Source organism: Mucilaginibacter sp. L3T2-6 (assembly GCF_030519355.1).
Classification (GTDB): Bacteria; Bacteroidota; Bacteroidia; order Sphingobacteriales; family Sphingobacteriaceae; genus Mucilaginibacter.
In genome coordinates this window covers 173,014-288,356 of record NZ_JAUMKC010000004.1, presented here as the reverse complement: position 1 = coordinate 288,356, position 115,343 = coordinate 173,014, and the positions used below count along the sequence as shown (strand labels likewise).

At 44.3% G+C, this 115,343-nt stretch carries 86 protein-coding genes and 2 tRNA genes (2 of these 88 only partly in view); 46 read left to right on the top strand and 42 right to left on the bottom strand.

The genetic code is table 11. The features are described 5' to 3' along the window. The 9 genes from Q3W13_RS07100 to Q3W13_RS07060 form a co-directional block, all read left to right on the top strand. Window positions 1–4,277, top strand: the 3' portion of a protein-coding gene (locus tag Q3W13_RS07100) for a SpvB/TcaC N-terminal domain-containing protein (RefSeq protein WP_302862492.1). The gene continues 3,028 nt to the left of window position 1, outside the view; 4,277 of the gene's 7,305 nt are visible here — the last part of the coding sequence; the start codon falls outside the window, past its left edge; it ends in the stop codon at window positions 4,275–4,277. Between the two features lie 198 nt (window positions 4,278–4,475). After that, complete coding sequence (locus Q3W13_RS07095) at window positions 4,476–13,979, top strand: neuraminidase-like domain-containing protein (protein WP_302862491.1); 9,504 nt, start codon at window positions 4,476–4,478, stop codon at window positions 13,977–13,979. 226 nt (window positions 13,980–14,205) lie between these two features. Next, window positions 14,206–14,409 carry a hypothetical protein gene (locus tag Q3W13_RS07090; protein ID WP_302862489.1) on the top strand — a complete coding sequence of 68 codons (204 nt, stop codon included), beginning with the start codon at window positions 14,206–14,208 and terminating at the stop codon, window positions 14,407–14,409. Between the two features lie 99 nt (window positions 14,410–14,508). Next, a complete protein-coding gene (locus Q3W13_RS07085; protein WP_302862488.1) occupies window positions 14,509–14,979 on the top strand; it encodes a hypothetical protein in 471 nt (156 codons plus the stop codon). 185 nt (window positions 14,980–15,164) lie between these two features. Continuing rightward, window positions 15,165–16,244, top strand: a complete 1,080-nt coding sequence (locus Q3W13_RS07080; protein ID WP_302862486.1) for a TIGR03118 family protein — start codon at window positions 15,165–15,167, stop codon at window positions 16,242–16,244. Window positions 16,245–16,273: 29 nt separating this feature from the next. Next, window positions 16,274–17,284, top strand: coding sequence for a hypothetical protein (locus tag Q3W13_RS07075; RefSeq protein ID WP_302862483.1), 1,011 nt, complete (start codon window positions 16,274–16,276; stop codon window positions 17,282–17,284). A 194-nt stretch (window positions 17,285–17,478) separates the two neighbouring features. Continuing rightward, window positions 17,479–18,774, top strand: coding sequence for a hypothetical protein (locus tag Q3W13_RS07070; protein WP_302862481.1), 1,296 nt, complete (start codon window positions 17,479–17,481; stop codon window positions 18,772–18,774). Between the two features lie 29 nt (window positions 18,775–18,803). Next, window positions 18,804–20,105: a DoxX family protein gene (locus Q3W13_RS07065; RefSeq protein WP_302862478.1), complete on the top strand. Its 1,302-nt coding sequence runs from the start codon at window positions 18,804–18,806 to the stop codon at window positions 20,103–20,105. Between the two features lie 18 nt (window positions 20,106–20,123). After that, window positions 20,124–20,294 (top strand): hypothetical protein, encoded by a 171-nt coding sequence (locus tag Q3W13_RS07060; RefSeq protein WP_302862476.1) that lies wholly within the window; start codon window positions 20,124–20,126, stop codon window positions 20,292–20,294. Window positions 20,295–20,604: 310 nt separating this feature from the next. Here the strand turns inward: Q3W13_RS07060 and Q3W13_RS07055 are convergent, their stop codons facing one another. The 3 genes from Q3W13_RS07055 to Q3W13_RS07045 all read right to left on the bottom strand — a co-directional run bounded on the left by Q3W13_RS07055 (window position 20,605) and on the right by Q3W13_RS07045 (window position 26,309). Further along, window positions 20,605–22,077, bottom strand: a complete 1,473-nt coding sequence (locus tag Q3W13_RS07055) for a serine hydrolase (RefSeq protein WP_302862474.1) — start codon at window positions 22,075–22,077, stop codon at window positions 20,605–20,607. 102 nt (window positions 22,078–22,179) lie between these two features. Further along, window positions 22,180–25,809: an ABC transporter permease gene (locus tag Q3W13_RS07050; protein WP_302862472.1), complete on the bottom strand. Its 3,630-nt coding sequence runs from the start codon at window positions 25,807–25,809 to the stop codon at window positions 22,180–22,182. 426 nt (window positions 25,810–26,235) lie between these two features. Continuing rightward, window positions 26,236–26,309 (bottom strand) — tRNA-His (locus Q3W13_RS07045). 244 nt (window positions 26,310–26,553) lie between these two features. Here Q3W13_RS07045 and Q3W13_RS07040 point away from each other — a divergent pair. Continuing rightward, entirely contained in the window at window positions 26,554–28,641 is a 2,088-nt protein-coding gene (locus tag Q3W13_RS07040; RefSeq protein WP_302862470.1) for a cation-translocating P-type ATPase, read from the top strand. A gap of 116 nt (window positions 28,642–28,757) precedes the next feature. Then, on the top strand, window positions 28,758–29,228 hold the full coding sequence (gene rnhA / locus Q3W13_RS07035; RefSeq protein ID WP_302862468.1) for a ribonuclease HI: 471 nt from the start codon (window positions 28,758–28,760) through the stop codon (window positions 29,226–29,228). A 118-nt stretch (window positions 29,229–29,346) separates the two neighbouring features. On the opposite strand, the gene Q3W13_RS07030 is transcribed toward rnhA, so the two are convergent. The 8 genes from Q3W13_RS07030 to Q3W13_RS06995 form a co-directional block, all read right to left on the bottom strand. Next, window positions 29,347–29,841, bottom strand: a complete 495-nt coding sequence (locus Q3W13_RS07030; protein ID WP_302862466.1) for a metallophosphoesterase — start codon at window positions 29,839–29,841, stop codon at window positions 29,347–29,349. 9 nt (window positions 29,842–29,850) lie between these two features. Further along, on the bottom strand, window positions 29,851–30,555 hold the full coding sequence (locus tag Q3W13_RS07025) for a tRNA1(Val) (adenine(37)-N6)-methyltransferase (RefSeq protein ID WP_302862464.1): 705 nt from the start codon (window positions 30,553–30,555) through the stop codon (window positions 29,851–29,853). A gap of 34 nt (window positions 30,556–30,589) precedes the next feature. Next, window positions 30,590–30,943, bottom strand: coding sequence for a hypothetical protein (locus Q3W13_RS07020; RefSeq protein ID WP_302862462.1), 354 nt, complete (start codon window positions 30,941–30,943; stop codon window positions 30,590–30,592). 55 nt (window positions 30,944–30,998) lie between these two features. Further along, window positions 30,999–32,447: an alpha-L-fucosidase gene (locus Q3W13_RS07015; RefSeq protein WP_302862460.1), complete on the bottom strand. Its 1,449-nt coding sequence runs from the start codon at window positions 32,445–32,447 to the stop codon at window positions 30,999–31,001. A gap of 178 nt (window positions 32,448–32,625) precedes the next feature. Further along, the gene (locus Q3W13_RS07010) at window positions 32,626–34,329 is read right to left on the bottom strand and encodes a GMC oxidoreductase (RefSeq protein WP_302862458.1); all 1,704 of its coding nucleotides are present in this window, start codon (window positions 34,327–34,329) and stop codon (window positions 32,626–32,628) included. A 189-nt stretch (window positions 34,330–34,518) separates the two neighbouring features. Further along, window positions 34,519–36,741, bottom strand: a complete 2,223-nt coding sequence (gene purL, locus Q3W13_RS07005) for a phosphoribosylformylglycinamidine synthase subunit PurL (RefSeq protein ID WP_302862456.1) — start codon at window positions 36,739–36,741, stop codon at window positions 34,519–34,521. A 327-nt stretch (window positions 36,742–37,068) separates the two neighbouring features. Then, window positions 37,069–37,893 carry an energy transducer TonB gene (locus Q3W13_RS07000; protein WP_302862455.1) on the bottom strand — a complete coding sequence of 275 codons (825 nt, stop codon included), beginning with the start codon at window positions 37,891–37,893 and terminating at the stop codon, window positions 37,069–37,071. 22 nt (window positions 37,894–37,915) lie between these two features. Beyond that, window positions 37,916–38,719 (bottom strand): energy transducer TonB, encoded by an 804-nt coding sequence (locus Q3W13_RS06995; protein WP_302862453.1) that lies wholly within the window; start codon window positions 38,717–38,719, stop codon window positions 37,916–37,918. 1,182 nt (window positions 38,720–39,901) lie between these two features. Between Q3W13_RS06995 and Q3W13_RS06990 the strand changes: the two genes are divergently transcribed. Next, window positions 39,902–41,209 (top strand): ammonium transporter, encoded by a 1,308-nt coding sequence (locus tag Q3W13_RS06990; RefSeq protein WP_302862451.1) that lies wholly within the window; start codon window positions 39,902–39,904, stop codon window positions 41,207–41,209. Between the two features lie 404 nt (window positions 41,210–41,613). Further along, window positions 41,614–42,240 (top strand): phosphatase PAP2 family protein, encoded by a 627-nt coding sequence (locus Q3W13_RS06985; protein ID WP_302862448.1) that lies wholly within the window; start codon window positions 41,614–41,616, stop codon window positions 42,238–42,240. Window positions 42,241–42,415: 175 nt separating this feature from the next. On the opposite strand, the gene Q3W13_RS06980 is transcribed toward Q3W13_RS06985, so the two are convergent. The 4 genes from Q3W13_RS06980 to Q3W13_RS06965 all read right to left on the bottom strand — a co-directional run bounded on the left by Q3W13_RS06980 (window position 42,416) and on the right by Q3W13_RS06965 (window position 46,891). After that, entirely contained in the window at window positions 42,416–42,823 is a 408-nt protein-coding gene (locus Q3W13_RS06980; RefSeq protein WP_302862447.1) for an EthD family reductase, read from the bottom strand. Between the two features lie 351 nt (window positions 42,824–43,174). Further along, entirely contained in the window at window positions 43,175–43,771 is a 597-nt protein-coding gene (locus Q3W13_RS06975; protein ID WP_302862444.1) for a DUF4468 domain-containing protein, read from the bottom strand. A 78-nt stretch (window positions 43,772–43,849) separates the two neighbouring features. Beyond that, a complete protein-coding gene (locus Q3W13_RS06970) occupies window positions 43,850–44,896 on the bottom strand; it encodes a porin (protein ID WP_302862441.1) in 1,047 nt (348 codons plus the stop codon). Window positions 44,897–45,271: 375 nt separating this feature from the next. Beyond that, on the bottom strand, window positions 45,272–46,891 hold the full coding sequence (locus tag Q3W13_RS06965; RefSeq protein ID WP_302862440.1) for an ammonium transporter: 1,620 nt from the start codon (window positions 46,889–46,891) through the stop codon (window positions 45,272–45,274). A 551-nt stretch (window positions 46,892–47,442) separates the two neighbouring features. Here Q3W13_RS06965 and Q3W13_RS06960 point away from each other — a divergent pair. The 3 genes from Q3W13_RS06960 to Q3W13_RS06950 all read left to right on the top strand — a co-directional run bounded on the left by Q3W13_RS06960 (window position 47,443) and on the right by Q3W13_RS06950 (window position 52,762). Beyond that, entirely contained in the window at window positions 47,443–49,617 is a 2,175-nt protein-coding gene (locus Q3W13_RS06960; RefSeq protein WP_302862438.1) for a glutamine synthetase III, read from the top strand. A 28-nt stretch (window positions 49,618–49,645) separates the two neighbouring features. Then, a complete protein-coding gene (locus Q3W13_RS06955) occupies window positions 49,646–51,502 on the top strand; it encodes a chloride channel protein (protein ID WP_302862436.1) in 1,857 nt (618 codons plus the stop codon). 78 nt (window positions 51,503–51,580) lie between these two features. Continuing rightward, window positions 51,581–52,762 carry an AIR synthase related protein gene (locus Q3W13_RS06950; RefSeq protein WP_302862434.1) on the top strand — a complete coding sequence of 394 codons (1,182 nt, stop codon included), beginning with the start codon at window positions 51,581–51,583 and terminating at the stop codon, window positions 52,760–52,762. Window positions 52,763–53,005: 243 nt separating this feature from the next. Here the strand turns inward: Q3W13_RS06950 and Q3W13_RS06945 are convergent, their stop codons facing one another. The 3 genes from Q3W13_RS06945 to Q3W13_RS06935 all read right to left on the bottom strand — a co-directional run bounded on the left by Q3W13_RS06945 (window position 53,006) and on the right by Q3W13_RS06935 (window position 60,454). After that, a complete protein-coding gene (locus Q3W13_RS06945; RefSeq protein ID WP_302862432.1) occupies window positions 53,006–56,323 on the bottom strand; it encodes a TonB-dependent receptor in 3,318 nt (1,105 codons plus the stop codon). A 291-nt stretch (window positions 56,324–56,614) separates the two neighbouring features. Then, on the bottom strand, window positions 56,615–57,775 hold the full coding sequence (locus Q3W13_RS06940) for a hypothetical protein (protein WP_302862430.1): 1,161 nt from the start codon (window positions 57,773–57,775) through the stop codon (window positions 56,615–56,617). Between the two features lie 24 nt (window positions 57,776–57,799). Continuing rightward, a complete protein-coding gene (locus tag Q3W13_RS06935; protein ID WP_302862428.1) occupies window positions 57,800–60,454 on the bottom strand; it encodes a TonB-dependent receptor in 2,655 nt (884 codons plus the stop codon). A 433-nt stretch (window positions 60,455–60,887) separates the two neighbouring features. Here Q3W13_RS06935 and lpdA point away from each other — a divergent pair, with 433 nt between their 5' ends. Continuing rightward, the gene (lpdA, locus tag Q3W13_RS06930; RefSeq protein ID WP_302862426.1) at window positions 60,888–62,279 is read left to right on the top strand and encodes a dihydrolipoyl dehydrogenase; all 1,392 of its coding nucleotides are present in this window, start codon (window positions 60,888–60,890) and stop codon (window positions 62,277–62,279) included. Between the two features lie 76 nt (window positions 62,280–62,355). Here the strand turns inward: lpdA and Q3W13_RS06925 are convergent, their stop codons facing one another. After that, window positions 62,356–62,892: an RNA methyltransferase gene (locus Q3W13_RS06925; protein WP_302862425.1), complete on the bottom strand. Its 537-nt coding sequence runs from the start codon at window positions 62,890–62,892 to the stop codon at window positions 62,356–62,358. Between the two features lie 127 nt (window positions 62,893–63,019). Next, window positions 63,020–64,171, bottom strand: coding sequence for a galactokinase (locus Q3W13_RS06920; protein ID WP_302862424.1), 1,152 nt, complete (start codon window positions 64,169–64,171; stop codon window positions 63,020–63,022). Between the two features lie 139 nt (window positions 64,172–64,310). On the opposite strand from Q3W13_RS06920, the gene Q3W13_RS06915 reads away from it, so the two are divergent. From Q3W13_RS06915 to Q3W13_RS06905, 3 genes are all read left to right on the top strand, one after another. Further along, window positions 64,311–64,604, top strand: coding sequence for a YciI family protein (locus Q3W13_RS06915; protein ID WP_302862423.1), 294 nt, complete (start codon window positions 64,311–64,313; stop codon window positions 64,602–64,604). Between the two features lie 91 nt (window positions 64,605–64,695). Next, window positions 64,696–64,914: a hypothetical protein gene (locus tag Q3W13_RS06910; protein WP_302862421.1), complete on the top strand. Its 219-nt coding sequence runs from the start codon at window positions 64,696–64,698 to the stop codon at window positions 64,912–64,914. Continuing rightward, window positions 64,915–65,322: a putative toxin-antitoxin system toxin component, PIN family gene (locus tag Q3W13_RS06905; RefSeq protein WP_302862420.1), complete on the top strand. Its 408-nt coding sequence runs from the start codon at window positions 64,915–64,917 to the stop codon at window positions 65,320–65,322. Between the two features lie 64 nt (window positions 65,323–65,386). Here Q3W13_RS06905 and Q3W13_RS06900 read toward each other — a convergent pair whose 3' ends face one another. Beyond that, window positions 65,387–66,130, bottom strand: a complete 744-nt coding sequence (locus Q3W13_RS06900) for a hypothetical protein (protein WP_302862419.1) — start codon at window positions 66,128–66,130, stop codon at window positions 65,387–65,389. A 132-nt stretch (window positions 66,131–66,262) separates the two neighbouring features. Then, entirely contained in the window at window positions 66,263–67,126 is an 864-nt protein-coding gene (locus tag Q3W13_RS06895; RefSeq protein ID WP_302862418.1) for an aldo/keto reductase, read from the bottom strand. Window positions 67,127–67,269: 143 nt separating this feature from the next. On the opposite strand from Q3W13_RS06895, the gene Q3W13_RS06890 reads away from it, so the two are divergent. The 3 genes from Q3W13_RS06890 (at window position 67,270) to Q3W13_RS06880 (ending at window position 69,241) form a co-directional block, all read left to right on the top strand. Next, on the top strand, window positions 67,270–67,704 hold the full coding sequence (locus Q3W13_RS06890) for a DUF6526 family protein (RefSeq protein ID WP_302862417.1): 435 nt from the start codon (window positions 67,270–67,272) through the stop codon (window positions 67,702–67,704). 241 nt (window positions 67,705–67,945) lie between these two features. Then, window positions 67,946–68,491, top strand: a complete 546-nt coding sequence (locus Q3W13_RS06885) for a hypothetical protein (protein WP_302862415.1) — start codon at window positions 67,946–67,948, stop codon at window positions 68,489–68,491. 177 nt (window positions 68,492–68,668) lie between these two features. Beyond that, window positions 68,669–69,241, top strand: a complete 573-nt coding sequence (locus tag Q3W13_RS06880) for a YceI family protein (RefSeq protein WP_302862413.1) — start codon at window positions 68,669–68,671, stop codon at window positions 69,239–69,241. Between the two features lie 170 nt (window positions 69,242–69,411). Here the strand turns inward: Q3W13_RS06880 and Q3W13_RS06875 are convergent, their stop codons facing one another. Continuing rightward, complete coding sequence (locus Q3W13_RS06875) at window positions 69,412–69,882, bottom strand: DUF2147 domain-containing protein (RefSeq protein ID WP_302862411.1); 471 nt, start codon at window positions 69,880–69,882, stop codon at window positions 69,412–69,414. A 233-nt stretch (window positions 69,883–70,115) separates the two neighbouring features. Here Q3W13_RS06875 and Q3W13_RS06870 point away from each other — a divergent pair, with 233 nt between their 5' ends. From Q3W13_RS06870 to Q3W13_RS06850, 5 genes are all read left to right on the top strand, one after another. Continuing rightward, a complete protein-coding gene (locus Q3W13_RS06870; protein ID WP_302862410.1) occupies window positions 70,116–72,518 on the top strand; it encodes a glycoside hydrolase family 3 N-terminal domain-containing protein in 2,403 nt (800 codons plus the stop codon). Between the two features lie 544 nt (window positions 72,519–73,062). Then, on the top strand, window positions 73,063–74,277 hold the full coding sequence (locus tag Q3W13_RS06865) for an ROK family protein (RefSeq protein WP_302862409.1): 1,215 nt from the start codon (window positions 73,063–73,065) through the stop codon (window positions 74,275–74,277). A 160-nt stretch (window positions 74,278–74,437) separates the two neighbouring features. Continuing rightward, a complete protein-coding gene (locus tag Q3W13_RS06860; RefSeq protein WP_302862407.1) occupies window positions 74,438–74,899 on the top strand; it encodes an N-acetyltransferase in 462 nt (153 codons plus the stop codon). Then, window positions 74,899–75,534, top strand: a complete 636-nt coding sequence (locus Q3W13_RS06855) for an HAD family hydrolase (RefSeq protein WP_302862405.1) — start codon at window positions 74,899–74,901, stop codon at window positions 75,532–75,534. The genes Q3W13_RS06860 and Q3W13_RS06855 overlap by 1 nt, the downstream gene beginning before the upstream one ends. 199 nt (window positions 75,535–75,733) lie before the next feature. Next, window positions 75,734–76,234 carry a DinB family protein gene (locus Q3W13_RS06850; protein WP_302862403.1) on the top strand — a complete coding sequence of 167 codons (501 nt, stop codon included), beginning with the start codon at window positions 75,734–75,736 and terminating at the stop codon, window positions 76,232–76,234. A gap of 131 nt (window positions 76,235–76,365) precedes the next feature. On the opposite strand, the gene Q3W13_RS06845 is transcribed toward Q3W13_RS06850, so the two are convergent. Both Q3W13_RS06845 and Q3W13_RS06840 read right to left on the bottom strand, forming a co-directional pair. Further along, window positions 76,366–78,048 (bottom strand): hypothetical protein, encoded by a 1,683-nt coding sequence (locus tag Q3W13_RS06845; RefSeq protein ID WP_302862401.1) that lies wholly within the window; start codon window positions 78,046–78,048, stop codon window positions 76,366–76,368. Between the two features lie 290 nt (window positions 78,049–78,338). Next, the gene (locus tag Q3W13_RS06840) at window positions 78,339–79,109 is read right to left on the bottom strand and encodes an enoyl-CoA hydratase/isomerase family protein (protein WP_302862400.1); all 771 of its coding nucleotides are present in this window, start codon (window positions 79,107–79,109) and stop codon (window positions 78,339–78,341) included. A gap of 91 nt (window positions 79,110–79,200) precedes the next feature. On the opposite strand from Q3W13_RS06840, the gene Q3W13_RS06835 reads away from it, so the two are divergent. Then, entirely contained in the window at window positions 79,201–79,830 is a 630-nt protein-coding gene (locus tag Q3W13_RS06835) for a LysE family translocator (protein WP_302862397.1), read from the top strand. Window positions 79,831–79,881: 51 nt separating this feature from the next. On the opposite strand, the gene Q3W13_RS06830 is transcribed toward Q3W13_RS06835, so the two are convergent. The 3 genes from Q3W13_RS06830 to Q3W13_RS06820 all read right to left on the bottom strand — a co-directional run bounded on the left by Q3W13_RS06830 (window position 79,882) and on the right by Q3W13_RS06820 (window position 82,888). Beyond that, complete coding sequence (locus Q3W13_RS06830) at window positions 79,882–80,589, bottom strand: LytTR family DNA-binding domain-containing protein (RefSeq protein WP_302862394.1); 708 nt, start codon at window positions 80,587–80,589, stop codon at window positions 79,882–79,884. Beyond that, window positions 80,582–81,610 carry a sensor histidine kinase gene (locus tag Q3W13_RS06825; RefSeq protein ID WP_302862393.1) on the bottom strand — a complete coding sequence of 343 codons (1,029 nt, stop codon included), beginning with the start codon at window positions 81,608–81,610 and terminating at the stop codon, window positions 80,582–80,584. Before Q3W13_RS06825 ends, Q3W13_RS06830 begins: the two co-directional genes overlap by 8 nt. Before the next feature lie 72 nt (window positions 81,611–81,682). Continuing rightward, window positions 81,683–82,888: an acyltransferase family protein gene (locus Q3W13_RS06820; RefSeq protein WP_302862391.1), complete on the bottom strand. Its 1,206-nt coding sequence runs from the start codon at window positions 82,886–82,888 to the stop codon at window positions 81,683–81,685. 211 nt (window positions 82,889–83,099) lie between these two features. On the opposite strand from Q3W13_RS06820, the gene Q3W13_RS06815 reads away from it, so the two are divergent. Both Q3W13_RS06815 and Q3W13_RS06810 read left to right on the top strand, forming a co-directional pair. Then, window positions 83,100–83,729: a DUF2306 domain-containing protein gene (locus Q3W13_RS06815; protein WP_302862389.1), complete on the top strand. Its 630-nt coding sequence runs from the start codon at window positions 83,100–83,102 to the stop codon at window positions 83,727–83,729. 6 nt (window positions 83,730–83,735) lie between these two features. Then, a complete protein-coding gene (locus tag Q3W13_RS06810) occupies window positions 83,736–84,740 on the top strand; it encodes a serine hydrolase (protein WP_302862388.1) in 1,005 nt (334 codons plus the stop codon). 82 nt (window positions 84,741–84,822) lie between these two features. Here Q3W13_RS06810 and Q3W13_RS06805 read toward each other — a convergent pair whose 3' ends face one another. From Q3W13_RS06805 to Q3W13_RS06785, 5 genes are all read right to left on the bottom strand, one after another. Continuing rightward, on the bottom strand, window positions 84,823–86,493 hold the full coding sequence (locus Q3W13_RS06805; RefSeq protein ID WP_302862387.1) for a PAS domain S-box protein: 1,671 nt from the start codon (window positions 86,491–86,493) through the stop codon (window positions 84,823–84,825). Between the two features lie 4 nt (window positions 86,494–86,497). After that, complete coding sequence (locus tag Q3W13_RS06800) at window positions 86,498–86,821, bottom strand: circadian clock KaiB family protein (protein WP_302862385.1); 324 nt, start codon at window positions 86,819–86,821, stop codon at window positions 86,498–86,500. A 2-nt stretch (window positions 86,822–86,823) separates the two neighbouring features. Further along, a complete protein-coding gene (locus Q3W13_RS06795; protein WP_302862383.1) occupies window positions 86,824–87,120 on the bottom strand; it encodes a circadian clock KaiB family protein in 297 nt (98 codons plus the stop codon). Window positions 87,121–87,122: 2 nt separating this feature from the next. Further along, window positions 87,123–88,868 (bottom strand): circadian clock protein KaiC, encoded by a 1,746-nt coding sequence (kaiC, locus tag Q3W13_RS06790; RefSeq protein ID WP_302862381.1) that lies wholly within the window; start codon window positions 88,866–88,868, stop codon window positions 87,123–87,125. Between the two features lie 286 nt (window positions 88,869–89,154). Then, a complete protein-coding gene (locus Q3W13_RS06785; protein ID WP_302862380.1) occupies window positions 89,155–90,048 on the bottom strand; it encodes a DUF3078 domain-containing protein in 894 nt (297 codons plus the stop codon). A 185-nt stretch (window positions 90,049–90,233) separates the two neighbouring features. Here Q3W13_RS06785 and Q3W13_RS06780 point away from each other — a divergent pair, with 185 nt between their 5' ends. After that, window positions 90,234–91,709, top strand: coding sequence for an ATP-binding protein (locus Q3W13_RS06780; protein WP_302862378.1), 1,476 nt, complete (start codon window positions 90,234–90,236; stop codon window positions 91,707–91,709). 3 nt (window positions 91,710–91,712) lie between these two features. On the opposite strand, the gene Q3W13_RS06775 is transcribed toward Q3W13_RS06780, so the two are convergent. Together Q3W13_RS06775 and Q3W13_RS06770 are read right to left on the bottom strand one after the other, a co-directional pair. After that, window positions 91,713–91,988: a chaperone modulator CbpM gene (locus Q3W13_RS06775; RefSeq protein WP_302862377.1), complete on the bottom strand. Its 276-nt coding sequence runs from the start codon at window positions 91,986–91,988 to the stop codon at window positions 91,713–91,715. Window positions 91,989–92,039: 51 nt separating this feature from the next. After that, entirely contained in the window at window positions 92,040–92,951 is a 912-nt protein-coding gene (locus tag Q3W13_RS06770; protein WP_302862374.1) for a J domain-containing protein, read from the bottom strand. 121 nt (window positions 92,952–93,072) lie between these two features. Here Q3W13_RS06770 and Q3W13_RS06765 point away from each other — a divergent pair, with 121 nt between their 5' ends. The 3 genes from Q3W13_RS06765 to Q3W13_RS06755 all read left to right on the top strand — a co-directional run bounded on the left by Q3W13_RS06765 (window position 93,073) and on the right by Q3W13_RS06755 (window position 94,548). Next, window positions 93,073–93,408 carry a cupin domain-containing protein gene (locus Q3W13_RS06765; RefSeq protein ID WP_302862372.1) on the top strand — a complete coding sequence of 112 codons (336 nt, stop codon included), beginning with the start codon at window positions 93,073–93,075 and terminating at the stop codon, window positions 93,406–93,408. Window positions 93,409–93,473: 65 nt separating this feature from the next. Beyond that, a complete protein-coding gene (locus Q3W13_RS06760; RefSeq protein WP_302862370.1) occupies window positions 93,474–93,983 on the top strand; it encodes a GNAT family N-acetyltransferase in 510 nt (169 codons plus the stop codon). A gap of 205 nt (window positions 93,984–94,188) precedes the next feature. After that, entirely contained in the window at window positions 94,189–94,548 is a 360-nt protein-coding gene (locus Q3W13_RS06755) for a DUF1493 family protein (RefSeq protein WP_302862368.1), read from the top strand. Window positions 94,549–94,712: 164 nt separating this feature from the next. On the opposite strand, the gene Q3W13_RS06750 is transcribed toward Q3W13_RS06755, so the two are convergent. Beyond that, a complete protein-coding gene (locus Q3W13_RS06750) occupies window positions 94,713–96,059 on the bottom strand; it encodes a hypothetical protein (RefSeq protein WP_302862366.1) in 1,347 nt (448 codons plus the stop codon). A 192-nt stretch (window positions 96,060–96,251) separates the two neighbouring features. Between Q3W13_RS06750 and Q3W13_RS06745 the strand changes: the two genes are divergently transcribed. Both Q3W13_RS06745 and Q3W13_RS06740 read left to right on the top strand, forming a co-directional pair. Beyond that, entirely contained in the window at window positions 96,252–96,464 is a 213-nt protein-coding gene (locus Q3W13_RS06745) for a hypothetical protein (RefSeq protein ID WP_302862365.1), read from the top strand. A gap of 3 nt (window positions 96,465–96,467) precedes the next feature. Continuing rightward, the gene (locus tag Q3W13_RS06740) at window positions 96,468–96,872 is read left to right on the top strand and encodes a putative toxin-antitoxin system toxin component, PIN family (protein WP_302862363.1); all 405 of its coding nucleotides are present in this window, start codon (window positions 96,468–96,470) and stop codon (window positions 96,870–96,872) included. On the opposite strand, the gene Q3W13_RS06735 is transcribed toward Q3W13_RS06740, so the two are convergent. From Q3W13_RS06735 to Q3W13_RS06720, 4 genes are all read right to left on the bottom strand, one after another. Then, on the bottom strand, window positions 96,873–97,094 hold the full coding sequence (locus Q3W13_RS06735) for a PspC family transcriptional regulator (RefSeq protein WP_073405234.1): 222 nt from the start codon (window positions 97,092–97,094) through the stop codon (window positions 96,873–96,875). 1 nt (window position 97,095) lies between these two features. Next, the gene (locus Q3W13_RS06730) at window positions 97,096–98,382 is read right to left on the bottom strand and encodes a DUF2851 family protein (protein WP_302862361.1); all 1,287 of its coding nucleotides are present in this window, start codon (window positions 98,380–98,382) and stop codon (window positions 97,096–97,098) included. A gap of 132 nt (window positions 98,383–98,514) precedes the next feature. Next, a complete protein-coding gene (locus tag Q3W13_RS06725; protein WP_302862359.1) occupies window positions 98,515–99,618 on the bottom strand; it encodes a Gfo/Idh/MocA family protein in 1,104 nt (367 codons plus the stop codon). A 118-nt stretch (window positions 99,619–99,736) separates the two neighbouring features. Next, window positions 99,737–100,381, bottom strand: a complete 645-nt coding sequence (locus Q3W13_RS06720) for an HAD family hydrolase (protein WP_302862358.1) — start codon at window positions 100,379–100,381, stop codon at window positions 99,737–99,739. Between the two features lie 386 nt (window positions 100,382–100,767). Between Q3W13_RS06720 and Q3W13_RS06715 the strand changes: the two genes are divergently transcribed. The 5 genes from Q3W13_RS06715 to Q3W13_RS06695 all read left to right on the top strand — a co-directional run bounded on the left by Q3W13_RS06715 (window position 100,768) and on the right by Q3W13_RS06695 (window position 109,714). Further along, window positions 100,768–104,991, top strand: a complete 4,224-nt coding sequence (locus Q3W13_RS06715; RefSeq protein WP_302862356.1) for a hybrid sensor histidine kinase/response regulator — start codon at window positions 100,768–100,770, stop codon at window positions 104,989–104,991. Window positions 104,992–105,106: 115 nt separating this feature from the next. Further along, window positions 105,107–105,787 (top strand): hypothetical protein, encoded by a 681-nt coding sequence (locus Q3W13_RS06710; protein ID WP_302862355.1) that lies wholly within the window; start codon window positions 105,107–105,109, stop codon window positions 105,785–105,787. 93 nt (window positions 105,788–105,880) lie between these two features. Continuing rightward, window positions 105,881–106,132, top strand: coding sequence for a hypothetical protein (locus Q3W13_RS06705; RefSeq protein ID WP_302862353.1), 252 nt, complete (start codon window positions 105,881–105,883; stop codon window positions 106,130–106,132). A gap of 153 nt (window positions 106,133–106,285) precedes the next feature. Continuing rightward, window positions 106,286–107,875 carry a ribosomal protection-like ABC-F family protein gene (abc-f, locus tag Q3W13_RS06700; protein ID WP_302862351.1) on the top strand — a complete coding sequence of 530 codons (1,590 nt, stop codon included), beginning with the start codon at window positions 106,286–106,288 and terminating at the stop codon, window positions 107,873–107,875. A gap of 252 nt (window positions 107,876–108,127) precedes the next feature. Continuing rightward, entirely contained in the window at window positions 108,128–109,714 is a 1,587-nt protein-coding gene (locus Q3W13_RS06695) for a hypothetical protein (protein ID WP_302862348.1), read from the top strand. Window positions 109,715–110,542: 828 nt separating this feature from the next. Here the strand turns inward: Q3W13_RS06695 and Q3W13_RS06690 are convergent. Next, a tRNA-Arg gene (locus tag Q3W13_RS06690) sits at window positions 110,543–110,616 on the bottom strand. Between the two features lie 462 nt (window positions 110,617–111,078). On the opposite strand from Q3W13_RS06690, the gene Q3W13_RS06685 reads away from it, so the two are divergent. Beyond that, window positions 111,079–111,936 (top strand): N-acetylglucosamine kinase, encoded by an 858-nt coding sequence (locus tag Q3W13_RS06685; RefSeq protein WP_302862347.1) that lies wholly within the window; start codon window positions 111,079–111,081, stop codon window positions 111,934–111,936. 118 nt (window positions 111,937–112,054) lie between these two features. Here Q3W13_RS06685 and Q3W13_RS06680 read toward each other — a convergent pair whose 3' ends face one another. Next, a complete protein-coding gene (locus Q3W13_RS06680; RefSeq protein WP_302862344.1) occupies window positions 112,055–112,750 on the bottom strand; it encodes an NUDIX domain-containing protein in 696 nt (231 codons plus the stop codon). Between the two features lie 122 nt (window positions 112,751–112,872). Here Q3W13_RS06680 and pfkA point away from each other — a divergent pair, with 122 nt between their 5' ends. The 3 genes in view from pfkA to gap are tightly spaced (at most 27 nt apart) and all read left to right on the top strand, a layout consistent with a single transcriptional unit that may run on beyond the window. Next, window positions 112,873–113,859 (top strand): 6-phosphofructokinase, encoded by a 987-nt coding sequence (gene pfkA / locus Q3W13_RS06675; RefSeq protein ID WP_302862343.1) that lies wholly within the window; start codon window positions 112,873–112,875, stop codon window positions 113,857–113,859. Window positions 113,860–113,864: 5 nt separating this feature from the next. Then, the gene (locus Q3W13_RS06670) at window positions 113,865–114,713 is read left to right on the top strand and encodes a hypothetical protein (RefSeq protein ID WP_302862342.1); all 849 of its coding nucleotides are present in this window, start codon (window positions 113,865–113,867) and stop codon (window positions 114,711–114,713) included. Between the two features lie 27 nt (window positions 114,714–114,740). Next, window positions 114,741–115,343 carry the 5' portion of a type I glyceraldehyde-3-phosphate dehydrogenase gene (gene gap / locus Q3W13_RS06665; RefSeq protein ID WP_302862339.1) on the top strand. It continues 396 nt past the right edge of the window, so 603 of the gene's 999 nt are visible here — the first part of the coding sequence; the start codon lies at window positions 114,741–114,743; its stop codon lies off the right edge, out of view.

Here is a 115,343-nt window from a genome sequence, read left to right as displayed (position 1 = left end):
CAGAGCAAAATGAACAAAGCAAAACACATGTGGTGATCTCGGAAACCAGCTTTACCAATGCCATTGTGACACCGGATGCTTACCGGCTCCCAATTTCGTACGAGAACAGTACCTGGGAACTTACGGGCACGGCGCCTGTTGCAGGCGACTATTATGCCATCACCGAGATTAAAAACTTTTTTAACACAGCAGCAGCCATCGCTTACGAGGCGCAGCCGACAACAGGTACGGTTGAAAAACGCATGCTTTCGCAGTCGAAGACACTTTTTTTAAAAAATGATCTGAGCGGGCCGCTGGCAGAGGGTCTCACCGAATCACTGGGGATAGCTTACCAATCGTACAAACTGGCGCTAACACCGGGGTTGCGGGATCATATATTCGGCGGGAAGGTAACGGATGATCTGCTGCTGAATGAAGGGAAATACATCCACTTTAACGATGGCAATTACTGGATTGGCAGCGGCACCAGCACTTTAGACCCGGCAAATTTCTACCAGGCGACTGTTTTTACCGATCCGTTTGGCTTTAGCAACAATGTGGTTTACGACCGTAACTACCGGCTGTTTGTGCAACAAACGGCGGATGCCCTGGGCAATACCAGCAGCGTACAGGGTTTTAACTACCGCACGCTGTCGCCTTACCTGGTAGCGGATGCAAACGATAACCGTTCGGGGATAAGGACGGACGAGTTGGGAGTAGTGACCAGCGCCTTTATAATGGGCAAGTCCACGGAACAGAAAGGCGACCTGATGGACACCGCTTCGGTAGAAACCTCGGCGAAAGATAAGCCCGGCGCCTCATTTGAATATGATTTGTTGAATTATCAAAACACCGGCAAGCCAAATTTCACAAAGACCACGGTACTTGACACCCACTTTTACGACCTGAAAGACGGGCAGGCGCCGGTAGCTTATACCAGCTATGATTATGCTTCTGGCAGCGGAGCGGTGATCATGCAGAAGAAACAAGCCGAACCGGGCATAGCCCTGCAGGAAAATCCCGATGGCACAGTAACCGAAGTTGATACCACGCCTGATATAAGATGGATTGGCAACGGCCGCACTATCCTCAACAACAAGGGTAACCCTGTAAAACAATACGAACCCTATTTCAGTACCACGTTTGCGTTCGAGGACAGCAGCGAGTTGGTAGAACGCGGGGTAACACCCATTATTACCTATGACAGCGCGGGCAGGGTTATAAAGACTGATTTTCCCAACGGCACATTCAGTAAAGTTGAATTTGACGCCTGGAAGTCTTTGGCCTACGACCAAAATGACACCGTATTGGATTCGCAATGGTATGCCGACCGTGTCACGGCACCGTTAAGCGGCATAGCTACACCGGAGGAAATTGCTGCCGCTAATAAAGCTGCTGCACATGCCGGTACGCCGGGTATCAGCTACCTGGATAGTTTGGGAAGAACATTTATGGCAGTGGCCGACAATGGCGCCGGGATAAAATTCAAATTTTTTACCGGGTTGAATATAACAGGCCAGGCGCTCAGTGTAACTGATGCGCGTGGCAATGTGGTAATCCGGTCGAAATACAGCATGCTTGGCATACCTTTATACAGCCAGACTGCAGAAGCCGGACAACGCTGGAACATTACAGATGTTGTGGGAAAGCCTTTGCGTGGGTTTGATGACAAAGGCAACGTATTGAGATATATCTATGATAATCTGCACAGGCCGTTGCAGATATTGATAAAAGCAGGTGCTGCTCCTGAGATAAGTACCGACAAAACTACTTACGGAGAGGGCCAATCAAACGATAAGGAACACAATCTCCGCGGTAAAATCTACCAACAATTTACAGGGGGCGGTATTTCCACCAACCTTTCTTACGATTTCAAAAATAACCTGCTGCAATCCACCATTCAGCTTTGTACAGACTATAAAAACATAATCGATTGGAACAGTAACCCGGCGCTTGACAGCCAGGTTTTCACATCTTCATCCACATTCGATGCGCTGAACAGGGCTGTTAATCTCATATCACCCGATAAAAGCATTTATCTGCCCACATATAACGAAGCCAATGCTGTCGATAGCGTAGACGTTATGCTGCGCGGCGCAAGCTCAAAAACCAACTTTATTAAAGATATCAACTACGATGTAAAAGGACGGCGCGAAAGCATTATCTACGGAAATAATACCAAAACAGTCTATAAATATGACCCGTTGACCAAACGCTTGGCGCAATTGATTACAACGGGCAGCAATGGCGCCGACCTGTTGCAAAAATTGAGCTATACATACGACCCGGTGGGCAATATTACAACAATAAAAGACGAAGCGCAGCAGACGGTATATTTTAACAATAGCGTGGTAAGCCCGTCGAACGACTTTACCTACGACGCCATTTACCGGCTCATCAGCGCCGCAGGCCGCGAGCATATCGGGCAGAACCTGCCAACAGCGCCAAATGACCCCTGGCGGTGTAATCTGCCCCAGCCCGGGGATGGTACGGCCATGCGCAACTACACGGAAAGTTACCAGTACGATGCCGCGGGCAATATTTTGAAGATGATCCATAATGCCGGCTCCGGCAGCTGGACGCGGACATATAGCTACGAAGATAAGTCTAATCGCCTTACAACCGAAACGGTTGGCAGCACGACCCAAAGCTACCAATACGACGAGCATGGTAACCTAAAGAATATAGCACAGCTGAACGGTCTCTCATGGAACCCGAAAGACGAGCTGCAGGCAGCCGATCTGGGTGGTGGAGGGAAAGCCTATTATGTGTATTCCGGCGGCCGGCGCGTCAGGAAGGTGATCGAGCGTTTGGACGGCACCAAAGAAATCCGAAGTTATCTCGGCGCATTCGAACTTTACCGGAAGATGGACAGCACGGGCAAGGTGCAGGAAGAAACCGAAACCCTGCATGTGCCTGGTGCTGCAATAGTAGAGACAAAGACCATTAAGCAAGGAACTGCGGCAAATGAGCAACTGATACGTTACCAGTACAGCAATCAAATTGGGTCGGCCTCCCTTGAAGCCGATAGTAAGGGTGTTATCATCTCCTACGAAGAATATTATCCATACGGCAGCACCGCTTATCAGGCTGTGAATGCCGATATCAGAGCAGCCGCCAAACGATACCGGTATACGGGCATGGAGCGCGACGACGAAACGGGTTTGCAATACCACACGGCGCGCTACTACCTGCCCTGGCTGGGAAGATGGCTCAGCGCCGACCCCATCGGTGTACAGGGCGGCCTGAATCTATATGAATATGCCGCGGGTAACCCCGTAAATAAGTCGGATGCTGCGGGTACCTCTCCCCGTGACGATGTAAAAGCAGGCGATATTATTGACGGATACGAGGTACCCGAAGGCGAAGTTATTAATATTCATGGGTATACACCTGAAAGCATTGAGAATCAAACCAGGCTGGGACTTAGCGACCTTAAAACGGAGGAGCAGTGGAACGCCGATGCCGAACGTATATACAATGCCGACCGCAATCATTTAAACCTGACACAGCGCCGGCAATGGTATGATGATCATCCTGGGGCCGAAGAAAAATACCGGCAGGATAGCCATGAAAAATATGAAGACTACAAGCGCCAAAAGGAGGCTGAACTTAAGCAACAGCAAAAATTGGAACAGGCCGGAGCTACTGCAGGCAATGTTATTGTTGTGGGGTATGCAGCAGCAGCGCTGGCTGCCGTGGGCGGGACTGCAATAGCGGGAGCATTGCGCACCTTGGCGCCGGCTGCGAATTCGGCGGCGGCTACCGCTACTACTGCGGCAGGCGGGGGGGCTACACTGATCAATAAATTAGACCAGGTTGCAGAGAATGGCGGTGAAACAATCCCGGCAGCCGCGGATGCAGCAGCCGCGGCTGCACAGACAGGTTCTACCGTTGCGCAAGCTGCACAGACTGCTGAGCCCATCATCCCAATTAAACCCGAAACCGTTCAAATGATTGTAAGAACGTTCCAGGCAAAGTTCGGTCAGCCCCCCGAGGCTATACACCTTATCGGAAGTTACGCAGAGAACGAAGCTGAAGCCACAAGCGACATCGACATCGTCATAGAATCTACTATCGCAAATCTTACAAAACATGAAGGCGCAGGCTTTGAGTTTTTTAAAGCAATAAATCCGGGTAAAGTTGCAGATTGGATCACCGGTATCGGCCCCAAACTTGGCCAGGCATTCATTGGGAATGAGCCAGGATCTATTCCCAAGGCAGGGTTGTTAGATCCATTCTTTAGAGATCCGGGTGATGTTGAACCTCCATTCATTACACTTTGGAAATTAAAGTAATTGTGAATGGATGGTAAGAAAAGCAACCGCTGTCTGATATAGACGGTTATCGATTCTTTACCGAAGATAAGGCTTGAATCGAACCCTTTATGGTAAAAGCAGTGATGCTGGCACGCAGTTCACTGCTGTGTCTCATTTTTTAAATCAATTAGCATAACAAATTTTAATCAACTTAAAATCAAATCAATATCTATACTTATGAAAAGCACGACAAACACCGGATCCGAAGGTTTTTCGACCGATGCAACCTACATGATACATGGCATTATACGCGGTATCTATCAGCAGCCCATGCCCGGCGCCACCGTCAGCGCCTACAACAAAACTATGCGCGATAAAACGCTGCTGGGCACCGCTGTTACGGCAGCCGATGGCAGTTATACCATCGCCTATAATCTTAAAAAACCAATAACGGCAACGCTTATCGTTGGGGTGTATGATGGCCAAGGTAACCCGCTGAAAGAGAATGAGGCCATCCGTGACATCCCTGCCGATTTACAGGCCGATTTTGACCTAAGCAACAGGCCGCTTGCTGGCCAACCGGATTTTGACCGGCTGATGGAACTTATCACCCCTTTTACAGAAGAAGTTCCCCTGGCGCAAATGACGGAATCCGCTGCCGGTGCAGAATTAAGCTTCATTGCCCAAAAGACCGGGCTGAGTTTAGGCGTTATTGAACAACTGGCAATGGCTGCACGTTTTGAGTCGTTAACTTCTGTTGCAGCGTATGCGTGGTACAGCATCCTGCGTTTTGCAAACGTTGCACAGGCCGGTTTAGCCGCGGGCACAGCTTCAGATTTCGAAGCCCGGGTAATTCAGACGCTCGACTCGCTGATGCACAAAACGGTTGATGAACTCACCGGAGCATTGCAGGCAGGCATTAATAATAATACGATAGCTTACCATTACCTGGCAGATATGCCGGCTCTTGGCAAACAGCTGAGTGATCAGATCGTTGCTTACGCGCAGAAGCATCCTATAACCGGGCAGCCATCTATTTTACTGCAGAATATACGGATCGGCGGCCTTAAAGGAGCAGACCTGCTGGCGTTTATTGATGCAAAAGCCAACCATAGTGGCAGCGAAGCAGCGTTTTGGGAGAAACTGGAACGGACAACGATACTAAGCGACCCGGCTAAAGCCGGTGCGGTGCAGGCCACTATGCAGGTAGCGGCCATGACCGGAAATAATCCGCAGCTTACCAGGGCCGTTGTCGATACGCATAAGATCAACACCGTAGCAGACATTAAACAACTGGCAGGCTACACCCGCGAAGAGTGGGCGGATATGCTTAAAAAAAACAACATCGTGCCTGATAGCACCATCCCGGGTAATACCGATGATGACAAATTAAACAATTATGCCGCGCGGCTTGATGCCAGCTTTACCAGTGCTTATCCCACTGCTGCCTTTGCTGCCCGTCTTCAAAAAGATGATACCAGTAAACTGCCTCAGCGCGATAAGGTAAGCCGTTTTTTGCAAAATAACCCCGGTTTTGATTTGCTGAACCACCAGGTTGGTACGTTTATTAAAGAGAACCCCAACGCAGTGGATCAGCCAGACCAGGCTGATGTGGCTGAGCATGTACGCCGCGTACAACGTGTAATGAAGCTTGCTCCTTCGTACGAAAGCGCCTCTGTTTTGCTTAATGACGGCATACATTCTGCGCAACAGATACATAAAATGGGCGAGAACAACTTTATGAAAGCGTACGGCGATAAATTAGGCCAGGTCCAGGCAGCGCAGGTGTTTAAGCAGGCCAGCGCAACGCATGCTTCGGCACTGGCGCTTACAGGTAACCTTAAATCAATGGCCGATGCATCAGCTATTAAGGCTTTTCCGAATTTCAAAGCGGCAATTGAGCGGCTGTCGGCAGATATCCCGAACCTGGACACACTGTTCACACATGCAGATGCCTGCGAATGCGACGAGTGCAACTCGGTGTATGGTGCACCTGCATATCTTACGGACATATTACATTTCCTGGATCAGCGCCATAGCGCGCTGGATGCCGTTGGTGATGTTATTCCTACAGTGAAAGATGTGCTGTTACGCCGCCGGCCGGACCTGGGCGACATTGACCTGAATTGCGACAATACCAACACATTGGTACCTTATATCGATATTGCCTGCGAATTGATGGAAGATTATATCTCGCCCCCGGTTATTACTCTAGCAAATAACCTGGTGCCGTCACTAAGCCCGGGGATTATCGCACCGGCATTATTAACTGCTATTAAAGCGCAGTTTACCACGGCCGGGCTAACCAGCGTGGCTGCGCTGCTGACATCCGCCGCTAAGATATCTGATGCTTATACAACAACCCCGCTGCTGGATGACGGTACCTTCGCATTCAGAGACAATTATATTATAAGGGATGCCCGGATTGCTCTAAGAGCCAGTCTTATTAAGGGCGCAGCCACCCCTACTATCGAGGTAAGGGTATTACACCAAACATTTCAGGATGCCGACACCATTGCCGCAGGGCCTGAATATGTAAATACTAATGTTTACAGCAATTTTTTAGCAAAAGCAAAAAGGCCGTTTACTTTACCTTTCGATCTCTTCGAAACGGAAGGTGAGCTATATCTGCAGCAATTAGGCATCAGCAAAGCCAACCTGATCGATATCTTCCGCAAGGAAGACCACACCGCCGTGGGTAATTCCGTATCGGATCTCAGAATGGGTTATGCGAGCCTGGGCATTAACCTGGCCGAACAAACGTTGATTTTTGTAGCCGACCCGACCCACTTCAATTTTTACTGGGGCGGCGATGGCAGCAACAACCCAAAATCGCCGACGGAGTTATTTCCGAGCGAGGTTGACGTGATGCTTGCATTAACCGGCCTCAACTACGACGAACTCCTAAGCCTGATCAGCCTGCAATTTATTAATCCCACGAAAGACATTGCTATTCAGCACGACACGCTGGCTCCGGACATTAATCAGCAGCGATTGATTAATCTGAACGAGATCAAAATGGATGCCATGCACCGTTTTATACGACTGTGGCGAAAAACCAGTTTCAGCATGCAGGACCTGGATGCCATTATTATGGCTCCTAAAATGGGCGGCGGCGCTATTTCAACCAAACTTCCCTATCGTATTCAGCTGCTTACCAGCCTGCAGCAAAAACTACAGTTGGGCGTTGAGGAAATATTGGCGTTTTACCAGGACATTGACACCACGCAGGATGTACCAGGTAGTCTGTACAATCAACTATTTCAAAATATCACAATCACCAACCCTGTAAACACCAGGTTTTCAATCACCACAGTCAGGGAAGGTACAACCATTATTGTGGATTCAGACAAGCAGGTACTGGCTGCCATATTACAGTTGCCGTTAAGCGATGTAAATCTGCTTTTAACAAAAACAACCGGTAAAATATCGCGGGCAAACTTCTCTTCATTGTTTCGCTACACAAAACTGGCACAGGGACTGGACCTCAGTATAACTGATCTGTTAACGTTGACCAATCTGATCGATGCCAATCCTTTCCTCGACCCGGTATCTACAACGCTGTTCATAGATAAGTACAACGCACTCAAATCATCAGGTTTTAGCATTGATGAGCTGAACTATATCCTTCGGCACCAGGATAACACAGCCCAGGCGCTGGTGCCAACTTCCGGACAAATCGCTGCTGCGCTCACCCAGGTGCAAACCGAGTTTCAGGCTATTGTTGCAGCCACCCAACCTGCTCCCGATCAAAACGGGCAACTCCTTACCAAATGGTTGTCGGACGGCGCGTTTAACTGGGACCGCGGGCTGCTGAGCAAATTAGCGGACATATTGAATACTGTTGACGATGACGCCTACTTACAAAAACTGGCAGACAATACCAACTTTCTGAACAACCTTAGGTTGGTATATCATGATGCCATAATCACAGCCGGCCTGCCCGCTTTACCGCTTGATTCAACCGGGAAGCAAATCGTTATACCAGATTTTATCGCCTCACAACTATCGTACGATACTGACAATAAGCGCCTTCAGCTTGTTGGATACATGAGCACAAGCGATAAGGCAGCATTGCTTGCACTGGTTGCAGGTTCAACAACCGACCCCAATGTAGCGCTTTATACCGCCGCTGTAAACTCCATTTTTACAAAAGCACAACAAACCGACAACAGCGCGGCCAATATGTTCTTTAGCGGCTCCAACACCATCGCTACAGTATTAAATACTAAGATTAATGGCGATACAGCCAGCCGCTTTAGTTATTTTATAAACCTGGTTTCGCCGGTTTACATTAAACTGCAGCAACAAAATGCCCTGGTTAAGGATATTGCCAACTGGTTTGCCGTTGATAAAAAAGTGGTTACGCAGCTATTGATATCTATTCCGGGCATCTATGCGGATTTCAGCGCCGCCAATTTTATTGGCAAGTCGGTACCGTTAACCAATGCGGTACAGGTAAACCGGTATTTATCGTTGGCGAAGATCTGTTTTATTGCAGCAAAATTAAAGCTAACCGACGCAGAATTGGCTTTCCAGGTTGCGCACGCTGCTGATATTAACAGTCTTGATATTACAGCGCTGCCTTTAGTTCCGGTCACTGCGCCTGCTACTACTTTCCCGGCGTTCGAAGCATTCATTAACCTGTTAAAATTCGATCAGAACTACCCTGCTAAAGTTACAAACGTCGCTACCGGCGCTACTATGTCAATCTACAGTATATTGGCTGATGCTGTTGCACAGAAAAAGGCTAATATCACCGGGACAGCCCTTACCACCTGGATAGCAACCCTGGTTACCAACCTGGCGCTGTTAACCGGCTGGAACCAGGCCGACCTTTCGACACTTATCGGAGCAGGAGGCAATATTGCAACACTTAGCCTGCCTGCCGATATTTATTCAGTGCCGGTTTTGATGCGCCTAAACCAACGGATTACCATGCAGCAACAGTTGGGCATTACTATTGCTGATGCCTTTAACTGGACAAAAGACGCCCTTTTAGCTGCCGACACGGCAAAGATCAAGCAAGCTGTTAAATCAAAATATGCGAATTCCGATTGGGTGCAGGTAAGTAAAAAGGCACAGGACACCCTGCGCGAGAAAAAGCGCAATGCCCTGATCGCTTATTTAATGACCGATATCGAGGGCATATTTAGGTCTGTAAATGATATTTATGCCTATTTCCTGATAGACGTAGAAATGTGCTCGTGTCAGCCAACGTCGCGTATTGTACAGGCTACTAACTCGATACAACTTTTCGTGCAACGGTGCATTATGCAATTGGAACCGGATGTATTAGTTGACACAGCGACCGATTCGGTATGGAAGCAATGGCAGTGGATGAAAAACTTCAGGGTGTGGCAGGCTAATAAGAAGGTATTTCTTTGGCCCGAAAATTACATCGAGCCGGAATTGCTTCCGGTTGATGTTAAATCGTCATTCTTCACCGATCTCGAAAATGACCTATTACAGGGTGAGGTAACGGCGGAAAACGCGGAAGATGCATTCGGCACTTATTTGCATAAAGTGCTGGAAGTAGCACGGCTTGAAATTAAGGGCACCTGGTATGATGATCCATCCAAAACGTTGTACGTCATCGGTCGTACCCATGGCGGAGATCCAAAAACGTATTACTTCAGGAAATTTATCGAAGAGAGAAGATGGACACCATGGGAAAAAATACCGATTGGTATTGACGGCGATCATATTCTTCCGGTGGTTTACAATAGCCGGCTATATTTATTCTGGGGAGTATTTAAACAAAGGGCAAATCCGGCAAACACAAATACTGCTCAGCTACCGCCACAGTGGGTAATACAATTAGCTTACAGCGTATATAGCAATGGTAAATGGTCTGCCAAAAAGATTTCCAGAAATGACAACACGGGAAATATTATAGTAGATTCTGGCAAATATCCGAACCTTGAAAGTTTCTTGCTATTTGGTGCCGATTTGACAAAATGGGATTATACTGTAAATACGACGGTTAGTTTGCAGGTTTTCGATAAAGCATGGGATGCCACTGCTGTTAACGGCGATCTGATCATAAACTTCAGTTATTTTACAGGACCTAAGCCTCCGCCTGCTGTGGGCGTACCGGATGAATCGATATTTGATAATCTCGGTAATTTTCAGATAGATATTAACGGCAGCCCGGTTAAAATAAACTTACCTGTCAATATTGATGTTGTTAATAGTGATATTACTTTGGTAATAAACGGACCAACGCAAATGAAGCTCAGCTCTATGAGCTTTGTTGCTATAAGCTCCATTCAACAGCAAACCCTGCCCGATATTACAATGCTTGATAAAAATAGGGGCGCTTACCAGTTTGTAAAGAGCTTTCAGGAGGATAGGATATCACGATTTGAAACCCTCATATCTATAACACCAGCATTTAAAACACCTTGGGCAACCCTTAGCGGATATCTCCCGTTTTTCTACCAGGATAGCCAGCACACGTACCTCGTTTTAAGCAAATTTGCGGGGCCTGATAATAGTGGTAATTCGCAATATCAGGACTTGATTACGAAATATACGGTTGCAATTAACGAAAATCCCCGAAGCACAGGAGGTATAGCTGGTTTCGGCCTAAATGATAAAAAGTATCAATACATTAATCATTATCATCCTTTTATCCCCTCCTTTTTAAAAACTTTATTTAACGATGGGATTGACGGTTTAATGGATAGAAACACACAGTTGCTTGGTGACGTAACTTATGATAACAGGACCGGGCAATTTGATTTTGCTTCTTTTTATCCAGATTTTGTGGCGGGTGTTCTGGATACGACATTACGCAGTAAGTTTCAATATGCACCGGTAGTGCCGGGCACCGCGCCGCGCGAGGATGTTGACTTTAGTCCCCAAGCGGGTTATGGTTTGTATAACTGGGAATTGTTTTACCACGTACCATTGATGATTGCGGAACGCTTGAGCCAAAATCAGCAATTTGACGATGCAGACCGTTGGTACCGGTACATTTTTAATCCGCTGGATACTTCGGACAATGCCGCGCCAAATAAGTTCTGGAATACCAAACCATTCTTTGAAACAACTAACGACGATTATCTGGCTGAGCGTATAGATCAAATACTTCAGGGGGTTGGCAGTTTCCAAAATACGTTGATAAATAATGTTGCTGATTGGAGAAACAACCCATTCCAGCCGCATTTTATTGCGCAATACCGCACTGTAGCTTACCAGAAGGTCGCTGTGATGAAATACATCGGCCATTTGATACGTTATGGCGACCACCTTTTCACGCAGGATACCATGGAGTCGGTTAACCAGGCAACGCAATTGTATATTCTTGCGGCTGAAATACTGGGCCCAAAACCCCAGGAACTACCTTCGCCTGTTGTTAAGCCGATTAAAAACTATTCACAACTGGAGCAGAAACTGGATTCCCTTTCGGACGCAATTGTCGACGTGGAAAATCTGATGCCTTTTCAGGCCATCACTGGTTATACCGGAATTACACCGGGTCCGGATTTGAATACGCTGCAAACGCAGTATTTCTGTTTGCCGATAAATGAGAACCTTACCGGACCGACAGGTTATTGGGATGTAGTTACCGACAGACTGTTCAAGATAAGGCATTGCCTGAATATTAACGGTACACTTGCTCCGTTGGCGTTGTTCTCACCGGTTATTAATCCAGCTTTGTTGGTGAGGGCGACTGCGGCAGGCCTTGACCTTGGAAGCGTTCTGAACGACCTGAACTCACCATTACCACTTTACCGGTTTACCGTGTTGGCACAAAAAGCTACTGAGTTAACCACAGAAGTGAAATCGTTAGGAGCACTACTGCTTTCTGTACTCGAAAAGAAAGACGCTGAAGCTTTGTCGGTATTACGCGCCAGTCAGGAAACTAAGTTGCAGACAGCCATAGCCTTGTTAAAGAAAAAGCAAATTGAAGATGCGCAGGCAACTGTCGACCTTCTTATCAAACAAAAGGAGGAGACTACCGTGCGCAAAGATTATTACACAGGTTTAATAAGTGCAGGTTTAAATGGATGGGAAATCGCATCGTTGACGCTTGGAGGTACCTCTATCGCATTAGATCTGGCAATTGAGGGTACATACATAGGGGCGGCAGTTGCACACGCAGAACCAGACGGTTGGTTTGGGGCAATGGAGGCCGTTAGCGGCGGGCCAATCGAACTTATAAAAGAAGGTGGCAGCAAAGTGGGTGCATCTCTTGAAAACGTTGCAAGGCACCTGGGAACAATAGCGACAGGCTTTGATAAAGCAGCTGCAATAACAAATACCACGGCCGGCTATGAACGCCGCAGGCAAGAGTGGCAGTTCCAACTCGACCTGGCTAACAAAGATTTGGAGCAGTTCGACAAGCAAATTGCCAATGCCCAGTTGCGCTTGGAAATTGCACAAACAGATGCAGATAACCAGCAATTGCAGGTCGACCAATCGAAAGAGGCCGCCGATTTCCTGGCCAGCAAATACACCAACCAGGAGCTGTATAACTTCATGATAACCCAGGTTTCAAATACCTACTTTAAGAGCTACCAGCTGGCTTACAAAGTAGCTAAACAAGCCGAGCAATGTTTCCGCTACGAATTGGGGCTTGAAGATTCTGCCTACATCAATTTCGGTTACTGGGATAGCCTGAAAAAAGGCTTAACCTCGGGCGAGCAATTATTCTTCTACATCAAAGCTATGGAAGTAGCATACCTGGATCAGAACAAACGTGAACAGGAATTGACAAAATCCATTTCCCTGTCGCAGCTTGACCCTGTCGCCTTGTATAAGCTGAAAACAAACGGCGATTGCTGGATTAACCTGCCCGAAGAATTGTTTGATATAGATTACCCCGGCCATTACCTGCGCCGCATTAAATCGGTATCGCTCACTATTCCTTGTATCGCAGGCCCATATACTACCGTAAGCGCCACGCTAACCATGACCAATAATTCGATGCGCATCAGCCCGCTTGCCCCAGCCGATCCCGCTCAATATGGCCGCAAAATGACCACCGGCTCATCACCGGTACCAACAGATGATCCGCGTTTCAGGGATTCGGTAGGTGCATTACAGTCAATTTCAACCAGCTCGGCACAAAACGACAGCGGTTTGTTTGAACTGAATTTCAGGGACGAGCGCTACCTGCCGTTTGAGGGCGCGGGTGCTATAAGCTTGTGGCATCTGGAACTGCCGTCGTTCGATACGTTCAGGCAAATAGATTTCGACTCCATTTCCGATGTGATCATGCATTTGAAATATACGGCACGCGATGCCGGCGATCCGTTGAAAACGAGCGCAAAGACCAGCCTGCGGACTAAAATTAACCAAATGCTGGTTTCGACCAGAGACAGCGGCCTGATGCGCGTTTTCAGCGCCAAGAACGACCTGCCTACCGAGTGGTACCGCTTCCTGAACCCGGTTAACCCCACTGACGATCAGGTGCTCACCGTAAACCTTGATAAAACCAGGTTCCCGCTGTTTGCACAGAACTTCAACATTAAAATAAAGTCGATAGAGTTACTGGCAGATAACGGCGCGGGCTCGCCACCCATAAACGGACTGGTAGTTACGCCTGCACCAAGCGCTCCGGCAACCATCAGCCTTACAGCCTCGGCCTACGGACAAAACCTAGGGATTACCATGAGTTATAACAATGATCCGGGCACCTGGGTGATTTCGAACCCGGTTAAAAATGCGAGGTTAACCGGCGCTACATTAAAAAACATAGTGCTGATTGTTCATTATACCATTGCGTAAAGAAGCAAAAGTAGTGTAGGGCCTAAACGTAACAGGCCTGAATAAGCCAGCCCGGCCGGGCTGGCTTTTGTATTTACTCCAGCTGCCATTGTTGGGTTTTAAGCAGTACCGCCTGTCGTGTATCCGCATTTTCATCACGGTTTCGCCGTGGTTGGTGTAAAATAATTCGGCACAGGTCATTTTTTGATTTGTTTAGCGACAGCTTAACCAATAAGCAAGAAATTAAATGAATATAGATAAGACATTAACTGGCGCACCCGCATGGTTTGAGCGTGAACGCAAAGATTGCGAAGACCATCTTGCACACTACTGGCAGAACAATCAGGCCGGTAATCAAAGCGCCGGATGGCTTGCGTTTGACGATGCATTTACATATGACGGTTCAGTTTGGCTGGCGAATTTTGGAAATTGGCAAGAAAAGCGCATATAACCAGGTAAGCGTAGCCGACCTTCGTTACAGCATTGCCTGCGCAGCGATCCCGGAATTTACATGAACTATTTAATTATTTACCTATAAAAACCATTTATTATGAGTCTATTTTCATTTTTATCAAAGATCTGGCAGGGTATTAAAAGCTTGTTTGAAGAAATGCCCGACGAGCTTAAAAAAGCCATACATATTGGCGTTGAAGTCACCGAGAACATTAAGAAGTTTGTGAATTCGCCTGTAGCCGACGTGCTGACTGCTATCATACCCTCCGATATTGACAATGAAATTAAAAATTGGCTGCGCGATAAGATTCCCGGCATTCTGACCGAAATGAAGCTGGCCGATGATTGTGCGGGCTTAACTGATCCCGCTGCTATTACCGCATGTGCCATTAAGGTGTTGCAGGGACTTGATTCCAACATACAAAGCGCGTTTCTGCATAATTTGTCTATTATGGTTGCCCAGGTCGCTGCCGATGGTAAGCTAACCTGGTCTGACGGGGTTTATCTTCTCGAATGGTATTATCAGCACGGGTTCAAAGCTAAACAGCCGGAGCTGCAGGGCGTCTGATCGGGAATTAGTGTTTGTCAAGAATAATCACCCCTTCGTGTAAATATTTTAAACGGCTACCCTCTGAGTCCTTTTTTTGCCCGAAGAGTTTCCTCCTGGTTAGGGAGATTGCCGGAATACCGGGAACTAAAGGAATTACACAGTAAACTGAACATAAACAATTTTATAAAGAAATAGTATAATCTATGAAAAGAAGAATCGTTACCAATTTAATGCTGCTTACAGCAGCTGTTGCATCCAGCATCTATTCGTGTAAGAAAGAGCACAACACAACGTCAACCGGTCCTGTCTATAACATCACTCAAACTAACCTTGTAGCCGATTTTACGGGCGCAAATGCCGCTAAAACTGATACCAATCTTGTAAACGCGTGGGGGCTGGCGGCTAATCCAAACGGGATTATCTGGGTTTCATCGAACCATAAGTCGGTTAGCACGGTTTATGACAGTACCGGTTCGACATTAAGGCCGCCTGTAAACATTCCGCAATCGGGGTCTCCGACAGGTATTGTGTTTAACAGCACGGCCGACTTTAGCGGCAGCAAGTTCATTTTCGCAGGCGAAGACGGCGTTATCACAGCGTGGACGGCCGGCAATGAGGCGGTTCCCGTTCTCGGCGCCGCCGGTGGCGTTTACAAGGGCCTGGCCATGGGTAGTGTGAATAATATTAATTACCTGTACGCCGCCAATTTTAAAGGCGGGAAGATCGATGTAATCGATAAGGACTTTAACTATGTTCCCGCTAATTCGTTTAAGGACCCCAATCTCCCTGCGGGCTTTGCGCCATTCAACATCCAGAACATCGGGGGAATGTTGTATGTGACCTATGCCAAGCTGAAAGGCCCCGATAATGAGGATGACGACGCAGCTCCGGGAAATGGTTATGTAAATATATTCAAACCAGATGGCACATTTGTCAGGCGTTTCGCTTCGCAAGGGGCACTAAATTCGCCCTGGGGTATAACCCGTGCCCCCGCCGGGTTTGCCGCCGCGACAGAGACGATCCTGGTGGGTAACTTTGGCGATGGTAAGATCAACATCTTTGATGTAAACGGAAATTACAAAGGTCAGCTGCAAAAGGATGGAAAGCCCGTTTCTATTGAGGGCCTTTGGGCACTTGATTTCCTTAAAACAAATCCTGTTGCGTCAAGTAAACTATATTTCACTGCCGGCCCCGGCGATGAATCGCACGGTGTATTAGGATATCTCAAAAGCTCTTTTAGTGCCGGTACCGGGTCATCGGGCAGAACTTCCGGCGGCTATTGAATTTTTACATCATTTATTTAACCTAAATTATGAAAACAATCAATATCATTAAAATAGTGCCAGTATTGGCACTTGCGTTTGCAGCGTGCAAAAAACCGGAAAATCAGACAGGGCCCAACGCAGGTGGAGGTGTTAAAAGCGGAACGGAGAATCCGTTGGCTGCTTCGGCCTGCGGCGCAACCAAAGCAGACGCTGAGAACATAACTATTTTCCCGGCCGATAATGCGTGGCACCAGGATGTATCTAAAGCAGCCGTCGATCCGTACTGCACTAAGATAATTGCTCAATTCGCCACATCGCCGGTGCATCCTGATTTCGGCAGCGGTAAAATCGATGGTGCAACTTTTGGTTTCCCGTTCGCGGTAGTATGCGGCAGCCAGCCAAAAGTACGGGTGAAATATCGCGCAAATGCAATTGACGGCAATTTCGGTGATGAAAGCGACTCCGGGCCGTTTCCTATTCCGTTAACGGCGCCGGTTGAACAAAGTGGCGACGGGCATGTGATTGTGGTCGACAAGGATAACGATATGCTTTATGAACTCTATAATGCTAATGTAAAAGGAGACCATTGGGAAGCATCGAGCGGCGCAAAGTTCAACCTCAACAGCAACGCCCTCAGGCCGGACGGATGGACTTCGGCTGATGCTGCCGGCTTACCAATTTTTGCGGGATTGGTCCGGTATGACGAAGTTTTGAAAGGAGTAATAAATCATGCTATTCGGTTTACCTTGCCTAAAGCTGATATTCTTTCCAACTCCCATATCTTACCTGCACGGCACGGTGTTCCAGCCTCCGGTAAAGTGCATGCGGCCCTGCCGTTCGGTGCAAGGTTACGCCTGAAGGCCGGCTTTAATATATCGGGTTATCCGCCGCATATTCAAACAATTTTAACCGCCTTCAAAAAATACGGCATCATATTGGCTGATGTGGGCAGCGCGATGTTTATCAGCGGATCGCAGGATGACCGCTGGAATAATAACGAACTTAATCAACTGAAAAAATTAAAGGGTTCTGATTTTGAGGTAATCAGGTTCAATTAAGCAAAAAACTTAAAATAAAGGGCTAGGTTATTGACCGGACAATTGTCTGAGGCAGCTTTATCCCTTTATTCAAAGTAGTTAATTGATTCCGTTAGTTTGTTGACCGCCTCAGCAGGGCGGTCAACATTTACCGAATGTACCGCACTGCATTGCAAGTCTTAAATCAACAAGCCAAGTATTTGCTGATAATTTTTATGGATAAAACTTCTACACCGGAGGTTGCACACTGGCCGGCACCTCAAAAAATTGCGTTCAGATTTTTCTTTTCGTTCTTTCTCCTCATTATCGTAGCTGTACCGAACAGCACCGTGCCTTTTTATGATGGTTTGTATGCTCATTTAACAAACGTTCTTCATGTTTTTATCCCCTGGATCGCCAAAAATATAATACACTTGGAAAAACCGGTCACCCATTTTACAGGAGGCAGCGGCGATACCACCTATGATTATATATTGGATAGCATGACCGCAATTGTTGCCTTGTTAGTTACGGTAGTCTGGTCTTATACCGGGCGTAAAACAGCCCATTACCGCAGGCTTTTTTACTGGTTAATGGTAATCCTGCGCTATTACGTGTCATTTGCAATGATGATCTACGGTTTTTCGAAGGTATTTAAAGTTCAGTTCCCGGCCCCGGGTATAAACAGGCTGGTAGAACAGGTAGGGGACATGTCGCCTATGGGCCTGGCCTGGACATACATGGGTTATTCGGCAGCGTTTAATTATATTATTGGCGCAGCCGAATTGCTTTGCTGTGGGCTGCTGCTGTTTCGCCGTACTACCACTTTAGGCGCCATGGTTGGTGTTGTGGTAATAAGTAACATCGTCGCTATCAATTATTGTTTTGATGTATGCGTAAAATTAGTGTCCTCTACCCTGCTGCTGATGTGTTTGTTTATATTGATCCCCGACCGGAAAAGATTAACCAATTTCTTTTTCAGGAACCGGGATACACCACCGGCAGACCTGCCTCCGCACCGGTTTAGCGCCAGGTGGAAAAATATCGTGTTGCAGGGGGCTAAGTATGCTTTAGTACTTTATATGGCTTATGTTAACCTTTTAGACATTGTGCCCTATTATCAAAAATTTGGTGACGATGCGCCTAAACCGCCGTTATACGGACTCTACGAAGTTGATTCGTTTGTGAAAAACCGTGATACGCTGAAGCCGCTGATTACCGATACCTCGCGATGGCGGAAATTCTGGGTGCGGCGTGCCGGCGAAGCAACCGTTAAATTGATGAACGACAGCCTGGAGACTTTCGCTTTTAAGCCGGATACAACTCAACATATCGTTACTGTGCATACCGCTGCAGATACGGTAAACAGGTTTTCAGTTCGGTACAACCTTGAAAAACCCGGCGTTTTGGTATTACAAGGCCGGTGGAAGAACGATTCAATAAAAGTCAGGCTGAAAAAAGTTGACCTTGCTAAATTTCGCCTGATCAGCCGGGGTTTCCACATGATCAACGAAACACCCTATAACCGCTAATCACAGACAATCAAACTTTTTAATATTTTATGACTACAGCACATGATCCGATTGGTCAGCAATGGTCTTTGCAAAAAAAGATAGGGTTCCGCTTTGTATTTTGTTACGCCCTCTTATTCACAACGATCGGCGGGAACGATTCTTTTCCGCTTTACGCTGATGTATATTACCCTTTTTTTAATCATTTTCAGAAATTCCTTGCCTGGGCAGGCAAGCATTTATTCAATGTAACTGTAATTACCGCTCCACGCGAGTGGGGCGAGAGCGGGGGTGATGCTACCGTAGATTATATGCTATGCCTTTTTATCCTAATAGTAGCATTATTGGCCACGGCAGTTTGGTCGTATACCGGGCGTAAAACCAAAAACTATGACAAGCTTTTTTACTGGCTGCGGGTATTGCTCCGGTATTTTGTTGCCACCAATATGATTTATTACGGCGTCTCAAAGCTCCTGAGGGTGCAATTTCCAACAATTACCATCAGCAGGTTAATGGAGCGTGTGGGCGATATGTCGCCAATGGGGCTGGCGTGGACGTATATGAGTTATTCCACAGCGTTTAATTACTTTACCGGTGCGGCCGAGGTATTGTGTGCGTTCCTGCTTTTCTTCAGGCGCACTACCCGGTTAGGCGCTACGCTGGGCGTTGTGCTGATGGTAAATATTGTAGCCATAAACTTTTGTTTTGATGTTTGTGTAAAGTTGTTTTCTACAACACTTTTACTGATGTGCATTTTTATATTAATACCTGATTACCAATTTTTTATTAATTTTTTTATCCGGCATAGCGAGGTACCTGTTTCAGATATCACGCCGCATCGGTTTAAAACCAAATGGAAAAACTATTTTCTGACGGGTATGAAATGGACATTGATGGGTTATAACGTAATCGCCGTTTATATCGGCATGAATGCCTACGTAACTGTCAACAATTACGCTGATCCTAAATTAACTAAGCCGCCGCTTTACGGGCTTTATAAAGTTGATTCATTTGAACAAAACCGTGAAAAGCTTACCTTAGACAACGTTCGCTGGAACAACTTTTGGGTAAGCCATGCCGGGTTTGCAACGATAAAATTCGTAGACGATAGTGTAAAAAGCTATTTTTTTACGCCAGATACCTTGACACACACTATTAAAGCACATACGGCGGCCGACCCCTTACATAGTTTTTATTTAAACTACGAGACAACAAGACCAGGCGTGTTGATTTTAAAGGGCCAATGGCAATCGGATTCCATTGTTGTGAAAATGCACAAAGTTGATCTTAACGGTTTCCGGCTGATCAGCAGGGGTTTTCATATGATCAATGAATTTCCATATAACAAGTAATCGGGAGCCCTGCTCTACGTGGAACCTGTACGCGCCGCGCTGACGACATCCGGGCTGTTTTTTTCGCCACAAAACGACGAATCTGCGGGGGCAATGTTTTTGTTGCTGAATGTATATCCGGAAGGGGCCAAAGAATTGTTTAAAGCCGTTGACCAGCTCCTGCCCTACCAGGGCTCGTGCCTGGTTTAACTAACAACAGGCTCTAATCTTTAACTACGCTTTGGCGGAAAAACTATCTGATTATCAGTCAATAAAAAAAGTCCCTCATAAAAATAAGGGACTTTGCGGGTGGAAAATAGGTCTATTTTCAAATAACTTTATAGCTGATTTAAAAAAATAGCACGAATTTGAGAACGGTCATGGTGCAAGTTCGAACCATAATAGACTATCATTTGTTGCACAAATTCTTGAAAAAATAGTCTGATTCCTGGATTAGAGATTATCACCATAGTTTCCCTATTTCTCTAAGCTTTATCAAGAAGATAACTGCACTGTATAATTATTTATGAGCTTCCAGATTTTCTACAATCTTTTTCGCATTATCATTGTCCGGATTCAAAGTCAGTGACTTTTTATAATTTGCTAATGCTAAATCCTTATTTCCGTTTGCCAAATAGGCTTCGCCCAAACTATCGTAGGCATTTGCTGACGACGGGTATTCATGAACGATTAAACGGAATATTTTCAAGGCATCATCTAACATATGACGGTTCTTGAGCGCGTACGCTGCATTGTTGAGGCTGGATTCAGCATCTTTGAAAGTGAATTTTCTGTTCGTCTTAGCCCGCTCATAAAAGCTAACGAGTGCTTCATAACTGGTTTTCGGCGCCATCTCAGTTACAGCATAGCTAATCGGCCGGCTTTGTTTGCTGAAGGCACTATCCTGTAACATTCTCTTTAAAATCCTATTGGTTAATTCTTCTGAAATACCGGTGGTATTACGATTAGCAAAAACTGCTACACCTATTTTTTTGTCCGGTGAATAACGGATGTTTGCCAAATCCGGGCCTCCGCTGTGGCCAATAGTCAAATAGGGGCCAAAACTTTTAACTTCACTGGCGATGCTGTAGTATTGTCCGGGATCTAAAGGGTACATCCAGGTTTTATTGAATTCATACTTGCTGATTAATTGAGGCGAAAGTACCCGGCCGCGATTAATCGCAATAAATAAGTTAGCCAGGTCTGCAGCACTCGTATTGTAGCCGCCGCCGGTAGCCAATACAACCGGAAAAAACATTGGCAAGTTAACCAGTTGACCTTCATTGTTATATACATAGTTTTTGGGAACCAAGGCTGGCGGGTACTCGGTCAGGTCATTGTGTCCGGTATTTTTTATTCCGGCGGGTACTATCATAACTTCTTTTAATATTTCCTGCCATGTTTTGCCAGTCCGCTGACTAATGATCATAGCCACCATCATGTAACCGGTTTGGCGATATGCCCATTTTTCACCGGGCTTGGAGTCTAATGGTAACTTATTGAGCCATTCGTATAAATCCCGTTCGCTGATTTTCCGCTGACTGTCATCGGGCATCTGATCGAAAGGTGTTTTTTCGGTTCCGGGTATTCCGGAGGTAAGGTTTAGTAACATATATAACGGAATGTCCGCCCAGGCGACCGGCACATCGCTGAGATAATTCTTTAAGGGTGCGTTCAAATCAATAATCCCTTTATTCACTTCTGCGAGCACACCGATGCTGGTGAAAAATTTGGTCGCCGAAGCTAACCGGACCGGAGTGTGCGAATCAAATGGGATATTCTTTTCTATGTTTGCCACCCCAAAGCCTTTGCAGATAATAATGCGGTCGCCCTGTACTACAGCCACAGAAAGCCCCGGAACATTGAGTGTTTTTTGGAGAGATCTGATCTCGGATTCGATTTCGCGGCCCAGACCTGCCGTGACCGGTGTATTCTGCGCCCTACTGAAAGTGGCGATTAATAACAGCATCATAATTAGTCTTGTACTTTTCATTGCTTTTAAATTTAATTGTTGAATAAATAATGTCAGGAGATTATGCGCCCAACATGGACATGCACATCTACCGGGCTTGTTAATAAATTAGAAAAAAGATGGTTATTCGGACTTTATACTATTAACTGGCTTCGCGACTGCAGCTTTAACTGCCTGGAAACTAACTGTTAATAATGCGATGATTGTTGTGCATGCAGCTGCTAAAGCAAACATCCACCAACTTAAGCTAACGCGGTACACAAAACATTGCAGCCACCGGCTCATAACTGTGGATGCAAAAGGCATAGCAAGGACAAACGCGATGATGACTAACTGAAGAAATTCCTTTGACAACAATCTGACGACGGATGACGCACTTGCACCAAGAACTTTCCTGATCCCAATTTCTTTTTTACGCTGCTCTGCACTGAAGGCGGATAATGCAAATAAGCCAAGGCATGAAATTGAAATTGCGATTAGCGCAAATGAATTGATGATCCGCGACAGGATGATATCGTTTTCGTACGCAGTCAGCATCCGGTCATTCATAAACGTATAATCGAATGCTGTTTGCGGCAAATTCTTATGCCATAAGCGCTCAACTCCTGCTATAAATGAGGTGTAATTTTTGGTATTTGTATTGATGATCAAATTATTTACTTCATCCGCTTTAGGTGCATAAATGATCATGAACGGGTCGACATTATCATGTAATGATCTGTAATTAAAGTCCTTCACAACGCCCGCTATCTGATATTTTTTATCCCCCTGCGCCAAAAGCACCTTACCCATCGCTTTTCCCGGCTCCAAACGCAGCCGTTTTGCCAGTGACTCATTAATTAATACTTTACCAGCGTCGCCTCGCTTCAACTCCCTGCCACCAATCAGTCTCATGCCCATCGTTTTTACAAAATATTCGTCGGTAAAAAGATTTTGCTGATCAGTGGCTTCCGCCGGATTCGTTCCCGGTGTGTAAACACCCCAATTATAGTATGACGCAGCACCGAAAGTATTACTTGTACTGGTTACGGAATTTACTTCGGGCAATTGTTTTAAGTCCGCTGCAAGCGCCTCCATTTTCCCGCGCGTTTCGTTGGTGTGAAAAGTCACAATGATCTGCCTGTCTTTGACAAAACCCAGATCGCGACTTTTAATAAAACTTAGCTGGCTATAGATGACTATCACGCTAATGATCAGTATAATAGAGATGACGAACTGGAATACGACCATCGAACGTCTCAACCTTCCCGTGGCAATCGGACTGACAAAATTGCCTTTGATTGCTTTGACAGCCGAAAAAGCAGATATATAAAAAGCAGGATAACTGCCTGCGGCAAGACCTGTTACAACGGTCAATCCGCCGAGCATCAACCATAGGTGGTAATCATTAAAAACGGAAAGTTTAATATTTGCCTGGGTGATCGCATTCAAATAAGGCAGTAAGAGCAATAATAAAGGCAGGGCGATGACTATACCAGTAAACGCTAATAAAAAGGATTCCCCAAAAAACTGCGCGATCAGGTCAAATTTGCCCGCTCCTATCACTTTCCTTACGCCAACCTCCTTTGCTCTTTTAGCAGCTTTGGCGGTCGACAGGTTCATAAAATTAATACAGGCAATAATCTGTATTGATATGGCGATTAAAATCAGCAAACGCAGGAAAGACGAGCTAACTATCCTACCCATTTCCGCGTCATAACCTGCGGTGGTATGGATTGATGAGAGGGATTGAAGATGAAGCGATTTGTTCATCCCGGAATTTTTCAGCTGATCCGCACCATATTTAGTAAGAAACCCCGGCAGCCTTTTCTCCAATGTATTCACATCAGCGCCCCGCCGTAATCTAACAAAAGTGTAAGCGAAATTTTCGCCCGCCCAGGCGTTGTTACCCAAAATGCGGCTTCCGTACCCGTTTTTGTTCATCCTGATGAAAATGTTGGCTGAAAGCTGGGAGTGTCCGGCACTTTCATCCACCACACCTGTCACTTTGAAAATATTTTTTCCATTTGCGTCTGACATCGTAATTACTTTACCAATGGGATCGGTAGTTCCGAAGAGTTTGTCTGCGACGGATTTCATTAATACGATACTTGCAGGCGTTGATAACGCATTTAGTGGAGAACCTTGGGTAAAGTGATAGGTAAACAAATTAAAAAAAGTGGAGTCCACCATGACGGCATCGTTTTCATAGAATGCCTTCCCTCCATAGCTGATCAGGTGTTCTTTAATACCTAAGGTCGGCACAACCCTGGTATATTGTACCACTTGAGGGAAGTCATTCTTCATTGCCGGCCCCACAGGCGGTGATGTGGCAGCCACGCTGACTTTATCGCCCGTATGCGTTAACGACGTCGTTACCCGGTAAATGTTTTTCACATCCCGGTGCTGTTTATCGTAGCTATACTGATCATTTACAAAAAACAAAATGTATATGCAGCAAAGGGTACCCGTAGCAAGGCCCACGATATTGATAAGACTATAAAGGCGATTTTTTAATAAAAAACGATACGAGACCTTGAGATAATTATTAAACATAAAACTGCGGATTAATTTCGGCAGGAACCATTTGTTTTCCCGGTTCGAAATTACCCCTCCGATCTGCGGCTGGCGTCCTAAATTATAAGATAGGCGCTCTTTTTTCAGTTCCGTTTTATATTCAATAGCGGACTTACCCGTCATTTTTTTAAAAATGAGATTAAAAGTGCTTTTCGAATTGAAACCTGAATCATAGGCAATACCCAACAGCGTTATTCCGTCGTAAGCTGGGTTCTGCATTCTTTTGATCACTTCAGATACGCGATATTCATTGATAAAATCATTAAAACTTTTTTTAAGCGCTGTATTGACAATCCGGGATAATTCGTGTGTGGTCAAACCAAGCTTTTCAGCCAATGATGTCAAACTTAATTCCGGATCTCTATAATAATAATTTGACTTTACGACTCTTTTCAACCACGCGCCTTTGCTCATTATTTCGGAGGGCGGAGGCAACTTCAGGAAGACTGGGACATCGGGCGATGAGCCGAGTTCGGGTTTTAAAATAACAACGGCTGCCATGCAGATAGTTATTGCTCCCAGAAGTAAGAATAACGGGTAGAAAAATATTCCGGGTTGATTGTGGTTATGGATGAAGTCAAAAACTGTAAAGGGCAACCAGGATAGCCACACCAGGGTGAAAATGCTCAGGAAATTGTAAAGCCATCGCAATTTCAGCCGGTACCTGTCTCCTCCCCTGAATTGCATATTTTGGTAAAAGGTCCGAATTAGTCTGAATGATAAAAATAAATAGGCGCATACCAAAATAAACGCGGCCAACATTATCACGATGATTCCCTGATGGAATAGCTGTGCGCAGTAAGGGTCAAGGGCCTTGCTGCTACTTTCCGCAATCCGGAGCGGCCAAGCGACGATTACCGCCAGTAAAGGACCGAAGTGCAGCAGATGCCTGAAACGAAATTTAACATCCGGTTTGATTACTTTGCGGACATAAAAATAGATGAGCGGTCCCAGCCCGAGCGCGCTTTCCAGCGGGATCAGAATCAGGTGCGGAAAATAGGTTTCCATATGGATTTCGAGACCTAAATCCGAAATTAATGACAGGGCAATTACACCCAAAATTAGCGCCAATATCCGGTTTGCCTTATAATTGCCTTTACCGGATAGGATCAGTATCAGGCAAAATGCCAGGCCGGTAAAAATTTCTCCAAGCCGGGCCAGGTCATAAAGATTGATATGTAGCGTATAAGTATTCAATTCCCTCGAAAGCGTCAATCATCATTCCAAACCTAAATTGACCTAAAAAACCAAGTGGAGGGGTTGTTAGCTTTTTAATTACGTAACGAAACCGGACAGGTAAGCGTACGATTTTGAGACGCATATGAAATACTTATAGTAGTAATTTTAACTATTTGACAGAGTGCAAAGATCCTAAGGCGCCTGCCCGGGGTTTTATGATACAAATTATAATGAGTCGTTACGCTCACATTTTACAACCGACATTTTCGCTCTAAATGAGCTGCTACTGAAATATACTAACGCGCATCCAGATAACGGTTGGTAGTTGATTAATAGCAATTTAGACAACTATAGGAACAAATTCGCAACAACTTAATTTTGAGCAATTTGGACATGTGTATACCTATATAATGTAGCTGGCTACTTTGTAGCCAGCTACATTTGGGTAAGTAATCGGGCTCGAACCGACGACCCTCAGAACCACAATCTGATGCTCTAACCAACTGAGCTATACCTACCGTTTTGGAGTTTGCAAAAATAGATATTTCCCGGTTATTCTGCAAAGGTTTTTTTATTTGTTAAATGGTTGTAATGTTTGCATGTTGGAAACTTGGAAGGTTAAGCCACGATATTTTACAAATTACTGACTGTCAGCGCCAAATAACATTTCAGCTTTGCAACGTTCCACCACCCACCCACAAATTTACAATCAGCTTACCCGTTTTATTCAGAACCATTTTAGTTAATAGGTACCTTTGTACTATGGCAGAGCAATTGATTGAATTGAACGTGACGGGGATGCATTGTAGTAATTGCGCCATGTCTGTACATAAGCTTCTGGAGAAAAAGGGCATGCACAATATCCTGGTTGATTTTGCCGGCGAAGAGGTGAAATTCTCCAACGATGGTTCGGTTGCCCTGCCCGAGATCGTCAAAGATATAGAGGGTCTCGGCTTTAAGGTTGTCGAAGATCAGGCTACCCACGCTATCCCCTTTTATGAAAAGGTGGAAAACAAGTTCATTTTTTGCGCCATACTCACCGCTCCGCTATTGCTGCACATGGTTTTACCATGGCATTTTTTGCATAATCCGATAGTTCAGCTGGTATTGTGTATACCGGTATTTTTGGTGGGCTGCCTTCATTTCGGCAAAAGCGCTGTTAACTCTATCCGGGGTGGCGTGCCCAATATGGACGTGCTGATATTTGTTGGCTCAACTGCCGCTTTTGTGTACAGCCTGGTGGGCACCGTTAAAAACCTGGGCGCACAATACCAGTTTTACGAAACCTGCGCTACCATTATTACACTGGTGCTGCTTGGCAATGTTCTTGAAAAGCGATCGGTAACGCAAACTACCTCGGCCGTAAAGGATCTGATAAAAATACAACAGGTAAATGCCAACCGGGTGATTAACGGCGCCATCGAGGTAATAAACGCAAAAGAAGTAAGACCGGGCGATACATTACTGGTAAATCAGGGCGACAAGATCCCGGTAGATGGAGAGGTATTGTCGGGCAACGCATCTGTTGACGAGAGTATGCTTACCGGCGAGAGCATCCCCGTTGAAAAAGGAAAATATGATAAAGTAATCGGCGGCACTATTATTCAGCACGGCAACATCCATATGCTGGCCACCAAGGTCGGCTCGAACACCGTACTTGCCCAGATCATCGATCTTATGAAAAAAGCACAGGCCGCCAAGCCGCCGGTACAAAAGCTGGGTGATCAGGTAGCGGCCATATTTGTTCCGGCGGTTATATTGATCTCGCTCGTAACATTCGCACTTACCTATTTTGCAACGCATACTTCAATGCAAACCGCTTTAATGAACGCCGTTGCGGTGCTGGTTATATCCTGTCCATGCGCTATGGGCCTGGCGACCCCTACGGCCGTTATGGTTGGCCTGGGGCGGGCTGCTAAAAATGGCATCCTGATAAAAGGGGGCGATACAGTTGAAGCGGTTGCGCATACCAAATATGTGGTGTTCGATAAAACCGGTACCCTCACCACGGGCAAATTCCGCATTAATGAAATAAAGATTGAAGGCGAAAACAGCCCGGAACAGGTAAGAGGCATTATTACAGCGATTGAGGAACGTTCAAGCCACCCGATAGCAAAATCGCTCATCAGCGAGTTAAAGGCATTGCCCCAAAATAAAGTAATCTTAAAGTCGGCTAAGGAAGAGAAAGGCTTGGGAATGAGGGCCGAAGATGCCAACGGCAATCATTATTTCCTGGGCTCCGGTAAGTCAGGCGATGATGGGTTTAATATTTCACTTTATAAGAATCAAGAGCCGCTGGCTCAAATATCTATTGATGATGAAATTAAGCCTGACGCGGCAAACCTGGTAGCGCAACTAAAAAAAATGAACATCACACCGGTGCTATTAAGCGGCGATAAAAATGCCCGTTGCCATAAAGTTGCAAGGCTGATCGGTATAGATGATGTACATGGCGAAATGCTGCCTGAGGAGAAGCTGCAGGTAATCGACATCTACCGCCAAAAAGGAAAAACCATAATGATCGGCGACGGCATTAACGACGCGCCTGCGCTAACCCGCGCTGATGTAGGTGTATCTATGAACGACGCCAGCCAGGTAGCCATACAATCCGCACGGGTGATCCTGCTGAATACCGACCTGCACTCGGTGGTTAAGTTTTTGCAGATCAGCAGGCACACACTGCTTACTATCAGGCAAAACCTTTTCTGGGCCTTTGCCTATAACATAGTGGCGATCCCGGTAGCCGCACTTGGTTTTTTAAACCCAATGGTGGGCGCATTTGCCATGGCTTTTAGCGATGTAGTAGTAATTGGGAATTCGCTGAGGCTGAAAGGGAAGAAACTTTCTTAGTCCATGATTCATAGAACATAGACGACGGGCGATGCGTTTTTCATAAGCAATTACGCTAATGTTTGCTACTTTTGAAGCTGACTATGGACTATCGACCATGGTCTATGGACTATACAATGATTGAAATTTTTACAGACGGTGCATCCAGCGGCAACCCGGGACCGGGCGGATATGGGGTGATTCTGCGTTCGGGCAAACATTACAAGGAACTGTCCGAAGGTTTTCGCAAAACCACTAACAACCGCATGGAACTGCTGGCGGTTATAAAAGGGCTGGAAGCCCTGAAAAGCCCCAACCAGGATGTAACCATTTTTTCGGACTCCAAGTATGTTATCGACGCCATTGAAAAGCGTTGGCTGCAGGGTTGGCTGCAAAAAGGCTTCGCCGGAAAAAAGAACAAAGACCTTTGGCTCCGTTACCTCGAGATCAGCAAAATTCACAAAATAAAATTCGTATGGGTTCGAGGCCATAACGGTCATCCCGAAAATGAACGCTGCGATCAATTGGCCGTAGCAGCCGGAAAACAGAAGGGTTTATTGATCGACTCTGTTTTTGAGGCAGAGAGCGCAAGAGGCGATTTGCTATAAGGAGTTGGCAGTTTTCAGTGAGCAGCTGCCAATAAATCACCTCAAAATACGCTAACCGATTTGATTAAAGCTTGAAATTAACCAAACGACTGCAAACTGCATACCGCGAACTGTAAACTCACTTACCTCCCAACTCAATTACCTGCAGATCTTTTATTTTATCGTCATCTATGGCAAATCGCATCATGGTGCGCACTTTTTGCCACCCTTGCTTACCGGCTGCGCCGGGGTTGAGGTGCAGGCAGCTTATCTTTTTATCGTAAATAACTTTAAGTATATGTGAGTGGCCGCTTATAAACAGCTGCGGCGGTTTGGTGTAAATCTCCGGTTTAACATATGCACTATACCTGTCGGGATAGCCGCCGATATGGGTCATCCACACATCAACGTTTTCGCATCTAAAGCGCAGGTGCTCCGGATAGGTTTGCCTTATCCCGTTACCGTCTATATTGCCGTAAACTCCTTTAAGGGGCTTAAAGCCGGCCAGTTTATCAGCTACCTCAATGCTGCCAAAATCCCCGGCATGCCATATTTCATCGCAGTTTTCAAAATGCTTAAAAACAGCATCATCAAGATAGCTGTGCGTATCGGAAATTAGTCCTATTTTAGTCATTGGGCAGGTTTAGAAATTAATAAAATAGGGTTGCAGCAAGGTTTTGTACGCATCGGTATAAACGTCTTTCAACTTGTATATAACAAATTTGGCGGCTTCATGCCCGATATCATTCAATCCCAGGCAAACAATCTCCCGGTGAGGATCAGAGTCTTCAAATGAATGTATGCCTATCGTCTTTTGCACATACAAACCATTTTTCGTTATCAATTCTTTTATAACAACGGCCGTTTGCACCGGCAGTATCATCCAGCATAAACCATCCGGAGACAAATAGCCGGCAATATCCTTAATCAGCCTTTCAAAAAAATCGGTATTTGCATGCTTCGCCAGTGATTTATTTACCTTTGGCGATTCAAGCGCATTGATGTAAAACGGCGGATTTGAGACGATTAAATCATACTTGTCCCCTTCCTGTCTTTCAAAAAAATTGCCGATGTCGGAATTGAATACTTTTAATTTTTTGCTAAAGGGCGAGTTCTGAAAGTTTATCGCTGCGGTCTTAGCTGCACCAGCATCAATTTCCACGGCATCTATCTGCACTTCGTTACATCGCTGGGCCAGCATCAGTGCGATCACTCCGGTTCCGGTGCCAATGTCCAGTATTCGTCCGGGGCGCAACCCGGTTGCCATCGCCCCGAGCAGCACGCCATCTGTATTAATCTTCATAGCGCAGCCCGTTTGATCGATATTAAACTGCTTGAATCTGAACATAAGCCTTATTTTAAATGGCCGTGCGCGAAGCCATTTATCTTGCGTCTGACATTTGTATGTAACAGCAGGAAGCATGTGTGAACGCGCTGTCGATCTCGAAAAATTTTGTTTCGGTAACTGGAGCGCCGTTCCCGTTTGTGTAGCTGTACCTGTGCTCTATTTCCCAGCGACCGAAAGCTCGTACAGGCGCCTTAGCGCCTGGAAACGTTTTATCTTTCAGTTTGACTACTTTTGAAAAGCCTTGACTTTTATAACTGCTGAAATCAGAAAGATGTTCCTGTAAATAATCCTTTACCAGTTCCTCGGCCTTATCCTGCCGCTTATCGCAAGAAGTTAATAGAAACGATAACGGAATAACAAGCAGTAAATATTTGATCTTTTTTATCACCTTATAATTTTTAGAACCGGGTTACCGGTTGCAAAAATAACAGAGTTTAAAATAATTAACGAACGAACGACACTACATAACTTACCGCATATTCCGAGGGATATTTTTTTGATGGCTGAATGACCAGTTCATTGTCTTTCTGCGTCCATGAAACGGCGCCGCCGGTACCCAGCATTTTAATGCCCGCAACCTTGCCGTTGCCGGCTTTAACGCCCAGGGCTTTAATGTTTAGCGGCCCTTCCGGCAAGCCTAATGCTGTGATGTAAAGCAAGTCGCCCTTGGTTGTGAACCGTACATCACGCCAGGTAAATGGTTCTTTCTGGTCGGCAAATGAGCCGCTGGCTGATTTGGTGGGTCCTTCGCCATATATTTTCCAGGGGCGTGTTCCGTATATGGCATCTCCGTTTACATCAAGCCATTTGCCTGTGCCCAGTAAAGTCTGCGTTTCCCCGTCAGTAATGGTTCCATCCGGCTTTGGGCCGATATTCAGCAGCAGATTTCCGTTTTTGCTAACAATATCAACCAGATTGGTTACCACATAGCGTGCATCCTTAAAGGTATTGGTAGTAGTATATCCCCACGACTGGTTGCCGATGGCATCATCCGTTTGCCAGGCCTGTTCCCGGATTGCGCCCAGTTTGCCGCGCTCCAGGTCGAGCACAGCCGTACCGTCGGGGAACGAGCTGTTTTTATAATTGATGACTACGCCTTTGTTCCAGTCCAATCCTTTATTGTAATAAAATGCAGCGAATGATTTGCGGTATGCCGTAAGCGCCGGCTGCTCTATCCACCAGTCAAACCAAACCAATTGAGGCTGGTAATTATTAACCAACTCAATGTCTCGCATCAGCCAGTCGTTCATATACTCGGGCGACATAGTTTCATTCTCCTCGTGCGCCGGCCCGTAAAAATCGGCGTATTTTGGGTCGAGCACATCCGAATCAAACTTTTTGCCGCCGTTTAAAAAGAACCAGTGCTCTATGCGATGTGATGACAGGCCGAATATCAATCCTTGCTTTTTCACTTCAGCAGCCAGCTCGCCAACTACGTCGCGATGAGGCCCCATATTGAAAGCATTCCATTTGGAAAGGGATGTTTTGTACATGGCAAACCCGTCGTGATGTTCGGCAACCGGTACAACGTATTTAGCGCCTGCCTTTTTAAATAAGGCCACCCAAGCCTGAGGATCAAACTTTTCGGCTTTAAACATGGGGATAAAGTCTTTGTAACCGAATTTATTCTGCGGACCATAAGTTGCTATGTGATGTTTATATTCATTTGATCCAACCTGGTACATTTGCCGCGGGTACCATTCGGAACCAAAAGCAGGAACAGAATAAACGCCCCAATGAATAAATATCCCAAACTTAGCATCACGGAACCAATCCGGAGTTTTGTATTTCGATAAAGACTCCCAGGTTGCCTGATAGCGGTCTTGCGCATAGACACTATTAATGATAGCGGTAAATGTAAAACACAGAATGATAACGATTACTTTTTTCACGGCGATTGAATTGGTTTATTTGTTTAGGCTAATGTAAAAAGAATGATTAACAAATTGATTAATTATTGTAATTTTAACACTTATTAAAAAATATCCGTTCCGGTGTTGGCGTTAAGGTATCGCCGGGTTTGCGGCAGTGCTGGCGCAGAGTTTAATAATTACGCAAACAGAAAAAGCATTACAAATTTCCTTTTTTCATTTCTGCCGCTGCATAATTTGCTGCCCTGGCAGTAAGCGCCATATATAATATTGATGGACTCTGATTCCCCGTGCTGGTCATACATGCGCCGTCGGTAACAAAAACATTCTTGCAAAGATGTAGTTGGTTCCATCCATTTAAAAGAGAAGTTTTGGGATCTTTACCCATACGGCAGCCGCCCATTTCATGGATATCCAGCCCCGGATTTTGCTTATTCTCGTAGGTGGTGATATTTGTGCAGCCTGCCTTTTCAAGCATTTCCTTGCTTTGTTTCAAAAAGTCCTGCACCATGCGCTCATCGTTATCGTCATATTCAACAGATGTGATCAATAAAGGGATTCCCCATTGATCCTTCTGGTCGTTGCTCAAGCGGACATGATTAGTTATTTTAGGCACAGTCTCGCCCTGCATGTACATGTAAAGGGTCCAGCGGCCAGGCTCTGTCAGCGAATCCTTGAAATTGGCGCCTATCTCCCCATTTGCCGTTTCAACCGGTCCGCGTTCGCGGCCGGCACCCATAAAGGTGGTAAATCCGCCGAAATAATCTGTTTCCTGGGTGTACAGGTTTCGGTAATTTGCAAGGATCAGTTCCGTCGGGTTTCGTCCGTAATAATAGCTGTCAAGATAACCCTCCATTTCTGCCCCCAGAGACGCGCGATAATTTTGAAAAGCCACATATTTGCCAAGCAGGCCATTGTCATTACCTAAGCCATTCGGAAAACGGTTGGATTTTGAATTGAGCAATATTAAATTGGTATTTAAGGCAGATGCATTTAAGAATATGATACGTGCAAAGTAATCTGTTTGCTCTTTGGTGTTGGTATCAATAACCCTTACGCCGGTAGCCTTTCCCAGTTTTTCATCATATATAACAGAGTGAACAACCGAAAAAGGCCTTACAGTAAGCTTACCGGTGCGTTTTGCCCATGGTAGTGTTGAGCTCACCGAACTGAAATATCCTCCGAACGGACATCCGCGCATACAAAGATTCCGCGCCTGGCACTTTACCCGTCCCTGGTCTATGTGGATCTGGTTAGGTTTGGTTAAATGCGCCCAGCGGGCGTGTACTAAGTGCCTGTCCGGGTAATGTTCTCTTATCCTTTTGCTGATGACTTCCTGTACAGCATTCATTTCGAAAGGGGGTAGAAATTCACCGTCTGGCATAGCATCAAGCCCGTCCTTGTTGCCGCAAACGCCGATAAATTTTTCCACATGCGAATACCAGGGCGCCACATCGCTATACCCTATCGGCCAGGCAATGCCATAGCCGAAACGTTCAGGATTGGTGAATTCATATTCACTCCAGCGCTGGCAGGCACGCCCCCAGGTAAGCGATTTACCACCAACCTGGTAGCCCCGTATCCAGTCGAAAGGCTTTTCCTGTATATAGGGATGATCTTTGTCTTTTACAAAAAAATGCGCGTTGTCCTCTCCGTAGCCTGCAGCTTTACTTATCAACGGATTGTCTTTTAATATTTCGGTGGTCAAACGGCCGCGGTGCTTAAAGTCCCAGGGCGGCATTGTAGCAGTAGGATAATCTTTTATATGCTCAACATTACGCCCCCGCTCCAGCACCAGCGTTTTTAAACCCAATTCACATAATTCCTTCGCTGCCCAGCCTCCGCTGATGCCCGAGCCTATAACGATGGCATCATAAGTATTCTTTTCCGTTCCTTTCGACATAACCAAACATAAAGGTTTTCGTCGTTATGGGCAACACTCAACCATTCTCTTTAAAGAACGACGTATTTGCTGTAGTGAAAACAGATGTTCGATTACCTGCATAATTAAAACAGGCAGGCAAATACTTATGGCTCGCCTGCCTGTTGTTTTTATAAGATTCTTAGCTATACTCGGAATCACAGAAAAAAATCAGGCTCCCAATATCTCATGCAGCACATTGTCATACACCATCTTGATATCGGTGATATGGCCAAACAGTTGCTCATCAACATTAAGGAAACCGTTGGTAACCGTACCCAGCAAACTAAAGTCAATCTCGCTGGTTGCCATCAGCTCAACAAAGCGCTCCTGGTCATCCGGCGACACACTTACTACTACCCTGCCCTGGGCCTCGCCGAACAGGAAGGCGTCTTTACGGATACCTGCATCGGTCGAAATTTCGAAGCCAAGTTTATTGGGCAATGATGATTCTACGAGCGCAACATACAGACCACCGTCGGCAACGTCGTGAGCCGATTGTATAACTCTACTCTGAATTAGCTCCTTGATAACCTGGTGCATGGCATACTCTTTTTCCAAATCGAAATATGGGGCGGGTGCTGCCAGTATCTTATGGTATGAGGCCAAATATTGTGATGAAGCGATATCGTTAACCGATTCGCCGACCAGGTAAACCAAATCGCCGGGCTGTTTAAAGTCCAATGTCATAAGGTTCGCCAGATCGTCCATCACCCCCAGCATACCGATGGTTGGTGTCGGGAATACCGGGCCATCGTCTGTCGACTGGTTATAAAAGCTTACATTGCCACCGGTCACAGGTGTCTCGAACTTGCTGCAGGCTTCTCCCATGCCTTTTATGGCGCCAACAAACTGCCAGTAAACTTCCGGCTTGTAAGGATTACCAAAGTTTAAACAGTTGGTTATGGCAACAGGCTCGCCACCTGCGCAGGTGATATTGCGCGCTGCTTCCGCAACTGCGATGGCCGTACCTTTTTGCGGATCGGCATATACATAACGCGAGTTACAATCAACAGTAATAACTATAGCTTTGTCAGTATCTTTCACCGCAACCACAGCAGCGTCGCTTGGACGGTTGGTGGTCATAGTTGAGGTACCGATCATTGAATCATATTGGTCGGTTACCCAGCGCTTTGATGCAATGTTAGGGTGACCAATCAAATGCTCAGCAACCGCAACCAGGTCAGCCGGCTCCTCAATATCGTCAATATTAAATTTCTGGTTCTCAGCAAAATAAGCCGGCTCTTTGTACTCGCGGGTATAAACCGGAGCGCCGCCGCCTAACACCAGGTCGTCGGCAGGGACATCAGCCACCAGCTCGCCGTTCATGTAATATTCAAGGCGCTTGCTGTCTGTAACTTCACCAATGATGGCACAGTTTAAATCCCATTTATCAAATACAGCTTCAACTTCTGCTTCCCGGCCTTTCTTTACCACGATCAGCATACGTTCCTGCGATTCAGACAACAGGATTTCGTAAGGCTTCATGTTTTCCTGGCGCATTGGCACACGGTCGAGGTGGATGATCATACCTGATTCACCTTTTGCAGACATTTCAGAGTTTGAGCAGATAATACCTGCCGCTCCCATATCCTGCATACCTACAACCGCACCGGTTTTAATTACTTCCAGTGTCGCTTCAAGCAATAGTTTTTCCTGGAACGGGTCGCCTACCTGCACAGCCGGTAGATCGTTGACCGAATCTTCGGTAATATCTTTTGATGCAAATGCCGCACCGTGTATACCATCTTTACCTGTGGCAGAACCTACAATATATACAGGATTGCCCGCGCCATAAGAAATTGCCGATACGGTTTCGCCTTCTTTAACAATACCTGCCGAGAATGCATTTACCAGCGGGTTTACGTTATAGCAGTCGTCGAAAAACAACTCGCCGCCAACAGTTGGAATGCCGAAAGCATTGCCATAGTGGCTGATACCCTTAACTACGCCTTTAACCAGCCATTTGGTGCGGTCGAGGTTTAAATCGCCGAAACGCAATGAGTTTAGCTGTGCGATCGGCCTCGCACCCATCGTGAAAATGTCACGGTTGATACCGCCAACACCTGTAGCTGCGCCCTGGTAGGGCTCCAATGCAGAAGGGTGGTTATGTGATTCTATTTTAAAAGCACAGCCAACGCCGCCGCCCAGATCAACCAGTCCTGCATTTTCCTCACCCGCCTTGGCCAGCATACGCGGACCGTCCTTGGGAAGGGTTTTCAGCCATGTAATAGAATTTTTGTAGGAGCAATGCTCGCTCCACATTACCGAAAAGATAGACAGTTCGGTAAAGTTGGGCACACGCCCTAATATCTCTTTTATGCGTTCAAACTCTTCGGGTAGTAAGCCTAAATCTTTGGCGGTTTCAACGGTAGTTAATTCCTGGTGCTCCAATGTAATATCGTTTTTTTGAAAGGAAGCACAAAGGTAGAAAAAAAGGAGGAAAGCTGAAAGGCAAAAGGCGAAAGGCGAAGTTCTGTTTTATCTCGAAAACAAAAGACCTTTCAGCTTTCGCCTTTAAGCTTTTACCACAAATAAAAGGGACAGCAAAAAGGCATTTACCTTTAATGCTATCCCATAAAGCCAGCCCCGGAACTATTATCACCCTTGTTTAGTTTTTGCCTGCATTCGGACCGGCTTTTTTTATTGTGCTCAGTTTAGTTTACTTTAGTTGATAGTAGCGCCTTTCGGACTTCCGGACTTTACCGACTTTCGGATTATTTATTCCGGCGCCTGGAAGTTAATCGGTATAGTATATTTCACCCTAACCGGCCGGCCATTCTGCATGCCTGGTTTCCAGGCTTTGGCTAATTTCAATACACGCAATGCCTCCTCATCAAAACCATGTCCTGCCGCCCTTGCCACGGTAATATCAGACAAGTGCCCGTCCTTCTCTATTATAAAACTGAGGAATACCTTACCGTTCACGCCGTCCTGTTGTGCCTCAGAGGGAAATCGAAGGTTTTGAGTCAAAAATTTAGCCCATGCTTCCATACCACCCACTGGCTGCGGCATAACTTCAAGGCCGCTAAAGTCGGTTATGGTTTCATCCACAGCCGTCGGGTCACCGTCTTTAGAACCCGTAGTTACATCGGGCGCAGCAGTGCCGGCGGTATTCGTGCTGCCGCTTGCTGAACTACTGACATTGCCACCCAGGTCTGCAGTTTCCGGCGGATCGGTCGTTACCGGCCCGGAGGTGACCACCATAGGCACAAACACTTTTGTTGCAGTAGATGGCGTTACTCTTCGGGGCCTTGCCAATCTTCGGGGTTTAGGAAACTGTACTTCTTTAACCGGTACAATTAACTTATTATCGTCGGTCAAATCAATTTTTGTATGATGCTCAGTTACCCCTAAAGCTTTAGTATTGGCTATTATATAACCGCCACAAAGGGCTGCCACGGCAAAAAAAGTAATCCCCATGGCCTTCACCATAGTTGGCGCATAAGTGCGCCGCAATTGGTAAGCGCCGTAGCTTTTGTTACGGTCATCAAATACAAGATCGAGCCACTCGGTCCTGTACAAATCAAATTTTGAGGTTAGCATAACGTTTAGTTGAGTTGATTTGTTAATTATCCTGCAATTGAAAATTGATAGGGATGGTATATTTTACCCTCACCGGCTGACCGTTTTGCATGCCGGGCTTCCAGGCTTTTGCCAGTTTTAATACACGCAGGGCTTCTTCGTCAAAGCCGTGGCCGGCGCCACGGTCGACAGTTATATTGGAGAGACTGCCGTCTTTTTCTATAATAAAGCTCATTAAAACCTTGCCGCTCACACCGTCCTCCTGTGCCGCAGCAGGAAAACGCAGGTTCTTGCTTAGGAATTTAGACCATGCTGCCGCACCGCCTACAGGCTCCGGCATAAAGTCAAGTGTGCCCAAGTTATGAACGCTATTATCAACAGCCGGAACGCTGCCGCCTGTACCGGGCTTGTCGTCCGGGATATCAATTTGCGCGTTATCGTCGCCCTTTAATGTTTGCTGGCCGACCTGACCGACGATCTTGTCATTTTCAACAGGTTTCTCCGCTTTGTTATCAGGCACCACTGTAGGCGGAACATCCCTCGTAGTGGTTACTTTTGGCGGGTCAACTTTAGGTTTCAATTTGGCCTCCGCAGGTTTTTCAACATTCATGGGCGGTGGGGCTAAGTTTACTACGGTGGCGGTATCGTGAGTTAACACTTCATGTCCTTTAAAAACAGCTAGCGCAGCGCAAGCTGCTCCTACTACAATAAAGGTGGCAATCATAGCCTTAACCATCGTCTGTGCATAGGTTCTGCGTAACTCATAAGCGCCATAGTTTTTGTTGCGATCATCAAATACAAGTTCGAGCCACTCGCTCTTGTACAAATTAAATTTTGAGATAAGCATAGCGATTGAAATTAAATTGTATAATTATAACGCCAAGCAAATTCAAGTTATTGCAACATTGTTACTTTTAGAAATATTTCAACAATACAAACGCAACATTGTGTATTTATATAACGAAACATTTAGTTAAATATAAATATTGCAATAAATGCAACAGTGTGTATTTTATTAAATCCCTTTTCCGGAGACGGAATTTTTTAAATTCTGCGCGTCTTCACAAAATTGATATGACACCATAAAAAAGGCGGAAAAATCCGGCTTCATTTTCCTGGCGCTGATAACTTCCAATAAAATCGCCGGGAAAAGTAATATTGACAATCCTCTTGCAGCTCATTTTTGTCGTCCCGGCGAATAAAATTGAAAATTTCCACCATTTAGTTTAATTTCTGTGCATAAATTCAAATAAACTTCTCAAAAAGAACTCAAAAAACGCCTGAAAATACAATAAGAAACCCATTACAGGGCCATATTAATCACTACCTTCCTTATATAAGTCAATATATTTCATTAAAAACATAATTTATTTAAAAGTTTTTCATTAAAATTCGACTTAAATTAAAAATTCAGTACTTTTATCATATGCAATTAAGATTATTTAAGATAATAAGCATAATTATCCCGCTTTTATTCGGATTATACTGCACCTGGAAAAGCCAATTGCATAAAAATCCACCTAATGAATCCAGGAAATTAAGATTTATATCAAAATCAGTAAACAATACACCCAACCACCCCTTCAATTATGAATTAATTTTATCAAGAGCACCTGCACCGATAATAAATGTTCCACAAACCCGGAACATTTACTTCTTCTGTGGACTAAACAACAGGCTAAGCACCTATACTATATCGGTAAATTATCTCAATTTCATCTGCGGGCGGGGCAACAGCGAGCTTTCGCATTTCCGCAGACTCATCCTTTTTCCATTTCATGATTTTTGGTAGCATTAAAAAGGTGAACAGAAAACAAGCCTCATGTGCTGATTACACAGTAGGCATCATTGTTTTTAATTTAGTTTTTAATGCTGCGCGGGGTTTTGATTGGGCTCCGTGCAGTATTGATTAGTCTAAAGTCTATAGTTGTAAGTCTTGAGTCAAAACGTTTAAACTTTTTCTGACTTAAGACAAAGGACTCAAGACCGCCGACTCATTTTATTCATTCCTCTTCCCAAAAACTTGAACATGAAAAAAATCATACCCTTTGGCGTACTTATCATAGTAGTTATACTTGCCCTTATCTATCCATCTGTCGACCTTGTAAATGTAAAGGACAGCCAGATCAACTCCGGTGATACTGCCTGGCTACTGGTTAGTACGGCACTCGTTTTAATCATGACACCCGGCCTCGCCTTTTTTTATGGCGGCATGGTTAGCAAGAAGAACGTACTTTCTACCATGATGCAAAGCTTTGTCTGCATGGGCATTATTACTGTTCTTTGGGTGATATTCGGCTTTAGCCTTGCCTTTGGCGATGACATCAGTGGCTTCATTGGCAACCCCAAGACATTTTTTATGATGAAAGGCATGCTGGGCAACGCTACCTGGAAACTTGCACCAACCATTCCGCTGGTACTTTTCGCTATGTTTCAGCTCAAATTCGCCGTGATAACTCCGGCGCTTATCACTGGCGCGTTTGCCGAACGTATCCGCTTCAACTCTTATATCATATTCCTGTGCCTGTTTATGATCGTTATTTACGCACCCTTAGCCCACTCTACATGGCACCCGGATGGTTTTCTTTTTAAACTCGGCGTGCTCGACTTTGCCGGTGGTACCGTGGTGCATATGTCGGCCGGCTGGGCTGCACTGGCTTCGGCTTTGTATTTAAAGCAACGTAACGACAAAGCCCATTCGCCTGCCCGTATCAGCTACGTATTATTGGGCACGGGCTTACTGTGGTTCGGCTGGTTCGGTTTTAACGCAGGTTCAGCCCTTGGATCGGGTACCTTAGCGGCCACCGCTTTAGGCACTACAACCACCGCATCAGCTGCAGCAGCCATTGCCTGGATATTTTTCGATATGCTGCGCGGCAAAAAGCCTTCGGTTATGGGCGCCTGTATCGGTGCAGTTGTTGGCCTGGTAGCCATTACACCCGCTGCCGGATTTGTAACCATCCCTCACTCGCTAATAATTGGCATAGTTGCAGCTGTAGTGAGTAACCTGGTTGTGATCTGGAGAACCTCTACCAGCATTGATGATACCCTGGATGTTTGGCCGTGCCATGGCGTTGGCGGCATGGTAGGTATGCTAATGACCGGTATCTTCGCTCACGTCAATGTTAATTCCGCCAATACTACCGGCAATGGTTTATATTACGGGCAAACCCATTTATTCTTTGTCCACGTGATCGCACTGGTTGGGGTATCGGCATTTGCATTCTTTGGTTCCCTGTTGTTATTAAAGATAACCGATATGATCAGCAAACTGCGCGTATCGCCGGAAGAAGAAGCCATGGGTCTCGATAAAACCCAGCACGACGAAGAATTGTAATATTCCATTTAAAAAATCTAACTAACCTAAAACTATAAAATATAATAGAGGCCGTCTCATAAGTGACTTATGAGACGGTTTTTTATTTAAGGCGATTAGATAGGCTATTAGCGAAGCCGGACTGTGTAACATCTCAACGATGCCGTTACGGGGCGCTTTACAACATAACGATACTCATTATGCCCCTAAAAAACCAAAAAGCTGCCTTACTTTTGAGACAGCCTCTTTTTACACGAGAGTTCCGCAGTGGGTGAGGCGAACCAAGAGTTTGTGGTAATATAACCTTTACATTAAACTTACGTTAAAGTGTTAATTCACGCTAAATTGATAAATTGGACTTCTCAGTTTTATATTTTCTGAACAAATTAGCGGCATCTTGCGGTACGCTAAGCACAGTTACAGGAATGTTTACCGAGAACCCTTTACTGAGGGGCGGTCCGATATTTTTTTGTATTTGTTATTTATGGTTCTCAACAAACGACGTTAATGTTCGTGTTAAGATTATAATGGGCGGCATTGCCTGCATTTTGGGTGTATTGATAAGTGTGTTTTGCCAGTCGCATGTTCCAATACATGTCCGCCCGGTTTACGATAACAGGCTCGGACTTGTCAATATTTTAAAATGGAACCAGGATTCGACCGATAAGCGGATCTATTCGTTTCCGAGTGATACCGCGACTCTGTACTTTGCCCTGGTTACCATTGTGTTTTTGCAGAGCAGAAAAATGGGCTTGCTTTCATTTTTGTGGGCAGTGCTTACTGTTGGTGTATGCAGGGTAGCCGTGGGCGTACATTATCCGAGCGATATTTTGGCCGGTATGATACTTGGGACAACTTTGGTGCTGGTACTGTCAACTATCGCTGGGTTAACTAAATGGTTGTCGAAACGTATTTTGAGGTATGACCCGGGCCAAAAATACCTGAACATTTTTTTTGTTTTTCTCTGCCTCGAAGCGTACAGTTTATTTCCGGGCCTTTCACAAATTTTTTACTTCTTTATCCAACTTTTAAAGGGCGGCCACGCCGGGTGAATGATTTGGCCGGATAGCATGCGAACGCTAACCCGGGTTTGTGGCACAAGCGAGCGCCATCGCCTTTAACTTAAGAACCTTAATATTAAACGCTGAATAAGGAAGTAAAAAACAAATTTTACTTTTCCCTTAGGTTAACGGATATGTCGGAACGCCGGAACAGGCAGTAATGCGTTTATTTTACCACCTCGCTCACCAAAATGACCGGCGTTATATTGGTGTAATTTGCAAAATCGGCACGAATATCGTCTCTATGCGGCCCGATCGCCGCCTGGTAGTCGCCCAGGCTTTTTACATAAAATACACCTATAGCCATAAAAGGTAATGGCTGGTTTGGAATGCCGCTGGCAAGCCCTTTTTCGATAGTATATTTAACCAAGTTTGATCCTAAAAACGCGGCTACCATAGGCATATGTTTAGTTTCATAATACTCCATATTAAAGGTTTTACCTTCGGCGTAAGGATACATGATGGATATTTTAATCAAGCCTTTTTCAGCAACCGCCATATTTTGCTTTTCCTGGCCAAACGCAGTAAAACAAATAGCTAAAAGAAAAAACGACACCATTAATTTTAATTTCATACTAAGTTATTTAAGTGATAAAACATTCAGTTTGAGTATTATTAATGCAAATATTAGCATATTGCATTAATTGACAAACGTTATTTTTAGATGGCTTTGCAGGCGATGTTAAGTAAGAGCCCCCCCCTTCGGGCACGAGTATGCAGCATAGAGGTCTGCAGAGGTGGGGTACTCGTGCCCAGTGTTTAGGTAACCAATATCTATCACATACCACGGGTTGAGAACCGTGGCTACAATATGTGCCGGGCCGATGGCCCTATAATGTTCAAATAAATTTTATCGGCAGACCTATAGAGGAAGAACTAACTAAAAACCTTTCGCCTTTCAGCTTTACCCTTTCATCTGCAGCAACTACCAATCCTTGGTCGATATCTTCTTTACTTCAGGCTTCTTTTGTAATGGCGGGTTTTTTAACATAAATTCTTTCAGCTTTGCGCCGATTTTACGGCTGCCCAATAATACACCATCAAGGTATCCGACCAGGTCTTTCTTATCAATTTTCCCCTCCGGCTTTTCGAGCGGGATATAAATACCAGGAACTGATACATAATTATTATACCTGTCGCGTTGGTAGGGGTTAAATACAAAATCTGTTAGCCAATAGCGGTATTTACCTTCCTTTACATCGACATGCATAGTGAAAGATACAGATCCGTCTTCGTGCGAAGTAACCAATGACTTCTTTGAAACAAGGAAACTCCCGGTAGCGTTTATACTTCGGGCATCTGCCGCTTTTGTAACACCGGTGGTTTTTAGCGACACCTGCGGATAGCCTTTATCAAAGAAAAAAACCGCGCGGCTAAAAAGGCTGTCGGCAGCCGTGCCTTGCTGCGCCACAACCTGGTAGTAGATGTACTTGTTATTCTCATCAAATGCCAGGGAATCTTTTTGCGCGAATGCCCGAACTGCGAACATGGCAAACAACAACAGAATCGTCAATCTTTTCATAATGCAAAAATAAGCCGCCCCTGCAAAACAGAGAGCGGCTTTCAAACAATAAACCTAAATTATAAGATCAGTTATTAGTTAAAAAGCATAAACCGCGGCCAGCAAAAACTGCGATGCATGGTTTGTAGCCATTCCATTGCTGTCGGTAAAAGATGCGCCGAAAGCATCGCTCTTGGTATCGAAGCGCACTTCAGGGATGATGGTCAGCGGACCAGCTTTAATGTTCGAAGTAACGGTAAGCGCTTTTACATCGCCGCCATTATCCTTAACCTTGAAATACTCACCCCTTAAACCGAATGTTACAACAGGCGATACTGCCAATTGCGGATACAATGCCACGCCCGAGAAACCGCCGCCGTTGTTAGGAGCAGAGAAAGTTGCTGCATTTAAACCTAATTTAAAAGCATTGGTAATCTGGTAAGCAGTGGTTAAATCGAACTCAGTTCCGGAATAGGAGCCGGTTATCAGGTTTAAGTAAGCAGTCCAGCCTTTAACGGGCGCCACCATCAGCTGTGCGCCAAAGGTAGAGACGTCTCCGTAAGTTTGACCGTTAGTACTTAATGATGAATAGTAGTTCCATTTATTATTGAAAATACCGGCCATCAGGCTCACTTTGTCGCTAAAGGCATAGGTAGCTTTGAAACCTGCGTTCTGGAACGGACCACTGGTAAACAGGTACGAAGTGGAGTAGTTAAAGTTACCGGCGGGCGATATCACTTCATAACCGATAAAAGTAGACATATAGCCTGCAGTCAGGTTAAATGCAGAAGTAACGTCGTATGAAACATATAAGTTTTGAATATGATATCCTGAAGTCGGGATAGACTGATCACTTCGCGGGCCGAAAGAGAGCTCACCTACAAATGCGGCCTTGCCTACTTTTTTCTTTAAAGCAAGGTCAATCATACCTATGGAGACGGAGTTATTTTCGTTCGCGAAGCTGGTTGGAATGTTTGAGTGACCTGAGAAATCAGCTTTGTAATAGGTGTCTACCGAGCCCGAAAGCACCAATGGAGGATCGGCGGCAGCGGTCTTACCGGTATCGGCCGGCATAGAAACAGCCAGGGCTTTGGTAGTTACAAAAGAAGCGGCAAGTAAACCAAAAAGTAAATGTTTTTTTTTCATGATGGTGAGTTAAATTGATTGAAAGTTTTGATTGATTTGAAAATTTTTAAGCCATAGTTATTTGCGTCCGAATTATTTTGTTCTTAATTCGGTTTAGTGTTTAATAAAAAGATATTCTTTAATGGGATACGAAATAAATTCTCCCACAAACCGTATTCTTGCCTCACCTGCCCTCCCCGAAGGGTAGGGTTCCAGCTACTCTGCAGCTCAAGTCCTCTCTTTTGGAGAGGATTTAGGTGAGGCAAAAACGAAGCCTGGAGCTAACTGTTCTATATTGCACCCACATTATTTATAAAGAACCCCTATGCGGCCGGCGTTATGGGGTTGGTAATTGCAGATACAATCAGCCAGCCGCATAAGGGTGTAATATTTAGGTTAAGCGGTAACCTTTGGTGCTGTTTCAAACAAGCCGCTTAAGCTCACATCTTCATCCTGCGCAGGATACGCTTCAATTCCGTGATCGAATACGTCCAGGCCACCTGCTCCCAGCTCACCATGCTCTTCAACACGCAGTTTCCATGGATTTGGCAATTTGTTGATGATATACATCATTACAAAAGTTACCGCAAAAACTGCAATGGCGATAGTAAATGTACCAATGGCCTGCGCAGCCAGTACATGCGTTCCTCCGCCATAGAATAGGCCAGTAACCGGAGACGAATCATCAGCGCCGGTGGGACCGGTTACGCCGTATTTACCGCAGGCAAATAAGCCCAACGATAGCGTACCCCAGATACCGTTTAAGCCGTGTACTGAAACGGCCCCTACCGGATCATCAATACGGAACCATTCGATAACGTAAATACCTGCAAATACTATGAAGCCTGCAACAGCGCCCAGCATAATAGCACCGAAAGGACTAACCCAATAGCATGGGCAGGTAATAGCTACCAAACCGGCAAGGAAACCGTTTACGGTAAATGCAAGGTCGAATTTACCTTTGGTTGGGCCCCACCATAAAGCTGCCAGCATTGCAGTGAAACCGGCAGCGCAGGCAGCAAGCGTGGTGTTGGCGGCAACGCGGCCGATACCCTGGCCATCCATAGCCGACAGTGTACTGCCCGGGTTAAACCCGTACCAGCCAAACCAAAGGATAAAACCACCTACAGCAGCAATGGTTAGGTTGTGGCCCGGGGGAAGACCGCCCTTTTCTTTATTATCACGGGCGAAGATCCTGCCCAAACGCGGACCTAAAACAATGGCACCTGCCAGTGACGCCATACCGCCAATAGTGTGAACCACAGTTGAACCGGCGAAGTCGCGGAAGCCCTGGCCTAATGCAGGAAGGAAATTACCGGTTGATCCCATCAGCGCGAGAAATCCATCCGGGCCCCAGGCCCAGTGACCAATAATAGGGTAGATAAACCCGGTTATACCTATACTATAAAGAATATCGCCCCTAAAGCTGGTACGGCCTATCATAGCGCCCGACACAATGGTTGAGCAGGTATCGGCAAAAGCATACTGGAAAATCCAGTGAGCAAGGATAGGAATACCCGTAGCCTCGTAAGTAAGCGGCGTATTTTGCAGGAAGAACCAATTGGTGATGGTTTTACCATCGGAGCCTAAGCCGCCCCAGCCGATAAACCCGTTACCATGGCCAAACATAAATGCATAACCAACAGCGTAAAATAAAATTCCGCAAAGGCAGGTATCAAAAATACATTCCATTAATACGTTAACCGTTTCGCGCTTGCGGGCAAAACCAGCCTCCAGCATTACGAAGCCCGCCTGCATGCCGAATACCAGGAATGCAGCAACCAGCGTCCATATCGTATTGGCCGTATTAATGAATGAGGTTTCATGAGCGGTGTACGTTTCGGCAGCGGCGTGTGCCTTTGTACCAAAAATTCCGGGCAACGACATCATTGCAAATATGACCAGGCTAAGCCCTATCATTTTCCCTGCAAAAATTGTTGCGCCAAGCCGCCATTTGTCTCGTGTCAGTTGTCGGACCGAACTGAGCAAGCCGTCCTTTGTGAATGTTACTTTCATTGTTTGATTAGTTTAATTTAGTTTGACTGATATTATTTGATTGGTGAATACACTAAGTCTAAAAAAATTTGCCAAAAAAGAAGTGCTTAATCGTACATATTTTATAAATAATTCAAAAAACACCTGTTTTTTATTAATTTTTGTTTGAAATTATCTACGATTTTTAATAAAAGCAAATTTTACAACAATTATTTAACATTAAAATCGTCATTTTTATTAAAATATTAAAAAACAATAATAATTACATGAGTTTTTTAAATAATTATCAATTATTTAGGAACAAAAAACACAATAAGCGAATTCAGAGCTGAATTCAGTCGATATTGTTCAAAATTTACACTATCAAATTATAATTACGTGTAAAAACCCTTTGAAACAGATGACAAGAATGGATTTTTAAATAAAAACGATAAAAACATTAGACTAAAAGCTGAAAACCAGCCTGATTTTAAACACATTTATGATTTTTGGATATTTATTGTGAAAATCCGGCTATATAACAAAGGATAATCCTAATTTTGAGCCTGACCGTTAATATAAAACTAAGTTACATGGGCAATATTCGTTTTGAGGCTTTGCAAACAGTGCTTTCCAGAAATGTTCCTGAAGTAAAATTTCCTTCTCAGAGAATTTCTGACTTTTTTGGGGCCAATGTTTTCGACAAAAAGAAAATGAAAGAATATCTTTCAACCGAGGCCTACCAGGGAATTGTAAACTCTATAGATAAAGGCGAGCCGATCCCCCGCGATATGGCTGAGCAGGTGGCATCGGCCATGAAATCCTGGGCTATGGGAAAAGGTGCGACACACTACACCCACTGGTTTCAGCCATTAACCGGTTCAACTGCCGAAAAACATGATGCATTTTTTGAGCCGACGACTGACGGCGGCGCCATAGAACGTTTTTCGGGCGATGCCCTTGCACAGCAGGAGCCTGATGCATCAAGTTTTCCGAGCGGTGGCATCCGTAATACATTCGAAGCCCGCGGCTATACTGCCTGGGATCCCTCCTCTCCTGCCTTTTTAATGGCCCGCACGCTGTGTATCCCTACCGTATTTGTATCTTACACCGGCGAGGCGCTGGATTATAAGGTACCTTTACTAAAGGCGTTGAATGTTTTAGATAAAGCCGCCGTTGATGTTTGCCACTATTTTGACAAAAGCATCGAAAAGGTTAATGCATCCCTGGGTATCGAACAGGAATATTTCCTGGTAGATCTGGCCTTATTTAATGCTCGCCCCGATCTGTATCTTACCGGCAGAACGCTGTTCGGCCACATGTCGGCAAAGAATCAGCAACTTGAAGACCATTATTTTGGGTCGATACCTGAGCGTGTATATGCATTTATGCAGGATATGGAAACCGAAGCCTTATTATTAGGCATTCCTTTAAAAACAAGGCATAACGAGGTGGCGCCGTCCCAATTTGAGTGCGCGCCGATCTATGAGGAGATCAACCTTGCTATCGACCATAACCAGCTTTTAATGGACCTGATGGACCGCATTGCCAAAAGACATAACCTGAAAGTGCTGCTGCATGAGAAACCCTATGCCGGTATTAATGGTTCAGGCAAGCATAACAACTGGTCGATGATAACTAACACGGGCAAAAACCTGTTGTCTCCGGGCAAAACGCCGAAGAACAACCTGATGTTCCTTACATTTTTTGTAAACACCATCAGGGCGGTTTATGAGCATGCCGACTTATTACGTGCCTGCATTGCGTCGGTAAATAACGATCATCGTCTTGGCGCCAATGAAGCTCCACCGGCCATTATCTCAATATTTTTAGGAAGCCAGCTTAGCGATGTGCTCGACGAGATTGAAACCTCGCGTATCAGCAAAAAGATAAAGGAAGATGCTATGCTGTGGCAGGGCATCCCTAAAATACCGCAGATTTTACAGGATAACACCGACCGTAACCGTACCTCGCCCTTTGCCTTTACCGGCAATAAATTCGAGCTGCGTGCGGTGGGCTCGTCGGCAAACTCGGCCAGCCCGATGACTATATTAAACCTGATTGTAGCCGACCAGCTGCGAAAGTTTAAATATGATGTAGACAAACTGATAAAGAAGGGCGAAAAGAAAGACGTCGCCCTGCTGATGGTTATCAAAAAATACATCAAAGAATCGAAGAATATCCGTTTTGAAGGGAACGGCTACAGCGAGCAATGGGAGATAGAAGCAGCGGCCCGCGGTTTAAGTAATATTAAAACCACGCCAAAAGCCCTGGATGCCATGATTTCGGACAAAACAGAATACCTGTTTGAGGACACCGGAGTGTTCACCCGGCGAGAGGCACATGCACGGCATGAAATATTATTGGAGAGCTTCTTTAAAAAACTGCAGATAGAGGCCCGCGTTATTGGCGAGCTGGGCACCAATGTAATTATTCCGGCGGCCTTAACCTACCAGAGCAGGCTGATAGAAAACGTAAAAGGTTTAAAGGATCTTGGCCTGGATAAAGGGACTTATGAAGCGCAGCTGGATATCATCACGCGGATTTCGGAGCATGTAAACTTTATAAAAACGAACATTGAGGCTATGGTTGGCGAGCGGAAAAGGGCTAATAATATTGAGGATGTTCGCGAACGCGCCATTGCGTATGACGAAAAAGTTAAACCATTCTTCCAGCCTATACGTTACCACGTAGATAAGCTTGAGCAACTGGTGGACGATTCGTTATGGCCGCTGCCAAAATTCAGGGAACTTTTGTTTATTAAGTAAAACAGGGCGCATAAGTGCCTGATAAAGAATGTTTGTAAAAAAATATAACTGGTTAAAGAATTATCATCAATTTATCAAGTTTGTACGGCAATCACGCCGCTACGGTTTAAAGAAAGTCAGAAGCTACGAAATTGTGTTACAATGGCTTCGTTTAAAGCTCTCGCATAACCAGTTTCTGATTTTATCGGGGATACTTGTAGGGTGTTCTGCGGGGTTGGCCGGCGTAGTTTTAAAATCACTGGTGCATTATATTCACTATATAATTACCAGCAAGGTACATTTTAAAGACCAGATACTATTTTATGGGCTATTCCCTATACTTGGCATCGTTCTTACCGCAGCTATAGTTGTCTATTTTTTTAAAGGCCAGGACCGTAAGGGCATCCCGGCTATTCTTTACGAAATTGCCCGCAACTCCAGCTTTGTCTCCTCCGTGAAAATGTATTCGCAGATCATTCAAAGCGCAGTTACAGTAGGCCTGGGCGGTTCTGCGGGCCTTGAAAGCCCGATCGCCGTTACGGGTTCAGCCATAGGGTCGAACTTTGCGCAAACTTACAGGTTAAATTATAAAGACCGTACGCTACTATTGGCATCCGGCGCTTCAGCGGGCATTGCTGCTGCATTTAACGCTCCTATTGCAGGCGTAATGTTTGCCTTCGAAATTTTGCTGACAGGCGTAGTTTTTACGGACTTTATTCCGTTAGTGGTGGCTGCTGTTTGCGGCAGCCTGCTCTCGCGCATTATATTGAATGAAGAAGTGCTTTTTAAGTTTAGCGCACGCCAGGACTTTAATTACCATAACATACCTTATTATTTGGTTTTAGGGATTGTAAGCGGTTTATACGGGCGATATTTTATTGTCATCTCCAAATACGTTGAGCATTATTTCCATAATCTAAAGCTTTCAAAAATTAAAAAAGCGCTGATTGGCGGATTGGCACTTTCAGTGCTTTGCCTGCTCTTTCCGCCACTATTTGGCGAGGGGTATGAGAGCATAAAGTCGTTTACCAATGGCGACATTAACCACATCATTCAGCACAGCTTTTTAGGTTATATTGATTATAAGGAATACGTTATCATCATTTTCCTTGCGCTGATTTGCTTGTTTAAAGCATTTGCAACCTCTATAACCATATTCAGCGGAGGAAACGGCGGTAATTTTGCGCCGGCGTTATTCGCAGGTGGTACGATGGGCTATCTCTTTGCCATTATCTGCACGCAAATCGGCTTCGCACATGTGCCGGTTATTAACCTGATAGTGGTTGGCATGGCAGGGATGATGAGTGGTGTGCTTTACGCCCCATTAACCGCCATATTTTTGATAGCCGAGTCGAGCTCGGGTTACGACCTGTTTATCCCCCTGATGATCGTTTGCGTTATATCATTCCTCATTGCAAAATGGTTCTCGCCCATATCTCCGGACCTTAAAAACCTGGCGGATGAAGGTAAAATTTTCACCCGCGAGCACGACAAAAATCTGCTGCTGCAAATAGACCCGGCAGGACTGGTTGAAAAAACGTCATCGGTAATTAACCTGAACTCATCAACCGCGGAATTATTGGAAGTAGTAAAAACCGGGAAACGAAATATTATCGCCGTGCTGGACCATCAAAATCTCGCAGGAATAATTTACCTGGAAGATCTAAGGCCCCTTTTATTTAATCCCGAATTACAAAGACAGATCGAGATCCCGAATATCATGAAGATTCCGGTTGAGCTGATCAGCCTTGATGATAACATGATTTCGATAGTAAATAAATTTGATGAAACATCAACCTGGGTTTTGCCTGTTGTAAACAGCGGGCATGAGTTTATTGGCTTTATGTCGAAATCTGCCGTTTTAAACCGTTACAGAGAGGTATTGAAAGAGTACTCAGACCTGTAACCGAAAGAATTGGCTGCTGACATTCTTCAAAAAACTCAGCACCATTATCTATAACGGGCGAACTGTTTATATTTGCGGATGATTTCTTCGCAAAGATATGACCAAAGGGGTGTTTCTGCCTCAAAGGATGATGTACACAATGCCATTAAAAATATCGATAAGGGTATATTTCCTAAAGCTTTCTGCAAAATAATACCTGATATTTTAACCAGCGACCCGCTGTATTGCAATATCATGCATGCCGACGGGGCGGGCACCAAATCATCCCTGGCTTACACTTACTGGAAAGAAACCGGCGACCTTTCTGTTTGGCGGGGCATTGCGCAGGATGCCATCATCATGAACCTTGATGACCTGCTTTGCGTTGGCGCTACTGATAATATACTGCTCTCTTCTACAATCGGCCGGAATAAGAATTTAATCCCCGGCGAGGTTATCGCAGCCATCATCAATGGTACTGAAGAAATCCTTGCTGAATTACGGCAGGCTGGCATCGGCATCTACTCAACCGGCGGCGAAACTGCCGACGTGGGTGATTTAGTTCGCACTATTATAGTCGACTCAACAGTTACCTGCCGTATGAAACAGGCTGACGTTATTTCGAACCACACCATCCAGCCGGGCGACGTGATTGTAGGCCTTACTTCCTACGGGCAGGCCACTTACGAAAAGGAATATAACGGGGGAATGGGCTCCAACGGCCTTACCTCTGCGCGGCATGATGTATTTAATAAATCCATCGCAGAAAAATACCCGGAAAGCTATGATGCGGCAATTCCTTATGAATTAGTCTTCTCCGGCAGTAAAAATCTTACGGATTTAGTGGACATTGGCAACGGTGAATGCATTACAACAGGAAAGCTGGTATTATCCGCAACGCGTACTTACGCTCCTATCATCAAAAGAATACTGGACGGTTATCGCTCACAAATTCATGGCATGGTACACTGCAGCGGCGGCGCCCAAACCAAGGTGCTGCATTTTATAGACGACGTACACGTTATAAAGGATAACCTTTTCCCTGTTCCTCCCCTATTTAATCTTATCCAGCAGGAATCGAAAACCAGCTGGCAGGAAATGTACAAAGTATTCAACATGGGGCACCGGATGGAGCTATATGTTCCGGCAGAAATTGCAGACGACCTGATTGCGATATCCAAAAGCTTTAATGTGGATGCGCAGGTTATCGGCCGTGTTGAGGCATCGGATAAGAAACAGGTTACGGTACGCTCGGAATTTGGGGAGTTTGTGTATAATTAAAATATAGGAACCTAAACAGCGTCATTAGGAGCCAGCTATTGTAGCAAATAACTGATAACCACAACACGCCCTTGGTTAGGCGGGAAACATAGTCCGCTACGCACCTAATGGAGCGTATAATTCTTTGTATATTTCAATCATGTTTTGCCCCTGCCGGGGCAGGGCCGCTTTCAATTAACGGTTTGTATAATTAAAAAAGCCCGGGCAAATGCCCGGGCCGAACAATATTTACCTGGTTCGTTATTAATTAAATATATAACGGAAGCCTAATTGTACCTGGTAACGTGATATCTGGCCGATTTCGTTCACGAATGAAGTTGTAACCGGCGTCAGGGTACTCCTGTTCAGGTACGGAAATGAGTAAGTTGGGCGTCCGGTAGCTGCATCCAGGCCCTGGTACTTAAGAACGGCGGTATTGCCGTTGTTAAAGCCGGTGTAAGAATCCTGGTAAAGGCCCCAGTTCTTATTCAGCAGGTTACCGAAGTTAATGATGTCGGCTGTGAACTGAAGGGTGTTTTTAGTACTGCCAACCTTAATATACAAATCTTGTGCGAAATGCAGATCAAGACGTTTAAAGTATGGTAATATTACACCGTTACGCTCAGCATACTGCCCCCTGTGCGAGCTCAGGTATTTATCCTGGTTGATGAATGCATTTAATTGCTCCCAGGTATCTTGTGCACTACGCGGGTCACCAGCAAAATCTTTAACCAATATGATATCGCTTTGGGTTCTTGGTATCCACATCAGATCGTTACCGGTCTGGCCATCGTTGTTCAAATCTTTACCTGAGTTTGCTGTTGTGGTATATGATACGGCGCCGTTATTAGCCATCTCGAAGATTAGACCCAAGGTAGTAGCTGTGGTTTTCGAATAGTGTGATTTGTAAGCCAATGACGCAATGATGCGATTGGGTTGTACAAATGAGCTGTTTGATAAATACTCGCCGTTCGGATTGCCCGAGGTAGCGCGTGAGCTCCAGATAGTGCTCGCTGTTGAACCACCGTCGTTAACGTCTTTCGAACCGCTGTGGGTATAAGCAATGTTAGCGTAGAAGCCATTTGCAAAGCTTTTTTGCAACTGTGCCGTGATGAAGTATGAATAACCCTTACTGGTATTAGTCATGTAATACAGCGAAGTGATAGACGGGTTCTGTGCTGTGGGAGTACCTTGTATATAGTTGTTAGATTTTGTATACTGAATCTGACCTTCGGGACCAGGCAAGGTGGTAAAGCTGTCAGAAAGCACCAGATTTTCGTGATAGATAGCATTTATATCCTTGCTATAAGCGCCTTCGATAGTACCGATAATACCCCAAGGTAATTTCTGGTCTACAGCTAAGTTAGTTCTCCATATCTTCGGATATTTAAGTTTAGGATCAGCAACATCAAGCTCATAAGATGTGTTGGCGGCAGCTGCACCAGGTGCAGGGCGGTTAGCGTTCGGATTAGGATTAAATATCAGGCGGGGGTCGTTAGGTGCAGATGATTTGCTAACCGTGTATGAGCCGAACAAAACACCGTTGTTTGACGCCTGGTTAGATATCCAAACAAAAGGAATACTACCTGAGAAAAGACCAGAACCGCCACGAACCTGTGTAGAACCATCACCATAAACATCCCAGTTAAAACCAACGCGTGGCGAGATCTGAACGCGGTTGTCAGGTAATACAGATGGGTTGACCTGGATGCCCTGCTGGAAGGTAATATCGGTTACATTTGGATTCGCTTGCAAAGTTGTCGGAAACGCGTCGTAGTCGGCACGTACACCATACGTTAAGCGGAAGTTATCAGTAATGTGAACTTTATCCTGGGCGTACACGCTGTATATACCTGCTTTTATTTTAGCGAAAGGGAACGAACCGTCGGGCAAAGCCGAGTTACGTGTTGCATACTGATTAGCCGGCAAGTCGTGCAGAAAGTCGTATGCAGAGTTGAATATGTAGATACCATTATAGTTAGGCGCAAAACCATTGGTATAGCTTTGTATCTGGTTGCTGGTACCGAAAGTCAATTCATGTTTACCGGCGAAGATAGTCAGATCATCAGAAAACTGCGCAATGTTTGTAGAAAGCAAGTTGCCTGCGGTAAACAGCTCAGAACCAAATGAAGTTAATGTAGCATTGGCATTGATAACGCTACCGTCATTCGCATAGCCGCCGTTGCCAATATCAACAAAAGGAATGCTTCCACCGCTACCAAGAAAGGTACGGAAGTCGCGAAGAGCAGAATAACCAACGGTAAGTTTGTTTGATATTTTGCTGCTGAAACGTGTATCTAACTCTACGATACCAATATTGAAGTTATTATTGATACGGTACCCTGCGCCGTAGAACGGAAGCGTGGTAGAACTTGCGCCGCGGCTAAAGCTATTTGTTCCTGAGTTTGAGTTACTTGGGGGGTTATCCCGATATGACTTTAAATAAAAGTATTTAGCACTTAGAGTATTGTTCTTATCGATATTCCAGTCAATTTTTGCTGTAATCTTATCGCTGCTAGTCAGAAAGTTATATCCCTGGTACGGGCCCGGGTTGTAACCGTAACCTGCCAGCTTGGCAGCTATCGCGTTCAACGTTTGTGCATCAGCCTGCGATACGTTTCCTGTACCGCCCTGACCGGGGGCCGGTGCTGCTACAAATGCAGAATAAGGATTACTTAAACGCTCCTGCTCACCGGACAAAAAGAAGAACAACTTGTTTTTGATAATCGGACCACCGATGCTAACACCATCTGTATGATAAGTAAACGGAACTTTTTTGATATTTGCTGTACCAGCGCTGTAACCGGTTAAGCCTACGCTCCTTATGTAATCATAAACAGTACCTTTAAACGTGTTTGTACCTGATTTTACTACTGTGTTGACACCTGCACCGGTAAAGTTACCCTGCCGAACGTCGTAAGGAGCGATATCAACCTGTATCTGGTCGATCGCGTCTAATGAAATCGGCTGTGAGTTGGTTTGACCGCCAAGAGTACCCGACAAACCGAAAGAGTTGTTGAACAACGCACCGTCAACCGTAATGTTGTTGAATAAACTGCTGCGGCCGCCAAAACTTAAACCGTTTGCAGACGGGGTAAGTTTTGTAAAGTCGGACAATGAACGGTTAAGGGTTGGTAATGCCTCGATTTGCTGACGGCTAATGGTTTCGCGTGCCCCGGTGCGGGATGAGTTGATTACTTTGCCCGCAGTACCTCTTACTACTACCTCGTTAAGGGCGGTGGTGTTATCTACCAGCCTGGCATCGATTTTCTGATCCTGGCCGATGGATAAGGTAAGGTCATCCTGGGCAAAATCTTTGTAACCGATAAAAGTTACCTTAAACGAGTACGGGCCCCCAACTCTTAAGTTGGTTAAGTTAAACCGGCCATCAGTACGGGTAACTGTTGAGTACACCGTGCCTGTGGGAACATGTGTAATGGTGACGGTTGCGCCCGGGATAGGGCCTTTTGCGTCGGAAACGATACCGTTAACGCTTGCAGTAGTCACACCCTGGGCTGATACATTCTTGCTGATGAAAAATGTAAAGCCGCTGAGCAAAATGAAAAGTAAAAACTTCCTCATACGTTGTTTTGAATTTTTAAAATCTGTTAATTAATCAATGCGGGGGCAAAGGTAGATGCCAGCTATATCGCAGGTATTATGGCAGTATTAAGGAATTCTGCGAAGTTTGCCTGGCCTGGACTGAACCGCATCGCTATTATTAAATATTTATAAACTTATCGTTTGTATAGTATTAACAAACATTGGGAGTGGGCGGGCAACTTCGGGTTTTAAACGGCCCATAAATACAAAGCCGCCGCGCAGTTTGTTGCGCGGCGGCTTTATTAAATCTCCGGGGGTAAATCCGGAATTTTATATCTGAACAAAGGTTGTTCCGTTATACTGGAATGTCTTTACAAGGGTAACCGTTGCACCGTTGTAAGCTTTATAAGTCATCACGAATTTTTGATTTACGGCAGCTGCAGGATATAAATGCTTCAGCAATGCGATGATTGCAGCTTGCACGTCGGCATCAGACCAAACAGACGAACCATTGCCGGTAATAGTGAAGTCGCCATATTTCCCAAGGTCTGAGCGTGAATCGGCTGTACCCGTGGTGGTTTGTGTAGCTATGTAAGTATAATCGGCCGAGGTAAGCGTGTAATTTACGGTATTGTCAGCTATCCAGGTCCCGCTGGTTAAGGCGAAAGTCAATGTAGCGGTAGTGGAAGTAGTTATCCAGTTGGTACCATTAAAGGTAAGCGGAAGCACGCGCTGTGAAGTAACTCCGGATCCAAAATATTTATAGCTTACATACTGAACATCTCCAACCTTGGCAAGCGCAGTAACGGCCGGATCCGCTTTCAGGAAAGTATTGAAATAGTTTGGAAGATTTGCAGCATCGGACGAGCTGAAATCGTTAAATGTTCCGCCTTTTCCTACTGATTGGTATTGCGCCTGCGAAATGGTGTAGATTTTAACCCAGATACCATTCAAAAACAAAAACGATTGTGTTTGTACGCTTTGCACACCACTCTCGTAATAATTAAAGGTAAGCAGTGCTAACTGGTTTGGCGATGCATCAGGATATTTATAGGGCAGCCATTTTAAAATCTGGGAAGCGCTGAAATCTGTGTACTTATTGTTCGGCAGCAGCAGGTAGTCATCATCCGTAAGGGTATATGCAACGTTAGCAAATACGGAGTCGGCCAGCTTAATGGTTACCGGAGAAAAATTATAAGTAACGTTCGCACTTGATTTATTGGCATAATTAGGGTACTTAGCTGCCAGTATAACTGGTATGCTTGCAGCCGCATCGTCCTTAGTTTTAAAGCTTAGGGTTGTTTTAGCATAGTTACTTGTGGGCAAATACGCATAATCCGAAGTGGCCAGGGTAATGCTGAAGGTTTGCGGAGTACCACTCGGCGTAGGTACGGGGCCAATGGCCTCGTACGTTTTATTCATTGGATGACAAGCGCTGAATACAAAGGCAATAGCAGCAAGCACCGATATGTTAAATAATATTTTTTTCATGTTAATATCGCTTTTAAACAATTATTAAAAGTTGATTTTCAAGGTTGTCATAACAGTTCTTGGTGATCCGTACCAAACGCCAAGGTTGTTGGTGCGTGTAGCGAAACTGTAAGCAGCCGGGCTGTTCGGGATGGCTGTTTCAAATGCATCTGCAACGTAAACAGTGTTAAATACGTTGTATACGTTGGCAATAAAAGCAGCATCAAGACCTGCAAACTTAAATCTGTAAACGATGTTCAGGTCTGCCGTGGAAAAGCTTGGCAGCTGATAGTTGCTGAATGGAACGCCTGCAGTATTTTGCTGTGAGGTGGTTAACTTCGATGGATCGAAGGAAGCAAAATAACGGCCGTAATAGTTATAGTTTGCTCCGATTTTTACCTGTGGCAATACCTGTATGTCAAGGCCTAATGCGCCTGTTGTTTGTGCGCTGGTGTTTGCGGTACCAAACTCGCCGATTTTTAAGCCTTTAAGCAACAATGCATCCTGTGTAAAGCTTTTTCCTGCATCGGTGGTAACCTGTGTAGGACCTGTGTTTGCAGTGTAGTGGAAATCGCCAACCGATAAGCTGCCGCTTAACGTAACGCCTTTTACAGGGCGGAATTTGGCGTCAAGTTCAACACCCTGGTGCAACTCGTCGATGCCTGAAATGTTAACCGTGTATAACGAGTTGTCAGTCTGGTCAATAAAAGCGGTTGTTTTTGCCCTGTCTTTGTAAGATGACCTGTAAAGGTTGATATTAGCGCTGAACATCGAGCTTCTAAAGCCATAACCCAATTCATAGCTCATCAATTTCTCGGGCTTTGCATCAGGGTTAAGGTCGTTTTTCTTGTTAAGGAAGATGTTGGCAACCAGTGGTGACCGCTGTATATAGCCGATGTTGGCAAATATATTGTTGTGGTTGTCAATGTTATAGTTTGCACCGCCCTTTGCCTGGTAACCTAAAAAGTTTACCCATTTGCTGGTACGTGCAGGGTCGGTATTTAAATAGTTAAAATAGTCTACACGCCTGTTGCTGGTATTGTTACCTGCAAGGCTCACAAATGCTGACAGATCGTTCTTCACATATTCAGCTTGTGCGTAAACGCCTTCCTGCGCAATTTCATAGCGATAATCGTTATTAAATTTACCGCCGTTGCCTATCCGGGCATTAGGATTATTGATATTACCGGCCGGGCTGGTAGCGCTGTTGCTGCGTGTGTCTATAATGTAAGCGCCACCCAGCAGATCCTGTACCTGGTAGTAATGCTCGCCTTCGTAATACCTGCCGTCGATACCTGCTATCAGGTTAATATAATCACCCAGTTTTGTTTTGTAGGTGCTCAATAATCCGTATTGCTGGTGGTTATTTGCAGTGTTCTGGAAATACCTGGTCGAGCTTCCGTCAGGATTTGTAGCATTTGCCTTAACCACAGCATTAAAATCTATAGGAGAATAAATATCGCCAGTTCTCGGAATATTAGATGGCCCATTGCCCGGGGTTAAAGTAACATTTGTTCCGGACAGGTAACGTGCCGCACCTGTGCCCCATGAACCATACAATACAGTTGACAGGGAAGAATTCTCATTAATTTTCCAGTTGTGGTTTAACGATGCCAGGGGCTTGTTATAATAGTTTTGCTCTGCGCTTAACAATTGACCGTTTAAGTAGCCATAATCAGAGTTATACCTGATACCCAGCGGATTTGCACGATAAGTATTGATGGTGTTGAAAGTATAGCGCTGACCGTGGCTTTGTGTAGCACCCATTATGTTGAATGCTAAAGTTTGGCTCGGGCTCAACACCTTCGATATATTGGCAAAATAGCTATAGCCAGTATAATACAAGCCCGGTGCGTAGCCATCGCCAGTGCTTCTTGAAAGCAGGAATGAACTTGCCCAGCCCTTGTTTGTCAAGCCGGTTGCGTATGAAAGCACTGTTTTATAAGTGTTATAAGTGCCTACCGATTGCGAAATCGTTCCGCCTTCCTGTGCTTCCGTGCTTTTGGTGGTAATGTTGATGGTACCGCCTAACGAAGGAACTGCTACTTTTGACGCTCCCAAGCCACGTTGCACCTGCATCGAGGTGGTTACGTCGGCCAGACCTGCCCAGTCGTTCCAGTAAATTTTACCGGCTTCTACGTCGTTAACAGGTAAGCCGTTGATCAGCAATGCCACGTTGTTACTGCTAAAGCCGCGAATATTAACACGGGAATCGCCATAACCGCCGCCGCCTTTTGATGTCATTACGCCTGGCGCAGCTTTTAACAGTTCAGGAAACTCGGCGCCAGCGCCTTTTTCTTCAATGTAAACTTTGCCTACAGAAGTTGCTGCGATAGGTGTCTGCCTGTCTATCGCCAGTGAAGAGTTTGCCATTACGGTAACCTCTTTTAATGAAGCCGAAACAGGGTCCATAGTGATCACACCCAAGTTATTGCCTGTTATTTCAACTTCTTTGGTTACATAGCCGATGTATGTTAAAACCAGGGTGTTGCTGCCTGCCGGTACATTAATTTTAAATGTTCCGTCCAACGCTGCAACTGTAGCCCGCTGTATGCCTTTTACCGCAATGGTAACACCAATCAGGGGTTCTTTTGACTGTGCGTCTAATAATTTACCTGTAACCTGCCTGTCGCCGCCTTGTGCGAATACGGTTGCCACAGTAAAAATGTAAATGAATAGAGAGAGTAGATATCTCCTCATACCTTTGTTTTTTAATGTAAATAATGAAATCAATTAACTGCCGCAAAGATACCGCTTACCCACATTGGTGATATTAATTTTATGTTAATATTTATAAGGCACTATTCAACCGTAACAAGAAATTTACATTAGCTTGAGAAAACTAACGAATTCGACTGGTTTTGAGAGGATGCCCGGTCTTGTTGAATTAACATTAAGTTAAGCTGAATACCGGCAGATTTAAACTGAACAACATATAAATTACGCGAACGTGATATTTTTGCATTTGCCCGCTTTTAATTAGCTTTGGCCTCGAATTTAGGGTGATTACAATATTCTGCCTGATTAACGAACATCAATGCTCCTGATTACGTTTAAAAAGCCGGAGCTTATAGAAATATCCATCAAGAACAATAAACACAAAAACACACATTAAACATATTATCATCAAAATATGAATTACGATTTAATTGTTATAGGTTCAGGGCCAGGCGGTTACGTTGCTGCCATCCGCGCTTCGCAGTTGGGTTTAAAAACAGCCATTGTTGAACGGGAATCGCTTGGCGGTATCTGCTTAAACTGGGGCTGTATCCCTACCAAAGCGCTCATCAAAAGCGCTGAAGTGTTTGAATACATTAACCATGCAGCAGAATATGGTATTACCGTAGGCGAAAGCCAGGTTGATTTTGAAGCCATGGTAAAAAGAAGCCGCGGCGTTGCCGACGGCATGAGCAAAGGCGTTCAGTTTTTAATGCGCAAAAATAAGATCGATGTGGTAATGGGTACCGGCAAGCTGAAAAGTAAAGGCGTAGTTACCGTTACCAACGCCAATGGCGAATTGCAGGACTTGACTGCAAAACATATTATCCTGGCTACAGGCGGCCGCTCGCGCGAATTGCCGAACCTTAAGCAGGATGGCGCCAAAGTTATAGGCTATCGCCAGGCGATGGTGCTGCCTAAAAAACCGGCGTCAATGATCATAGTGGGATCGGGCGCTATCGGTATCGAGTTTGCTTATGTTTATAACGCTATCGGCACTAAGGTTACCGTGGTTGAGTTCCTGGATAACATCGTTCCGCTGGAGGACGAGGAAGTATCCAAACAGCTGGCCCGTACGCTTAAAAAACAAGGTATCAATATCATGACCAGCTCAAACGTTGAGTCGGTTGACAGCAGCGGCGACATCTGCAAAGTGCAGGTTAAAACGGCGAATGGCGTTGAAACACTTGAGGCCGAGATCGTTTTATCGGCTGTAGGTATATCAACTAATATTGAAAACCTTGGGCTCGAAGAAAACGGCGTTCAAACCGACCGCGGCAAAGTAGTTGTTGACGATTATTACCGCACCAACGTTGAAGGTGTATATGCTATCGGAGATATTGTTAAAGGCCAGGCACTGGCGCACGTGGCATCGGCCGAAGGAATTATTTGTGTTGAGAAGATTGCCGGCCAAAACCCGCATCCGCTTGATTATAATAATATCCCGGGTTGTACTTACTGCTCACCTGAGGTTGCATCAGTGGGCTATACCGAAAAAGCCGCTATTGCTGCAGGTTACACTGATCTAAAGATCGGCAAGTTTCCGTTTTCGGCATCAGGTAAAGCAAGCGCTGCAGGTGCTAAAGATGGTTTTGTGAAACTGATATTCGACGGTAAATATGGCGAGTTTTTAGGTGCACACATGATCGGACACAACGTTACTGAAATGATTGCTGAATGCGTTGCCGCGCGTAAGCTGGAAGCAACCGGTCACGAAATTATAAAAACCGTACACCCGCACCCAACCATGAGCGAGGCTATTATGGAAGCCGCCGCTGCTGCGTATGGAGAGGTGATACATTTGTAGAATTAGTCAATAGACAATAGACCTTAGTCCATAGCTTTTGTTATGGACTATTTTTTTGCCGGCATTTTATTATGGACTATGGTCTATCGCCTACGGAGCGACAAAACTCCCACAACACTATTCCCGCCGATACGGTTACGTTAAAGGAATGCTTGGTCCCAAATTGGGGAATCTCTATACAAACATCAACCGTTTTCATTACTTCATCATCCACCCCGTTTACTTCGTTGCCGAAAATAAGAGCATATTTTGCGCCTTTTAACGGGGTAAAATTATTAAGCATGGTGCTGTTTTGTGCCTGCTCTATCGCTACAATAGTATAGCCCTCCTGCTTCAAAGCATCCACGGCCTGAAGGGTGTTTTCAAAATATTTCCAGTTAACGGATTGTGTTGCACCAAGGGCGGTTTTTTCAATCTCACGATGAGGCGGGCAAGCGGTTATTCCGCAAAGGCACAGCTGTTCCACTGCAAAGGCATCGCAGGTACGAAATATCGAACCGATATTGCTCATGCTCCGCACATTATCCAGTACCACGGCCACCGGGAATTTGTCCATCGCCTTAAATTCGGCGACAGTGGCGCGGTTTAGTTCTTCAAGTTTTAATTTCTTCATTTTTGAATGAGGTGAAAGGGCAAAGGTAAAAGGCGAAAAGTAATTTCGCAGCTTGCCAAGCCCAAAAAGGACAAAGCCAAACACTAAAAGCGAATTGAGTCTTTCGTAATTTACTGACTTTCGTACTTTACAACACCCCCACCCCGTTACCGATTAAGGAGCTATAAACCGATGGAGCATAGCCGATCTTTTGGGTGTAGTACTCAATGATATTGTTGCTGAATTTATCAAAGGCACTTTCTTTTACCAACGCTATAGCACATCCGCCAAAGCCTGCGCCCGTCATGCGGCCACCAACAACGTCTGCATCGGTTTTGCAATATTCGGCTATGGTGTCCAACTCGGCGCCACTCACTTCGTAAAGATCGCGCAATGAATCATGCGATGCATACATCAAACGGCCCAGTTCATCCAGGTTATTATTGCTTAAGGCAGCCGCGGCCAGTTTTACCCGGTCATTTTCCTCCACCACATGTTTTGCGCGTTTATAAACAACCGGGTCGGTTATTAAATGGCTATGCTTATTAAATGTTCCGGTATCGATATCGCAAAGGTGGCTAATCGATAATTCCTGCTGTAATGCCTTCAGCGCAGCCTGGCATTCCTCTACACGTTCATTATATTTTGACTCTGCCAGCTTGCGGGGCTTATTGGTGTTGATTATTGCCAGGATGTATTCGCCTAAATTACTGTCGACGGCCTTATAATCCAGCGTGTCGCAGTTCAGCATTAATGCTTTATTTTTCTCCCCGAAGGCAACGGCAAACTGATCCATTATGCCGCAGCTTACACCAATGAAATTATTTTCAACCGACTTAGCCAGTTTCACCAGGTCAAGTTTTGAATATCCTGCGTTCAGCATATCATTCAAGGCAAAAGCAGTAACTACTTCTATTGACGCCGACGACGATAATCCCGAACTGATAGGTATATCGCCATAAAAAAGCATGTCCATACCCAGAACCGGGTGGCCATCTTTTAAAAAGTATTCAATAACCCCAAGCGGATAGTTAAACCAGTATTCTTCGGTTTTGGTATATTCTTCCTGCACAGGAATATCCAGCTTGTCATCAAAGTTCAGGCTACGAAACCTGAAGATACCATCGCTGTTTGGCGAGGCCAGTAAATAAGTGCCGAAAGTGATAGCGCATGGCATAACCAGGCCGCCGTTATAATCAATATGTTCGCCGATAAGGTTTACACGACCAGGCGAGAAGTAAGTATTTTCGGGGTTTTTATTAAATAACTTATTAAACTCCTGCGTAAGAAATTCCTTCATTTAGTAATTGGTTGGAATTACAAATATTATAAAAAATGTAAAAATTACAGTTATTAAAATTTATTTTATTAGGATAGCTCGCAAGTTTGCGAAATTAAACACCTTAGCGAATTATTATTTACCCAAAACATCAAGATAAATGAAACAATACCTGATAACCGGTTACGACTTTACAGACGAAGGCGCCCTGCAACGCCGGATGAATGTGCGCCCGCACCATATTGATAACGGCGCTGAATATAAGAAAAGCGGCAATTACCTTTTCGGGGGTGCGATATTAAACGATGAAGGCAACATGATTGGCTCGGTAATGGTGATGCAATTTGAAACCGAAGAAGAACTTGAAGCCTGGAAGCAGGGCGAACCCTATATTACGCAAGGCATTTGGGAATCAGTTGATGTGAAACCGTTTAAGGTGGCAAATGTGGGATAGGTTGAGTTGAATGACTATCTATGGTTGTAAGTCAGGCTGGTTTGTTAATTGACCTTTATTAAGTAAATTTGTTGTAGCTTAGTTTAATATCATGGCAACTATTCATAAAGCCCATACCGAACTCAATCCTATCCAGGTTAGTTTACTACGACTCTTCAACAGGCCGATGACCGAAGAGGAGACCTTAAACCTAAAAAAGGCCATGGTTGCACATTACTCCGGGCTGTTAGCGGAAGAGGTTAATAGAGTAGTGGCGGATAAGGGTTACACGCAAAAAGATTTTGATGAAATGCTAAAGGGTGACGACTAAATGATTGTTGTTGTTGATACCAACTGCCTTTTAGCGTCCATTCCGCCACAAAGCCGGCACTACTGGCTGTACCAGGCTTTTGAAAGAGGGCTTTTTGAATGGTTAATCAGCAACGAAATCATGTCCGAATATGAAGAAAAAATAACCAGCAGATATTCTGACGTTACGGCTAACCTCGTTTTATCGATCTTAAGCGCCGCTCATAACGTAATTTTTGCTGAACCCTATTTCAAATGGAACATCATTGGGCAAGATGCTGACGATAATAAATTTACAGATTTAGCCATAGCGGGTAATGCGGATTATATTGTAACTAACGATAAACACTTCGACATAGCAAAGACGCTTGACTTTCCGAAACTCAATATTGTTACTTTAGATGAGTTTAAAAAAATAGTTCTCACATAAACCAGCTTAAAATCAAGAAGCTTATGAAGTTTGAAATTTCATAGGCTTCTTGATTCAGCGAATATTATGCTTTGGTCTTCTCTCCTGTCTCCAGGTTCACGATATAAATTGCACCGTTTACAGTAAGCTTAGCGGTACCATCTCCGTTAAACACGATGCTGCCGGAAAAGGCAAAATCCCCTTTTTTCGGCACGTTGCCTGTAATGGTAAATGTTGCTGCCCCGCTAACGATTTTATGGCCCAATTTAGTTACCACCAGCGATTGTACATTGATATTCGTATGGCTGCTGCCGGTATTGGTGGTATCAACCTTTGATTTAAAGGAACCATCGCGTTTGTACTCGCCTGCAACGCTGAAATTTGCCACATCGCCGGCAAGTCCGCCTACAGTAAATGACGAGCTACCGGAGTTGGTTGATGAAATACGCGGACCATCATATGAACCGCTATAGGCCAGATTTGATGACAGGTTATCGGGCACATTGTTTGAATTACAGTTTAAAGTATAGCTATATTTCAATTTATAGTTATAGCTAACCTGGTCACCGCTGTGGCTGCGGGAAACGCTGTCTGTCCTGGTAGATCCGCAGGCCATGTGCAGATTTACAAAGGCTTGCGCACTTACAGTAACGTCGCCCGAGACCCCGGCGACACCGTTAAAATTTGATGACATGGAAGCCGCCACCATATCGGCTGCTTCATCATTCGAAACATTTCCTTTTATTTTTATGGAAGAGCCGTCGTTTTTTTTACATGATACCGCCGCCGTAAGCAACAGTATCAAAGCGTAGAATTTTACATTTTTCATGGTTATTTATTTTAAGGGTAAAACATTCCTTAAACAGGTAATTGATGCAAAAGTTTCACCTCAGTTAAAATAATAAACCCTGTCAATAAATAATCCATTACTGACAGGGTTAAAAAAGAGTATTCGCCGTATTTACTGCGGGTTAATGCTGTTCAATATTTTGATATCCGCCTCATCAAGTTCAAGCGATGCGGCGCCCATATTTTCTTCCAGGTGCTGCACACTTGAAGTACCCGGGATAAGCAATATATTGTCCGAGTGATTAAGCAGCCAGCTCAGTGCAACCTGGTGTACTGAAGCTTTGTGCTTTTCGGCAATTTGTTTCAGCTTGTCCTGGCTTGCAACGTTGCCTGCGTTAAGCGGGAACCATGGAATAAAGGCAATTTGATGTGCCCTGCAATATTGAAGCACCCTCTCCCATTTACGGTTATCAACGCTGTACATGTTTTGTACAGAAACCACCTCAAAGTACTCCTGCGCTTTTTTTATGACATCTATATCAACTTCGGATAAACCTATATGCTTAATTAAGCCTTCCTGCTGTGCACCTTGCAAAAATTTAAAGCTTTCCTCCGCCGGAACAACCGGATCAATCCTATGCAGCTGATATAGCTGAATCTGATCTTGTTTCAGGCGTTTCAGGCTGCCCTCCAGGGCTTTCTTCAGGTGGTCCGGTTTAGCATTAATGGGCCATTGGTCGGGGCCGGTGCGTGTCAATCCCCCTTTGGTGGCAATTACCAGGCCTTCCGGATATGGATACAGAGCTTTAGCTATTAATTCTTCCGAGATGTAAGGGCCATAGCTGTCGGCGGTGTCGATAAAGTTTACGCCCAGCTCAACTGCACGCTGCAACACCCTTATAGCTTCGGCTTCATCTTTAGGCGGTCCCCATATGCCCTTTCCGGTAATGCGCATAGCGCCATAACCCAGCCGGTTAACAGCTAAATCTCCGCCTATCTTAAATGTTTTTTCTGATATCGTTGCTTCGTTATTCATATCAAATTGGGTTTTGATGAAAATTTGATGAAAAATATTAACGCAAGGTCGGCTAAATTGTTCTGTAAGCGAACATCGGAAAGTCATTTTTAAATCCACTCAGTAACTTAAATAACGTAACTTGGCGCAAAAATAGAACCTCCATGTTACAGCAAAACAACGCTCATCACGCACGTTACGTCAAAGGATACCATCTTGTTTTATCTTCATTATTGTTTGTTGGCTTTATCGCGTCGTTAGTTAACATTTATCTGCAGATATCGGAGCATAATGAAGTTTTGATATCTATATTAATAACGATACTTTTTATAAGCGCCATGCTGGCTTTCTATTACTTACGCCAATTTCCTTTACGTGCCCAGGACAGGGTTATCCGCGCCGAGGAGAACTTTCGTCATTATTTGTTAACCCATAAGCCACTGGATAGCAGGATAACCATGGCACAGGTTATTGCCCTGCGGTTTGCTCCTGATGCAGAGTTTATAGTACTTGCTGACCGTGCCGCCAAAGAAAACCTCTCCCCGGCAGAGATCAAGAAGGAAATTAAAGAATGGCGTGCAGACCTTCACCGGATGTAAGGAAAGTTGGATTGCACAGCCGACTTTTTCTGCCAGCTGATTAATAGCACATGAAATATTTTTTATTACAAATTAAAAATCACGAGTAATAGCAAATATTTTATTAACATTACGCCTTAATTACATTATCAACTTATTCCTTTAATCAATTAGACCAATGAGACAATTTTTACTTGTTTTGATTTTTGCTGCATTATCAAATCTGGCTTTTTGCCAAAAACAGATTTATGAAGCGCCAAATATGAAGACCGCTATTAAGACAGAAAAAATGGTAGCTATTCTGCCTTTAACGGTTTCTATTTCTTACAAAAAATTCCCTAAAAACTACAATGCCGCCGACAATGCTGTTCAGGAAAAGGAAGAAGGCATTAAAATGCAACAGGGCATGTTCACCTATCTGCTGCGAAAAGCTAATAATTACACGGTTACATTCCAGGATGTTGAAAGAACGAACATCTTACTAAAACAAGCAGGCGTAGCTGATAAACTTGAAACCATTACACCTGACTCATTAAGCAAAATTCTAAAGGTCGATGCGGTGATAAAAGCCAGTTATGCATATGAGAAGACCGGTAGTGAGGCCGCCGCTATTGCAAAAACGCTGGTGTTTGGGTTTGGAGGCAGCACTGCATCGGGCGCACTTACTATGCAAATATATAGTGGTACCGATGGCATATTGCTTTGGCGCTTTTACAAGGAAATGAATGAAGGTGTATTCAGCAGCGCAAATGAACTGATGGAAAGGATGATGAAAAAAGTTGCCCGAAACTTCCCGTACGAAAAATAATTTCTATAGAAATTACCGATAAAGACCCTAAATGTGATATAAATAATCAAAATTTTTTCCTATCTCATTTGATTGTCACAATACACGTTTAAACACTTATTTATAAAAATAGATGTTTAAACATATATTATCTTTGTAGCGATTTAAAAAATCACAATAAAGAATAGAAAGACAATCATGAAAAAATTATTTGTATTAGCTGCAGCCGCTTTATTAAATACAGCTGCATTTGCGCAAAGCGCCTGGAATGTTGACAGGGCTCACTCAAAATTAACTTTTACCGCCACTCACCTGCTGGTGTCGGACGTTGACGGCGAGTTCAAAGACTTCTCTGCCAATATAGTGGCTTCAAAACCCGACTTCAGCGATGCTAAATTTAATTTAACTGCAAACACTGCCTCTGTAAACACAGGCGTAGATCAGCGTGATGGTCACCTGAAATCAGCTGACTTTTTTGATGTAGCTAATTTTCCGGCCTTGACCTTTACTACAACCGGCATTTCAAAAGCCGGTGAAAACCGCTATAAATTAAAAGGCAACTTAACTATCCACGGTGTTACCAAACCAGTGGTATTCGATTTGTGGTACCGCGGTACAATTACCAGCCCGCAAGGCAAACCCGATGCTGGTTTCCAGGTAACCGGCACTATCAAACGTTCCGATTTCAATTTCGGCAGCAAGTTCGGTAACGCTATCATTAGCGACGAAATAGCCGTAAAAGCTAATGGTGAATTCGGGAAAGCCGAATAATTATTGGTTGATGATGTTGATCAGGTGGGTGGTTGATGATGTTGTGTTTGACGCCTGACTTACTTACTACCATTATAAAATGGAGCAGTGCTGCACAAGGCGGCACTGCTTTTTTTAGGTACCTGTAGCGTTGATCCTAAGTCAGGCCGGGATTGTTTATGGTGTTCATTTTATTTCACCCGGAAAAAAGTCATCGTCTTCCCGATAAATTTGAAGTGCCAGTAGCCGCGCACATGCATCAGTCCTTTTTTATCGATATACGCCGATGCGTTCCATTCCCTCCCATGGCGCGAATCGTAAACCATCCCATTTTCCCATGTGTTGGTTTTAGGGTGATATTCAAGTTTCCTTAAAATCTGCATGCCTAATATCTTCCGGCTCCGCAACGCGGGGTTGGGGTTATGCCGGTCGGTCCAGTAGTCAAGGGGCTTACCCTCAGTATCGGCGTACCATAAAATCTTTGCCTTAAATTCATTGTGCTCTACATAAACCCGGATAATCAGGCTTTTTTCGGTGTTCTCCCATTTGCCGCAGATACGCTCTGCGGGCTTGACAGTTTGCGCGGTGGATGATACAGTTGAACAAAAAATGACGACAATAAAAGAGAAAAAGTGCCTGGCTGACGGAAATATTTGCTGCATGCTTTTGAAAAACAATAGTAGTGCCAATAAAACGGGTAAATTCTTATGCGTTGTACCAAATACCCGGATGGCATAGCTAATATTAAAACAAGCAATAAACCGCAGCTGTGCAACTTTACTATGGCTACTACATCGTTATCGTAGATTTAACCTGGTTTTGCCGCCTTTTTAGGCCATTGCAGGCTACTGTTCTCCACTGCAACCTATATATTTGGCTCAACCAATTACCGAAAATGAAAAAACTGCCACTGCTGCTGCCACTGCTGCTCTTAACCACTATGCATTCCAATGCCCAGGAAAAGAACATTTACCATAAAGGCTGGATCGATTTCAATAAGAATGGAAAGATGGATGTTTTTGAGGATCCTTCACAAACCATCGAAAAGCGTATAGACGATTTGTTGAGCCAGATGACAGCGGACGAGAAAACCTGCCAGCTGGCAACCCTATACGGCTATAAACGGGTTTTGAAGGAGGAAATGCCCGCTCCATCGTGGAAGAATGAGGTTTGGAAAGATGGGATCGCTAATATTGATGAGGAACTCAATAGCCTTGCCTCAAAAACAGATGCCGCTCAATCGCAATATTCCTACCCTTACAGCAAACATGCATCGGCTATAAATACTATACAGAAATGGTTTGTGGAAGAAACCCGCATGGGCATCCCGGTTGATTTTACCAATGAAGGCATACATGGACTAAACCATGACCGGGCTACCTCGCTGCCCGCCCCAATCGGTATCGGCAGTACATGGGATAAGCAACTGGTTCGGCGTGCAGGGCAAACTGTAGGCATGGAAGCAAGGGCCTTAGGCTATACCAATGTTTATGCACCAATCCTGGACGTATCGCGCGACCAGCGCTGGGGCCGCGTAGTGGAAACTTATGGCGAAGACCCATTCCTGATTGCCGAGCTGGGCAAGCAAATGACGCTGGGCATACAGGAAGAGGGCGCAGCATCAACCGTAAAGCACTTTGCAGTTTACAGCGTGCCCAAAGGCGGCCGCGATGGCGCAGCACGTACCGATCCGCATGTAGCGCCAAGGGAAATGTACCAGCTCTATCTTTATCCTTTCCGCAGGGTAATACAGGAAGCACATCCGCTTGGCATAATGAGCAGCTACAACGACTGGAATGGCGAGCCAATTACCGGCAGCTATTATTTTTTAACAGAGCTGCTGCGGCAAAAATTTGGCTTTAATGGCTATGTAGTGAGCGACAGCGAGGCGGTTGAATACCTGTACAGCAAACATCATGTGGCAGCTACGCCCGAAGAAGCCGTGCGGCAGGCTTTCGAGGCCGGGTTAAACGTGCGCACCAATTTCAGCATGCCGCAAACTTATATAATGCCTTTACGCCATCTGCTGAGCGAGGGTAAGATATCGATGAAAACACTTGATTCACGTGTTGCCGATGTATTGAGGGTAAAATTTAAGCTGGGGTTATTTGATAATCCATACGTAAAAGACCCTAAAGCCGCGGATAAAATTGTACACAGTGAAGCATCACAGCAAATGGGCTTGCAGATGAACCGTGAATCGATGGTGCTGCTGAAAAATGAGAATAACCTGTTGCCGCTGGATAAATCTAAAATTAAAAACATATTGGTGACCGGACCGCTGGCCGCGGATAAAAGCTATGCCATCAGCAGGTACGGACCATCGCACCATCCCGTTACCACCGTTCTTGATGGCATCAAAAACTACGTTGGCAGCGGCGCTAATGTAACGTACGCCAAAGGCTGCGACATTATTGACCCCACCTGGCCGGAGAGCGAAATAATTGAAACGCCGCTTAGTGCAAAGGAACAGGCATCCATTGATTCGGCTGTGGCAGCGGCAAAAAATGCGGATGTAATTATAGCCGCCGTGGGCGAAGATGCAGAACGCGTGGGCGAGAGCCTTTCGCGCACCGGGCTCAATCTGCCTGGCAGGCAATTGAAGCTGATACAGGCTTTGCAGGCTACCGGCAAACCCGTGGTAATGGTAATGATAAACGGACAGCCGCTTACGGTAAACTGGGAAAACAAATATGTGCCGGCTATTTTGGAGGCATGGTTTCCGGGCCCGGAGAGCGGGCGGGTAATTGCCGAGACCTTGTTTGGCGATAACAACCCCGGTGGCAAGCTATCTATCACCTTCCCGAAAACTACGGGGCAGCTGGAATTTAATTTTCCTTTCAAACCGGCATCGCAAGCAGGCCAGGGCGGTAAAAACAGCTGGGGCAAAACCAGTGTGAATGGCGCCTTATATCCTTTTGGTTACGGCTTAAGCTACACTACTTTTGCTTATGATAACCTAAAGGTATCGCCCGAAAAAGAAAACCAGCAGGGCGATATTACAGTCGCGGTTGACGTAAGCAATACCGGGAAACGCAAAGGCGACGATGTAGTACAGCTTTATCTGAAACAGGAAGTTAGCAGTGTTACTGTTTACGAATATGACCTGCGCGGCTTTGAGCGCATCACGCTAAATCCCGGCGAAAAGAAAACCGTAACCTTCACCCTGCACCCCGACGACCTGGCCATCCTCGACAAAAACAATAACTGGACCGTTGAGCCCGGTAAATTTATGGTGATGATCGGGCAATCCTCAGAAGATATTAAGCTTAAAAAGGAGTTTGAGGTAGTTAAATAAAGTAAAAGGTTTTATTGTCTTTCACTTAACGATGCAGGGACGCAAGGCCCGTGTCCCTGCAAATTTTTGAATGGAAAATCGGGATTACTATTGGGTATTATTCCCCAAATTTTGTATATTTGAATTCTTCCGGTTTCCAGGAAGAAAATCCTTAATATTTCTCCGGCTGATTTATTTGCATTATTGAGGCCCTCATAAAGGTAAATTCACTAATTTACTAATACAGAGGAATTTATGACGAATATATGCAACGACCAAAACGCCTTATGCCCGTTTTTTAGCTTTTTTTGCAGATGGGCAAAACCGGTTATACCCATTCCAGGGGCTATTTTAGTTACGGGCAAAACGCATTTTGCCTGTTTTCGGGGTGTTTTTTGCTACGGGCTAAAAGCGTTTTGCCCATCTGCAGCGATGCTTTAGGAAAGGTTTTTTCCGCCAATGCCGGTTTTCCCCTTGCATGTTTCTACCTTTTTCTTATTTTTAGAAAATGAAAAAAAACTGCTTTCCCTGCAGTAGTATGAGCCACAACAAGCCTGTTTATTGAATGGAACTTAAAACGAAAACCGTGAAAGGCATGCAGCTTAAGCACATGATAACCAAGTGTCTTTATTTTGACAGGGCGATGTCATGTGCGGAATTGAGCGAGCTGTTCGATAAAAGCATCCCTTCCATAGCTAAGGCGCTGAATGAGCTGATTGAAAAAGGCTTTGTAGTTGAGGAGGGCTATGCCCCTTCGAGCGGCGGACGCCGCCCGCTGATGTATGCCATCAATGCAGATGCCATGTACATCCTGGCTATCGCAATGGACCAGATGAATACCCGGATCCAGTTGGTGGACCTGCGTAACCAGCCGGTGGCCGATATGATGATGTTTGAGTTGAAGCTGGCCGGTAATGATAATGCACTGCACACATTGGTACAGCACATCAATAAATATCTTGATAATTGCGGAGTGCTGAAAGAAAAGATTACAGGCATTGGTATAGGTATGCCGGGCTTTATCGACCCGATAAAAGGCATTAACTACACCTACCTGAAATCGGGAGAGCGCAGCCTCTCGCAATACATTACTGATGAAACCGGGCTGCCCGCCTATATCGACAATGATTCAAGCCTGATTGCGCTGGCCGAACAAAAATTTGGCATCGCGAAGTTGCAGAATGAGGTAATGGTGATTAACCTGAGCTGGGGCATCGGTTTAGGCATGATAGTTAACGGCGAACTGTTCAGAGGACGCAACGGGTTTGCGGGTGAATTTAGCCATATCCCCTTACTGGAGGACGGAGCCCTTTGCGAGTGCGGCAAACGCGGGTGCCTGGAGGCAGAAGCCTCGATGCTGGTGGTGGCAAAAAAGGCTATTGAAGGCATTAAACAAGGGCGTATTACCAGCCTGAAAATTACAGGCGAAGCCCAAAGTAAGCAAATGAGCGAGGCGATTATGACTGCCGCCAATAACGGCGACCAGTTCGCCATCGAATTGTTTTCAGACTCAGGTTATAAAATCGGCAAAGCGCTTGCCATATTGATTCACATCATGAACCCGGAAGCCATAGTGCTGAGCGGTCGTGGGGCAAAAGTCGGCAAAATACTAATGGCGCCCATACAGCAGGCGCTGCATAAATATTGTATTCCACGGCTTTCCGGCGGCACCGAGCTGCTGATATCTGAATTGGGTTTTGATGCCGAGCTTATCGGCGCAGCTATACTGGTGATGGAAAATTTCGATAAAGAGGTGATGAACCAGGTGGTGAGCATTTAAACATACTTAACACCAGCGGCTGTTATTCCGCCTATTAAAACAAACCGGTGAAAGCGGCCTGCTGTTTCTGAGGGATTAGATTGTTTGAAGGACAATTCATGCGACGAGGTTGCTTCGCTCGCAATAACAGATTTTTAATACCTGATTTTTAATATTTACCATGAACATACGAAGACTCGGCCCCAACGAAGCCGGAATTATTGCATACCTGTTCGATGCATACCGCCAATTTTATAAACAACCATCAAACCTGGCGCTTGCTGAAAGCTATATAAAAGCACGGCTTGAAAACAATGAGTCGGTAATTTTTATGGCGACGGCAGAAAAGGATGGAAAGGACGTTCCTGCCGGATTTACGCAATTATACTTGCGGCTATCGTCGGTAAGGGCATCAAGAAACTGGTTACTAAACGATTTATATGTAGACGCCGGTTTCCGCAGGAAAGGCATAGGCGAAGGGCTGATTAAAGCAGCAGTCGATTTTGCCAAATCAGAAAACGCTACTTTTGTGGTACTTGAAACCGCAAAGGATAATTATACCGCACAAAGTCTTTACGAGGCAATGGGGTTCATCAAACAGGAGCCAACCAGCGATTTCTTTAGCTACAAAATCGACCTGTAATGATAGAAAAACCCGACAGTCTTATTTTTGATATGGACGGTACCCTTTGGGACGCCGTTGACACATACGCCGAATCGTGGAATATAATTTTCAGAGAGTTGAATATTGACATTGCCGTCACCCGTGATGCACTGGCCAAAATGGTAGGTATGGAAGGCAGGAAGGTTATCAGCATCATTATGCCGGACTTTGATGAGGAAAGACGCCTGGAAATTTACGCTATGGTAAATGAGCGCCGGCAGCAAATACTGCCGCAAATGGGCGGCCTTTTGTATGATGGTGTACGCGAAGGCCTGCACCAGCTTGCCCAAAAATACGACTTGTTTATACTGAGTAACTGTGCGAAAGGCATTATCCGCCTTTTTATAGATTGGGCCGGTATTGACGAGCACATAAAGGATGAGCTTGCCCATGGCGTAAACTTTATGCCTAAAAACCACAATATTAAACTACTTGCAGAAAAGCATGGCCTTAAAAACCCTGTTTATATAGGCGATACCGCCGGTGATGGCGCTGAAAGCCGCAAAGCCGGTGTCCCATTTGTATTTGTAAGTTACGGCTTTGGTGATACAGACGATTACGATTTAAAGTTTGACGATTTTAAGTCGCTGACGGAATATTTTATGGGACTATAAAGGTTTATAAACTATAGGGGCGTATCGCATGCGCCCCCGCCGATTTACAACCGGCTTTTGCCTGCATGTCTTTCAGGGCGTATGCGATACGCCCCTGCAACTTTTTTTCTCTTCTAAAAACCTGCTGACATAGGGCTGTCATTTGCTTGTGTTCTATTTGTATCAACAAACAGAAACACAATAAGAAAAATTTAAAGCTATGGAAATCATCCCAATGTTATTAAAGGAAATGGCGGAAGAAGCAAAAACCACCCGAAAAATGCTTGAGCGTGTCCCAACTGATAAATTCGACTGGAGGCCGCATCCAAAAAGCATGAATATCCGCAGTTTGGCCACTCATATAGCGGAGCTCCCATCATGGGTAAGCATGGTAGTAGATACCTACGAACTGGACTTTGCAGCCGCGCCGTATACGCCTACAGAAATTAATGATACAAGTGACTTACTGGAATTGCTGGAAAAATCGCTGGCTGAAGGAAAGGCAGCTTTGGAAAAAACCAACGAGGAGGAATTACTGAAAACCTGGGTATTACGCAACGGTGAGCAAATCTACAGCGAATCAAAAAAAGTTGAAGTAATTCGCATGGCGTATTGCCAGATCGTGCATCACCGCGCACAACTGGGCGTATTTTTGCGCCTGCTGGATATTCCTATCCCGGGTAGCTATGGCCCCAGCGCAGATGAGAATAGCTTCAACTGAGTGAGCCGGATCAAACGTATGAAGTCTTCGGGACTTCGTACGTTTTTTTTGCAGGCAGCACAAAAAAAGCCCGAAAGCAAAAAACTTCCGGGCATGCTGTCTAAAATCGAATATAGCGTTCTAAAATATTTTTATAGAACGTACTTTCGCTTTAGTTCCTCGCTTACAATGTAGGCATCTTCTACAACTGTTTCCGGGTAGCCGATAGTTTCGAGAATAGCAATACCATTCTTGTTCTTTAATACGCCTGTCTTCATCTTATAATCGAATACGAGGCGGGTATCATTAACTGTCTCTTCGAACGAGTAAACAGCATAATCATTGTCGAGCAATTCGGCAAGCTCAAGGTCGTGCGTCGATACGAACACAAAATTTTTATTTTCTGTAAGGTAAGTAAGTACGGATTTAGCAGCCGCAATACGCTCAATGGTATTTGTACCGCGGAAAATTTCATCAATAATGATCAGGCTCTTAACAGATTGGTCGCCTCCGCTTTGGTTGATAATATCCAGTATTGACAGTGCCTCGGCCTGGAAATAGCTCTTATGCTCGCCCAGGTCATCGGTAGTGCGTATACTGGTTTGTATGCGCAAAAGCGGTGCTTTATAGCTGGCTGTACAGGTTGTATATAAGGTTTGCGCCAGCAGCGTATTTATGGCTATAGAGCGGATAAAAGTAGTTTTACCCGACATATTCGAGCCTGTTATCAGCACACCCTCATCAGTACGGGTGTGGATAGAGTTTGGCACGCAGTTATAGATGAGCGGATGGTACATTTCATCCAATTCCATCTTCATATTTTCGGTATAGAAAACCGGCTTGCTGTAATGTGGCAGCCCTACCCTAACGGACTGAATGGCTATCAGCATATCTATTTCGGCCACATATTTATATAATACTTCGATATCCTTACGGTATTTATTGATGCGCTTAACCGACGATATAAACATCAGCGGCTCCAGCAGGAAAAGCATTTTTATAAATTTATAAACTGCAAAGCTGAAATTATCCGGGTTGCCTGCTATTTTGCTTTCAAAGTTAACCATACGTAAAGTGCGGTTAAGGCCGGCAAGCTGGTTAAGGCTGATCCTAAGCTGCTCATCGTTTTCGAGGGTAAGCTTCTTCGACAGGCGTTTAGCCACACTATGCAGTATGATCAGTTGTGGCAACGAACGGGTGTACGACGATATTTTTGTACGGGTTCCGTAATGCAGGGCAATATTGCCGATTATCAGGGCTACCAGCACCATAAAGCTTACCAGCGTCGGCACGACGAACATCGAAATAATCAGGCCTATAATAGCGATCCATGAGATGCGAATATATATGCTCATCAATGGCACCAGCAAAAACTCATGCTCCTTTAAAAACAATTCGGCCAGGAAGTAGGCATCGGGGCTGTTGAGGCGGGCCAGTTCAAGCTCTATACGTTCCTGGTCGGGCCGCGGCATGTTAAGAGCATCTATTTTTTTATCGAATTTAAGCAGCGATTCGAAGCTGGTCTCTGGTGTAAACAGCCTTTTGTATAGGTATTGTTTACCCGGCTTAGAGTTGGTTCGATCGATATAATTGAACAGGTTATTCAGGTCCAGGTCTTCAGCAATAGTCCCCGAGAGTTTGTCGGGACCTTCATAACCATTAAGGTAGGCGGCTATTAATTTAAAGTTACGGCGGGCATTTACCGGCCTTCCCCATTTGTTCTGAATTCTTTCTAAATTTCTGCGTGTTGTGTTAAGCTTGTCAAAATAATTATAAATGTAAAAACCGATAAGGATAGCAGCTAATACAACGGCGGTAAATAACCAGTAAAACATACAATAAAAATGACGGGTGTATTAAAATAAACTCCTAATAATCAGCAACGTAAATCTATCAAACCTTTAAGATAACCAATAGTTAATTATACAAATAAAGTGTTATAGTTACTATGCAAATTGTGGCGGTTATACGGTTTTTTTCGGCAAAAGTTATTAGCCGTTTACTCTTTTTGCCGGTTTATAGCGGCCGTAACTAACATTTTAAGGGAGTGTGGCAGGTAAAACAAATGAAAAACAGCCAGTTAACTCAAAAATGCTGTTTTTTTTTAACGGAAAAAATGAGCGGATTATTTTTTCAGAAAGCTGTTTAATGCATGCTGGGTAAATTCCGACAGCACCAGTTCGCCACTTATAGCTGCCCGCTCAGTTAGCAGTTCGTCCCAGTCGGCGGTGCCTTCCCACAAAATCTCTTTAAGGCCTTTGAGCGCTTCGGGGTGATAAGATGCGAGTTTTTCAGTAAGCGCATCAAGGGCGGTGTCCAGCGTTGCGATATCCGGGTATACTTCGTTATACAAGCCTTTTTGAAGGGCCCACTGAGCGGTCTGAAAGTCGGTTGCACGAATGGTGAGCTGCGAAAATGCAGGCAAGCCGATTTTCCGGGTAACTGCCGGCGATATAACGAAAGGGCCTATACCTATGGCCAGTTCGCTTAACTTTATCGACGCCGCTTCCGTAGCCAGGCAATAATCGGCAGCAGCAGCAAGGCCCACGCCTCCGCCAACTGCCTTACCCTGCACACGGGCAATAACAATTTTGGATGATTTCCGGCAGGCGTTGATCACCCTTGCAAAGCCAGAAAAAAATACGGCCCCGGCCTCCTTGTCTTTTATCTCCAGTAATTCATCAAAGCTCGCCCCGGCGCAAAAAGTCCGGTCGCCGCCGCTTTTTAAAACAATGACGCGGGTTTGTCCATGGTTGCCTGCCGACGTTATTTTTTCAGCCAGCTCATCAAGCAATGCGGAAGGCAATGCGTTTTGCGAAGGATGAAAAAAGGTGATGGTGGCTACACCGGTTTCGCTTATATCAAGGGTTACGCTTCCGTTTTCAGCAGAGGACATGGTAGTTGAGATTGGTTTCGCACAAAATTAAATTAAAGTGCGGCAAAAATGGCAACGATAAACAATACCCTATTTTTTTTATTTTAGTCAGATGTTCAGCTTCCAAAACCCATACCTGTTTTTCATCACTACGCTGCTGCTCAACCTTACGCCCGGAAATGATGTAATCTATGTAGCGTCGCGGAGTATTTCATATGGCGTAAGGGCAGGCATTGTGTCGGCACTGGGCATATTTACCGGCTGTTTTGTACATATACTGGCTGCTACGTTAGGCTTGTCTATTATCATTTCAAAATCGGCCTGCCTGTTCCAATTAATTAAATATGCCGGGGCAGCTTACCTCATTTATATTGGTATAAAGGCATTGCTGTCAAAACAGCCTGTCGACCCAAAAAATCAAAAGAAAGGGAATGCTGATTACCTTAAGCTTTATAAGCAAGGGATGCTAACCAATATACTGAACCCCAAAGTGGCTATTTTCTTTTTATCGTTTCTTCCGCAGTTTATCAATCCGGCTTCGTCATACTTCAAAGTTCAGCTGTTCACATTGGGCGCATGGTTTGATGTACAGGGAACAATTGTTCTTATTTTAATGGCCTGCCTGCTTGGCAAAACCAAAGATTTTTTCAGCGGGAACCCAAGAGTATGGGCAATACAAGAAAAAATAGCCGGTTTTATATTAATTGGATTGGGAATCAGGATTGGGTTAATGAAAAAATAGAATCCAATGGCCGGTGCCGATGTGCAAAAAGCTAATTCGCATATCCGCACATTATTTCACGATTTGCGGCAATACCGTTTCCCGGAGGTATTTGCTTACAGGCACCTGGTATTCTTGTATATGCAAAGTATTTCCCTCAATTGTTTCCACCTTATTAATAGCAACGATAAATGATTTATGCGTTTGTATGAACTGTCCATGTGGCAGCTTTTCAAAAAGAGACTTGATGGTGCTGTGAGTGATAAGCTTTCTGCCGGGAAGATAAATGGCCACGTAATTCTCCATCCCCTCAATAAATAGTATTTCGTCAAAATTTATCTTCTCGAGCTTGCCGTTCGCTTTTATAAAGATGTATGAATTGGCAAGGGAAGCGACAGCCGGGGCGGGATTTCTCCGCAAAGCGAAATAATCCCGGGCTTTCCAGGCAGCTTTCAAAAAACGCTCATAACTGATGGGTTTCAGCAGGTAATCCAATACGTCCAACTCAAAGCCTTGCAGTGCATAATGCTCATAAGCAGTTGTAAATATTACCTTAGGTGGTTTGGATAATGCCCTGATAAATTCTACGCCGGTTATATGGGGCATTTGTATATCCAGGAATAGCAGATCGACTGGCTGGCGCAGCAGCATGTCGCTTAATTGCAAGGCGTCCTCACAAACGCCTTTAAGTTCCAGGAAACCTATCTTCTCAATATAGCCCTGCAATCCTTTGCGTGCAAACGGCTCGTCGTCGGTAATAATGCAGGTGATATTATTCATATTTCAGTTTTAATTCGGCTATAAAAGTATCACTTTCCAAGGCTGCGTGCAGCGAATACTTGCCGGGATAAAGCAAATCGAGGCGGCGTTTCAGATTTTCGAGGCCAATACCTCCGGCTTTTGCAGCAGGAGTTTTAAAATCAGGAACCGAGTTCTCTACCTTAAAGAGAATCTCATCATCCAGCAAACTGGCACTGATATACATTACATAATCGCCGCCGACGAACTTAAAGGCGTTCTCCACGAACGGTAAAAACAGCAAGGGATAAACTAATTGACCGTTTAGCGCGGCATCAAAGTTTACTGTTAGTTGCAACCTGTCGCTGCTGCGTATTTTTTGCAGGTCGATAAAGCCTTGCAGGTATTCCAGCTCATTTAAAACCGGCACCTGTTGCTGCTGATCATAGAGCTGGTAGCGCAGCAGCTCCGAAAACTTTTCGATACTTGTTTTTGCGCCCTGCACATCTTCATCCATCTGGAAATAAATAGTATTCAACGCATTGAACAGGAAATGAGGATGGTATTGCGCTTTTAAAAATTTGAGTTCTGTTTGCAGGTGGTCGTTGGTTACTTTTTCAAGCAGGACGCGGTTATCTACATAGGCCATCATATAAGTGCGGCTGCGGGCGATACCGTAATATACAATGGCATAAAGTGTGGGAATCATGCAAATGTCGGCCAAATCGCCCCAGGAAAGACCATCATCTGTGAAGGCGGCCATTGGCGTGAGGATCAGGTTTACCAGGGCGAGGTTGCAAACTACCAAAATCAGCAGCTCACGCACCATGTTTTGGTAGCAAAACTGCAGCGGCCATTTTTTATCAAAATACTTAAAAAGCCGCTCAAACATGTACACGCCCACGTACCCGGTGATGATACTACAACCCATTTCGAAGGCATTCTGCGCTACTTCCCGGCGCCAAAAGCGCTCGCCGATTTCGGTATCGTGCAGCAGCCTTACGGTAAAATAAATTATCAAACCATAAACTGCGGGGAAAATAAAACGACGAAAAAATATCATTGGTTCAAATATAGAATATTCGTAAGGTCGCAGCCACACCAGATAAAGATATGGCTGAGGCCGAAGCTTAATTTATGCTGATAGCAGGATCTCTTCCTTCAAAACAACCGGCTCGGTACTTTTCACCGGCTTAGTCTCATTTTTAGGCTTCATGCCGAACAAAAACCTGGCTACGGCGTACGGTTTTATCAGGAGGTGATAAATGCCCGTCGTAATGAAAAAGGTTACAACAACCGTAAACAGGTATTTTGAAAGTATATCATCCTGCAATTCAACAATGTAGTATGATATGCACACGATTACGGTCTGGTGCACGATATAAAAGGGATACACTGCCTGGTTTAAATAGTTCAGCGATCTATGCGGGCGGTTCAAATATTTTTTACCATATCCCACCAGGGCCAGCAACCATCCCCATGCGATAACCGGGCGTAACGCTGTGCTTAAAATCACTGACAGGTCATCCGGCCTTCCGCTGTAGAACGGGTCAAATTTATTCCATCGCATGTAATTTACCAGCAGCAAACCCAGGAAACCGATGGTCAAGGCAAAACGGCGGTTATGCTCCAGGCTGTTCATCAGCTTTGGCTGAATGATACAAATAAAGCCGGCCAGCAGAAAGAAAAGCCAGTACACAAAATAGCACCAGTCGTGCACCAGGTCGCCAGTTTCGGGATGTTTATTGCTCAATAATGCATACCACACTATGCTTGGCAGGGTTAAAATATATACCCATTTGTCTTTCGCCAGGACCGCCAATTTTGCTTTAAAGTTTTCGCTTTTTGGCGATACCATCCAGGCAAATAGCGGGGCCAGCAATAAATCATACAAAAACAGGTAAGCGATAAACCACAAATGGTGCCAGCTGAAATTACCTTTGGGATAAGGAATAAAGCTAAAGGTGGTTTTATAAAAATCCCATACCGAACCACGAAAGCCATTGTTGAGGCGCTCCATATAAATTTGAGGCGGCACTATAATAAACATGCCCACAAGCAGCGGGATAAACAGCCTGCGAAAACGCAGACCGATAAAATTGAGGCTGCTGCGGCGCTGCATCATATAATAACTAACTGTACCCGAGATAAAAAACAGTAGCGGCATACGCACCAGGTGCATAAAAAACACCACTTCCATAACCAGGTGGCTGGTTTCTTTATTTTTGATATGCCACCAATCATAAGCGGTATAAGGCATTGCCGAATGAAAAAATAATACACCGGCTATCGAAATAATGCGGAGCCAGTCGAGATAGGTTTGTCGTTGAATAGTTTCCATTAGTCGTTCTTTTTTCTGTAAAAGAACTGCTTGCCGCGAGCCTGCAGAAACTATTTTGACCAGCGGACAATTTTCAGTGACCAGTGGACTATATTACAAAGAAGGCCTGCACTACCTTTACGTCGTCGTGCGGGATGATTATTTCCGGGGTAAAATTCTGTAACATAACCATATTAGCTTAAGTCATAACAAAAACTTACCCGAAGCCATTATGAAACTAAAAAACTTGCCCTGGATACCATTTGTGCTTTTTGCAGTCGCCATTGGCTTCTACCCTGCCATATACTATTTTGTGGATATGCACAGTAAAGGGCTCCTGTCATCAAAACCAAAAGAATTGTTAAACAGTAATATTTGGTATACACTGTTCTACGTTCATATTACGACAGGCGGACTGGCCATGCTAACCGGCTGGAGCCAGTTTAGCAACCGGCTGCGGGGTCGTTATTTAAATATTCACCGTTTTGTGGGTAAGGTATATGTACTGTCGGTATTATTAAGCAGTTGTGCGGGTTTATATATAGCATTTTTTGCTTCAGGCGGTATAGTTTGTGTAATAGGCTTCGGTTCGCTGGCGTTATTATGGTTTTTCACCGATATAAAAGCCTATACTAGCATCCGAAAGCTACAGATTGACGAACACGAACGCTGGATGATACGTAATTATGCGCTTACGTTCGCGGCTGTAACCCTGCGGATATGGCTGCCGCTTGCTACCAGTATAATGCGTTTTGATTTTACTACCTCATATCGTGTAATATCCTGGCTTTGCTGGGTGCCGAACCTTATTGTTGCGGAGCTTATTATCACCCGGAAAAACAACAAACTTGAACTTGCTTAATTAAATATGAACAAACTATTTTTGCCGCTGCTGCTGGCGTTTATTCTTTCTGCTCACGCGGTTTTTTCGCAAATCAATATTGATACAGCGACAGCTGTTAAAAACAACAGGCAGCTTTATTCCATCGTCGTATCGCAAAACAATAAAGTTATTTTTAACCACTATTATAACGGCAAAAAAACTACGGATCTGTACAATAACCAATCGCTCACCAAAAGTGTGATGTCGTTACTTATTGGTATTGCAATTGACAAAGGTTACATCCGCTCGGTTGACGAACGGCTGGTAAAGTATTTCCCTGAACTGGCCAACGATACAGATAAGCGAAAACAGCAAATCACCATCAGGCAGGTTATGAACCAGGCCTCGGGATTGTGGCACGAGGATTTGACAAGACTTGATAAATATTTGGCACTTCCAAATCCTTCCGGGTACGTTTTGCACCAACCTTTAGTTAGTGAGCCCGGCAAAGTGTTTCATTATAATAACGCCGCTACACATATCCTCTCTGTAATTTTAACAAAAGCCTGCGGCCACAGCACGTTACAATTTGCCAACAAATACCTGTTCGGGCCAATGGATATTAAAGATGTGGTGTGGGGAAAAATGAAAGATGGCTATCATGATGGCTGCGGGTTATTGAGCGTTCAGCTGCATACTGCGGAAATGAACAAGTTGTCAACCCTATTACTGCATAACGGAGATTATCAAGGCAAAAATATTGTCTCCTCTAAATGGATTGACCAGCTATTGCATCCAACGATCTTTTATAAAACACCCTGGGGGTTCGAAGGCTCAACTTATGCTTTGTGCTTTTATCATTTTGAATATAAAGGAGTGCCGATTACTTATGGATTAGGCTGGGGCGGGCAGTTTACCTTTGTTATCCCTTCAAAAAAAGCTGTAATTACGGTAAATGAAAGTATAGATGACGCTACCGCGATTAAGGCTTCGATTGTATTTTTAGACAGGATATTCCCGGTGATTTATAATGAGCTGAACCGGAATTGAGCGAATAAGAGGATTTAGAGATCGTCGATAGTGGTTGCGGCGCAGAACTGCCTTTTGAAAGCAACAGATCTCTGTCAGGTTTCTAATCTTCAACCAAGGGCAGCTCGAAATAAAATGTAGAGCCCTTCCCTGCTTCGCTCTCGACGCCAATTGTGCCGTTATGATAGCTGATGATCTCGGCACAAATATACAGGCCCATACCCAGGCCGCTGGTCATATACTTTTTATCCTCCACCCTGTAAAAACGCTCAAATATGCGTTCTTTTTGAACTGCCGAAAGGCCAATACCAAAATCGGTAACCGCTACCCTCACATTGTTGCCATTTAAGGATGTTTCTATTATCACATCTTTATTTTGAGGTGAATATTTAACGGCATTATTGATAAAATTCATCAACACCTGCTCCAGCCTTTCAGCATTGGCGATCACGATGTAATTACTGCCATCGTGGATAATAAAATTGGTATCGGGATGGATCAGCCGGGCATTTTCGCTACAATTTTTTACGAGCTCTGCAATATCAACCCTGGCAAACCCATATTCCAGCTTACCCGCCTGTATCTTACTTACGTCTAACAGGTCGTTAATTAATCTTTGCAGCTTATTTAATGAATTGTTTGCTTTTTCAACATACTGTTTCACCACGGGCGGCAATTCATCTTTTTTGTAGGCCGATATCAGTTGCAGGTAACCTTTCAGGCTGGTTAGCGGTGTTTTAAGCTCATGGCTGGCAATGCCGATAAATTCGTCTTTACGCTCCATTTCTTTTTTCCGCTCCTCAATATCGGTGGCGGTGCCCACCCAAAAAACTATTTCATTATTTTCATTCCTTAGCGGCACTGCCCGGTTAAGGTGCCAGCGGTAAGCACCGTCTGAACCTCTCTTGTAGCGATTTTCCACCTCAAATATCTCTCCTGTCTTCAACGACGAACGGAACTTCTCAACAGTTCGGTTTAAATCATCCGGGTGCAGCGCCAATTTCCATCCCATATTTTTCGTTTCGTCTAAAGAAAGGCCGGTATAATCATACCATTGCTGGTTATAGTAATCAAATTCACCTTTTGGCGTGTTCGTCCATGTCATCTGCGGGATGTTGTTGGCGAGGTACTTAAAGTGTTCACGGCTCACAAAAAGTTCCTTTGTTCGAGCCCTTACCGTATCTTCCAGCTCATTATTCAATTTTTCCGTAGCCTGGTGCGCCGCAGCCAGCTGCTGGTTTCTTATTTTAAGCTGGTTTTCAGTTTCTTTAAGTATTGAAAGATCGGTCAGGATCAAGCTTAATGCAACACCCTCATCAAGATCAATTGTGTTGCATGACAGCAGGCAGGGAGTCAATTTCCCATTTTGCCCTACCAGCTGAATTTCTTCCTTGCAATCATCCTGCCAGGCGCCGGCAATAACCCTGTCAAACAATTCCCTGGCGTCATCAGCTATGAAGGAGTGGAACTTTATACCGATGGCTTTTTCGAGCGGCAAGCCTACCAGGCCGGCAAAACTGGTGTTTGCATATAATATCAGCCCCTGCTGGTTGATAGTGACCGCGCCCTCATTCATTTTCTCTATAAATACACGATAGGTTTGGTCGGCTGTTTTAAGGGTATATAGCTGGTGACCGTCACCATCGTTAACAATCAGTGCGTCAATCTGACCGGTTCGGATAGCATCGATGGTGTCATTAGCCTCTTCCAGCTGTATCTTAAGCTCCTCGTTTTGGCTTACTAACTGTTCGTATGTCGCTTTTGATGGTTCCATAATACTATCTGGCCGGTAAATTCAGTCCCCTGAGCACTTTGTCAATATCAGACATATCGCCTATCAGCCTACGTTGCGGTGCAGGGGAAAGCTTTACTAACATAGGTAAGGCAATTAGCTGCTCACTTTCGGCTATCAAAGGCTGTTGGTAAACATCTATTATCTCCAGCTCATACCTGCCGGGCAGGAAATTTTCGCAAAATTCCTTTAAATTGGATATAGCCCGGGTTGAATTAGGCGTTGCGCCGGTAACGTATAAACGCAGCCGGTATAGGTCATCACTGTTAAAATTGTTGTCAGCGGCAGGTACTTTTGGATGCTCGGTCATTATTATTTTTTGTTAGCCGGGCGTATATTTAAACCTACCAGCACTTTTTCTTCGTTGGATAAATCGCCTATAATTTTACGTATCGGTTCGGGTACCTTGCGTACCAATGTAGGCACGGCGAATATCTGGTCCCCCTCCGCCAACTGCGGCTTAACCAACAAATCTATAACTTCAATTTTATATTCACCCTCCAGGTATTCTTCACAATATTTATGCAGGTTTGCAAGCGCCGTCTGCGATTTCGCAGTTTTTCCGGCAATGTACAACCTTAATTCGTATTTGCATTCTTTTGTTTTCATTGTTATTTCTTGCCATTTTTTCCGGCAACTTCTTCGCCGCCGCCGCGTCTTTTCAACATCTCGTCGCGATTGCCATCTGTTACTTTTTTTACCAGTTCTTCTTCAATATATATTTTATTAAGTTCTTCTTCCGCCGACTCAAACTCGCTCTGCAAGCTTGCAATTTTAGCCTCCAGAATTTTTCGTTTGCGCAGTATTTCACGGTCTTTCATGCTCATGGCATTGTTTCGCAGCACCTTACCTGTTTGTTCCTGCAGTATTTGCGCCTCGCGGGCCGAGCCTGTTAGCACTCCGTCGGGACCCAAATAAACATCAACCAGATCAATGCCCTTGTCGGTGATCACAAATTCCCTAACCTGGTTCGAGTGCTTCATCCCGCGTGATTTCATGATGTACATGCCACGGTTCCTTTCGCCGTTAAATTCAATGTCGCGCACTAAAATCCAGGCATCAACCAATGATGACACTCCTTCGTCGGTTTGCTCATTTACTATATTATTCAAACTGAGCGCCGTAAACAATACCGTAATCTGTTCTTCCTGCAAAAAATCAATGAGCCTGATCAGCATCGATTTAACATCACTTACCGATCCCACTGTGATGAGATTCGTAATAGGATCGAGCACCACGGCATCGGGCCTGAATTTCTTTATCACCTTATGGATAGCTACCAAGTGCTGTTCCAGGCCATGCAGCGTAGGGCGCGAAGCCTGGAATTGCAGCAGGCCATTTTCCATATGTTTTTTTAAGTCGACATTGATTGACCGCATGTTCCTGACAATCTGGCTGGGCGACTCTTCAAAGGCAAAGTACATGCACTTTTTCCCCTTGCTGCAAATGTCGTTTGCAAAGCATGCGGCTATACTTGTTTTACCGGTACCTGCTGTACCCGATACCAGCACGCTCCCGCCCTTGAAAAAGCCTTTCCCGCCAAGCATCTTGTCCAGGGCAGGGATGCCTGTTGACACTCGTTCAGAAGAAACCTCTTTCTCCAATTGCAGCGAGGTTACAGGCAATACAGAAATGCCATCCTCATCAATCAGGAAGGGGTACTCGTTAGTGCCATGCATTGAGCCACGATACTTCACAATCCGCAGTCTCCGGGTCGAAATTTGATTAATTACCCTATGATCCAGCAGTATAACACAATCTGAAACATACTCCTCCAGTCCCTGCCGGGTCAGGGATGCGCCTTCGCCCTTCTCGCCGGTAACTATGGCGGTAACGCCTTTTTCCTTCAGCCATTGGAATAGACGACGAATCTCGGCCCTTAATATTGCCTGGTTTGTTAAACCGGCAAACAGGTTTTCAATAGTATCGAGTACCACACGTTTAGCGCCAATGCTGTCGATGGCATGGTTAAGGCGTATAAACAAGCCGTCAAGGTCATACTCTCCGGTTTCCTCAATCTCACTCCGGTCTATATGAACATAATCAATTTTCAGTTTTTTATCCTTTTGCATTTGCTCCAGGTTAAAACCAAGGGAACCTACGTTCATAGATAGTTCTTCCGCTTTTTCCTCAAAAGCCATAAATACGCCCGGCTCATTAAATTCGGTCGCGCCTTTTACTATAAACTCCAGCGAAATAAGCGTTTTGCCGCAACCGGCTTCTCCGCATATCAGCGTGGGCCGAGCTGCGGGTAAACCACCGCCTGTTATTTCATCCAACCCAGTGATGCCGGTTGGTGTTTTTGGTATCTGGGTATGATGTATTGTCTTTTTATTTTTTTTACTTTCTTTAGCCATGTACGATAATATTATTAAATCGTATAAAAATATTCCTTAAATTTAATTTTTAATATATTTTTTATATTTTTATTTAAATTATTGAGGACTATACTGTTATTAATAAGTTCTATAATAAAAAGTAACAGAAATTGTTTTTATAGGTTTGATATTTAAAGGAAAAGTTACAAATCACCAGGAATAGCGGTTAAATATCTGTTAATAAGTACTTAACAGTTTATTAAATATTGAAGCAAAAAAAAGCCGTGCCGGGGTGGCATTGCTTACATATTGAATGAAATTGCCTTTAAAATTTATAAGTGAGGCCTGCGCCAAAAATCTGTTTTACCTGCAAAAGCGAGTGGTATTCACTCACACCGTTCTTTATTTGCGGTATCTGTGCCTTTGGGTCGTTTATTAATTCCACACCGGCATTAACTGTAACCAGCTTGTTTACTTTCATAAAAATATTGGCGGTATAGTCCAAATAGATATCACCAGGTCTTTTCAGGTAATTCGAATATAGCTTCAGGATATTTTCAAAGGCAATGTTTTCAGCAAGGTTAACCTTGTAATAAGCATCCAAAGAAGCTCCGAACTCGAACAGGCTCTTTTTGCCGGGCGTTACGCCGTAGGAGCCAATGGCTGAAAGTGAATCGTTACCAACGATGGTAATGCGGGCGGCGGCCGGCGACAGGTTCACCCTAAAGTTATCCGACCTTTTATAGGCAAAACCGGGGCCGAATGTCAAATAGGCTGGTGCGAAAGGTGCTGATAACAACGTTCTGGCTCCGGTTGCATCATATAAATATCCTTTCGTGAACTGGGTCTGAAAATTCATGTAAAATGTGTACAGCCAATATTTTGAAGCCTGGCGGCCGAGCAAGCTGTTGAGTATGATCCGGTCGTCATTTTTTCGCCACCCGGTACCGTTTTGCTTGCTGATGCCGTAACCGGCAATGGCTTTATTATCCCAGCTCCAAACTCCTTTTTTGTAGTTAAAATCATAGTCAAGCACCAAGTTGGCTGATACGGCGTTAACGCCGCCCGCCGCCCAGTTAGAAAATGAGCTTTGACTTATCAATACGGTGTTTTGGCCATGTACCTTCCAGTACCTGGTGGTGTCTGCTTGTGGGGTTGTCTGCGAGAAGCCGGCAAAGCATAAAAACAGAAAGCAGAGGCTAAGAAATATTGTTTTCATAACGGCAGATTTAATTTATCAAAGCCTAAATTTACAAATCCTTTTTTTAAAGGCATGCTACATGTAAGAAGATATATTGTTGTCAGCGATTATGCAATATCCTATAAATTATCCCCAAATTACTTTTGGTTTACATTTTATCTGCTTAATTTCATCCTTTTAATTATTAGGCATACATCAAACCTATGACTGCCGACTTATCCGTTGAGCTTTTTAAAATTGTATTTGAGAAATCGCCCGGCTCCTTATTAATAAAAGGGGATGCGCCGCGGTTTACCATTGCAGCGGCAAGCGACAGCTACCTGGAAGTAACATCAAGTACCAGGGAGCATATTGTCGGTAAGGGATTTTTTGAAGCATTCCCGGAAGATAAAACACTTAGCGATGATACGAACGCCCGAAGCGTGTTTACCAGGGTAGTCGACACTGGTCAAAAAGTCGATGTCCCCAGCTATCGTTTCGACGTTTATAATAGAGATACCGGTATCTGCGATATACGTTACTGGTCTTGCTCCAATATCCCTTTGCTAAGTACCGATGGGAAGGTTGATTATATACTGAACACGGTAATAGATATCACTGAAGAAGTGCGCGCGCGCGAAATTATTGCCGAAAATGAAGATCGTTTACGGCTCGCTACAGATGCAGCTGCCCTGGCCACCTGGGACCTTAACCTGCTCGATTACAGCTTCGTGAGCTCACCCCGAATGAATGAAATATTCGGTCATCCACCGGATGCACCGCTCCTGAATCACCAGGAACTTCAAAGGCAGGTTGATCCTGAAGACTTAAAGAATATTGTAGTGGCGGCCTACCATGAAGCCCTTGTAACCGGAAAATACTTGTATGAAGTAAGGATCTCTTTGCCTGACGAGTCACTTCGCTGGATAAAAACACAAGGCATTGTTATTTACAATGAGAAAAATATCCCGGTAAGAATGCTCGGTACCGTATTGGATATTACCGACAACAAACGCGACGAAATACGAAAAAATGATTTCATTGCTATGGCAAGCCATGAACTTAAAACGCCGCTTACGTCGGTAAAAGCTTATTTACAGATACTGGCTAAGCGGCTGGCGTCATCCGGCGACAGCTTTGTAAATAGCACCCTGTTGAAAGCAGGCAACCAGGTGAATAAAATGACAGACCTGATCCATGCTTTCCTCGACCTGTCGCGGCTTGAATCAGGTAAACTTCAGCTAAAATTAGCAGACTTTGACATTAATGCGCTGATTGAAGAAATCATAGCGGAAACCAGACTTCTGAGCCCGGGACGGATAATATACTTTCAGCCAGGCGAAAAACTCATGGTGCGTGCCGACCATGAGAAAATAGGCCAGGTAACCAGCAATTTTTTAAGTAATGCCTTAAAATATTCTGACAAGGAAACTATTATCAGCATAACCGCCGTAAAAGAAATAGACAGTGTAAAGGTATCAGTAGAAGATAAGGGCATAGGCATCAGGCCAAAAGACCAGGAAAAACTGTTCCAGCGGTTTTACCGGGTTGAAGGCGACAAGATGAAAAACATTTCGGGCTTCGGCATCGGTCTGTACCTATCGCGCGAAATCATGCAGCGGCATAAAGGCGCCATCGGCGTGGAAAGCGAAGAAGGCAAGGGCGCTACGTTTTATTTTACCCTGCCGGCTGTTCACTAACGCTCAGCCTAACCTGTTTCGCAACAGCCTCATCTCTTCCTGCATTTGTTCGACCCGCTCCAGCAGGTGCACAATAGCCTCTATCCCGGCAATGTTTATCTCGAGATCCTGGTGCATACGTATCATTTTCTCCAGCCTTTGCAGCTCAGGCTCCGGGATGTAGGCATTTTTCTTAACTACCTTTACCTTTACCAGCCCGGCTTCACTAAGCGAGTTGATAAATGTGTATTCTATCCCATGATGGGTGCATATATCAGCTGCTGCTATCAAATTGTTCATTTGGTTCTGTGGTTTATTAGTTTATCGGTAACTGTTAAATAAAGCACCTGTTCAGCTTTTCGCCTCATCCCTGATCTGCTCAAAAAGTTTCCTTTGTTTATCGGTAAGATTCACAGGCACTTGTATATCGTAAGTTATATACAGATCGCCAAAATGGTTCTCTTTTTTATAAACGGGCATCCCCTTGCCCTTTAGTTTTACTTTAGTACCGTTCTGCGTTTCAGGCTTAACTTTTATTTTTACTTTGCTGTCGAGCGTATCGATGGTTACCTCGCCGCCCAGCACCGCTGTATACAGGTCAAGCTTCACATTGGCGTACAGGTCGCTGCCGTTCCTTTTAAATATGGGATCGTCTGCAACTATAAAAGTAATGTATAAATCGCCCGCAGGCCCGCCGTTGGTGCCGGGGCCGCCGTGCCCGGCTATCTTAATGTTCTGTCCGTTCTCAACACCGGCGGGTATGGTAATGCGTATGTTCTTACCATTTACGGTAAGCGTCTGTTTGTGCGTTACGGCTGCATCCTTTAGGTTCAGCCGTAATTCGGCGCTATAATCCTGCCCCCTGAATTTAGTCTGCCTTCCGCCTCTTGCGCCGGAACCGCCGCCAAACATCGACTGGAAGAAGTCTGAAAAATCGTCGCTGCCAAAGCCCTCAAACCCACTATACTGGCCGCCTCCAAAACCACCGGCTTGCTGCTGGCGTTGTTGCTGCTGGCGGGCCTGCTCATATTCCGGGCCGTGCTGCCAGTGCTCGCCGTACTGGTCGTATTTCTTACGCTTCTCCGGGTCGCTCAATACTTCATTGGCTTCGTTTAGCTGTTGAAACTTTTTGTGGGCTTCGGCATCGTTAGGGTTAAGGTCGGGGTGGTATTTGCGGGCAAGTTTGCGGTATGCCGCCTTTATATCTTTTTCCGATGCCTTTTTATCAATGCCTAAAACCTGGTAATAATCAATAAATGCCATATCAGATGGTTGTAAAACCTTTGTTAAATAACCTTATTGTAAGTGTGATGGTTTTATACTGATAAAGATAAATCTTTTTTAATTTTTAATATTGCACATATTACCCATCAATTATAAAAACATGGACACTTCTATCTTTAAACACTTTAGCGACATACCAACCAAAGAGATTGCCCCCGGTTACTTCTCCAAATTAATCCATACCGAAACCAATACCGTCAACTTTATTGATGTAACCAAGGGCAGCCCGATCCCGAGGCACCGGCATGTACATGAACAATTATCTTTTGTTTTGGAAGGGGAATTTGAGCTTACAGTTAACGAGATACCACAAAGGCTTACACCTGGCTTATTCGCTGTAATACCATCCAACGTTTGGCACAGTGGTGTGGCATTAACCGATTGCAGGCTGATTGATATTTTCAGCCCGGTACGAGAAGATTACAGAGATTTGTAATATCAAACCGATTCTTGACTCTGATTTTCAAAAGCTTTAGGTTTGTCGTCCCAAAAAAAGTAATTATGCCGGTAACCAAAGCTGTCCTTGCGGATGTACCACTATTAAATGTATTAGTCAACAGCGCGTATCGCGGCGAAACCTCCAAACAAGGCTGGACAACCGAAGCTGATTTGCTTGACGGCATGCGGATTGACGAACAAACGCTGACCGGTTACTTCCATGACGATCATATAACCATTCTGAAAAATACTGATGAGAACGGCGTCATCAACGGATGCGTTTACCTGGAGGTGCGCAGGCCCAGGCTGTATGTGGGCATGTTCAGTGTCTCTCCTGCCCTGCAAGGCAAAGGCATTGGCCGCGAATTGCTGCTGGCCGCAGAAGATGAGGCGAAAAAATTGGATATCCATACTCTGAGCATGACCGTTATCAGCATACGCGACGAGCTGATCGACTGGTATAAACGCCGCGGTTACCATCCAACCGGCGAAATGCTCCCCTTTCACCCCGGAGAGAAATTTGGCATAGCCCGCCAACACCTGGAACTCGCAGTGCTCGAGAAAACCATTTAAACACACTTTTTACAAAAATTTTCTGTTCGCTGCAATAATATACGAAACAATTCGTATATTTACTTGAATGTTGAAATGATTGCATTCCCTCACCCCGTAGAATTAAAGATTAGTGCAGAAAGCTTTGAAAAAAGGGGCAATTGATGCAACCTTCTAAAAACATCATCGTCTTATAACACAAATGACACCGGCGCTATTAATTCAAATGGAAGAGATAAACCCTCAGTTAAGAGAATTTATAGTTGATTACTGCACTAAGTACAAGATCAGGAAGGTTGATCCGGGTACTTTGAGCCTGGATACAAGCATTGACCTGGATCTGGATATCGTTGATATTGAGATTGACCTGTTTCTGGCAGAATTTGCCGAAGCATTCCGTATAGATCTTTCGAAATTCAGCTGGTATAAATATGGTTACCCTACAGGCTCGGCAAGTGTTAAAGTAATCCGTACGGTGTTTGGGTATAAAGCAAAATGGGTAAAACGTTTATCCAACCGCCTTTACAAGCCTCGTTTCAGGGTAAGTAACCTGCAGGACGCGGTAGTCAGCGGCAAATTATTATAGCCCGGTTAATGGGCAAATGTTACGGGGTACAAGGCAAACTCTTTTGGGCCAACAAATAAACGATCAGCTTGCAGCGATCTTTATTTAAAGGTTTGCTGCGTACCCCGTAATATTTAATATCCACCCACAATCTTAACAATCCAAGCCTTATAATCAACCCAAGCTTAAAAAGCCTCATTCAGATTCAGGAAGAATCCTCTTGACCCGTATTTACCCCAGGCATAGTCAAGGCAAAGATTGGTGCGGGTAGCTTTGTTAAACAATACACGCAGGCCACCGCCGCCCCCTGGCTGCCAAACCTGGAAGAGTTTAGTTCCCTGGTCGTCATTCGCTGTTTGCAAACTACCAAATACTACTCCGCTTAAAAACTTATTATTTAGTATCGGGAAACGGTATTCCACTTCTGTATCGTTAAACTTCGTGCCTCTGAAATACTGTCCTACGTATCCCCTGCCGCTTTTAAATGAGCCATCCCGGGCAGTACCAGGCAGTTCCATATAGGGTATTGCGCCGCTTAAAAGGTACGAACCCCAGTTCCAGACGGCGATTACGTGTTCCGGGTGCGTGCTTGACAGGCTGAAATATTTCCGGAAATCTGTAGTAACCTGCACCGCGTTTTTTGTACTGCCAATCCAGGTTTGATTGATGCGGATGCCGGCATCGGCATAAATACCCTTATATGCCCTGTTTTGATTATCACGTGTGGTATATTCCGCGTTAAAAAGGAAGCCGTTTGACGAATAATGGTCTTGCGGGAAACCGAAACGGTCATTATAAACCTTGAACGGAGTTAATTTTCCCGAAGTGTCTGCATTATCCTTAATGCTTCTCCTCACATCGAATGAAAGTCCCGCGCCCAGGAAAAAGTTTTTATAGACCTGCTTGTAAACTTTTTCGCGCAGATTGAAATAATAAGAGTGCAATACGTGCCCTTTGCGTTCCGGGTCGCTTAGCACATGGTTTGCTTCACTTTCATAATTACCCCGGCCAATTCCCAGTCCAAAATCAGGCGAAACTGTTTTAGCAGCCACCAGGCTTCCCTGAAAATTCCATTTATTGGCGTTGGTGAAGGCGTTATGATTGATGTAGAAATAGATAATTCCCTTGGTAGTAATAGATGCGGATGTTGCAGCGACTGATAAAAGTGTACTGGGATCTGCACCCAGTTTCATCCCGGCTACAGCCTTTATCCCGATCTGTGATCCGATGGTTGGGTTCGAAGCAACATTTGGTATAACGGTGATGCCCGATCTTTTCTTTAATGTATCCGGCGCTTTGCCGGGATGAAAGATATTACGGTACAAGTCTCCGACGTCATACTGCTTATTAAAATTATCGGCCTGCCTTGTTTGCTGGCCCTTCTTTATGCGAATAGAATCCGCTTTGAGCGAATCGGCAGGTGCACCTACCTGGCTGAAAGCAGCACCGGTGATGCTTGTAAAAAATGCAATTAATAAAGTCTTCGGTGGACAAAAAAATCTTTTAAATACTGTATTATAGGATAATCTCAAAACAATTCTATTTAGTTGATAAACAAGTGTCAGCTTAACAGGTTTCATTTCTCAACCATTTATCGTGGAAAAGGTTTTCTGAGAAAAATCCATGGATCGTCTTTATGACAATTTTAGCACATTAATCATTTTAAATGAGTGACCTGTTTTTAAGGTAATAGCAAATTGCTATCTTTGATAATAACTACTTTTATGGCAACGGCACTTAATTCAACACAATTGGAAATTCTGAAATTATTCAGAAATGAACAGCCTGAAGAAGAGCTCCAGGAAATTAAGTCGTTATTGATCGCATACCTCGCAAATAAGGTCACTTTTGAAGCTGATAAAGCTTTTGCTGAAAAAGGGTACGCCGAAACCATTTTTGAGAAATGGAAGCAAGAACATTTTAGGAAAACAGCTTAGCATATGACAGTTGTAATAGACTGCAATATCTTTGTGATGTGCCTTACTTCACATTCGCCTTATCACAGAATATATCAGTCATTAATTGCGGGTAGATTTAATCTTAACGTTACGACAGATATTATTCTCGAGTATGAAGAAATAATACAGCGAAAATACAACGTTTCTACCGCCAACACTTTGGTAACACTACTTAGCGAATTACCAAATGTCAATATCATTCACTCTAATTATAGGTGGCGACTCATTGAAAATGATTTAGACGATAACAAATACTGTGATTGTGCAATAGCGGGACAAGCTGATTTTATAGTTACCGAGGATAAGCATTTTGATGTATTGAAGAGTATTACTTTTCCGGCTATTGATACCGTAAACATCGAAAAATTTATGGAGCTTATTGATTGATTAAAGGTCGGTCACCCTCGTATGTACCCGCTTTACAAACTTTCGGATATCAAGTACAATGCCGGCGAAAATGTAGAATATAAGCGGGAAACCGACGGCCAGGAAAGATGAATAGATAAAAAACAGGCGTATCTTACCAATGGAAACATTGAACTTTTCGCCAAGGTAGGTACATACCCCAAATGAATAACGTTCAAAAAATGTGAGAATCCGTTGCAGCATATCAACCTAGCTTTAATATTTTATTACCAACGCCGCAATGCAGGCATTTCTTATAATTGCAGTAGTTATTTTTTAATTCCAGCAATGCCTGCGACTCAAATGCGGTATTTATTTTCACCCCTAAGTTAGCAAAATCAGTTATAATATTATTTTTTTCGTTAGGCAGATGCTCCAGAAGTTTTAAACAGCGATTTATATAATGCTGCAGCTGGTTATGCCTGCCATAACTAAACAGAAATAATGCCAATGTGTTTAACAGCAAAATATCTATAGAAGCGGCTCCCATATTTTTTAGCGACGGTGCAGATTCAACATCAAACCGGTAATGCTTTTCCCAATAATCGTTAACCTGAATTTCCGAAAATAAGTTTCGCAGCGCCTGCACATCTTTTATCTCCAGCACCTTCGAAAATAAATGGTTGGAATGCACTACCAGTGCTGCAAACTGCGCCAGCCTAATGGTCGGGAAATTTTGCGGGCGCAGGCGCATAAACTTCCATAAATGATTATCTATCGGTGTAAGCTGATATTTTTTCCTCAGGAATTCATACTCCTTTTTAAGCTTTGAAGGGTAATTATCCTTAAAATCACCAGCCAGGAATCCGGCCTGGCCGAATAGTAAAGCCTCAATCTGCAGCGCATTGTTTTTGTGTTTAGCCAGCGTTAGTTGCGGCAGCGACTTGGCAAGCATTTCAAAAGGCAATGCATTGGTTTTAAAACCAAAGTTGGCTGCCAAAAACTGATAAAATGTTTCTTCCCAATCGCCGCGGTTTAAGTCAAGAGCATTTATAACCGTTGCAGATTTTTTTTCAAGACGCTCTACCAGCACCCGCGTTAGCCAGTTTTGCATGGTAAGCCGGTCAACTTCGCCGATAGTCGCCTCGCACGGAATTACAGATTGATTGCCAAATACCAGGTTATGGTAGCGCTGATGGAGGTCGCCGGGGATACGGCTTTGTAATTCCAGCGTTGGTACATGGCGTCCGTTAGGTAGTATTAGCGGCGTATCATCTTTATAAACTACATGAAGTATCACGTTGTTATACGATTCATCGGTAGTGTGCCCGTGCCGCTGCCAGTCGGACGATGAAACATGTACCTCAACGTTCCCGGCCCACATCGTGTCCCCTATCTTAATTCTTGCGGTGTGAAAATCAGGCCCCGAATCTGAATTAGGCGTCCCCGCTGAAAAAATCTCCAGCTCCCGGCCATCAGTTGTCCTTAAATCGCCCCGCTCAAAAAGCCTGAACTTCCATACATAATGCAAGAAATCTTCGGGAAAGAGCATTGTTGGTTGTAGTGGTTTTAAACGTTGTGTTGTTATCGGTTTGGGATGATTTATTAATTACAATCGCCATAAAGATAAAGCGTACTTTCAACATCTACAAACCTTTACCACGACTGCAGCTTTTACAACTAATCAACCAATCCGCTCCCACTTCCCGGATTCCAGGCTCCTGTAAATAGCGTCAACAACTTTCATATCTTTCAGACCTTCCTCACCGGCTACGCGGCTTTGTTTGTTGAGAGTGACGCATTTCGCAAAGTCATCCATCTGCGCGGCCTGTTGTATTATTTGAGGAAATTTCATCGGACTGCCGTTGATGCTGCCGTCAATAGCATTATACCCATAGGCGGGCCCAAGCTCAAAATTGCCGTTTTCGGCCTCTGCTTTCAGGTAGCTCCAGTCGTTATTATAGCTCGATTTTCCGGTAGTGACCAGCTTATTCGGAAATTCCAGTTCCCAGAAAACGGTTTCGTCCACCTCTTTAAAAAAATCAGGGCGCAATTTCTCTTGCGTGGCCTTCACAGCAACAGGCTCTTCACCAATGGTATAGCGGGCGCCCTGTATGCAGTAAACCCCCATGTCCATTAAACCGCCTCCCCCTGCCAGGGCTTTTTTTAAACGCCATGCATTGGGGTCGCCATTGTAAGTAAATCCGTTGCCGGTGTCGATATGCTTAATATTACCCAGTATATGTTTTTGCCCAAGCCGCATAACTTCCATATTATGCGGCTCGAAATGCAGGCGATAGCCAATAGACAGTAATCTGTTCGCTTTTTTGCAGGCGGCTATCATTTCTTCGCATTCTCCCGCGTTCAGGGCCATCGGCTTTTCACAAATCACATGCTTACCGGCCTGCGCAGCTTTAATGGTATACTCTTTATGCATAAATACCGGCAGCACCACGTAAATAATATCGATATCCGGGTTTTTAGCTATCTCGTCAAAATTCTGGTAGTTATAAATATTTTTTTTCGGGATATTGTATTTTTTTGACCAGGCTACCGCTTTAGATGGCGTACCGGTTACAATACCTGCCAGGTAGCATTCTTTGGTATGCCGAAGTGCGGGGCCCAGTTGTCCCGTACTGTAGGAGCCGAGACCTACCAATGCGATACCAAGTTTCTTTTTCTTAGGACGGGCAAACGATTTCAAAGCTGGCGCCATTGCCAGCGCACCGAGGCCTATTGAGCCTGTGCGGATAAAATCACGGCGTGAAAATTTATTTGATAATTTCATGGCAGTATGTTGAAATTATAAAAATAGGGATTTTATAATTGACAGAGACCGCATATTTTTCGTTTTAAAGAACATCCTTTCCGGTAATATAAGCCGGTCAGAGTGCAAGATACATCCCCTATAATAGATCAGTCAGTTCGCCAAAATTGCTGATGGTGGCAATTTGCCCTCCTTCTACCTTACCAAAACCATAATCACAAAAAATAAACGGCACGCCGGCGGTAGTGGCCGAGCTATAATCGCCCATGGTATCACCAATATACACAGGCGACGTAAGGTTATGATCATTAACTATGTCTTTTATATTTTCAGCTTTTGGTTGCCCTTTAGTTCCGAAACATTGGTGACCAGCGAAATAATGCTCCATCCTGCTGATCTTAAAAAACACTTCGATATAACCGCTCTGGCAATTACTTACTATGAACAGCTTATAATTTTTGGATAAATAAGCCAGCGTTTCATCAAGACCAGGATAAAGTTCGCCGCCTTTTTCGTGTAAAATTTCCAGTTCGTGCCTGGCACAAAGCGACTGTACTTCTGCCCTTTGTTCTGTTGTCAGATTTGGGAACAGCTTGTCAAAAATAGAATCATAGGTCATGCCTGTAATCGAGCGCACCCGTTCCTGCGTCATTTCTTCCTGAATATAATCAACGCTACCCAGGGCTGCCTGCCATGCTTTGGCTACGTTGCCTGTACTATCCCAAAGGGTACCATCGAGGTCGAAAATTATGCCGTCGAATTTATTTTTAAGTGATGAATTCATGTGGCGGCAAAAATAATATAATGAATTGACCCTGCAGAAATGATTTCACTGTTTTAGAAGAATATACTGTGGCAAGCTTTTTATCTGAACAACCGGCATAAAATAAAAACCCCCTTACACTCGCTGCTCGGGGATTTTAACCTAAACCTTATCACAATGCACACGGACGTGTGCTATGAAGCCACAAAGCTACGAAAAACAACGTAGATATATTGGTGGATTTTTGCAAAAAAATGGAGGATTTTGCAGACAGTTTTTTTAACTCATGGTTTCAACCTGCTTATTTTCAACTATTGATCACACAACTTTTTTAATTCATTTGCGTACAAAACGGGAATCAATTATTTCTCGCTTCCCCTGGCGATCAAGACCTAATTTTTAATTAAATGGTGAACGGCTTTAGTGTGGTACGTGTGTTAGCCCGGTTAACATTTTTTTTATTGGCAGTTTTTCCCCTTGCCGGATTTCCGCAAAATGCCAGCCTCAAATTCGAGCATTTCGGCACCGGGAACGGCTTGTCGCAGGTTAATATCAACTGCATTATTCAAGATAGCCGTGGTTTTATGTGGATAGGCAGCCGCAATGGATTAAACAGGTACGATGGTTATAAATTCATTTCCTTTCGATACGATTCCAAAAACGAGCAGACCTTAAGTAACAACATGATTACTGACCTGGCCGAAGACCGCGCAGGCAATATATGGGTAGCCACGCAAAGCGGACTGGACATGTATGAAAGGGCAACCGGCAAATTTGTTCGTTACATGCATGATGCTAAGAATGCCAATACAGTATCTAATAATATCATCAACCGGCTGAGATTTGACCATAACGGCAAATTATGGATAGCCACACAAAACGGCGGCCTTGACTGCTTCGATATCAAAACAAAGACTTTCCGGCACCACATCCATAACGCTGCTGATGCCGCGAGCATAAACGATGACAACGTACGCACCGTGTTTGAGGACAGCGAACACAAACTGTGGATAGGCACACTATCAGGCGGATTGAGTGTTTATGATTCAACGAGTAATTCATTTTCCAACTACCCTTTTATCGATCCGGTAACAAAAAAACAGGTAGCCCGCAATGTCATCTCTATTATTGAAAACAACCAGCAACAGCTATGGGTTGGCACCCAGGAAGACGGATTATTTTTGTTTGATAAAACCACCGGGGCCGTTAAACGCTATATTCACGATGACAATTCACCCAATACAATTTCCAGCAACACCATATACTGTCTGAAGAAAGATGATTCAGGCCAGTTGTGGATAGGCACTGAAAACGGAGGTTTATCCATACTGAATATTAAAACAGGCAAGTTCAGCAATTATATCCATGACGAAGTTGATAACAACAGCATCAACGGCAATTCCATTTATGGTATCTGCAATGACAGATTGGGCAACATGTGGCTTGGGGCCTTCAGCGGGGGGGTAAATCTTTATAAAAAATCTACGTCCAGCTTTACACTTTACCGGCACAATTCGCAGCAAGGCAGTTTAACAAATGACTTTGTGCTGGCTCTGTTCGAGGACCGGGATAAACAAATATGGGTGGGAACGGACGGCGGCGGTCTTAATAAATTCAATCCTCATATCGGGACCTTCAGCAGCTATAAACAGCAGCCAAAAGGCAAAAACGGTATCGCCGGAAATTATGTACTGGTTATTGACCAGGATGCAGACGGCGATTTATGGGCAGGAACCTGGGGCAATGCCATTAGTATATTAAACCCTAAAACGCAAAAATTCACTTACCTGGCGCCCGAACCGGGCAATCCCAACAGCTTAGCAGGCAACAACGTTTACAACCTGATACATACCAGGGATGGAAAAACCTGGATAAGCGTTTTCGGCGTAGGGCTTGACTGTTATGATAAAAAGACCAAAACCTTCACCCATTTTAAATTTGACGTTAATAAACCGAATGGATTAAGCAGCAATTACATATACGCCCTTTACGAAGACAAAGAAGGAAATTTGTGGATAGGTACATCTGATTCAGGTCTTGAAATGCTTGACCGGAAGACCAATACTTTTATACAGTACCAGCACGATGAGTCGAAAAACAGTTTGAGTAATAACGGCATAACCGATATTTTTGAAGACGATAAGGGCAACCTATGGCTCGCTACACTCTCGGGGCTTGATATATTTAACCCCAAAACCAAGCGTTTTACAGTATTTACAAAAAAAGACGGTCTCCCAAGCGATATCGCCTATGCCATAAGACAGGATAACGGTGGTAAAATATGGATAAGCACTAACGGAGGACTATCGGTTTATAACCCATCAACCAAAAAATTTCGGAATTATACTACTGAAGATGGCGTACAAAGCGACGAATTCAAGCCGCATTCTGCATTAAAAGCCAGCGACGGCAGGATGTTTTTTGGCGGAGTCAACGGGTTTAACGCATTTTATCCCGACCAGATTTTAAAGCCGCTGGCATTTTCTCCGTTGGTGATAACATCATTCCAGCTATTTAACAAGCCCCTTACCATAGCCAAAAACGCGAACGACCCATCGCCTTTGAAGCGCGATATTTCCGACACTAAAACTATAACATTATCTCATAAGCAATCTGTATTCTCGCTGGAATATGCAGCGCTCGACTATGGCTCGCCGGATAAAAAACAATATGCTTACAAGTTAGATGGCTTTGATAACGAATGGAACTACGTAGGCGCCAAAACGACTGCATCGTACACTAATCTTCCCCCGGGTGAATATACTTTCAGATTAAAATACAAGAACAGCGCAGGGCTATGGTCGCCCGTAAAAGATTGCCTGCAAATAACTATCGTTCCGCCGTTTTGGTACACATGGTGGTTTATTTCGCTTGCTGGCATCGCAGTTTTAGCCCTTATTTACGGGATATTTAAACTGAGGGTGAGGTCGATTCAAAAACACCAGATTGAGCTGGAAAGACAAGTTAAGGAACGTACAGAGCTTTTGGCGCAAATGACTCTCGACGAACGCAAATCCCGGGAGGAGGCTGAAAAAGCCAGGGAGGCAGCAGAACAGGCTACGATGGAAGCCCGGGAAGCCAACCAGGCAAAAAGTGTATTCCTTGCCACTATGAGTCACGAGATACGTACGCCGATGAATGGCGTACTGGGTATGGCGGCACTGCTAAACGAAACCAACCTGGATGCTGAACAGCGTGAATTTTCTCAGACTATACTGCACAGCGGCGAGGCATTGCTTAATGTGATCAATGACATCCTCGACTTTTCTAAAATTGAATCGGGTAAGATGGAGATTGACATGCACGATTTCAACCTGAGGAATTGCATCGAAGAGGTACTCGATCTCCTGTCAGGAAAAGCCACCGAAGTGGGGCTCGACCTGATCTATTACATCGACCCGCTGCTACCATCCGATTTAATCGGCGATGGTATGCGGTTAAGGCAGGTACTGCTCAACTTGCTCGGAAATGCAATTAAATTCACCCATTACGGCGAGGTATACCTGGGTATTAAACTGGTGCGGCAAACTAAACGGAATGAAATAGAACTGGGTTTCGAGGTAAGAGACACGGGTATCGGCATTCCTGCGGATAAAGTATCGAAACTGTTCGAGGCATTTTCGCAGGTCGATTCTTCTACTACACGAAAATACGGCGGCTCAGGCCTTGGACTTGCCATTTGCCAGCGCCTGATCAACCTGATGGGCGGCGAAATTACAGTTAACAGTGAACCGGAAAAAGGCACCACATTCAATTTCAGCATAAAATGCCAGGTAAGCGAATTTGGCAACCAGCAGATAGTTAGCCCCGCCGCCGGACTTTTAAAGGGCAAAAAGGTACTGGTGGTTGATGATAATGCAACCAACCGCCGGATATTACAATTGCAGATGGAACATTTGCAGTTAATGCCGTTATTGGCAGCGGATGCAAATGAAGCCCTGCATTTATTGGATACAACCGAAAACATTGAGCTGGTTATCAGCGACATGCAAATGCCGGATATGGACGGTGCAGCCCTCGCCAAAATCATAAAACAAAAGTTCAAAATGATGCCGGTAATCCTGTTAAGCTCTCTTGGCGACGAAAGCCAGAAAAACTATCCGGGCTTATTTACCGCTGTTTTAACCAAACCCGTTAAGCCGCTGCATTTACAAAAAGTAATCACAGCGCAATTCCAGCCATCACCGGCTAATAATGATACGGCGAAACCGTTGCCGGCGCTGAGCACAGACTTTGCGAAGTTGAAACCCTTAAACATTTTGGTGGCGGAGGACAACCCGATAAATCAGAAAATGATACTGAAAGTTTTGGAGAAACTCGGCTACGATGCAGCGCTTGCTACCACCGGCCGCGAAGTAATTCAAATGCTGGACAATAAATATTATGATCTTATCCTGATGGACGTACAAATGCCAGAAATGGACGGCCTCGAGGCAACCCGGTATATCCGCGAGCATGTTAACAAACAGCCCGTTATCATCGCGATGACGGCCAACGCCATGGTAGAAGACCGCGATATCTGCCTGAAAGCGGGAATGGATAATTATATCTCGAAGCCGGTTAAAATTGAGACGCTGATAACGATGCTGAGAGAGACGGAGTTTAAGGAATCGGTGGTGGTAACTAAGTAACCATAAATATTAAAGTCTTCAAAAGTTCAGCGCGATTTCATACTTTCGAACATTGCAGCGGCTATTTTGCGTTGTGCAATTATTCGTGCGTTTTAATAGTTAAGTTCAAAGTTTTATGGGAACATGGGGCACAGAAATTAATGGCAACGATGCCTTCATGGATATTTATCAGAATTTTTTTGATCGGTATAATCGCGGGCAGGGCCCCGTATATATTTCCGGTAGAATACAAGATGAATTTGCGGAAATGTTCGATGACGTTGATGACCGAAATAATTGCCTCTTCGCCCTTGCTTTGGCGCAGTGGGAAACAAAATCGCTTAACAGCGCTCTTTTCGGGCAAGTAAAAGAAATTATCACTGGTGGCCACGACTTTAAAGTATGGAAACAACTGGGTGCCGATGAGCAAGTTTTAGAGCAAAGAAGCCGGGTGCTCAATGAGTTCTTAACCAAAATATCAGTACCAAAAGGAAAAGCAAAGCGACGAGTAAAGCAAAAATTTCAATTCGAAACGATTTTGCTTACCGAACAAATTGCACCGGATAAGAAAAAGTCATTCGCCGTTAAGGAAGAATATACAAACAAGAAATATCTTCATACGAGCGGAATTATGTCATGGGCTACCGGGGGAAGCGGAATTATGTACTTTACCAAACAAGGAAGCCCGATTTCGGCAAAATGGCTCGACAGTCAAACATTAGAAATAACTCATGATAAAGACATCGTGTTTACAAAAAGAGAGAGCAGGACATACTACCTTGGTGACGACATTGAAATAATTTATGTGGAACGATAACGTATCTCAATCGTAAATAAGTCCGCTTTGCCCAATCAAGCAGTAGCATTAATTTATATGTTTGTTATACTACGCAATAAACAAAAGACTAACATGCGCGAAAATATATTTTATACATTTTACACCTTATGCTTTTTAGCTTCTTTTTTGTCCGGAATAGCAACCAGCTTTACCGGGACGCACACTGCACCGCTGCCATTTTTAGTCGAGTTGCTTGCTTTGCCGATAGGGCTTTTCCTCTTTTTAATTGCTTTGGTGCTGCGGAATTCGCTTAAAGTACATAAATTCGGACTGCTTGCCAATGGCGCAATTATGGCCCTGGTGCTGTTATTATATTTCAGGTAATTAATATTTTAGTGTATTAACCAGAATCTTCTTACTTTTGTCCAGGTAACAAATCATAGCTCCTCTTAATGTAATACCCAATTTCTTTCCGGAAAAAATCAAACGAGCCACCTTCCCGGCTTTGTAATTATTTACGCTTTAACGAAAGAAATTATGCTTATTCTTCACGATGTTTCCTATATACATCCCAACCGTGAGCTATTGTTTACAGGGATAAATTTCAACATTAATAAACACGAAAAAGTTGCGCTTACCGGTAATAATGGAGCAGGCAAGTCGACGCTTTTGAAATTACTGGCAGGGGTTTTAAAACCGGCTGCCGGAGTGGCGAAGGCGGACTCAACGCCCTATTTTGTACCGCAGATCTTTGGCCAGTATAATAACTTTACCGTTGCTCAGGCCCTCGGAATCGATGATAAATTACGCGCCTTAAATGAAATCACCAGCGGCAATGCCACTGATGAAAATTTCGCGCTGCTTGCTGACGACTGGACAATTGAGGAGCGTTGCCAGGAGGCTTTGATGCATTGGCAACTCGACAATGTAGTTTTAACTCAAAAACTGGGAACGCTCAGCGGCGGGCAAAAAACGAAAGTCTTTTTGGCTGGAATCCGGATTCATCGTCCGGAAGTCGTCTTGCTTGATGAACCCAGCAACCATTTAGATACGGTTAGCCGGGAAATTCTTTACGACTATGTTAAATCTACCGGCAACACGCTGGTAATAGTGAGTCACGACCGAACCTTGTTAAACATCCTGGACACTGTTTGCGAGCTCGATAAAAATGGCATAACCGTCTATGGCGGCAACTATGATTTTTACACGGAACAAAAAGCAATTGAGGCCCTGGCCCTGAACAACGATCTGAAAAGCAAAGAAAAAGCATTGCGCAAGGCCAAAGAGACGGAAAGACAGTCGGCAGAGCGCCAGCAAAAGCTGGATTCCCGCGGAAAGAAAAACCAGCAAAAAGCTGGTCTGCCAAAAATTGTAATAAATACTCTTCGTAATAAAGCCGAGAACAGCACATCGCGAATGAAGGATGTGCATACTGAAAAGGTGGCATCCTTAGCCCAGGAGTTAAGCCAGCTTCGCACGACAGTACCAGGCATCGATAAAATGAAAATTGATATTGATAATGCGGCTATTCATAAAGGTAAGATATTGGTTAACGCTGAAGATATAAACTTCTGTTACGGCGAAAAGCAGCTTTGGAAGCAAGCGATGACGTTTCAAATCAGGAGCGGCGAGCGTTTGGCAATAGCCGGCAGAAACGGCTCGGGAAAAACAACGCTGATAAAAATGATTTTAGGTGAGCTTGAGCCTTCATCCGGTGCTGTCCAAAAAGCTGATTTCAGAGCTGTTTATATCGATCAGGATTATTCCTTAATTAACAATACTCTTTCGGTTTATGAACAAGCGCAGTATTTTAATTCGGGTGTTTTGCAGGAGCATGACGTTAAAATCCGCCTGAACCGTTTTTTATTTACGAACGAATATTGGGACAAACCCTGCAGTGCACTTAGCGGCGGCGAGAAAATGCGGCTCATACTCTGCTGCCTTACCATCAGCAACCAGGCGCCGGATATAATGATACTGGACGAACCCACAAACAACCTGGATATTCAAAATATTGAAATATTAACCAACGCGATTGGTGAATATAAAGGCACGTTAATAGTTATATCACACGATGAGTATTTTTTGAGGGAAGTGGGTGTAGAAAGGATAATAGAATTAAGATAGCGTTGGCAGGCCGGAGTTATGCAGAATAGCCATAAAAAACCTTTCCGTGATTGGAAGAGCCTATACTTTGTTGTGAACCCCATCGAATTTTTTTTGAACCAATTTTTAGCAAATTTGCAGCAATTGTCAGTTTAATAGCTAACATTAACTGAAAAGATTAAATGGTCTTTGGAAAAAATTTCGCACGCAGGGCTATCGGACTTTTTGGGTAATTTGATGGTTATGCCTTTTTGAGTATCTTCATTAAACTTTATGAAAACTCACCTGATTATCCTTGTTGTTATTTGCATATTTTTCAATTATGCTGTTGGACAATCCACATCTGCAGCAATCGATACACTTATTAAATACAAGGTTATAACCTCGAAAGATGTGCCAGTAATGAAAAGCGAATTTAAATACAGATACGGCGCATCGGATCAAGTAGTTTTACTTGCTGGCATTGAAAATATTATGCTTCGAAAAGAATTTCATGTTGACCCTCATAAGACTGGCCTTTCCTATAATTACAGCGCCGACACTCCAAGGCCAGAGCGACGGGACAGTATTAACAGATCACTTCGGCAGTTGCTGAAAAATATCAATAAAGCCGGCTTGCTTACAAACAGGGTTTTTACTTATACGCTTAAAGAACTTGACAGCGGGCGTTTTATACATCCAGTGCAAATGGTTGCTTATTTGGCAGAAATGAGCTCGCGACTGGAATGGATGGCGCCAACTAAATTGTTACCGGTTGCTGAGGGGTTACACAACCATGGGATTATCAGTGACTCATCTTTTTTGCGGTTAAAAGATGACATTCAAAGGGGCAGAATTGAATCATCATTCCAGTTGAACGATTATTTTAAACTTGACCGAGTATTTGATCGCAGTAAATATCCTGAAGATAATATTCTTTGGATTGAAGCCTTTTTGCGAAGGATTTCTTCAATGATGCCCGAATTAAACTTTTCAAATTTTAGTTACACCATTGAGCCCGACTCAAGTTCCGAGCTCAAATTCCTTAATGAAGTTAAAATCAAAATAAATTTGAGTTGTAACGGTCGGATATATAAATTTTCAACCAAAGCTGAGCAGTTCAAAAATAAGCGCGGAAAATTACAATTAATGGGTGTCGGGTTTGAGTTTATTTACCGCATTTTCAACAAAGTTTTGGCAGACCAACATTCGTTGGTTCGATTACACAACATCAGCTTCAGCTATGCAGGTGCTGAAGAGGATCACTTGACGCACTATGCTGTTATAGCCCTGAAAGATTCACAAACTGAGGTATTCATGAAAAAGCCTTGCCTATCCTACATGCTGCTGAGTATGGAGAATTATGATAACCATTTTACATCCGGAAGGATTGACAGCGTCATTGCCGAATGGCAAAGTATGGGACTCTTTGCACACCTATCACCATCTGAAATAGCCAAAGGCATTGACGGCGCTGAAACCGCTGACCGCTATTCTATAAATTCACTTTTGGAGAATTTCCCGAAAGTGGTTTGCACTTTACTTCCTTCACTTATAGTTCCTAAACATCTTTATATAGATTTTTTAAAGCGACTTTCGGCCACAACCCATGGAGAATTTAAACCAGTAAACATCTCAGAACACAAGATGAAACACGGCATAATGCTGCAATATGTATCTAATGGCAAAACTCATTCGCAAACTTTCAAGTGGGGTATTTCAGAATTAGATCCAAAATTTCTTGCATTCCTGAAACATCTCAGCCGTGAAAACAAATTATCGGGCGACTTTTATGTACTGGCGGATACATACAACGTAATTTACTTGACGAAGCAACAATATTCTTATGCTTTGACGCATAAAGCGCTGGATTTGAAATAAATATTGTTTGACAAAAAATATATAATCCGCATTAAGCCGCTGGATGTCTTGAGCTCGGAGAATCCAACCTCATAACTAGAGTATCCAGGTACGTTGTATCCAGATATAATGTGATCCCGACTGGACTGTATAACACCAAATCGCTTAACATTTTAAAGACGATTGCACGTCTCAAAATTTCCAAAGGTGCGTGTATAGATATTGATGATGATTGAGTTTCATAAGAATGCCAATAAGAAAATCAGGGCATTATTTTATTTTTACAAAACGCTTAGTTTCTTCATTTAATATCCAATATTCTGGCTGACAAAACGCGCAATCGCTTTTATCACCTGGCCTATTTAAAATTAACAATCTACGCCAGGGCTTATATTCAAACTGACGAGTAGCCCTAGGCCCATCGTACACATTCCCGGTTTGCAGGTCGACTGTAGCACCGTGTTGACAATCAGATCCGCATCCCCAATAAACAAAACAATAATGACCAGCGAAATTTAGCCATCCTTTGCCATGGAGTTTTCTGATATATGGATCGTCATAATATGAATTAGAAATTGCAGTCTTATACCTTTCTGCCAGTACATTACCCTTGAATTTTAAGTCTGGCAGGTTTTGCCTTAAATATTTTTACTTTATAATTGTCAAATGAAAGGGTTTGGGCGAAAGATAATTTTACAGCACTAATTAGAAGCAGTATCGTAATTACTTTAAAATAAGGTTTCATATTGGTTACAAAGAAACTTTACATTGCTCTAATATGCCAATAAGACTTTTCGTAATTGATTTTAAAAAAATATAGCCAGATACAAAGTATCCAGCTATATAAAGTGATCCCATCAGGATTCGAACCTGAGACCGACAGATTAGAAATCTGTTGCTCTATCCAGCTGAGCTATGGGACCGCTTACGAATTTTGATTTTTCGCGCCGCAAATATGCGAAAATCTGCCCGATATTTCAAATATTAACTTTAGCCTGCCGGAAGGCCTTAAGGCGCAGGTTCCTCTCAAAACTTTTTAAAACCAATTTACCCCATCACTGACGTAGCTTAACGCCGCGAAAAATCATTATCTTAAACAATCAAATTATCACTTACCGATATTTGTTAAATTATATATATAATTGCAACCGATTATAAGCCAATTGCTACTTAAAGCAATCATTTATATTTAAAAACAACCAGCTGATTTAATAAACTTATTACCAACAATATCGATTTACAGGGCGCCATGTTATGCGCTTTAAATTGAAAATCAAGACAATCTGAATTTTTGATGAAGATTTTTACTTTTTAAAAGAGTAAAGTGTTTTATTTACAATAAGTAAATCATACTTTTAACCGATTTTTTATTATAAACTTATTTTATGATCATAATTGCTGACGGTGGCTCCACTAAAACCAATTGGTGCCTGGTTACCGGGGAAGGAAAAAAAGTATATTTCAACACAGAGGGATACAACCCATATTTTTCAAGTACTGAGTATATCATCCAGTCGCTGAACGAGAGTTTACCTACCGACCTGGAGAAGGATGAGATCACCGAAGTAAATTATTATGGCGCGGGTTGTTCAACCGATGAGAAACGCAACCTTGTTAAAACTGCCATGGAGGCTGTGTTTACCAAAGCAAAAGTGTACATCGGCCACGATTTACTGGCCGCTGCACGCGCCCTGCTGGGGAACAAAGAGGGCTTCGCCGCCATTTTAGGCACCGGGACTAATACCTGTCTTTACAATGGCAAAGAAGTAACCATGAACATTGATTCAGGCGCTTATATTTTGGGCGACGAGGGCAGCGGCTGCTATATCGGCAAAAAACTACTGACAGATTACCTGCGCGGTTATATGCCCGAGCCTGTTCGTAACCTGTTCTGGGAAACTTACAAACTTACCCCGGATGATGTAAACGAACATGTTTACACCCAGCCGCGCGCCAACCGATTTTGCGCAAGCTTCAGCAAATTTGTTTACGATAACAACGTACATATAGAATATTCACGTAACCTGGTGCGCACCTCGTTCGAAGATTTCTTCCGCAACCTGGTAACTCATTACCCTGATTATCAAAAATACACCTTCAATTGCATCGGCTCTGTAGGTTACAACTTCCGCAACGTGCTGGAAGAGCTGGTAGTTGAAAACGGCATGGTAGTAGGCAACATTATCCGCTCACCTATAGATAACCTGGTGAAGTACCACCTGGAATTTGCGCACGAGATTTAATTGACAGCTGCCAGTTTTCAGTTGGCAATAAAACAAAAAAGCTTCGGGGAAATCCTGAAGCTTTTTTATTTTACGCTGGGTATCTAACAACTGCCAGCTGGCCACTGCCTGCGGTCAGCTATTTATCCAAATTCAACTCATTATTAAAAATTTTCGCGTACTTCCTCCGGTCGAATTTGTAGAGCTTGGCGGCACGGTAGGATACGCCTTTTTGTTTTTCGTCTAATTCCTTTAAAAAGCCGTAGCTCAGCATTTTTTTGCGAAAATTACGTTTATCCAGCTTCTTATTTAATACTGCCTCATATAAAGATTGCAGTTGGGTAAGCGTAAATTTCTCGGGCAATAGCTCAAATGCTATAGGCTGATAGTTTAAACGGCGGCGTATTTTGTTAAAGCCGGTTTGAAAAATTTCAGTATGGTCAAACGCAAGTTTGGGCAGCTCGTTTACCGGGTGCCAGAAAGCCTTACGGGCATATTGCGTAACCGGGCGCAGCTCTTTTTGGCCATTTATGCGGATCAAGGCGTAATAAGCAACCGTTATCACACGCCCTTGCGGGTGGCGGTTTACCTCGCCGAAAGTGTGAAACTGCTGCATATGCAGATCGCGCAAGCCCGTAAGCTCGTATAATATACGTTCGGCCGCATCGTCAATACTTTCATCCTGCTCTACTATATAGCCAGGAAGGGCAAGCCAGTCTTTAAACGGCTCCTGGTTTCGCTCAATCAGCAATATTTTCAGCTCGCCGGCTTCAAAACCAAATATCACGCAATCGATTGAGAATACGGAATTAAATGTAGGTAATGCGGTCTCCAAACCTGTTTAGTTAAGGTTATTATTAAAGTTAATTGGTTAAGCGCTAATGTAAAAAAAATAAATTAAATTTAATGGTGTAAATTTTACACAGTATCTTCGTGCCTACAAATCAAATGGCACACATGCACAAAATATCAAAACTCGCGGTTTTAACATCGGGTGGTGATGCCCCGGGAATGAACCCTTGTATCCGGTCGGTAGTACGCACAGCAATTTATAATAACCTTCAGGTTGTTGGGATACGCCGCGGTTACCAGGGGCTTATTGAGGATGATATGTATGAGATGGAGCCACGTTCGGTGAGCAATATCCTGAACCTTGGCGGTACCATTTTAAAAACTGCCCGCTGCCTGCCCTTCCGGTCAGACGAAGGTATGGAAATAGCTTATCAAAACTTAAAAAAGCACGGTATTGATGCATTGGTAGTTATAGGCGGAGACGGAACTTTTACCGGTGCGCTGCGTTTTTCGAAAAAATTCCCTGACATAGCTGTTATGGGTGTACCGGGTACAATAGATAACGACCTTTACGGTTCAACCTATACCCTCGGATTTGATACAGCCACCAATACAGTTATCGAGGCCATCGACAAGATACGTGACACTGCCGATGCCCATGACCGTTTGTTTTTTGTAGAAGTAATGGGCCGCGACTCGGGCGCGATTGCTTTACGTGCCGGCATTTCATGCGGCGCAGAGGCAATTTTGTTACCTGAGAAGGCTACTGCAATTGACGATTTGATTCAAAACCTAAAGAACGGACAAAGCAACAAAAAATCTTCGAGCATTGTTATAGTGGCCGAGGGCGATAAAAATGGCGGCGCTTACGATATCGCAAAAAAGGTGCAGAAAGAGGTAAAAAACTATGATGTAAAGGTTACCATACTGGGGCACCTGCAGCGTGGAGGCAGCCCTTCTGCATTCGACAGGATTCTAGGCAGCCGTTTAGGTTTTGCTGCAGTAAACGCATTACTGGCCGGCCGTACCCAATCAATGGTGGGCCTTGAAGCAAACCACATTAAAATAACCAGCCTTGAAGAGGCATTAACTCAGCATACTTTTAAACTGGAAGAGGATTTGATGCAGATGACTGACATTTTATCTATCTAAAATTCATGAACGCAGTTGTTTATAGCGGATCAAATTATGCCGAATGGAGGTTGTTCGATAAAGAGCGGATCATTGCCGCTTTCAAAACCAGCGGTATAAACCCCTATTTCAACGACGAAAAACAGATTATAGCAGTCCTCAGCAAAAATATCAATCTTATTCATCACGCAGAAGAAATAAGGCGCATTTACTTTTATGGCGCCGGTTCCTTTTCAACTGAATTAAAAAACACGGTTCACGACGCTTTTTCAAAGTTTTTTAAATTCGGCCGGGTATCGGTTGAGCACGATATTACGGCCGCGGCTATCGCCTGCTGTAAAAACTCGCCGGGCATAATAAGTATTATTGGCAGTGGATCAAACTCTGCCTGGTACGACGGCAAACGGGTAAAGCCGAATAATTACGGACTCGGTTATATACTGGCCGATGAAGGCTCGGGCAACTGGCTGGGCCGCCAATTGGTAAAGGGATACATGAACGAAACGCTCCCGGAGAACATCCGCAAAAAATTTGTTCAGCGTTACGACCCCGACCGCAAGACTTTGCTGGAAAAGATTTACAGGCAAAAACAACCGGCTATTTACTTAAGTTCATTTACCGAATTTTTTATTGATAATCAGGAAGATGGATATATAAAAGGCACCATCAAAAAAGGCTTCGACAAGCTGATGCAGACCTATTTATTACCTTTACATGATGAACATCCGGAAGCTTTTTTGTATTTTGCGGGCACCGTAGCGGCAAACTTTCAGAGTCAATTACAAGACGCGGCCGCTGATGCCGGTTTAAAAATAGCTACCATTATAAAAGAACCCATAAACAATTTGCTGACATATTTCCAAAATAAAAATTAAACGTACTACTCAATAAATCTTAAAAAAATGAAAATAGGAATTAACGGCTTCGGCCGTATTGGCCGCCTGGCTTTCAGAGCCGCAATTGAAAGACCTGATGTTGAAGTTGTTGGTATCAACGACCTTGTTGAGCCTGATTACATGGCTTACATGTTAAAGTACGACTCAACCCACGGTCAGTTCAAGGGCACAATTGCTGTTGAAGGCGGTCATTTGGTGGTAAACGGTAAAACTATCCGTGTAACTGCTGAAAAAGATCCTGCAAACCTTAAGTGGAATGAGGTTGGTGCAGAAGTTGTTATAGAATCAACCGGCTTGTTCCTTACCCAGGAAACAGCCCAGAAACATATAGATGCCGGCGCTAAAAAAGTGGTAATGAGCGCACCTGCGAAAGACGATACCCCTACCTTCGTAATGGGTGTTAACCACAAGCAACTGAAGGCAGATCAGCACATCGTATCAAACGCTTCTTGTACTACTAACTGTTTAGCTCCTGTGGCTAAAGTATTGAATGATAAATTCGGTATCGAAGAAGGTTTGATGAGCACTATCCACGCGGTAACTGCTACCCAAAAAACAGTTGACGGTCCGTCTGCAAAAGATTGGAGAGGTGGTCGCGGCGCTTACCAG

What these genes read in the sequence shown, in the direction of transcription:
- Q3W13_RS07085 (WP_302862488.1), top strand. Translation starts at nt 14,509, where the DNA reads ATGAGTCTATTTTCATTTTTATCAAAGATCTGGCAGGGTATTAAAAGC.
- Q3W13_RS06705 (WP_302862353.1), top strand. Translation starts at nt 105,881, where the DNA reads ATGCGCGAAAATATATTTTATACATTTTACACCTTATGCTTTTTAGCT.
- Q3W13_RS06840 (WP_302862400.1), bottom strand. Translation starts at nt 79,109, where the DNA reads ATGTCCTCTGCTGAAAACGGAAGCGTAACCCTTGATATAAGCGAAACC.
- Q3W13_RS06895 (WP_302862418.1), bottom strand. Translation starts at nt 67,126, where the DNA reads ATGAATAACGAAGCAACGATATCAGAAAAAACATTTAAGATAGGCGGA.
- Q3W13_RS06925 (WP_302862425.1), bottom strand. Translation starts at nt 62,892, where the DNA reads ATGAAGAAATTAAAACTTGAAGAACTAAACCGCGCCACTGTCGCCGAA.
- Q3W13_RS06670 (WP_302862342.1), top strand. Translation starts at nt 113,865, where the DNA reads ATGAACGCAGTTGTTTATAGCGGATCAAATTATGCCGAATGGAGGTTG.
- Q3W13_RS06760 (WP_302862370.1), top strand. Translation starts at nt 93,474, where the DNA reads ATGCCGGTAACCAAAGCTGTCCTTGCGGATGTACCACTATTAAATGTA.
- Q3W13_RS06725 (WP_302862359.1), bottom strand. Translation starts at nt 99,618, where the DNA reads ATGAAATTATCAAATAAATTTTCACGCCGTGATTTTATCCGCACAGGC.
- Q3W13_RS06880 (WP_302862413.1), top strand. Translation starts at nt 68,669, where the DNA reads ATGAAAAAATTATTTGTATTAGCTGCAGCCGCTTTATTAAATACAGCT.
- Q3W13_RS06720 (WP_302862358.1), bottom strand. Translation starts at nt 100,381, where the DNA reads ATGAATTCATCACTTAAAAATAAATTCGACGGCATAATTTTCGACCTC.
- lpdA (WP_302862426.1), top strand. Translation starts at nt 60,888, where the DNA reads ATGAATTACGATTTAATTGTTATAGGTTCAGGGCCAGGCGGTTACGTT.
- Q3W13_RS06985 (WP_302862448.1), top strand. Translation starts at nt 41,614, where the DNA reads ATGTTTACCGAGAACCCTTTACTGAGGGGCGGTCCGATATTTTTTTGT.
- Q3W13_RS06810 (WP_302862388.1), top strand. Translation starts at nt 83,736, where the DNA reads ATGAACAAACTATTTTTGCCGCTGCTGCTGGCGTTTATTCTTTCTGCT.
- Q3W13_RS06945 (WP_302862432.1), bottom strand. Translation starts at nt 56,323, where the DNA reads ATGAGGAAGTTTTTACTTTTCATTTTGCTCAGCGGCTTTACATTTTTC.
- Q3W13_RS06845 (WP_302862401.1), bottom strand. Translation starts at nt 78,048, where the DNA reads ATGTTTTACTGGTTATTTACCGCCGTTGTATTAGCTGCTATCCTTATC.
- Q3W13_RS06920 (WP_302862424.1), bottom strand. Translation starts at nt 64,171, where the DNA reads ATGAAGGAATTTCTTACGCAGGAGTTTAATAAGTTATTTAATAAAAAC.
- Q3W13_RS06730 (WP_302862361.1), bottom strand. Translation starts at nt 98,382, where the DNA reads ATGCTCTTTCCCGAAGATTTCTTGCATTATGTATGGAAGTTCAGGCTT.
- Q3W13_RS07000 (WP_302862455.1), bottom strand. Translation starts at nt 37,893, where the DNA reads ATGCTAACCTCAAAATTTGATTTGTACAGGACCGAGTGGCTCGATCTT.
- Q3W13_RS06800 (WP_302862385.1), bottom strand. Translation starts at nt 86,821, where the DNA reads ATGACCGAGCATCCAAAAGTACCTGCCGCTGACAACAATTTTAACAGT.
- Q3W13_RS06935 (WP_302862428.1), bottom strand. Translation starts at nt 60,454, where the DNA reads ATGAGGAGATATCTACTCTCTCTATTCATTTACATTTTTACTGTGGCA.
- Q3W13_RS07070 (WP_302862481.1), top strand. Translation starts at nt 17,479, where the DNA reads ATGGATAAAACTTCTACACCGGAGGTTGCACACTGGCCGGCACCTCAA.
- Q3W13_RS06870 (WP_302862410.1), top strand. Translation starts at nt 70,116, where the DNA reads ATGAAAAAACTGCCACTGCTGCTGCCACTGCTGCTCTTAACCACTATG.
- Q3W13_RS06765 (WP_302862372.1), top strand. Translation starts at nt 93,073, where the DNA reads ATGGACACTTCTATCTTTAAACACTTTAGCGACATACCAACCAAAGAG.
- Q3W13_RS07055 (WP_302862474.1), bottom strand. Translation starts at nt 22,077, where the DNA reads ATGAAAAGTACAAGACTAATTATGATGCTGTTATTAATCGCCACTTTC.
- Q3W13_RS06775 (WP_302862377.1), bottom strand. Translation starts at nt 91,988, where the DNA reads ATGAACAATTTGATAGCAGCAGCTGATATATGCACCCATCATGGGATA.
- pfkA (WP_302862343.1), top strand. Translation starts at nt 112,873, where the DNA reads ATGCACAAAATATCAAAACTCGCGGTTTTAACATCGGGTGGTGATGCC.
- Q3W13_RS07075 (WP_302862483.1), top strand. Translation starts at nt 16,274, where the DNA reads ATGAAAACAATCAATATCATTAAAATAGTGCCAGTATTGGCACTTGCG.
- Q3W13_RS06820 (WP_302862391.1), bottom strand. Translation starts at nt 82,888, where the DNA reads ATGGAAACTATTCAACGACAAACCTATCTCGACTGGCTCCGCATTATT.
- Q3W13_RS06865 (WP_302862409.1), top strand. Translation starts at nt 73,063, where the DNA reads ATGGAACTTAAAACGAAAACCGTGAAAGGCATGCAGCTTAAGCACATG.
- Q3W13_RS06795 (WP_302862383.1), bottom strand. Translation starts at nt 87,120, where the DNA reads ATGAAAACAAAAGAATGCAAATACGAATTAAGGTTGTACATTGCCGGA.
- Q3W13_RS07010 (WP_302862458.1), bottom strand. Translation starts at nt 34,329, where the DNA reads ATGTCGAAAGGAACGGAAAAGAATACTTATGATGCCATCGTTATAGGC.
- Q3W13_RS06960 (WP_302862438.1), top strand. Translation starts at nt 47,443, where the DNA reads ATGGGCAATATTCGTTTTGAGGCTTTGCAAACAGTGCTTTCCAGAAAT.
- Q3W13_RS06830 (WP_302862394.1), bottom strand. Translation starts at nt 80,589, where the DNA reads ATGAATAATATCACCTGCATTATTACCGACGACGAGCCGTTTGCACGC.
- Q3W13_RS06905 (WP_302862420.1), top strand. Translation starts at nt 64,915, where the DNA reads ATGATTGTTGTTGTTGATACCAACTGCCTTTTAGCGTCCATTCCGCCA.
- Q3W13_RS07095 (WP_302862491.1), top strand. Translation starts at nt 4,476, where the DNA reads ATGAAAAGCACGACAAACACCGGATCCGAAGGTTTTTCGACCGATGCA.
- Q3W13_RS06780 (WP_302862378.1), top strand. Translation starts at nt 90,234, where the DNA reads ATGACTGCCGACTTATCCGTTGAGCTTTTTAAAATTGTATTTGAGAAA.
- Q3W13_RS06940 (WP_302862430.1), bottom strand. Translation starts at nt 57,775, where the DNA reads ATGAAAAAAATATTATTTAACATATCGGTGCTTGCTGCTATTGCCTTT.
- Q3W13_RS06995 (WP_302862453.1), bottom strand. Translation starts at nt 38,719, where the DNA reads ATGCTTATCTCAAAATTTAATTTGTACAAGAGCGAGTGGCTCGAACTT.
- Q3W13_RS06915 (WP_302862423.1), top strand. Translation starts at nt 64,311, where the DNA reads ATGAAACAATACCTGATAACCGGTTACGACTTTACAGACGAAGGCGCC.
- Q3W13_RS06850 (WP_302862403.1), top strand. Translation starts at nt 75,734, where the DNA reads ATGGAAATCATCCCAATGTTATTAAAGGAAATGGCGGAAGAAGCAAAA.
- Q3W13_RS06900 (WP_302862419.1), bottom strand. Translation starts at nt 66,130, where the DNA reads ATGAAAAATGTAAAATTCTACGCTTTGATACTGTTGCTTACGGCGGCG.
- Q3W13_RS06965 (WP_302862440.1), bottom strand. Translation starts at nt 46,891, where the DNA reads ATGAAAGTAACATTCACAAAGGACGGCTTGCTCAGTTCGGTCCGACAA.
- Q3W13_RS06950 (WP_302862434.1), top strand. Translation starts at nt 51,581, where the DNA reads ATGATTTCTTCGCAAAGATATGACCAAAGGGGTGTTTCTGCCTCAAAG.
- Q3W13_RS06825 (WP_302862393.1), bottom strand. Translation starts at nt 81,610, where the DNA reads ATGATATTTTTTCGTCGTTTTATTTTCCCCGCAGTTTATGGTTTGATA.
- Q3W13_RS06910 (WP_302862421.1), top strand. Translation starts at nt 64,696, where the DNA reads ATGGCAACTATTCATAAAGCCCATACCGAACTCAATCCTATCCAGGTT.
- Q3W13_RS07040 (WP_302862470.1), top strand. Translation starts at nt 26,554, where the DNA reads ATGGCAGAGCAATTGATTGAATTGAACGTGACGGGGATGCATTGTAGT.
- Q3W13_RS07090 (WP_302862489.1), top strand. Translation starts at nt 14,206, where the DNA reads ATGAATATAGATAAGACATTAACTGGCGCACCCGCATGGTTTGAGCGT.
- kaiC (WP_302862381.1), bottom strand. Translation starts at nt 88,868, where the DNA reads ATGGCTAAAGAAAGTAAAAAAAATAAAAAGACAATACATCATACCCAG.
- Q3W13_RS06855 (WP_302862405.1), top strand. Translation starts at nt 74,899, where the DNA reads ATGATAGAAAAACCCGACAGTCTTATTTTTGATATGGACGGTACCCTT.
- Q3W13_RS06685 (WP_302862347.1), top strand. Translation starts at nt 111,079, where the DNA reads ATGATCATAATTGCTGACGGTGGCTCCACTAAAACCAATTGGTGCCTG.
- Q3W13_RS06755 (WP_302862368.1), top strand. Translation starts at nt 94,189, where the DNA reads ATGGAAGAGATAAACCCTCAGTTAAGAGAATTTATAGTTGATTACTGC.
- Q3W13_RS07030 (WP_302862466.1), bottom strand. Translation starts at nt 29,841, where the DNA reads ATGACTAAAATAGGACTAATTTCCGATACGCACAGCTATCTTGATGAT.
- Q3W13_RS06835 (WP_302862397.1), top strand. Translation starts at nt 79,201, where the DNA reads ATGTTCAGCTTCCAAAACCCATACCTGTTTTTCATCACTACGCTGCTG.
- Q3W13_RS06955 (WP_302862436.1), top strand. Translation starts at nt 49,646, where the DNA reads ATGTTTGTAAAAAAATATAACTGGTTAAAGAATTATCATCAATTTATC.
- Q3W13_RS06990 (WP_302862451.1), top strand. Translation starts at nt 39,902, where the DNA reads ATGAAAAAAATCATACCCTTTGGCGTACTTATCATAGTAGTTATACTT.
- Q3W13_RS06770 (WP_302862374.1), bottom strand. Translation starts at nt 92,951, where the DNA reads ATGGCATTTATTGATTATTACCAGGTTTTAGGCATTGATAAAAAGGCA.
- Q3W13_RS06980 (WP_302862447.1), bottom strand. Translation starts at nt 42,823, where the DNA reads ATGAAATTAAAATTAATGGTGTCGTTTTTTCTTTTAGCTATTTGTTTT.
- Q3W13_RS06710 (WP_302862355.1), top strand. Translation starts at nt 105,107, where the DNA reads ATGGGAACATGGGGCACAGAAATTAATGGCAACGATGCCTTCATGGAT.
- Q3W13_RS07025 (WP_302862464.1), bottom strand. Translation starts at nt 30,555, where the DNA reads ATGTTCAGATTCAAGCAGTTTAATATCGATCAAACGGGCTGCGCTATG.
- Q3W13_RS06740 (WP_302862363.1), top strand. Translation starts at nt 96,468, where the DNA reads ATGACAGTTGTAATAGACTGCAATATCTTTGTGATGTGCCTTACTTCA.
- Q3W13_RS06890 (WP_302862417.1), top strand. Translation starts at nt 67,270, where the DNA reads ATGTTACAGCAAAACAACGCTCATCACGCACGTTACGTCAAAGGATAC.
- Q3W13_RS06745 (WP_302862365.1), top strand. Translation starts at nt 96,252, where the DNA reads ATGGCAACGGCACTTAATTCAACACAATTGGAAATTCTGAAATTATTC.
- Q3W13_RS06975 (WP_302862444.1), bottom strand. Translation starts at nt 43,771, where the DNA reads ATGAAAAGATTGACGATTCTGTTGTTGTTTGCCATGTTCGCAGTTCGG.
- abc-f (WP_302862351.1), top strand. Translation starts at nt 106,286, where the DNA reads ATGCTTATTCTTCACGATGTTTCCTATATACATCCCAACCGTGAGCTA.
- Q3W13_RS06885 (WP_302862415.1), top strand. Translation starts at nt 67,946, where the DNA reads ATGAAGACCGCTATTAAGACAGAAAAAATGGTAGCTATTCTGCCTTTA.
- rnhA (WP_302862468.1), top strand. Translation starts at nt 28,758, where the DNA reads ATGATTGAAATTTTTACAGACGGTGCATCCAGCGGCAACCCGGGACCG.
- Q3W13_RS06785 (WP_302862380.1), bottom strand. Translation starts at nt 90,048, where the DNA reads ATGAAAACAATATTTCTTAGCCTCTGCTTTCTGTTTTTATGCTTTGCC.
- Q3W13_RS07065 (WP_302862478.1), top strand. Translation starts at nt 18,804, where the DNA reads ATGACTACAGCACATGATCCGATTGGTCAGCAATGGTCTTTGCAAAAA.
- Q3W13_RS06805 (WP_302862387.1), bottom strand. Translation starts at nt 86,493, where the DNA reads ATGGAACCATCAAAAGCGACATACGAACAGTTAGTAAGCCAAAACGAG.
- Q3W13_RS06735 (WP_073405234.1), bottom strand. Translation starts at nt 97,094, where the DNA reads ATGCTGCAACGGATTCTCACATTTTTTGAACGTTATTCATTTGGGGTA.
- Q3W13_RS06815 (WP_302862389.1), top strand. Translation starts at nt 83,100, where the DNA reads ATGAAACTAAAAAACTTGCCCTGGATACCATTTGTGCTTTTTGCAGTC.
- Q3W13_RS07080 (WP_302862486.1), top strand. Translation starts at nt 15,165, where the DNA reads ATGAAAAGAAGAATCGTTACCAATTTAATGCTGCTTACAGCAGCTGTT.
- Q3W13_RS06970 (WP_302862441.1), bottom strand. Translation starts at nt 44,896, where the DNA reads ATGAAAAAAAAACATTTACTTTTTGGTTTACTTGCCGCTTCTTTTGTA.
- Q3W13_RS06695 (WP_302862348.1), top strand. Translation starts at nt 108,128, where the DNA reads ATGAAAACTCACCTGATTATCCTTGTTGTTATTTGCATATTTTTCAAT.
- Q3W13_RS06860 (WP_302862407.1), top strand. Translation starts at nt 74,438, where the DNA reads ATGAACATACGAAGACTCGGCCCCAACGAAGCCGGAATTATTGCATAC.
- Q3W13_RS06715 (WP_302862356.1), top strand. Translation starts at nt 100,768, where the DNA reads ATGGTGAACGGCTTTAGTGTGGTACGTGTGTTAGCCCGGTTAACATTT.
- Q3W13_RS06875 (WP_302862411.1), bottom strand. Translation starts at nt 69,882, where the DNA reads ATGCAGCAAATATTTCCGTCAGCCAGGCACTTTTTCTCTTTTATTGTC.